The 115343-nt window shown below is 36.0% G+C and carries 93 protein-coding genes, 4 tRNA genes and 2 riboswitches (1 of these 99 running past the window's edge); of the genes, 50 read left to right on the top strand and 47 right to left on the bottom strand.

The genetic code is table 11. The annotated features are described in order from the left end of the window. The first annotated feature begins 139 nt into the window (after positions 1–139). Both SFA27_RS21515 and SFA27_RS21510 read left to right on the top strand, forming a co-directional pair. Positions 140–1267, top strand: coding sequence for a helix-turn-helix domain-containing protein (locus SFA27_RS21515; RefSeq protein WP_407294786.1), 1128 nt, complete (start codon positions 140–142; stop codon positions 1265–1267). Positions 1268–1403: 136 nt separating this feature from the next. Further along, positions 1404–2009: a DUF2306 domain-containing protein gene (locus SFA27_RS21510; protein WP_047376476.1), complete on the top strand. Its 606-nt coding sequence runs from the start codon at positions 1404–1406 to the stop codon at positions 2007–2009. Between the two features lie 24 nt (positions 2010–2033). Here the strand turns inward: SFA27_RS21510 and SFA27_RS21505 are convergent, their stop codons facing one another. From SFA27_RS21505 to SFA27_RS21490, 4 genes are all read right to left on the bottom strand, one after another. Continuing rightward, positions 2034–3425, bottom strand: a complete 1392-nt coding sequence (locus SFA27_RS21505; protein ID WP_407294782.1) for a phosphoethanolamine transferase — start codon at positions 3423–3425, stop codon at positions 2034–2036. Positions 3426–4051: 626 nt separating this feature from the next. Further along, complete coding sequence (locus SFA27_RS21500) at positions 4052–4609, bottom strand: serine O-acetyltransferase (protein WP_407294780.1); 558 nt, start codon at positions 4607–4609, stop codon at positions 4052–4054. An 11-nt stretch (positions 4610–4620) separates the two neighbouring features. Beyond that, positions 4621–5769 (bottom strand): glycosyltransferase, encoded by a 1149-nt coding sequence (locus SFA27_RS21495; RefSeq protein WP_407294778.1) that lies wholly within the window; start codon positions 5767–5769, stop codon positions 4621–4623. Positions 5770–5801: 32 nt separating this feature from the next. Then, entirely contained in the window at positions 5802–6278 is a 477-nt protein-coding gene (locus SFA27_RS21490; protein WP_227941083.1) for a DapH/DapD/GlmU-related protein, read from the bottom strand. 146 nt (positions 6279–6424) lie between these two features. On the opposite strand from SFA27_RS21490, the gene SFA27_RS21485 reads away from it, so the two are divergent. The 3 genes from SFA27_RS21485 to SFA27_RS21475 are packed head-to-tail and all read left to right on the top strand — an operon-like array spanning position 6425 to position 8415. After that, positions 6425–7396, top strand: coding sequence for a 3-oxoacyl-ACP synthase III family protein (locus tag SFA27_RS21485; protein ID WP_407294776.1), 972 nt, complete (start codon positions 6425–6427; stop codon positions 7394–7396). Positions 7397–7423: 27 nt separating this feature from the next. Beyond that, positions 7424–7657 (top strand): phosphopantetheine-binding protein, encoded by a 234-nt coding sequence (locus SFA27_RS21480; RefSeq protein WP_047380387.1) that lies wholly within the window; start codon positions 7424–7426, stop codon positions 7655–7657. After that, positions 7657–8415: an SDR family oxidoreductase gene (locus SFA27_RS21475; protein WP_047376491.1), complete on the top strand. Its 759-nt coding sequence runs from the start codon at positions 7657–7659 to the stop codon at positions 8413–8415. Before SFA27_RS21480 ends, SFA27_RS21475 begins: the two co-directional genes overlap by 1 nt. Before the next feature lies 1 nt (position 8416). Here SFA27_RS21475 and SFA27_RS21470 read toward each other — a convergent pair whose 3' ends face one another. Genes SFA27_RS21470 through SFA27_RS21460 form a run of 3 tightly spaced genes read right to left on the bottom strand, consistent with a single transcriptional unit; the run spans position 8417 to position 10952 of the window. Continuing rightward, the gene (locus tag SFA27_RS21470) at positions 8417–9571 is read right to left on the bottom strand and encodes a glycosyltransferase (protein WP_407294773.1); all 1155 of its coding nucleotides are present in this window, start codon (positions 9569–9571) and stop codon (positions 8417–8419) included. Further along, positions 9571–10410 carry a glycosyltransferase family 2 protein gene (locus SFA27_RS21465; RefSeq protein WP_407294771.1) on the bottom strand — a complete coding sequence of 280 codons (840 nt, stop codon included), beginning with the start codon at positions 10408–10410 and terminating at the stop codon, positions 9571–9573. The genes SFA27_RS21470 and SFA27_RS21465 overlap by 1 nt, the downstream gene beginning before the upstream one ends. Further along, on the bottom strand, positions 10410–10952 hold the full coding sequence (locus SFA27_RS21460) for an acyltransferase (protein ID WP_264518805.1): 543 nt from the start codon (positions 10950–10952) through the stop codon (positions 10410–10412). Before SFA27_RS21460 ends, SFA27_RS21465 begins: the two co-directional genes overlap by 1 nt. A 167-nt stretch (positions 10953–11119) precedes the next feature. Between SFA27_RS21460 and SFA27_RS21455 the strand changes: the two genes are divergently transcribed. Further along, complete coding sequence (locus SFA27_RS21455) at positions 11120–12154, top strand: acyltransferase family protein (protein ID WP_407294769.1); 1035 nt, start codon at positions 11120–11122, stop codon at positions 12152–12154. A gap of 46 nt (positions 12155–12200) precedes the next feature. Here the strand turns inward: SFA27_RS21455 and SFA27_RS21450 are convergent, their stop codons facing one another. The 17 genes from SFA27_RS21450 to SFA27_RS21370 form a co-directional block, all read right to left on the bottom strand. After that, on the bottom strand, positions 12201–13139 hold the full coding sequence (locus SFA27_RS21450; protein WP_407294767.1) for a glycosyltransferase family 2 protein: 939 nt from the start codon (positions 13137–13139) through the stop codon (positions 12201–12203). A gap of 10 nt (positions 13140–13149) precedes the next feature. Further along, positions 13150–14148 (bottom strand): acyltransferase family protein, encoded by a 999-nt coding sequence (locus SFA27_RS21445; protein WP_407294765.1) that lies wholly within the window; start codon positions 14146–14148, stop codon positions 13150–13152. A 13-nt stretch (positions 14149–14161) separates the two neighbouring features. Then, a complete protein-coding gene (locus tag SFA27_RS21440) occupies positions 14162–14989 on the bottom strand; it encodes a glycosyltransferase (RefSeq protein WP_081995458.1) in 828 nt (275 codons plus the stop codon). 127 nt (positions 14990–15116) lie between these two features. Then, the gene (locus SFA27_RS21435; protein ID WP_081995466.1) at positions 15117–15983 is read right to left on the bottom strand and encodes a glycosyltransferase family 2 protein; all 867 of its coding nucleotides are present in this window, start codon (positions 15981–15983) and stop codon (positions 15117–15119) included. A gap of 154 nt (positions 15984–16137) precedes the next feature. Beyond that, a complete protein-coding gene (locus SFA27_RS21430; RefSeq protein ID WP_407294762.1) occupies positions 16138–16806 on the bottom strand; it encodes an NAD-dependent epimerase/dehydratase family protein in 669 nt (222 codons plus the stop codon). Between the two features lie 57 nt (positions 16807–16863). Continuing rightward, the gene (locus tag SFA27_RS21425) at positions 16864–17709 is read right to left on the bottom strand and encodes a glycosyltransferase family 2 protein (protein WP_407294760.1); all 846 of its coding nucleotides are present in this window, start codon (positions 17707–17709) and stop codon (positions 16864–16866) included. Then, a complete protein-coding gene (locus tag SFA27_RS21420; protein WP_407294758.1) occupies positions 17702–18826 on the bottom strand; it encodes a glycoside hydrolase family 99-like domain-containing protein in 1125 nt (374 codons plus the stop codon). Before SFA27_RS21420 ends, SFA27_RS21425 begins: the two co-directional genes overlap by 8 nt. An 18-nt stretch (positions 18827–18844) precedes the next feature. Continuing rightward, complete coding sequence (locus SFA27_RS21415) at positions 18845–19765, bottom strand: glycosyltransferase (RefSeq protein ID WP_407294756.1); 921 nt, start codon at positions 19763–19765, stop codon at positions 18845–18847. A gap of 45 nt (positions 19766–19810) precedes the next feature. Further along, positions 19811–20911, bottom strand: a complete 1101-nt coding sequence (locus SFA27_RS21410) for a DegT/DnrJ/EryC1/StrS family aminotransferase (RefSeq protein WP_407294754.1) — start codon at positions 20909–20911, stop codon at positions 19811–19813. Positions 20912–20915: 4 nt separating this feature from the next. Continuing rightward, entirely contained in the window at positions 20916–22790 is a 1875-nt protein-coding gene (locus SFA27_RS21405) for an acyltransferase family protein (protein ID WP_407294752.1), read from the bottom strand. Positions 22791–22799: 9 nt separating this feature from the next. Next, positions 22800–23579, bottom strand: a complete 780-nt coding sequence (locus tag SFA27_RS21400; RefSeq protein WP_047376501.1) for an N-acetyltransferase — start codon at positions 23577–23579, stop codon at positions 22800–22802. Then, the gene (locus SFA27_RS21395) at positions 23569–23952 is read right to left on the bottom strand and encodes a sugar 3,4-ketoisomerase (RefSeq protein WP_407294750.1); all 384 of its coding nucleotides are present in this window, start codon (positions 23950–23952) and stop codon (positions 23569–23571) included. The genes SFA27_RS21400 and SFA27_RS21395 overlap by 11 nt, the downstream gene beginning before the upstream one ends. Positions 23953–24019: 67 nt before the next feature. Then, positions 24020–25279, bottom strand: coding sequence for an ABC transporter ATP-binding protein (locus SFA27_RS21390; protein WP_047376503.1), 1260 nt, complete (start codon positions 25277–25279; stop codon positions 24020–24022). Positions 25280–25312: 33 nt separating this feature from the next. After that, a complete protein-coding gene (locus tag SFA27_RS21385; RefSeq protein ID WP_264518795.1) occupies positions 25313–26161 on the bottom strand; it encodes an ABC transporter permease in 849 nt (282 codons plus the stop codon). Positions 26162–26335: 174 nt separating this feature from the next. Continuing rightward, positions 26336–27199 (bottom strand): glucose-1-phosphate thymidylyltransferase RfbA, encoded by an 864-nt coding sequence (gene rfbA / locus SFA27_RS21380; protein ID WP_047380416.1) that lies wholly within the window; start codon positions 27197–27199, stop codon positions 26336–26338. A 123-nt stretch (positions 27200–27322) separates the two neighbouring features. Beyond that, complete coding sequence (gene rfbB / locus SFA27_RS21375) at positions 27323–28402, bottom strand: dTDP-glucose 4,6-dehydratase (RefSeq protein WP_407294747.1); 1080 nt, start codon at positions 28400–28402, stop codon at positions 27323–27325. Positions 28403–28406: 4 nt separating this feature from the next. Continuing rightward, complete coding sequence (locus SFA27_RS21370) at positions 28407–29720, bottom strand: UDP-glucose dehydrogenase family protein (protein ID WP_407294745.1); 1314 nt, start codon at positions 29718–29720, stop codon at positions 28407–28409. 215 nt (positions 29721–29935) lie between these two features. Between SFA27_RS21370 and rimP the strand changes: the two genes are divergently transcribed. From rimP to infB, 3 genes are all read left to right on the top strand, one after another. Next, on the top strand, positions 29936–30403 hold the full coding sequence (rimP, locus tag SFA27_RS21365) for a ribosome assembly cofactor RimP (RefSeq protein WP_047376508.1): 468 nt from the start codon (positions 29936–29938) through the stop codon (positions 30401–30403). Between the two features lie 16 nt (positions 30404–30419). Further along, positions 30420–31655, top strand: coding sequence for a transcription termination factor NusA (gene nusA / locus SFA27_RS21360; RefSeq protein ID WP_047097519.1), 1236 nt, complete (start codon positions 30420–30422; stop codon positions 31653–31655). Between the two features lie 76 nt (positions 31656–31731). Beyond that, positions 31732–34716 (top strand): translation initiation factor IF-2, encoded by a 2985-nt coding sequence (gene infB, locus SFA27_RS21355; RefSeq protein WP_407294742.1) that lies wholly within the window; start codon positions 31732–31734, stop codon positions 34714–34716. A gap of 313 nt (positions 34717–35029) precedes the next feature. On the opposite strand, the gene SFA27_RS21350 is transcribed toward infB, so the two are convergent. After that, complete coding sequence (locus tag SFA27_RS21350) at positions 35030–35701, bottom strand: hypothetical protein (protein WP_264518791.1); 672 nt, start codon at positions 35699–35701, stop codon at positions 35030–35032. 851 nt (positions 35702–36552) lie between these two features. On the opposite strand from SFA27_RS21350, the gene SFA27_RS21345 reads away from it, so the two are divergent. From SFA27_RS21345 to pckA, 9 genes are all read left to right on the top strand, one after another. Then, a complete protein-coding gene (locus tag SFA27_RS21345) occupies positions 36553–39426 on the top strand; it encodes a SusC/RagA family TonB-linked outer membrane protein (RefSeq protein ID WP_264518790.1) in 2874 nt (957 codons plus the stop codon). 11 nt (positions 39427–39437) lie between these two features. Continuing rightward, positions 39438–40922 carry a RagB/SusD family nutrient uptake outer membrane protein gene (locus SFA27_RS21340; RefSeq protein ID WP_264518789.1) on the top strand — a complete coding sequence of 495 codons (1485 nt, stop codon included), beginning with the start codon at positions 39438–39440 and terminating at the stop codon, positions 40920–40922. A 22-nt stretch (positions 40923–40944) separates the two neighbouring features. Beyond that, a complete protein-coding gene (locus tag SFA27_RS21335) occupies positions 40945–41748 on the top strand; it encodes a hypothetical protein (RefSeq protein WP_407294739.1) in 804 nt (267 codons plus the stop codon). Between the two features lie 92 nt (positions 41749–41840). Continuing rightward, positions 41841–43778 (top strand): putative porin, encoded by a 1938-nt coding sequence (locus SFA27_RS21330; protein WP_407294737.1) that lies wholly within the window; start codon positions 41841–41843, stop codon positions 43776–43778. A 12-nt stretch (positions 43779–43790) separates the two neighbouring features. After that, positions 43791–45377 carry a bacillithiol biosynthesis cysteine-adding enzyme BshC gene (bshC, locus tag SFA27_RS21325; protein WP_407294735.1) on the top strand — a complete coding sequence of 529 codons (1587 nt, stop codon included), beginning with the start codon at positions 43791–43793 and terminating at the stop codon, positions 45375–45377. A gap of 38 nt (positions 45378–45415) precedes the next feature. After that, positions 45416–47383: a LysM peptidoglycan-binding domain-containing protein gene (locus SFA27_RS21320; protein WP_407294733.1), complete on the top strand. Its 1968-nt coding sequence runs from the start codon at positions 45416–45418 to the stop codon at positions 47381–47383. 72 nt (positions 47384–47455) lie between these two features. Beyond that, positions 47456–48331 carry an ACP S-malonyltransferase gene (fabD, locus tag SFA27_RS21315; protein ID WP_047376515.1) on the top strand — a complete coding sequence of 292 codons (876 nt, stop codon included), beginning with the start codon at positions 47456–47458 and terminating at the stop codon, positions 48329–48331. 10 nt (positions 48332–48341) lie between these two features. Next, positions 48342–49247 carry a GYDIA family GHMP kinase gene (locus SFA27_RS21310; protein WP_047376516.1) on the top strand — a complete coding sequence of 302 codons (906 nt, stop codon included), beginning with the start codon at positions 48342–48344 and terminating at the stop codon, positions 49245–49247. Positions 49248–49374: 127 nt separating this feature from the next. Beyond that, positions 49375–50991: a phosphoenolpyruvate carboxykinase (ATP) gene (pckA, locus tag SFA27_RS21305; RefSeq protein WP_047376517.1), complete on the top strand. Its 1617-nt coding sequence runs from the start codon at positions 49375–49377 to the stop codon at positions 50989–50991. Positions 50992–51165: 174 nt separating this feature from the next. Here the strand turns inward: pckA and SFA27_RS21300 are convergent, their stop codons facing one another. Then, positions 51166–51573 (bottom strand): type II 3-dehydroquinate dehydratase, encoded by a 408-nt coding sequence (locus SFA27_RS21300; protein ID WP_047376518.1) that lies wholly within the window; start codon positions 51571–51573, stop codon positions 51166–51168. Between the two features lie 245 nt (positions 51574–51818). After that, positions 51819–51917: riboswitch (SAM riboswitch) on the top strand. 83 nt (positions 51918–52000) lie between these two features. On the opposite strand from SFA27_RS21300, the gene SFA27_RS21295 reads away from it, so the two are divergent. Continuing rightward, positions 52001–54916 (top strand): SusC/RagA family TonB-linked outer membrane protein, encoded by a 2916-nt coding sequence (locus SFA27_RS21295; RefSeq protein WP_407294729.1) that lies wholly within the window; start codon positions 52001–52003, stop codon positions 54914–54916. Positions 54917–54933: 17 nt separating this feature from the next. Further along, complete coding sequence (locus SFA27_RS21290; RefSeq protein ID WP_407294727.1) at positions 54934–56427, top strand: RagB/SusD family nutrient uptake outer membrane protein; 1494 nt, start codon at positions 54934–54936, stop codon at positions 56425–56427. Between the two features lie 233 nt (positions 56428–56660). Here the strand turns inward: SFA27_RS21290 and SFA27_RS21285 are convergent, their stop codons facing one another. The 4 genes from SFA27_RS21285 to SFA27_RS21270 form a co-directional block, all read right to left on the bottom strand. Beyond that, positions 56661–57221 carry a hypothetical protein gene (locus SFA27_RS21285; protein WP_156118384.1) on the bottom strand — a complete coding sequence of 187 codons (561 nt, stop codon included), beginning with the start codon at positions 57219–57221 and terminating at the stop codon, positions 56661–56663. After that, a complete protein-coding gene (locus SFA27_RS21280) occupies positions 57211–63828 on the bottom strand; it encodes an RHS repeat-associated core domain-containing protein (RefSeq protein ID WP_407294725.1) in 6618 nt (2205 codons plus the stop codon). The genes SFA27_RS21285 and SFA27_RS21280 overlap by 11 nt, the downstream gene beginning before the upstream one ends. A 130-nt stretch (positions 63829–63958) precedes the next feature. Beyond that, entirely contained in the window at positions 63959–64441 is a 483-nt protein-coding gene (locus SFA27_RS21275) for a hypothetical protein (protein WP_407294723.1), read from the bottom strand. A 6-nt stretch (positions 64442–64447) separates the two neighbouring features. Beyond that, positions 64448–65296 carry a cell wall anchor protein gene (locus SFA27_RS21270; RefSeq protein ID WP_407294721.1) on the bottom strand — a complete coding sequence of 283 codons (849 nt, stop codon included), beginning with the start codon at positions 65294–65296 and terminating at the stop codon, positions 64448–64450. Positions 65297–65653: 357 nt separating this feature from the next. On the opposite strand from SFA27_RS21270, the gene SFA27_RS21265 reads away from it, so the two are divergent. From SFA27_RS21265 to SFA27_RS21175, 19 genes are all read left to right on the top strand, one after another. Next, a complete protein-coding gene (locus SFA27_RS21265; protein WP_407294719.1) occupies positions 65654–65977 on the top strand; it encodes a DUF6660 family protein in 324 nt (107 codons plus the stop codon). A 147-nt stretch (positions 65978–66124) separates the two neighbouring features. Further along, positions 66125–70486: a CusA/CzcA family heavy metal efflux RND transporter gene (locus SFA27_RS21260; protein ID WP_407294717.1), complete on the top strand. Its 4362-nt coding sequence runs from the start codon at positions 66125–66127 to the stop codon at positions 70484–70486. An 82-nt stretch (positions 70487–70568) separates the two neighbouring features. Continuing rightward, positions 70569–71798: an efflux RND transporter periplasmic adaptor subunit gene (locus SFA27_RS21255; RefSeq protein ID WP_407298186.1), complete on the top strand. Its 1230-nt coding sequence runs from the start codon at positions 70569–70571 to the stop codon at positions 71796–71798. Positions 71799–71931: 133 nt separating this feature from the next. After that, the gene (locus SFA27_RS21250) at positions 71932–72813 is read left to right on the top strand and encodes a bestrophin family protein (protein ID WP_407294715.1); all 882 of its coding nucleotides are present in this window, start codon (positions 71932–71934) and stop codon (positions 72811–72813) included. An 18-nt stretch (positions 72814–72831) separates the two neighbouring features. Next, on the top strand, positions 72832–73728 hold the full coding sequence (locus tag SFA27_RS21245) for a cation diffusion facilitator family transporter (RefSeq protein ID WP_407294713.1): 897 nt from the start codon (positions 72832–72834) through the stop codon (positions 73726–73728). 17 nt (positions 73729–73745) lie between these two features. Next, entirely contained in the window at positions 73746–74165 is a 420-nt protein-coding gene (locus SFA27_RS21240) for a Fur family transcriptional regulator (RefSeq protein ID WP_077413546.1), read from the top strand. Positions 74166–74210: 45 nt separating this feature from the next. After that, positions 74211–76193, top strand: coding sequence for a heavy metal translocating P-type ATPase (locus SFA27_RS21235; protein WP_407294710.1), 1983 nt, complete (start codon positions 74211–74213; stop codon positions 76191–76193). Between the two features lie 558 nt (positions 76194–76751). Next, a complete protein-coding gene (locus tag SFA27_RS21230) occupies positions 76752–77114 on the top strand; it encodes a hypothetical protein (RefSeq protein WP_047376526.1) in 363 nt (120 codons plus the stop codon). A 204-nt stretch (positions 77115–77318) separates the two neighbouring features. Then, the gene (locus SFA27_RS21225) at positions 77319–77594 is read left to right on the top strand and encodes a YHS domain-containing protein (protein ID WP_047376527.1); all 276 of its coding nucleotides are present in this window, start codon (positions 77319–77321) and stop codon (positions 77592–77594) included. Next, positions 77581–78258, top strand: a complete 678-nt coding sequence (locus SFA27_RS21220; RefSeq protein ID WP_047376689.1) for an SCO family protein — start codon at positions 77581–77583, stop codon at positions 78256–78258. Before SFA27_RS21225 ends, SFA27_RS21220 begins: the two co-directional genes overlap by 14 nt. 189 nt (positions 78259–78447) lie before the next feature. Continuing rightward, on the top strand, positions 78448–79122 hold the full coding sequence (locus SFA27_RS21215) for a superoxide dismutase (protein WP_047376528.1): 675 nt from the start codon (positions 78448–78450) through the stop codon (positions 79120–79122). 4 nt (positions 79123–79126) lie between these two features. Continuing rightward, complete coding sequence (locus tag SFA27_RS21210) at positions 79127–79501, top strand: hypothetical protein (protein ID WP_407294707.1); 375 nt, start codon at positions 79127–79129, stop codon at positions 79499–79501. Between the two features lie 200 nt (positions 79502–79701). Then, on the top strand, positions 79702–80529 hold the full coding sequence (locus SFA27_RS21205) for an MbnP family protein (RefSeq protein WP_407294705.1): 828 nt from the start codon (positions 79702–79704) through the stop codon (positions 80527–80529). Further along, positions 80522–81571, top strand: coding sequence for a cytochrome-c peroxidase (locus SFA27_RS21200; RefSeq protein WP_407294703.1), 1050 nt, complete (start codon positions 80522–80524; stop codon positions 81569–81571). Before SFA27_RS21205 ends, SFA27_RS21200 begins: the two co-directional genes overlap by 8 nt. 13 nt (positions 81572–81584) lie before the next feature. Then, a complete protein-coding gene (locus tag SFA27_RS21195) occupies positions 81585–82532 on the top strand; it encodes a transporter (RefSeq protein WP_407294701.1) in 948 nt (315 codons plus the stop codon). A gap of 92 nt (positions 82533–82624) precedes the next feature. Further along, positions 82625–82811, top strand: a riboswitch (cobalamin riboswitch). A gap of 108 nt (positions 82812–82919) precedes the next feature. Continuing rightward, positions 82920–84953 (top strand): TonB-dependent receptor plug domain-containing protein, encoded by a 2034-nt coding sequence (locus SFA27_RS21190; RefSeq protein WP_407294699.1) that lies wholly within the window; start codon positions 82920–82922, stop codon positions 84951–84953. Beyond that, a complete protein-coding gene (locus SFA27_RS21185) occupies positions 84950–86083 on the top strand; it encodes a YncE family protein (protein WP_407294697.1) in 1134 nt (377 codons plus the stop codon). The genes SFA27_RS21190 and SFA27_RS21185 overlap by 4 nt, the downstream gene beginning before the upstream one ends. A 14-nt stretch (positions 86084–86097) precedes the next feature. Beyond that, the gene (locus SFA27_RS21180; protein ID WP_047376534.1) at positions 86098–87291 is read left to right on the top strand and encodes a hypothetical protein; all 1194 of its coding nucleotides are present in this window, start codon (positions 86098–86100) and stop codon (positions 87289–87291) included. Between the two features lie 28 nt (positions 87292–87319). Then, positions 87320–89578, top strand: a complete 2259-nt coding sequence (locus tag SFA27_RS21175; protein WP_407294694.1) for a DUF5074 domain-containing protein — start codon at positions 87320–87322, stop codon at positions 89576–89578. Positions 89579–89748: 170 nt separating this feature from the next. Here the strand turns inward: SFA27_RS21175 and SFA27_RS21170 are convergent, their stop codons facing one another. The 9 genes from SFA27_RS21170 to SFA27_RS21130 form a co-directional block, all read right to left on the bottom strand. Then, a complete protein-coding gene (locus tag SFA27_RS21170) occupies positions 89749–90537 on the bottom strand; it encodes a T9SS type A sorting domain-containing protein (protein ID WP_081995464.1) in 789 nt (262 codons plus the stop codon). Between the two features lie 222 nt (positions 90538–90759). Beyond that, positions 90760–91533 (bottom strand): T9SS type A sorting domain-containing protein, encoded by a 774-nt coding sequence (locus tag SFA27_RS21165; protein ID WP_407294692.1) that lies wholly within the window; start codon positions 91531–91533, stop codon positions 90760–90762. Positions 91534–91879: 346 nt separating this feature from the next. After that, positions 91880–91951 (bottom strand) — tRNA-Glu (locus SFA27_RS21160). A gap of 66 nt (positions 91952–92017) precedes the next feature. Continuing rightward, positions 92018–92089: transfer RNA gene (locus SFA27_RS21155), tRNA-Glu, on the bottom strand. A gap of 82 nt (positions 92090–92171) precedes the next feature. Continuing rightward, positions 92172–92243 (bottom strand) — tRNA-Glu (locus SFA27_RS21150). A 10-nt stretch (positions 92244–92253) separates the two neighbouring features. Beyond that, positions 92254–92508, bottom strand: coding sequence for a 30S ribosomal protein S20 (gene rpsT, locus SFA27_RS21145; protein WP_002983073.1), 255 nt, complete (start codon positions 92506–92508; stop codon positions 92254–92256). A gap of 66 nt (positions 92509–92574) precedes the next feature. Continuing rightward, the gene (locus SFA27_RS21140; protein WP_047376538.1) at positions 92575–92895 is read right to left on the bottom strand and encodes a hypothetical protein; all 321 of its coding nucleotides are present in this window, start codon (positions 92893–92895) and stop codon (positions 92575–92577) included. A gap of 374 nt (positions 92896–93269) precedes the next feature. Further along, positions 93270–93341: transfer RNA gene (locus SFA27_RS21135), tRNA-Glu, on the bottom strand. Positions 93342–93399: 58 nt separating this feature from the next. Next, the gene (locus tag SFA27_RS21130) at positions 93400–94686 is read right to left on the bottom strand and encodes an N-acetylmuramoyl-L-alanine amidase (RefSeq protein WP_407294689.1); all 1287 of its coding nucleotides are present in this window, start codon (positions 94684–94686) and stop codon (positions 93400–93402) included. 53 nt (positions 94687–94739) lie between these two features. Between SFA27_RS21130 and SFA27_RS21125 the strand changes: the two genes are divergently transcribed. The 3 genes from SFA27_RS21125 (at position 94740) to SFA27_RS21115 (ending at position 98294) form a co-directional block, all read left to right on the top strand. Next, positions 94740–97325, top strand: a complete 2586-nt coding sequence (locus SFA27_RS21125; RefSeq protein WP_047376539.1) for a putative LPS assembly protein LptD — start codon at positions 94740–94742, stop codon at positions 97323–97325. Positions 97326–97458: 133 nt separating this feature from the next. Next, positions 97459–97839 (top strand): RidA family protein, encoded by a 381-nt coding sequence (locus SFA27_RS21120; RefSeq protein WP_034694591.1) that lies wholly within the window; start codon positions 97459–97461, stop codon positions 97837–97839. After that, positions 97839–98294 carry a hypothetical protein gene (locus tag SFA27_RS21115; protein ID WP_047376540.1) on the top strand — a complete coding sequence of 152 codons (456 nt, stop codon included), beginning with the start codon at positions 97839–97841 and terminating at the stop codon, positions 98292–98294. The genes SFA27_RS21120 and SFA27_RS21115 overlap by 1 nt, the downstream gene beginning before the upstream one ends. Before the next feature lie 106 nt (positions 98295–98400). Here SFA27_RS21115 and SFA27_RS21110 read toward each other — a convergent pair whose 3' ends face one another. Together SFA27_RS21110 and SFA27_RS21105 are read right to left on the bottom strand one after the other, a co-directional pair. Next, positions 98401–98970, bottom strand: coding sequence for a GNAT family N-acetyltransferase (locus SFA27_RS21110; protein WP_407294687.1), 570 nt, complete (start codon positions 98968–98970; stop codon positions 98401–98403). Positions 98971–99131: 161 nt separating this feature from the next. Further along, on the bottom strand, positions 99132–100667 hold the full coding sequence (locus SFA27_RS21105) for a trypsin-like peptidase domain-containing protein (RefSeq protein WP_047376692.1): 1536 nt from the start codon (positions 100665–100667) through the stop codon (positions 99132–99134). A gap of 363 nt (positions 100668–101030) precedes the next feature. Between SFA27_RS21105 and SFA27_RS21100 the strand changes: the two genes are divergently transcribed. After that, positions 101031–102392, top strand: a complete 1362-nt coding sequence (locus SFA27_RS21100; protein ID WP_407294684.1) for a rhodanese-related sulfurtransferase — start codon at positions 101031–101033, stop codon at positions 102390–102392. A gap of 71 nt (positions 102393–102463) precedes the next feature. Beyond that, a complete protein-coding gene (locus SFA27_RS21095; protein ID WP_407294682.1) occupies positions 102464–103039 on the top strand; it encodes a 5-formyltetrahydrofolate cyclo-ligase in 576 nt (191 codons plus the stop codon). Here the strand turns inward: SFA27_RS21095 and SFA27_RS21090 are convergent. Further along, positions 102988–103569, bottom strand: a complete 582-nt coding sequence (locus SFA27_RS21090) for a hypothetical protein (protein WP_047376544.1) — start codon at positions 103567–103569, stop codon at positions 102988–102990. The genes SFA27_RS21095 and SFA27_RS21090 overlap by 52 nt on opposite strands. Then, positions 103553–104734 carry a hypothetical protein gene (locus SFA27_RS21085; protein WP_047376545.1) on the bottom strand — a complete coding sequence of 394 codons (1182 nt, stop codon included), beginning with the start codon at positions 104732–104734 and terminating at the stop codon, positions 103553–103555. Before SFA27_RS21085 ends, SFA27_RS21090 begins: the two co-directional genes overlap by 17 nt. A gap of 183 nt (positions 104735–104917) precedes the next feature. Between SFA27_RS21085 and SFA27_RS21080 the strand changes: the two genes are divergently transcribed. Then, positions 104918–105259, top strand: coding sequence for a hypothetical protein (locus SFA27_RS21080; RefSeq protein ID WP_047376546.1), 342 nt, complete (start codon positions 104918–104920; stop codon positions 105257–105259). A gap of 131 nt (positions 105260–105390) precedes the next feature. Here SFA27_RS21080 and SFA27_RS21075 read toward each other — a convergent pair whose 3' ends face one another. From SFA27_RS21075 to rmuC, 4 genes are all read right to left on the bottom strand, one after another. Then, positions 105391–106158 carry a TrmH family RNA methyltransferase gene (locus SFA27_RS21075; RefSeq protein WP_407294679.1) on the bottom strand — a complete coding sequence of 256 codons (768 nt, stop codon included), beginning with the start codon at positions 106156–106158 and terminating at the stop codon, positions 105391–105393. Between the two features lie 20 nt (positions 106159–106178). Continuing rightward, positions 106179–106970, bottom strand: coding sequence for a CPBP family intramembrane glutamic endopeptidase (locus SFA27_RS21070; protein ID WP_047376548.1), 792 nt, complete (start codon positions 106968–106970; stop codon positions 106179–106181). A 90-nt stretch (positions 106971–107060) separates the two neighbouring features. Further along, positions 107061–107900: a LytTR family DNA-binding domain-containing protein gene (locus SFA27_RS21065; RefSeq protein WP_264518761.1), complete on the bottom strand. Its 840-nt coding sequence runs from the start codon at positions 107898–107900 to the stop codon at positions 107061–107063. A gap of 12 nt (positions 107901–107912) precedes the next feature. Then, positions 107913–109418, bottom strand: coding sequence for a DNA recombination protein RmuC (rmuC, locus tag SFA27_RS21060; protein ID WP_264518760.1), 1506 nt, complete (start codon positions 109416–109418; stop codon positions 107913–107915). Between the two features lie 124 nt (positions 109419–109542). On the opposite strand from rmuC, the gene SFA27_RS21055 reads away from it, so the two are divergent. From SFA27_RS21055 to SFA27_RS21035, 5 genes are all read left to right on the top strand, one after another. Further along, the gene (locus tag SFA27_RS21055; protein ID WP_047376694.1) at positions 109543–110217 is read left to right on the top strand and encodes a response regulator transcription factor; all 675 of its coding nucleotides are present in this window, start codon (positions 109543–109545) and stop codon (positions 110215–110217) included. Between the two features lie 2 nt (positions 110218–110219). Then, complete coding sequence (locus tag SFA27_RS21050; protein WP_407294676.1) at positions 110220–111584, top strand: ATP-binding protein; 1365 nt, start codon at positions 110220–110222, stop codon at positions 111582–111584. A 264-nt stretch (positions 111585–111848) separates the two neighbouring features. Next, a complete protein-coding gene (locus SFA27_RS21045) occupies positions 111849–113123 on the top strand; it encodes a TolC family protein (protein ID WP_407294674.1) in 1275 nt (424 codons plus the stop codon). Positions 113124–113126: 3 nt separating this feature from the next. Next, positions 113127–114242 (top strand): efflux RND transporter periplasmic adaptor subunit, encoded by a 1116-nt coding sequence (locus tag SFA27_RS21040; RefSeq protein ID WP_407294672.1) that lies wholly within the window; start codon positions 113127–113129, stop codon positions 114240–114242. Continuing rightward, positions 114242–115343, top strand: the start of a protein-coding gene (locus tag SFA27_RS21035; RefSeq protein WP_407294670.1) for an efflux RND transporter permease subunit. Its footprint extends 1997 nt past the window's final position; the window shows 1102 of its 3099 coding nt (coding positions 1–1102); the start codon lies at positions 114242–114244; its stop codon lies beyond the right edge, outside the window. Before SFA27_RS21040 ends, SFA27_RS21035 begins: the two co-directional genes overlap by 1 nt.

The following is a 115343-nucleotide window of genomic DNA, read 5'->3' as shown; positions in this document are numbered from 1 at the left end:
TTAAAATTTGAGATTTGTGAATTAAAATATTCTTAATTATTTATCCGTATTTTTTAATATGCTTGAGAAGAGTTGTTAAAAAACGATCACATTGTGTAAAAAATGAATAATTTAAAGGTTTGATAAATCTATTCACTGAATGTCTGATTCTGGATTACAATCTTTACCATCAATATTTTATCTGGCAGGAGTTTTTGCTGCTTGTTTCTCTTCTCTTCTGATTATAGGAAAGCGTAAAAAAATAATGGCAGATTATGTATTGGCTGCATGGTTTCTGATTATAGGGCTACATCTCATATTATTTATTCTGTTTTTTTCTGGTAACTATTTGAAATTTCCTTATTTCCTGGGATATGAAGTTATTTTTCCTTTTATTCACGGGCCAATGCTGTATTTGTATGTTCTGTGTGTTACAGGAAAAAATCCAGGTGTAAAGATATGGCTGCTGCATGGTATTCCTGTTCTGATGATCTGCCTGCTACTATCCCAGCTTTTGATGTTGTCTCCATGGGATAGACTTGCTGCTTATCAGAGCGGAAATAACAGGTATAAGTTATTGAGCAGGATCCTCAAATATCTTATGATCTTATCAGGAATAATATATGTTTCTTTAAGCCTTCTTGCTGTCAGAAGATATACAAAAGGTATATCCAACCAATATTCCAATACTGAGAAAATCAATCTGAACTGGCTGTATTATCTTATTGCAGGGATAGCTCTGATATGGATAGCCGTGATTATAAGAAATGATATTCTTATTTTTTCCTTAGTTGTTCTCTTTATTGTAGTGGCGGCTTACTTTGGAATCAGTCGTGTAGGGATTTTAGATATACCGGTTATTACTAATATACCGGATGAAAAAGAGACTGATAATGAAGTTGTTAAATATCAGAAAAATTCTCCTGGAGATGAGATTATACAATCTATTTATAAAAAACTTGTGTATAAAATGGTACAGGAAAAGCTATACAAAGACCCGGAACTTAATCTGAACGCTGTTGCCAGACTATTAGATGTTCATCCCAATCTTTTGTCTCAGGTTATTAATTCTATGGAGCATAAAAACTTTTATGATTATATCAACAGACAGCGTATTGAAGAATTTAAGCGTACTGTTGTGCTTCCGGAAAACCAAAAATACACGATTCTTTCATTAGCTTTTGATTGTGGGTTCAATTCCAAAACTTCTTTTAATAGAAATTTTAAAAATTATATGAATTGTTCACCAACGGAGTTTTTAAAAAGCCAAAGTATCCATATGGAATAACTTATTGCTGATATTTTGATGATTTCATGTCAAGCAGCTTATTATGAGTATTTTATAAATAGGTGCCGCCTTTCATTTTGGAACAGATGAAGCTTTTATAATCCTCATTTTTACAAAAAAATTTAATCAGATCTCTATGAAAAAATTACTGTTTGTAATCATGTGTGTGCTGGCATTACTAATTGGAGCTTATCCTCTTATTTATGCTTTTGTGGAACACAAACATACCTTTTTAGGTTCCAAATCTCCTGAAGTACTTTATAATATTATCTGGAAAACAGCTTTTTTTGCCCATATTATTTTCGGGGGGGTGGCTCTTTTTATAGGTTGGCGTCAGTTTGGTAGCTCATTCAGGAATAAATATATCAGGATTCATAGAAAAATCGGAAGTATCTACGTAATTTCAGTGGTTATAAGTTCTGTATCCGCTGTTTATATGGGTTTTTATGCTAATGGCGGACTGATTTCTGCAATGGGCTTTATTAGTTTGGGATGTATCTGGCTGATGACAACTCTTGCTGCGGTTGGGCAGATAAGAAAAGGGAATGTTGTAATGCATCAACAGTTCATGATTTACAGTTACGCCTGTACTTTTGCTGCGGTGACACTGAGATTGTGGTATCCTTTGCTGACAAATATAACCGGTGATCCTGACAATTCTTATATTGCCGTTGCATGGTTGTGCTGGGTCCCTAATCTATTGACTGCTTATTGTATCAATAAAAGAATAGCTGTAAGATAATTCTTCTTTCACAAGAGGGAATATTTACTCTGGCAGTTCTCCATATTCCATACTTTTCATCTCTAAATTTAAATATTTATTTCCTTCATTTTTATAATGCTGAGGTACCTCAAGGCCCATGTATTTCATAATCAGAGGATAGATGTAAGTCGTTTGGGTCTGCTTGGTTTCATGTCCTGTGATCCTATATGCTGCAGGAACCTGATCACCATACCATACAAAAAACGGAACCTGGGTAGATTCTTTAGAGTCTATATGCAGTAATTTGTCACCCTGTATTTTTAGTCCATGATCTGAAGCGTAGATGACTACAGAATTGGTGTTTTTCAAAGTGCGGAAAATATTATTAAAAACATAATCTGTATATTTTATGGAACTGTCATAGCAGTTTAGATTCTCAGAATTCCAGTTGGGAGGAAGTCTGTTGCATGGATTGGGGTGGCTTCCCATGATGTGGAGAACCACAAATTTATTTTCTTTTTTCTGAATGACCTTTTCCAGTTCAGGAACAATCACTTCATCATAGCCGTTTACCCATTTTTTATTTTTAGACATAGAAGCGATGGCTGTTATTCCTCTTGCGCTCGCCTGTGTGCTGAGCCAGAAAGAATTATATCCGGTTTGGTTGGCCAGATTGATGATGTTGTAGGATAGTTTGTCATAGCGGTATCTGAATTCATCCGGATGAATGCTGGACAGCATTAAAGGAACACTTAGGTTGGTAATTCCTGCAGGAGAAACAGCATTGTCGAAAATCATCATATTTTCGGCCTGCTCATCTGTAAAAGGAGTAGTTTTCTTGTTGTAGCCATATAATGACATATTTTGCTTTCTTTCAGACTCACCAATGATAAGAATTACGTTTTCTATTCCGGGCTGTATTTTTTTGATATTGAAAACCGGAACATTCTTTTTGATTGCGTTAATGTCTCTTTGTATATTCAAAGCGGTATTGAAATCGGATAAATGATAGTAAACATTCTTAATCATCTTACCACCTCCTTTATTGCTTACATAGGTATGTTTAAGGTGATACCCGAATGGTAAAATAAGCCACAGTAATGCAATGATGATAAATTTAGCATCAATCTTGACTATATTTTTCTTTAGGTAATTCACAGAGTACAGTACCATTCCCAGAAAAACGAAAAACAAAATACCAGGAAGAATAAACATATAAGACATACTCATTGCCTCATCAGGATTAGACTCAAGAATACTGATAGCCATTCCTACATTAAATCCGGAATGGTAGATAAGAAAACAGGATACTGATATCAGAAAGTTAATGCTTAATAGTAAACAGAGAATAACAGCAATTACAGACGTATACTTATTCTTAAAAAGAAGTGCATTGAATACAAGAAACGAACAAAACATAATTCCATACTCAAAAATATTTCGGATACTATCCAATTTTTCGGCCCCGAACAGATTATCAAAGATATAAGGGAATGAAACCAAAAAACCTGTTAGGTATATTATAATGAGAAGAATTGGAATTATTTTTTTGAGCATGGTTGTATATATGTTTTCAGGGCTGTTAAGATCATTTTTTAATAATCTTTCTTAAGGGTCTTCCGGATGAGAGTCTGCTGAATATCAGAGTCATGTGTTGCATGAGAAGAATTAATGTTAGATAATAATTCTTACGGTTTACAGATATTGTATCAACTCAAAAAAGAAACTTTTGAAAGATAAATTGCTACAGTTACATATGGAGAGTTATTTCTTTCCGTTTAAATTTTCAATGAGTGTAGAAAACGTAACTATAGAGCTGATATTGCAGATAAAGAATGGGAATAATGAGGGTGTGTTTCTTTCATCAAAAAAATATTTTTTTAAATTAGTAATAAGCCAGGGTTGTGTTTTTAATATTAAGCGATTTTTTTCAGAACAAGTAACATTGAAGAATTGATTCCATCCAGATTTTAAAGCCGGACAATCATATCGTTATTTCATAACTAAACAATGCCTTTTTTACAAATGTACACGAAATTACCGATAAATGCAAGTAGAATTTTTACTATAAGTGGCTGGAATTACTGCACTTTACGGTTGATATAATCCATTGTGGCATTAGGGGTAGGGATGATTTTTGCAGGGTTTCCTATAACAACAGAATTGGGAGGAACATCAAAGTTGACATAAGAATTAGGAACTATCAACACATTATTCCCAATAGTAATAGCCCCTACAATAACGGCATTGGTGCCTATCCATACTTCATCACCTATAATTGGGGAACCTTCATTTTTTCCACGGTTTTGCTGGCCGATGGTGACTCCCTGTGCGATATTACAGTTTTTTCCAATAACTGTTTTCGGGTTGATGACAAGACTTCCCCAGTGGCCCAGATAAAAACCTTCGCCGATCTGAGTTTCAGGATAAATCTGAAATCCGTATTTGATCTGATAATGTCTTAATACAATTCTCCAGAAAATATTCAAAAGAGGATTCTCCTGATATTTCTGAGCCTTTCTCAAAATGTACACAAAATGGAGATTGGGATTAATACATTTTTTCCAGATCTGAAATGTTGAAAGCCACTTTCCGCTTTCCCGGTAAAAGTCTTTTTGAATGATAGAATAATCAGCCATTGTCAATGTTTTTATACTTCATCAATTATTTTCTGAAGGTGTTCCACGGATTTTTCCAGCACAAACGGCAGTTCTGTTGCTGAGATCTGTTTTTTATATTCTTCAGTTATATTTTTATCGGTAAGAAACTTTTTCATTCCTTCATATATTCCCTCCTCGGAATTTGGGGTGATATTGCCCAGTTTTCCATCCTGCAGAAGATCTCTGATACCGGAAATATCCGTTGCAGAAATAGGTTTGTTGAGGATAAGCGCTTCGGCAATGATCGTAGGGAATCCCTCATGTCGGGAAGACATGATATAGAAATCCGCTTTTTTCATATACGGGTACGGATTACTGCTGAAACCGAGCATTTTTGCAGTATCCTGAAGCCCCAGTGTATTGAGCTGATCCTGAGTTTTGTCAAAATCATAGCCGTCACCAATGATCAGAAGCTGATGTTTCAATCCTTCATCGATCAGTTTTTTATGAACGTTCAGCAATCTGTCATACCCTTTCTGAGGATATACCGTTCCCACCGTTACAAAAGTAGGAAGGTCACTGTTGAAAGGATAATCATTGACTTCAATATCGGCCTTTCTTAATGTGTCATTCTTGTCTATTGGATTAAAAATCTTGATTACAGAAGCCTTTTCAGCCTCATTTTTAGCCAGATTGTGCATTCCCTCCTGAAGTTTGTTAGAGATCACAAGAATTCTGTCAAACTTAAAAAACTGTCTGATGACTTCCGGAGTGTATTCTTTTAAATTGAAAATATCATTCTGTACCCAGATAATCTTTTTGGAATCTTTTTGAGGGCTGGACAGTATTTCCTGATGCATTGCATGAATAGCTGCAATCTCTACATCATATTTTTTATTTTTTAAAACAAATTTATAAAGAAGAGAAGGGAACCAGAGAAACATTTTCTGATAAAGAACCCTGTAAGCTTTCACAGGAATATCCTGCGGCCTGTTGGTCGTTATCATTTCTCCTTTTGTCAGATAGTATAAAGTTACCCACGACGGAACTTCTTTAATGTATAATCCTGAATATAGGTTCACCAGAAGATCTACTTCATATTTATCAGAAGGAAGGTTTTTCAAAAAGTTGATTAATACTTTTTCTGCACCACCATGACGTAATGAACCTATACGAATGAGGAGTTTTTTCTTTTTCAATTTGTTTATTTTATGATTTTACAAGATTAAATTTATTTAATTTTTCTTGCTTTTTTATACTTGTGGGGAAGATTTTCTTTGATATAGGCATCCAGCTTTTTTCTGTCTTTCTCCAGTTCACGGGGATATTCCGGATTGTTTTTAAGGACAATATCACCATAATCTTCAATAGTGCACAAGAATTGAGCCGGGTTTCCAATAAAGACTGTATTGTCAGGCATAGATTGTGACAATACAGAGTTGGCTCCCAGAATACAGTTGTTTCCAATCTGTACATCCTGCATGATTACAGCATTGAGGCCAATTGTACAATTGTTTCCAATCTTTATTCTTCCAAGAATTCTGGCATCTTCATACCCGGGAAGTTTTCTCAGCAGGGTAGTGGTTCCGCCGTGATTTACAAACCTTACGTCTCCGGCAATATTCACATTGTCACCAATTTCGATAAGGTAAGGTTCTGTTCCAAAATACACTTTATCAGGCATATTGAAGTTTTTTCCTACCTTCATACCCCTATATTTAGCCACTTCAAGACTGCCTCTATTCAAAAAAGAATGATAGAGAGCATCTATTTTTAATAGGATTCTGAATATAAAAATCATCACAAGTGTAAATTTGTTTTCGTTACTTTTGCAAAGAAAGAGAATTTATTAATATGATAAAAATTTCAAAAATAGAATATTATCTGCCTCAGCAGGTGTTAACTAACGAAGATCTTGAAAAACTCTTCCCCGAATGGAGTTCCGAACGCATCAAAGAGAAAGTAGGTATTTCTCAACGTCATATTTCTTCAGACAACGAAACGGTGCTGGATATGGCTGTACAATCTTCAGAAAAAATTTTCAAAACCTATGACCGGGATAAAGTAGATTTTATTTTGTTCTGTACCCAAAGTCCGGAATATTTTTTGCCTACAACGGCCTGTATTTTGCAGGACAGACTTGGGCTTAGAAAAAATATCGGAGCTATAGATTTCAATCTTGGCTGTTCAGGATTTGTGTATGGACTGGCTTTTGCGAAAGGATTGATTGCTGCAGGAATTGCAAAGAGCATTCTTTTGGTTACTTCAGAAACGTACACCAAACATATTCATGCTGATGATAAAGGGAACCGAAGTATATTCGGAGATGCTTCAGCTTCAGCAATTGTTGAAAAAGCAGAAAACAATGATTACCAGTTCTGTCTGGGGACAGACGGAAGCGGTGCAGAAAACCTAATCGTGAAGAAAGGTGCTTTCAAAAAAGACTTTGAACTGAACCCCGAACATGAATTCAGCCCTGAAAATATTTATATGAATGGTCCTGAGATTTTTAATTTTACGATTGAAAATATCCCCGGATTGGTAAAAGAAACCCTTGAAGTAAACGGAATGACTATGGATGATATTGATCATTTTGTTTTTCACCAGGCCAATTCTTTTATGCTGAATTATTTAAGAAAGAAAACAAAAATACCGGCAGAAAAGTTCTATATTGATATGGAAAACACCGGAAACACTGTTTCTGCAACCATTCCTATTGCCCTTAAAAATATGATGGATAAAGGAATGCTGAAGGAAGGAGATAAAGTTTTAATGGCAGGCTTCGGAGTAGGATATTCATGGGGAGCTACCATTATGGAGATTTAAGATAATAAACATTTAAAATTATAGAATATGAAAACATCCGTTTTTTTAGAAAAATTACAGGAAGAATTAGAGGAAGATGAAACATTGACCACTGAAACGAATTTAAAATCTTTAGAAAGCTACGACTCTATCAGCTTGCTTTCTGTTATTGCGTTTGTAGATGAAAATTTCAGCAAGAAAATTGATACCAAACACTTTAAAGATATCGAAACCGTTTCAGATCTGATGAATGTTATAGGAAAAGAAAATTTTGAAGATTAATGGATGCTTTCTCATTAAAAAATAAAATTATTCTCATTACAGGCGCTTCTTCCGGGATCGGGAGAAGCTGCTCTGTAGAATGCAGCAAAAGCGGTGCGGATCTGATTCTTGTGGGAAGAAACCAGGAAGAACTGATGAAAACCGTTTCTCTGCTGAATCCTGAAACAAAAGTTGAGATTATTGCCGAAGATATTACCCAATCTGACAACCTTGAAGGAATTATTGCAGACAAAGTTTCAGTGTTAGGCAAGATTTCAGGATTTATACACTGTGCCGGTATCGAAAAAACATTACCGTTAAAAAAACATAATCCTCAGCTGTACCAGGATATATTTGCAGTGAATGTGATTGCCGGACTTGAAATTGCCAAAATCCTGTCTTTGAAAAAATATAAAGACGAGACATCCAGTTTTGTATTTATTTCTTCCGTTGCGGGAATGGTGGGAGAGGCTGGAAAAGCGGCTTATTCTGCCAGCAAAGGAGCAGTCATTTCAGGTGCCCGTTCATTGGCAATGGAACTTTCCAGAAGTAATATCCGTGTCAATAGCGTAAGCCCCGCGATGGTGAATACCCCGATTCTGGAAAAAATGTTTGAAGATATTGGTGAAGAAGCTTCCTCAGAAATCATAAAAAAGCATCCGCTGGGAATAGGTGATCCTAAAGATGTAGCGAATGCTTGTATTTTTCTATTGTCTGATGCTTCAAGATGGGTCACAGGAACCAATCTTGTCATTGACGGAGGATACTCCGCACAGTAACTTATTTTTTGTACAGCGTCTCTATAATATTTTCTACACTGTCAAATATTTCCTTATTGTCGAACTGACTTTCAATATTTTTAAGATTTTCTCTGATATGAAGAACAAGGCTGGGATCGGTAAAGAATGTCTTCATTGCTGAATACATTTCATCAATCTCATAACTGATGAGGTATCCCGTTTCCCGGTCTTTGATCATCAGACCTACGTCACCTACATTGGTGGCAATAATAGGTTTCTGAAGAATTAATGCTTCAGCAATCACCAATGGCCATGCTTCAGATTCTGAGGGAAGGATGAAATAATCGGCCTTTTTGATGTATGGATAAGGATTCATCTGATTTCCAGCTAAAATAAACGTATTTTCAACATTATTTTTTGCGACCTGAGCCTTAAGGTTCTTCATTTCGTCACCATCACCAATGACAATGATGCTGTGCTGAAATCCTTCGTTGATAAGCCTTGTATGTGCTTCAATAAGCTTATGGTATCCTTTTCTTGAATGAAGTCTTCCTATAGACGCAAAAACAGGTCCTTCAGGAAAATTGTCGAGCTTTTCTTCTGCCTTTCGCTTGATTTCTTCAATAGGAATAGGATTGATAATAACGCTCTCAGAGGGATAATTGAGATCCGGATAATACTGATGCATCATATCCTTTATTTTGTGAGAACAATACACCATATGATCAAACTGAGGAAAACTCTTTAAAATATCCGGAACCAAAGGCTGAAATTTAGGGACATTGATTTCAGAGTGAAACCATCCGATTTTTTTTGAATTTTTATGGGTAGAGCTAAGAATAGCATCATAATCCCTATAATCCATCCCGATTTCTATATCAAAAGTATCATTGATAAGCCGGTCTGCAATGGCTGGGTTGTTTTTCAGCTTACGAAGCTTTATCCTTCTCTTGACAAGCTGAAGTTTTTGAAGCAGAGCATTGTCAGAAAAGTCTTCTTTTCCATCGGTAAGATATATTTTTCTGATATGTTTCGGAAGTTCATCACGCAGCTTGCCCTGATTTAGGGTAAGACATACCGTCATTTCAAATTTGTCAGGATTCAGGTTGTTGAGAAGTCCCAACAATACTTTTTCTACGCCACCCATTTCCATGGAGCGGTGTCTGAACAAAATTTTTATTTTTTTTTCTAGCATTATCCGAAGATTGATTGTAAAGTAATTTTTATTTTTTTCTTGATACGGAAAGGAATCTTGTGCTGATATTGTAACAGACTGAATATTTCATCCGCACCCGTATAATGATCAGGAACTTTTTGGCCGTTGATGGTTGCAAGCCCTCTGCGTTTCATTGTATTGAAAATCACCTGTGCAAAATACTCGTGGGATTTCTTTTTATTGTCATTCTGGGAGATTCCACCTTGATGAGTTCTGTAAAGATAATTGGTATCATTAATGAACTGAACTTTTCCTTTTTCATACATTTTAAGGTAGAGATCCTGATCTTCCCCGATTTTCAAATCCGGATTCATTTTTTCTGTCTGCTCATAGACTGCCTTTCTGAAGGTTACAAAATGAGCAATCTGAATCGGGAAATTAAAAAAATAAGGATCACCATTCGGTACCTGCATGGCAGATCTGAACGGAGAAATAGGTTTCAGGTTCTGGTCACACGTCATAAACCTGGAATAGGTAAGGACCGTGTTTTTTTTAGTCTGAAAGATCTCCATACACTTTTGAATAGCTGTTGGGTTTATAGCATCATCAGGATCCAAAAATCCACAGATTTCCCCTTCTGCCAGTTCAATAAGTTTACTTTTCGTTACGCCTACACCGGAATTTTTTTCATTTTCAAAAAACCTGAACCTTTTATCATTTGAAATCATTTCCCGGATCATTGTCTTTTCGCTTTCAGCGGAGGCATCATCCAGAATAACCGCTTCCCAGTTTGTATACGTCTGCTGAAGGATACTTTCAAAACAGTCTTTGAAAAAATGCGCATTGTTATAATGGGCAATAAGGATAGAAAACTTCATTAATGGTCCTTAAATATTAATTCCTGATGATTGATGACGGTTGTATTGGAAGGAACATCTTTGTAAATGGTACATCCTGCTCCAATAATACAGTTATCTCCGATAGTAACTCCTTTTAAAACGGTAACATTACTTCCGAGCCAGCAATTGCTTCCGATTCTGATGGGAGCTGTGGTAAACTCGGCGTGAGACAGTTTAAAATCCGGATGAGTCTGATAGGCATGATTGTGGTCATACAGCTTTACATTTTCTCCGAATAATGTATTATCACCTATTGAAATACTGTCCAGACAGTTGATGGAACAGAAGTTATTCATGAAAAAGTTGTTTCCGATTTCTAAAGTGGCATTCTGCTGCACAAGAACGTGTACATAATTTCTGAAACTGACCGCGTGGCCAATCGTCACTTTCTTTACATTTTCATGCAGAATAAAATGATCACTGATCCCAAGTTTTATCCCCTTGAAAGAAACATGAGGGTGTTTTTTGAGAAGCGAAATCTGGCTTTTCCGTTGAAGTTTTGCTAAAATTTCATAAAGCATACCTGAATTTATTTTCACATTTGTAGCCTACAAATATAATTTGTTTTACATAATTATAATAATAAATCTTATTTTTGTGCCTTAAAATTAATACTTTATATTAAATAAATACAGCTCTCAGCGTAGAGTCTGCCGTGTTTTGATAAAGTAAAGCATTTTGCGATTCCGTGAAGATAAGTCAGATTACATTTACCAGGTTTGTTGCCGCTATGGCAATCGTGATTTCCCATTTCAATAAAGATCTGTTTTTATATAAGATAGATTATATTTCCAATCTTTTTCTGAGAGCGAATGTAGGGGTAAGCTATTTCTTTATTCTCTCAGGGTTTATCATGATCATTGCTTACCATAAGAAGGATAAGATTGATTATCTGGAGTTTTATAAAAACAGGTTTGCCAGAATTTATCCGCTTTATATGCTTGGGCTTCTGCTGTATTTCATGACGAGATACGAAATGTTTGACTGGTATAAGCTGGTTTTATACGGATTGGGCATTCAGAGCTGGATACCGGGAGAAGCCATGATTCTGAACTTTCCGGGATGGTCTATCTCTGTAGAGTTTTTCTTTTACCTGCTTTTTCCGTTTTTATATAATTATTTTTACGCAAAGAAAAATAAAATGATCTGGGTATTTGCCATTGGACTCTGGTTGATTACTCAGGTGTTTTCTAATCTGTATCCTGTATATGGAGCGTATGAAGGGCCACACACGAAAAGCCATGAGTTTCTTTATTATTTCCCTTTCTGGCATCTTAATGAATTTCTGATCGGAAATCTGGCAGGAATATTTTTTGTAAGAAATTACAAGCAAAAAAACTATGACCGTCAGGCGATCGCAGTCTTTTTACTGATCCTTGTATCTCTGATGTTTGTTCCGCTTTTTTACCACAACGGATTGATGGCTTTACTTTTTGTCCCTGCAATTCTTTTGATTTCGGCTAATAACGGAAAAGTAAGTAAGCTCTTTTCATTGAAACCTCTGGAATATCTTGGAGAAATAAGTTATGGGATATACATCACTCATATCCCTGTTCTTTACCTGGTACGAGAGTTTTTAAAATGGCAGGAATACACGTTCAGTATTGATATTGTATTTGTGATTTACATTATTGTTATGCTGCTCAGCTCAGCAGTTTTTTATCAATTTATTGAAAAGCCAATGCGTGATCTTTTAAGGAAGATACATTTTACCAAACAATAAAATTAAAGTATTACTTCAAAACTAAATATTTAGTTTAATTCTGCAATCAGAACAAATCGTTTCTGAAATTAATATTATACAGTCCCGAACGTATACTTTTATAGTCTGTAAACAAATACTTTGTAATCATTCCCCATTTTTTGAGCAGAGGAGCATTGGCGATCTGGAAACTTCTGTATACTCTTTTGATATGAAGCTTAACATCATCGGGGATGGTATTTTCAGTCTCTGCCCAATGATTGACTTCTTTCCACAAAACAACTCTTGTTGAAGCCGGCTTAACTTCTCTGGAATCTATTTTAGTAATTCTGTTATTCTCATGAACTCCTCTTACGGCTACTGCCTTATCAAGAATTCCCGGATATAAATTCAGATAGTAGGAGAGTCTGAATAAAAATTCAGTATCCTGATGAAGCTTTAAATGTGTTTTAAAGAAATATTCCATGTTTTTCAGAGAACTTTTTCGGATCGTCAATGCATCAATGCTGAAAAGTCCGAAAGTTCCTATCATGTTAAGCTGTCCCGGAAATACGTCTTTTGGAGGATGTTTCTTGTAAACCGTAGTCAGGCGGTCTCCGAAGACCTTATAATATTGTTCTTTTGCTTTCTCCGAATAATAATGAACCCCGATGGCACCATAAACTCCTTCTACATCTTTATTGACAAACAGTTCTTTTTCTGCATCAAAACGGTTGGGAAGGTAGTAATCATCTGCATCCAGGAAAGCAATAAAATCTCCTTCCGCTTTTTCCAGCCCTAAATTTCTGCTGGCACCTGCTCCATGATTGCCTTTATCAGGATGCTGAAAAAGCTTTACCCTATCATGTTTTTCAGCAAGTTCCTTACAGACCTGCAATGCATTATCCGGAGACTTGTCCTCTACCAATACTACTTCATACACTTCTTCAAACTGAAGAGCTGAATCTACGGCCTGCGAAACATATTTTTCGGCATTGTAAACGGGAATAATTACTGAAATTTTCATTTGTATCGGATTATGCTTTTAATTTAATTTTTAAATAATTGGTTACTCTTTTCTCAACAAAATAATACAGAAGTGATGCCACTATAATGACCATAGCAATCTTAAACAGGAAAAAGGGAAAGCTGAGATAGCCTTCAACTTTAAATCTTTTTAAAGCAATTTCTACAAAAGGATGTGACAGGTAAAGCGAATAGGAAATATCTCCCAGAAAAATTAAGGCCTTGTTTCCTTTAAACTGAAATACATAATCAAAGGTTAAGAAAGAAAACACAAACAGAGAGATGATAGCCAGCTTTATCAAATCATTATCTGTAGGGATAATGCTAAGCAGTACCAATATAAATAATATGATTCCTGCTACAGAAAGCAATCCCGCCCAGATCTTTGGAATTGTAAATCTGTTCAGTAAAAGTGAAAAAAGAATTCCCACAACAAAATAGAGGTTAAGAGAATGACTTACCATCCTTAAATACGGATTTTCAAAATGGATAAAATATCCCAGGATTGATGTTAGGATGAAAAAACCTGCAATGAAGTAATACCTTTTTTCTTTAAAAAATAATGAGAGACCGAATATGAGATAAAAGAACATCTCAAAATTTAAGGACCAGCCTAAGAAAAGGACCGGAAATTCTTTCTTGGTGGGAAGGAATAATAATGAATGGATAAGCTCATAAAGCCCTGCACCATGAAAATAGAGGAGAAAACTCCCTCCGGGTATCATCGCAGTGAAAGTCAGAAGATAATACAGCGGAACAATTCTGATTACTCTTCTTTTGTAAAATAAAGTAATCTGCTGAAAAGAATCTTTACTGAAATTTATTTTTTGAGTGGTGAAAGCCATGATAAACCCACTGATAATAAAAAATACGGGAACTCCGATACTCCCTTTTTTAAAGAGAATATCGCCAAGATTCAGCCCAGGCAGATTTATTGTTTCACGGAAATGAAAGCAGCATACCAATAAGGCTGAAATCCCTCTTAATATCTGGAGGTTGTTAAGCTTCATGACTGGAAGAATCTTATTTCTTAAATATCTTTTTCAAAATAAGACCCATTACAAACGGTACTCTGGCAATATTATGCTGAAGTGTCTTGAACCCGTCTATTGTAAATTTGGTGTCTTCTGTCATTCCGTATTCAGAAAAATCTACTTCAGGAACGGCTTTATGTTTAAAGGTAACGTTCATTAAGTTGTACTGATGGATCACCTGGATGTACATCTCCTTACTGTCTTCCACAGAAAAATTCGGGTAATGACGATAGCTGTTGTGCGCTCTTTCCTTCAGCATTGTTTTGAAGTTGTCTACACTTTCCGCTAAGCTTACAAACGGGTTTACTACAGCGTTATACACATTCACTACCGCTTTACGGTCCGGAAGCATGGTAAGCTGGTATCCTCTTCTTAAATCTATGACCAGGTCATGAACCGGTTTGAAATGCTCCTGAACGGTTTTTATATAGTCCTGATGAAGCATGTCATCATTATCCAGTTCGCTGGTGATCACAAATTTTGTGTCAGGGGTAAAATATTGAGGGATTATTTCCACAGCTTTCGTTTTCATAACATCAAAATCTTCCACAAATACCGCTTTGAAAGTTGGGTATTCTGTTTCAATTTCTTTGATGATTTTTCTAAACTTATCAGATGTATTGGTATCGAAAAAAGTAAGCCAGACGTAGTTTTGGTTGGTCTGATTTTTATAAGAAGGAAGCACGTAAGTTCTGAATAGCTTGAACCGGTCATCCAGCCATTCTTCAGTAAGCGGTTTATATCCTGAACGTGTTTCGTTCCAGCCTTTTGTAGGAACATTGAATCTTGTCATGATTACGTGTACAAATTGACTCATCTAAATAAATTTATTTTTAAGTTATATAATTTACAGGGTTTCTGCTGTATATCTGTCTGGCAGCACCCAACTCATTTGTGTAGTTTTTATGGAAATATAGTTGTCTGAAGTACATTGAACTTCAAGTTTAGCCATCTACTTTTTTTCTAAAAAGCTTGTAATAAAACCTTTTGAAAGAAAGATATTTTGCAACTACGGCCAGGGGAATCATTTTCTGAAATTCGCGTCTTTGCTGTATAAGTTGGGTAGTACGAACGTCTATGATATGGTAGGCCAGTTTGTCATGTACCTCTTCCCCGTATAGTTTTTTTAAGGTTGGTAAAATTTTAAGACGCTGCTTCATGATTTTGATCGGATCAGCAGACATATTATCGTTGACGTCTTTCCGGTAATGGGCAAGAGCTTCATTAATCAAAAGGGCATCAGGATGATCTTTGGTGATATAAATCCACATTACCCAGTCTTCACAGCTGGTAAGGGTAGTGTCAAAAAGAAAACCTTCCAGAAGTTTTTTATGGATTAAAGCGCAGTGTATCGGGATGGAAAATTTAAGATCCCAATCGTATACAATTCCTTCAAAGGTTACGAAATTTTGCTCAACATTTTTATAGCCCGGAAGATGGGTTTGATTTCTGTAGATGGTATACTGGCTTACAATCAACGGATATTCTTTGTCTCCGGAAAGGCTTTTTGAAAACTTTTCACGGTGTATCAGATCATCGGAATCCAAAAACTGTATATAATCTCCGGTAACGATTTCCAGTGCTGCATTTCTTGCAGAAGACAGACCACCATTTTCTTTATAAAGATATTTAAAACGGCTGTCTTTTTTTACCCATTTATCAGCTACTTCATCTGTATTATCGGGTGATCCGTCATTGACAATGATACATTCCCAGTTTTCATAGGTCTGATCCAGTATAGACTGCAGACATTCATCTAAAAACTGAGCCTGTTTGTAGCAGGGGACAATTACGGATATTTTGGGATTCATTTTCATTTTTTATTCAATAGGTTTTAATGTGTTTTTTATTCTTCAGTGGCTTATTTTCTCGACCTTAAATCTCTGAAGTTTCCTGGTCGAAGGTACAAAATTATTTTTTCCGGTACAGAATGGTATCTTTTGGGGAGTTGCCATGTTTTGTCCTTTATAGATATGATGAATAGAGCTTCTTCAGGTATTCATCAGGAGACAGACCCGCAAAAAAATCTTCTGTAAGACTGTTGAATTCTATATTATAAAAGGAACCTTCGTTCACTGTTTCATAATCTGCATTTTTGGCAAGATGATTCTCCAGCTGAGATAAGATTTCCGGTAATGAATACTGATAAGGATAAGCCAGATTTACAATCTCGTTGTTGAGGTTTTGCATATACTTTCCAACAAATGATGCAATATCATCTGTACCAATCAGGATTCTTCTTGCATTGCTGTGAATTGTGAGCTTATTTTCAGATAATATTGAGTTTTTAAGAAAGTTGATCAGTGTATTGGGGTTTCCTCCACGGCCTACAGCATTTCCTACTCTGAAAATAATAAAGCTTGAACAATGCTCAGCAATTATTTTTTCGATCGTCATTTTATGAAGGACATATGGGCTGTCGGTTTTGGTGGGATCATAAATACTGCATGTTGAAAAATAGATCAGCTTTTTATCGGGATGCTGGCTGATAACTGATTTCAGCAGGGATATTTCTCTTTCAAATTCCGCAGGATTCTTTTCCAGCGAATTGGAAACTCCTGATGCAAAAAAAATAACATCCTCCTTATCATAAAGTCTTACGGCGTTTGCCAGAATTCCACTACCAATTATCATATGCTTCTTTTCTCATTAAGATGTTAGTTTTTAAATCTTTTAAGGGCTTCAATAGATTTAAAGTTTTTTAAAGATTTTAAAAAGTCCAAGTGTATTTCCCAGTTTTGCCCATCTTGAATTTTTTACATGATTCAATTGGTTGAGTGCCTGCTCATATTTCTTTTTCGGGACATAACTCTGAAGAAAAAGGTCCTCCACACTGATGTTTCTCCTTTCTGCCATTTTGATCAGGGCAACCCAGTGCCAGAACAATGCTTTTTCTGCATTTTTCGTAGTAGAGATCCCACTGTCATGGATTCTGTATAAATATAAATCTTCATCAATATATTTTACAGGAGCAACCTCGCACATTTTCATGTACCAGTCTTTATCTTCAGCAATTTTTAAGAAAGGATCAATACCGGATGTTTTCTCGTAAATCTTTTTCTTAAAGGTGACAAAATGTGAAATCTCAGCATTGAAATTATAATAAGCCTGATCCAGCGCTGTGATTTGTTTTGCTTTGTGTACAGACAGAGGAGTAAGATTCTCATCACAACGTACAAAATTGGAGTAAACCAAACCTGCTTCCGGATATTCAGTATGTGTTTTTAAAACAATTTCCAAAGCATGAGGAGCCAAAGCATCATCAGGATCTAAAAAACCGCATATTTCTGACTGTGCAAGTTCTATTAATCTCCTTTTTGTATATCCGATTCCTCTGTTTTGGTCATTCTGATGTATTTTAAACCGGGAATCATCACCAATGATTTTTTTTATAACTTCAAGAGAGTCATCAGTAGAGCCGTCATCCAGAATTACTGCTTCCCAATCCGTTTCAGTCTGCGCAACTAAGCTTTGACAGCATTTTTCAAAAAAATGGCCATTGTTATAATTGGCAATAAGTATACTGAATTTACTCATTTCGACTGTGTTTATTCAAGATTTTCTTTAATGCATTCAGATACCCGAAACCATTTTTTCTATCCGGTTCCAGAATATTTCCTTCTGCCCATTCATTCCAGGATTTAACAATTAAAAACTGTTCCGGGTAGTCTTTTTTCTCTTCAAGATATTTAGCCGCTTTTTCAACCTGCTGTTCAAATATTTCCGGAGAATTGTTAGCCAATATGATGCCTCTGTAGCCGCTTCTTGGAGTATTGTCCCAATTAGGCAGGATACATGGATAGGTAGGAACGTTGCTTTCTTCAAACTTTAAGTCATTCACTACCGCCTGGGCATCCTGAATTCTGACTTTGGGCTGTTCTTTTTTCTTAATTCCGATTAATCCCTTGATTCTGTTTTTATAATATTGAGAATGGGAGATATATTCTTTTTTGTCAATATGAGGGAGCCATGCTTTCTGAAAAGCATTGGAAATCTTACTGTCGTACCCCATAGATTTAAAGTCAAAATCATCACGAAGCTTATTGGATGCCATGACGTATAAGCCATCAAATCCGTTTTCTTTTGCAAGCTCTCTGAATTTAGAAATATAGTGAGGATCTCCATCATTCAAATGGTTGGGATCATAGATAATGAGAAGAGGTTTGTTATCCACTTTTATATACCTGTCATCCTTGAAGAAAGGAAGAAGATATTCAAAATGAGCAATTAAATCCTGCTCATTAGGGTAAACCTGCTGCGCCAGAATTTTTTCTGATAATCCGTGCCATATGCCAGACCATGTTTCATTGGCCCAGCAGAAGCAAAATGGAAAATCCGGTTTCCCTGATTTCAGAACATCATTGGCAACACGTTCCAACAACTGTTTGCCATTACCAAACCAGTAATGATAATAGATAAATCCGTGTACTCCATAGTCTTTAGCCATCTGAGCCTGCTGTTCTCTTACTTCAGGAACACGCAGATCATAATATCCCAGTTCCCCGGGATGTATAGGTTGTTCGTGTCCTTCAAACAAAGGTTGGGCTTTTCCTACATTCGTCCATTCTGTAAATCCTTTTCCCCACCATTCGTCATTTTCGGGGACAGGGTGGTATTGAGGGAGGTAGAATGCAAGGGGTTTTATTTTTTTCATAATTGATTAAGAATAATGTTACCAACTTTTATAATAAACTTTTTGAAGATAATGTAGTGTGTTGAAAGTAAACTTTCCTACATTTCTTAAAATCAATTTCTCGGTTAGTGTTTTATTATCAAGTTCTCTAAGGTATTTTTTATGACCTTCAGTCAGTCTGTTTTCTTTATAGGCCTCATGAATAAGTTTTAGGATTCTCTTTTTCATTTCAGGCTGTTCTTTGTGTTTCAGGTAGATATCAAAAAATGAGACATCTAAAAAGTTTTTCTTTTTATGAGAATTTGTAGCATGCATTCTATAGCTGCATGATTTGGTATCATCATAGATGAAGTCATATTTCTGACTCAGTCTCAGCCACATATCCCAATCTTCAAAAGTTAAGGTTTCATCCCATCCTCCAATCTCCTTTATGATAGACGATTTTGTGACACATGACATTGCAGGAAGAAAATTGTCTTCAAGTAATCTTTTGTAAAAATTTCCTGATTCAATACTCAGATATCTGTGGAAATAAGGGATAAAAGTATTTTGGAAGCGTACTGAATTATCATCTATTATGTAAGCATTTGAAAATACCAATGCTTCATTAGGAGACGAATTTTCAAGAATAGCCACATGTCTTTCTATTTTATCTGGCTCCATAAGATCATCAAGAGCTATGGTAATAATATATTTCCCTTTTGATATATTCAATAGTTCATTTAATGATTTACAGATTCCTTTATTCTGAGAATGAGGAATAAACTGGATATCTAACTGGGGATTATTTTTAATCCAGTTATTGATGACTTCTACAGAATTGTCTTTAGAACAGTCGTCACAAATCAGAATCTCAATATTACTGTATTTCTGAGATCTGAAACTTTCTAAAGATTCTGTTACAAACCGTTCCTGGTTGTAGCTAAGGCATAAAATTGAAACCAGAGGCAATTCTGTCATGATATTTTACTTTATTGATTTCAAGCTTTTATAAGCGTTAAAAACTTAAAATCTATTTACAATTTCTATTACTTTTTTAATTTCTTCCTCTGTCATTACAGGAGAGATAGGTAAACTTAATACTTCTTCATGGATTTTTTCACTGATGGGGAAAGACTGATCATTCCATTCTTTATAAGCTTGCTGCTTATGGGGAGGGATAGGATAGTGGATCAGTGTTTGAATACCATTTTCAGTTAAATATTTTTGAAGTTCATCACGGTTTTCTGTTCTGATGACAAATAAATGCCAAACATGCTCATTTACATCTGCCGGGTTTTCCGGAAGAACTATTTTGGGGTTTGATATTTCTGCAATATACTTTTTTGCAATATTTTTTCTTACTGTATTTTCCTCATCAATATATTTTAACTTAACGTCCAGAACGGCAGCCTGAATTTCATCCAATCTTGAATTTAATCCCTGATAAATATTGACATACTTCTGATTAGATCCATAGTTGGCCAATGCTCTGATTACTTTAGCTAAATCCTCATCATTGGTTGTAATAGCTCCTGCATCCCCTATAGCTCCCAAATTTTTTCCAGGATAAAAACTAAAGCCTGCTGCATCTCCTAAGTTCCCTGTTTTTTGTCCATTCCATATTGCACCGATTGCCTGAGCATTATCTTCTATTAATTTTAACTGATGTTTTTCTGCTAAATCTTTAAGTTGATTTGAGAAAACAGTTCGCCCATAGAGATGAACAATCAGGATCCCTTTTGTTTTTGAAGTGATTTTTTCTTCAATTTTTGTGATGTCAATATTATAATTATTAATATCAGGCTCTACAAGAACAGGAATCAGACCATTGTCTGAAATAGCAAGAATGGAGGCAATATAAGTATTGGATGGTACAAGGATTTCATCTCCACGATTCATAATTCCCATTTCAATATATCCACGCAGAATAAGGCGTAAAGCATCTAACCCATTGGCTACACCAATAGCATGTTTGGCTCCAATATATTGAGAAAGATTACTTTCAAAAGATGAAAGTTCCTGTCCCATTAGAAACCATCCGGAACGGAATACCTGAGAAAGTTTTGCTTCTATTTCTTCCTGATGCTTTAAATTGATTTTTTGTAAGTCTAAAAATTTAATCATCTCTTTAATTATCTTTATTTGTGTTGATATTCAGTATTTTGTATATTCTTTGTGATAAAATATTTTTGTATTGTTCTGTACCAAACAATGTTAAATGATTGGTATCATATATATACGGATAGTTGTCCGGAGATACTTTGTTAATCTTTACATTGAGCAGATCAATATATTGATCACCCAGATAGTTTTTTAAAAAAGCATTGAATTTTTCAGTCTCTTTGATTTTCTTTTCCTCTGTGTACATATTTGCACTATACTTTTTCTTGATGTAATAGTATGTTGGAAAATCTATTACGTAGAAATCAGTCATGCCTATGTAAAGAGTAGGCACTTTGTATTTTGAAAAATACTGTTCGGTTATTTTGAGATTATTTTTTATCTCTTTTTCAGGATATCCCGAATAATTAGCATTAATAATGATAAGGTCTATATTTTTATAGTATTTTGGAAAATATTCCGTGAATATATAATTGAAATATTGTACAGGGTTAGGATAAATACCTTTGGAATTTTCCATAGGATAGGTAGCATCTGCAGTGATCTGGATAAGATTAATATCTTTTTTATCTGCAAAGATATTATTAACTGTTTTTGAAAACATTCCTGCATGGCTGTCTCCTAAAAGAACGACATTTTTTTTATCAGCAACAGGAACATCCAAATTCTGTATAATTGTTTTATAATCCTTTTTATGGGTGAGGTGCTTGGTGTCAATTTTATATTGATCTTCAGCTTTTTTACTATACTTATAGTTTGAAGTAGTATTGATCAGATTTTTATTTTCATCCGTATAATTCTCAGCATCTACTTTTGTAATTGAAAATGAAAAAATAAATATAATCAGACTCGCTGTCAGAACTGATTTAGCCTTATTAGAATAGTTTCTTTTTTCAATTCCCTCGTAGGAAAGTATGGCAAGAATAACTGAAACAAATATGGCTAGAACACGATATTTTAAACTGGTATCTACTTCAAAAAACAGGATCAATACATACAATGGCCAGTGATACAGATACAGGGAATAAGATATATTTCCAAGGTAGGTAACTATTTTATTTTTGTATGCTGTGAATTCATAATTCAGGCTGATAAGCAATGCTGTAAAGAATACCGGAATGATGGTGTACAACGATGGCCATGAAGATGCATGAAAGAGAAAAATAAAAGATATTATCGCTGAAAGAGAAGTTAAAGCCAGGACTAGCTTAACTTTTTTCGGAATATGCTGCATTTTATCTTCCAGCAAAAATGCAAGTCCACCCAACATCATCTCCCATGCTCTGGGATAAAAAATGTAAAAAGAGAAATCAGAGTCATAATTGCTATGAATGAGCATAGCACCAAATGAAATAAAGGCTAATGCTAAAAAGACTGCAGTAAAGCTGTTCTTTTTTGTGGTATATAATTTCTTTAAGAGAAGTAATATGAGCGGATAAATTAAATAAAACTGCCATTCTACGGAAAGCGACCATGAATGTAATAGAAAGTTGTATTGGGACGATGAGTCGAAGTATCCGTTGTTTAAGTAATAATAAATATTAGAAAAAAACAGGACGCTGGAAAAAGCACTTCTGAAAAAGTTGACAATCTGCGGCTGAAGAAAAAAGAATATGACCAATGAAAAAGTAACAACTAATCCTAAAAGTGCAGGAATAATCCTGATTATTCTTCTTCTGTAAAAATCCCAGAGATTAAAGCTTCCTTTATCAAAAGAAGACAAAATAATTTTGGTCATTAAAAAACCTGAAATAACAAAAAAGATGTCGACACCGATAAATCCGGACTTAAACCATTGAAATTTATAATGATAGAAAAGAACTGCGAGTACAGAAAATGCCCGCAGAAAAGAAATGTCGTATCTGAAACTATTGTTTTTCAATTGTTTTTCTTAATCGTTTTCGTAACCGTTTTCTTTTTTCCATTCATCAAAGCCTTCTTGTTCCCAAGGTAAACCTCTTGAAAAATTATATGGCCACGGATAATGGGATTTTCCTGTTTCTCTTGATTTCATTTCTCGGACATCCTTAATTTTTTTTCCGGGATTCCCAAGAACTAAAGAATAATCTTCATAATTACCCCCAACCAGAGATTGTGCACCCACCAGACAATGCTTTCCGATTACTGTTCCTGGAAGTAGAACAGTACCTACTGCTATCTGAGAAAAATCTCCGATGGTGGCACCTATACATACATCAGAAGGAGGAGTGGGATCATTGGTAAGGACTACATACGGATAGATGAAAACAAAATTTCCGATGGTAGATTTTTGACCAATATGTACATTGCTGTGAAGCCAGCAGTTATTACCAAAAGTAACGTACCCCTGTATATCTGTGACCGTTCCCAGTCTGCAGTTATTTCCGAAAACAGAGTTTTCTCTTATCGTAACCCTGTGCCCGGTAGAAAAATTATTTCCGAAACGGGAACCTGCATATAAGATCGTATGACTTCTTATTAATGCATTTTCGCCAATTATAGTTTCAGGATTTACATAATCATCTTTAAAGTAATAATCATTAAGCGGTTCTCCAATGACACAATCATTCGCAATAACGGAATTATCACCAATAATAACATTGTCGTAAATTACGGTGTTGTCACCAATTTTTACGTTTTTGCCTATTCTGGCTTTATCGCTTATAGATACATTCTTATTGTTAAATTTCATTTGGGTAATCTTTAAAGTCTTGATAATTTCTGAAATAGTCATCCTCGTCGTATAGTTCAGATGCCAGACATAATAATACGGCACTGTGGCTGAACTTTATATCTCTCCATACTAATTTAGGAATATATAAACCTGTATTGGGACTGTCTAATACGAAAACTTCTTTTTTCCCATCTTTATCTTCTGTATTGAACGTAATTGTTCCTGCTACGGCAACAATTAGCTGTTGAAGGTTTTTATGGGCATGTCCTCCACGGCTTACATCCTGTGGGGTGTAATAAGTCCAGTATACCCTTTTAATATCAAAAGGTACATCTTTCTGTGCTTCAGAAATAGTAATATATCCGAGTTCGGGAGAACCTATTTTGTTCAAATTTATTATATGAGGGCCTGTCATAAAGTTGTTTTTGATAAGACTATAAAACGAATGTTATAGGCAGTTATGGTGTTTGTACTTTATATTCAAATTGAGGTCTGGTCACTCCAGGGTAAACATACATGATGTCTCCTACTTTTACATTTTCTACTTCAAATCCAATAAAATTGTCAATTCCATACAGAAGTGTTTTCTGATCTTTTCCAAAGTAAAGTCTAAAATAATAATTTCCTGCATTCAGAAGCCCTGTCGGAATATCAAATTCTACAGTATATTCACCTACTTTTGCATCTCCTTTTGCCGAAACAAATTTCCCAACATGGAAAATCACCAACTCATCGTAGTTTTTCAATTCAAAGGTTGTATCAAGTGTAATATCAGGACAGTAATTATGAAAAACAAGTTTTACATGCACTCCGGAATCAATATCTAACAAGTCCCCGTTTATAGGAGATACTGAAAATTCTTTTACCCTAATATTTTCATTACCTATAGCTTCATCAAGATTTCCGTTATAAATATAAGAGCTTTCTCTTGCGCTGCTTTTTTGATATTCTATAATTGTGCTGAGGATATCACCTTGATAATCAATTTGTCCATGGTTTAAAAGAATTCCTTTTGTACATAATTCTTTAACGGCCGTCATATTATGACTTACAAAAAGAATGGTTCTGCCTTCTCCTCTTGTTACATCATTCATTTTTCCAAGGCATTTTTTCTGAAATTCAGCATCACCAACTGCCAATACTTCATCTACAATAAGAATTTCAGATTCTAAGTGAGCAGCTACGGCAAAAGCAAGGCGGACATACATTCCCGAAGAATATCTTTTAACAGGAGTATCTATATATCTTTCAACACCCGAGAAATCTACAATTTCATCAAATTTTCTCTTGATCTCCTTTCTTGTCATTCCCAGGATAGCTCCATTAAGAAAGACATTTTCCCTTCCCGTCATTTCAGGGTGGAATCCTGTTCCTACTTCCAATAGAGAGGCAATTCTTCCGTTGGTATAAATCTGCCCTGTTGTAGGTTTTGTAACTTTACTTAAAACTTTTAATAGTGTAGATTTTCCTGCACCGTTTCTTCCGATAATTCCTACAGCATCTCCTTTTTCGATTTCAAAATCAATATTGCGAAGGGACCATACATATTCAGAATCACCTTTTGTAGTTCTATCGTTTGTCTCTCCAATTTTAAGATAAGGATCTTCTTTTCCTCTTACTTTATGCCAGAATCTGTTAAGGTCATGAGAAAGAGTTCCTGTCCCGACTTGTCCCAGACGGTATTGTTTAGATATGTTTTCTGCTTTTAAAGCCAGCATGTTTTTTTAATTTAAATTTTAAAAAGAAAATAATTACACGGTATCCATAAAGGTTTTTTCAACCTTATTGAATATAACAATTCCAATCATTAAAAGGACAAGAATAATACCTGTACTGATCCCAAGCATAGTAGGGGAGAAATCTCCCACACCGATCCATGCATATTTAAAACATTCAAAAATACCTGTTAAAGGATTATAATATGCTAGTTTTTTAAAGAATCCCGGTAATGAAGAGACGGGATATATTACTGGAGTTGCATACATATATAAGCTTACCCCAAAACCGAGTAGCATTGCCAAATCTTTATATTTCGTAGTAAGGGCAGAAAATATCATTCCAACTCCTAATGCAAAAAGGGCCATCAGGAATATAAGAAACGGGGTTGCCAGAATCCAGATGTTAGGATGAGCCTCTCCTTTATTGTAATAATAAGCCCATGCAAGGATGAATAGAACAAACTGTACTCCAAATCGCATAAGGTTAGAAATGACAATAGAAAGTGGGGTAACCAGTCTTGGAAAATACACTTTTCCGAAAATGCCGGCATTCCCTGTAAAAGTAGAGGATGTAGCCAGTAAAGAGGAAGAAAAATAATTCCAAAGAGTAACGCCAGCCAGATAAAAAAGAAGAGGTGGTGCCCCATCTGTTGGTAGCTTGGCAATTCTTCCAAAAATAACCAGGTATACGATGGTTGTTAGAATGGGATTAATAAAAAACCATATAGGTCCTAAAATAGTCTGCTTAAAACTGGATATAAAATCTCTCTTTACAAACATATAAACAAGATCTTTGTATTTCCAGACTTCTTTCAGCTTCAAGTCAAACAACGAATGATCAGCATCAATCGTTTCAGTCCACTTCTGTTGTGGTTCATTCATCTGTGTAAGTTTTTGCAAATTTATAATAATTAATTCTTACCGTATCTCTTAGTTTGTAAATTTTCATGATAAATAAAACTAAAAATCAACAACTAATATATTGATAATTGGCGGTATGAACAAAAACTATTGGCCATAAAGCCAATAGTCTATGATTTTTATAAATTGTTTTTGTTATTTTCCGATAAGTTGTTTCAGGTATTCACCATAGCCGCTTTTGCCATATTTTGCCGCAGTTTCAAGCAGTTTTTCTTCATTGATGAATTTATTCCTGAACGCGATTTCTTCAATACAGCCGATTTTAAATCCCTGTCTTTTTTCTATCACGCTTACAAATTCTGAAGCATCATGAAGAGAATCAAAAGTTCCGGTGTCCAGCCATGCAGTACCTCTGTCAAGAACAGCAACTTCAAGCTTTTCGTTTTTTAAATAAACATTGTTGATATCTGTAATTTCCAGTTCACCTCTTGCAGAAGGCTGGATGTTTTTAGCAATTTCTACCACATCGTTATCATAAAAGTAAAGACCGGGTACCGCATAATTTGACTTAGGGTTGAGAGGTTTTTCTTCAATAGAAACTGCCTTTAAGTCTTTGTCAAATTCTACAACACCATATCTTTCAGGGTCTGCAACGTGATAGGCAAAAACAACACCTCCATTCGGATTGGTTTTGTTTTTCAGTAAAGTTCCCATTTCGGAACCGTAGAAAATATTATCACCTAATACCAGCGCAGCAGAATCATTGCCGATAAACTGGTCTCCCAAAATAAATGCCTGTGCTAAGCCATCGGGGCTTGGCTGTACAACGTATTCTATATTACAGCCAATTTGAGAACCATCACCCAAAAGCTTAATAAAACCTTCCTGGTCGTGTGGTGTGGTGATAATCAGAATATCCTTGATTCCTGCTAAAAGAAGTGTGGAAAGTGGATAATAGATCATGGGTTTGTCATAAACAGGCATCAACTGCTTGCTCACTGCAATCGTTAGAGGGTAAAGTCTTGTTCCGGATCCTCCGGCTAATATTATTCCTTTCATTTGGTGGTGCGTATTACGCTTATTTCTTTTGTGTTATAAGTTGAATTTCTTTTGCTATTCAGGGGTATGATAAAGAATGAGAATTATTTCAGTTCATTCTTTATTTTCTCAATAGCCGGATCTTTAGCTGTATTGCTTGTTATAGTAATCCTGATAATTTCCTGAAGTTACATTTTCAAGCCATTCTTTATTTTCAAGATACCAGTTGATGGTTTTTCCTAAACCTTCTTCAAAGGTTACTGAGGGTTTCCAGCCTAAATCCTTATTCAGTTTTGTGGCGTCAATAGCATAACGTTTATCATGACCTGGTCTGTCTTTGACAAAAGTGATCAGTTTTTCAGAATAGCCCTCCGGTCTTTCCAGTTTGGCATCCATTTGTTTGATCAGTTCTTTTACAAGATCAATATTTTGCCACTCATTGAATCCTCCGATGTTATAAGTCTCGCCGGTTTTTGCTTCCTTAAAGATTTGATGAATTGCTTTGGCATGATCAATTACAAATAACCAGTCTCTGGTGTATTTCCCGTCACCATAAATAGGAAGCGGTCTTTCGTTGATAATATTTGAAATGCAAAGAGGAATCAGTTTTTCCGGGAAATGATTCGGTCCGTAATTATTAGAACAGTTGGATACGATGAACGGCATTCCGTATGTATTTCCGTAAGCTCTTACCAAATGATCGGAAGCTGCTTTTGAAGCAGAATATGGAGATTGTGGGTCGTATGAAGTTGTTTCTAAAAAGAATCCTGTTTCACCCAAACTTCCATATACTTCGTCGGTAGAAATATGGTAGAAAAGATTGGTTCTTTTTTCATCCGGGAATCTACCATGAGTATGATCAGGGTTTAATGTCCAGAACTCTTTACAAAGATTCAGAAGATTAGCTGTTCCGTTTACATTGGTGTTAATAAATGCCATAGGATCAGTAATACTTCTGTCTACATGGCTTTCTGCTGCCAGATGTACTACAGCATCCGGGTTGTATTTTTCAAAAACCCTTCTAAGTTCTTCCGGGCTTGTGATATCTGCTTTTTCGAAAACGTAATTAGGTTCATTTTCAATGTCCTTTAAGTTTTCAAGATTTCCGGCGTAGGTGAGAGCATCAAGATTGATGATCGTAGTATCCGGATTGTTTTTTACAAATTCTCTTACAACATGGGAGCCAATGAAGCCGGCACCTCCTGTAATGATAATGTTTTTCATTGATTTATTTTGAGATGGTCTTTCTTCCTATACTTTTATAATGAAACCCGTTTTGTTCAGGGATTTCCAATGGGTACATATTTCTGCCGTCAAAAATGACTTTGTTTTTCATTTTTTTAGCCATAAGCTCAAAATTAGGATTTTTAAACTCCGGCCATTCTGTGGCAATAAATAATGCATCAACATCTTCTAGTGCATCATACATTCCTTTGGCATATTGTATTTTGCTGCCAAGGAGTTTCTGAACATTGCTTTCTGCAACTGCATCATATGCTACAATTTCTGCGCCTTTTTCCAGAAGAAGAGCAATATTGTCCAGAGATGAAGCTTCTCTGATGTCATCCGTATTTGCTTTGAACGCAAGTCCCCACATGGCAATTTTCTTTCCTTCTATATTGCCTCCGAAATATTTCTCAATTTCAGACACTAGAATTACTTTTTGGGTGGTGTTTACATTTTCAGTAGCTTCAAGAATCTGGAAATTAAAATCTTCCTGCTTTCCGGATTTTATAAGTGCTTTTACATCTTTAGGAAAACAGCTTCCTCCATATCCGATTCCAGGGAATAAGAATCTATGCCCGATTCTGTCATCGCTACCCATTCCCAGTCTTACCTTATCTACATCTGCGCCCACTTTTTCGCAGTAGTTTGCAATTTCGTTCATAAAGGTAATCTTTACTGCTAAAAATGAGTTCGCAGCATATTTTGTAAGCTCCGATGATTTCTCATCCATAAAGATAATTGGAATTCCCGTATTGGTAAAAGGCTGATAAATTTTAGACATGATGTCTTTTGCTCTTTCTGAGCTGGCACCTACCACTACTCTTGAGGGGTTCATGGAGTCTTCAACGGCGAAACCTTCTCTTAAAAATTCAGGATTTGAAACTACATCAAAAGGGAGGTTTGTTTTGGAAGAGATTGTTTCTCTTACTCTGTCTGCAGTTCCTACGGGAACCGTACTTTTGTTGACAACAACTTTGTATTCCCTCATCATCTCGCCAATGTTGTTGGCTACCTGAAGTACATAAGATAAATCTGCAGAGCCGTCTTCTCCCGGAGGAGTTGGCAATGCCAGGTATATTACTTCGCTTTTGTCTAAGGCTTCTTTAAGATCGGTAGTGAAAAATAATCTTTCAGACTGAATGTTTCTTAAAAACATCTCTTCAAGGTTCGGCTCATAGATGGGAACAATGCCGTTTTTCAAACCTTCTACTTTTTTTTCATCAATATCAACACAGTATACTGAATTGCCAAGTTCTGCCAGAGTAGTTCCTGTAACTAGTCCTACATAACCTGTTCCTACAATCGTTATATTCAAAATGTTTGTTTTAAAATTCTAAAGACAAAAGTAATAAAAATCCTGTGACATATTCCTTTAATTTATTGTAAATGAATCTGGCGCTATTTGCTTGATACTTAAGATAATTTTGTGTTTTTGGAAAAAATGCTTATATTTGCAATGGATTTACGGGAAAAAATGGGAAGGCTTCGGAAGAAAGCCTTTTTTCGTACTGTAAATCAAGATAAAATTATATGGAGTTTAGAAAAAGAATTGACGAATTGTTAAATGAATTCCTTGAGACCAGAAAAGATCTGTTTCTTATTGATCTTAAAATTTCTGCAGGGGATGATATTACAGTGATTTTAGATGGTGATAACGGAGTTTCACTGCAGGACTGCCTTGATGCAAGCCGTGCAATAGAATTCAATATGGATCGTGAAGAGCATGACTTCAGTCTTCAGGTGATGTCTGCCGGATTGAGCGAGCCATTATCCACACCAAGACAGTTCGGTAAAAACATTGGAAGAGAGATTGAGGTGATGCTGGAGGATTCTTCTAAAATAGAAGGAGAATTGTCAAAAGTAGATGATGAAAAGATCACACTTACTTTGCGTTACCGTAAGCCGAAAGATATCGGAAAAGGAAAAGTAGATGTAGAAGAGGAGAAAGAAATTGCTTACTCCGAAATCAAGAAAGCATTAGTAGTAATTAAATTTTAAAAAGAAAAAAGAATAGATGGATAATATAGCGTTGATTGAATCCTTTGGTGATTTTAAAGACGAAAAGGGGATCAGTAAAATTGATCTTATGGCAATTATTGAAGATTCACTGAAGACTCTTTTGAGAAAAAGATTTGACTCAGATGATCATTTTGATGTGATTGTAAACCCGGATAAAGGAGATTTTCAGATATTTTTAAATAAAACAATTGTAGAGGACGAAATGTCTGAAGATGATGATTTGGAAATTGAAATTTCTGAAGCAAAGAAGATTGATCCTACCTTTGAAGTGGGTGAGGACTTTACAATGGAAATTCCTGTTGCTCAATTGGGAAGAAGAAATATTCTTACCCTTAAGCAGATTCTGGCTACAAAACTTCAGGAGCACAATAATGCAATGCTGTACGAGCAGTTTAGAGATAAAATTGGGGAAATTGTTGTGGGAGAAATCCACCATATTCGTCACAAACACGTGATTTTGTTGGATGATGAAGGAAATGAATTTATTTTACCAAAAGAAAACCAGATCCCATCCGACTTCTTTAAAAAGGGTGAGAATATCAGAGCTATTGTTGAAACAGTAGACTTTAAAGGTTCTAAACCGCAGATTATTATTTCCAGAACTGCACCTAAATTCCTTGAGAAATTATTAGAGCTGGAAATTCCTGAGATCCAGGACGGAACAATTATGCTGAAAAAGGTAGTGAGAATTCCTGGTGAAAAGGCGAAAATTGCAGTAGATGCTTATGATGACAGAATTGATCCGGTAGGTGCCTGTGTGGGTGTTAAGGGATCCAGAATTCATGGGGTTGTAAGAGAGTTGAGAAATGAGAACATCGATGTTATTCAGTGGTCTAAAAACCCTGAGATTTTGGTGAAGAGAGCTTTAGGAAACGTTACTGTCAATAAAATTGACATCAATGAGGATCAAAACTATGCACTAGTATATACTCCTGTTGAAGAGATTTCTAAAGTGATTGGAAAACAAGGACAGAATATTAGACTGGCTTCTTGGTTGTCAGGATATGAAATTGATGTATACAGAGAGTCCAGCGAGGATGACGATGTTGAATTGAGAGAATTTAATGACGATATCGAGCAGTGGATTTTGGATGAGTTTAAGAAAGTAGGACTTACAACTGCAAAATCAGTATTGGATAAAGAAACTGAAAGTCTTTTAAATATGGTAGACCTTGAAGAAGAAACAATCGAAGAGGTAAAACGTATTTTGAGAGAAGAATTTGAAGATTAAGATTTAAATAAATTTTAATAAACAGTAAAAAGGAAATACTTTAATTTTAAAAATTAAAAAACAGTAAATAATATAGATGCCAAAAATTAGATTAAATAAAGCGGTTAAGGAATTCAACATTTCGATGTCCAGATTAGTAGAATTTTTACAGTCAAGGGGTTTCGAGGTTGAAGGCAATCCTAACGCTCAATTGGAAGAATCGGCATATTCTGCATTGGAGGCTGAGTTTGCTAAAGACGGCGAACAAAGAAAGGCTTCCCATGAGGTGGTGATCACTAAAGTTCCGGAAGAAAAACTGGAAATTGAAGAAAAGAAAACCCCTGAAGTGATAAGAGCTAAAGCAAATAAACCAGAAACTAGAATTTTAGGTAAAATTGATCTAGAACCTAAGAAGCCTGAAGTTGAGGAAGCTCCTGCAGTTCCTGTGGCTCCTGTTGCAACACCGGTTGAAGAAAAGAAAGAAGAAATTGTGAAAGAAGAACAGCCGGAAGTAAAAGCAGCTCCTGAAAAACAGGAATTCAAAGTTTTGGATAAAATTGATTTGTCTCAAATAGAATCTAGAAACAGACCTGTGAAAAAAGACAAGCCAAAAATGGAGGAGAAAAAAGAAGAAGTGAAACCTGTGGAACCCGTAAAAGAAACTCCAAAACCTGCTGTTGTAGAGGAGAAAAAAGTGGAAACTCCAAAAGCAGAGGCTGAGCCTGAATCTCAGGAGCCTCAGAAAATTGAGACAGTGTATCAGAAACTTGACGGTCCTAAGATTGTTGGAGAAAAGATTGACTTGACTCAATTTGCACCAAAACCAGGTTCTGGAGCAAAAAAGAAAAGAAAGAGAATTGAAAAACCTGGTGGCCAGAATAACCAACAAGGTCAGGGGAATAACCAAAACTCAGGAAATAATAATAACCAAGGCGGACAAGGCCAAGGTCAAGGAGGTAACCGTCCGCATAATAACAATGGTGGACAAGGTGGAAACCGCCAGGGTCAAGGTGGTCAAGGAAACCGTCCGCAAGGTCAGGGTGGCCAAGGAGGAAACCGTTTCGGAAATAATCAAGGTGGCGGAAATCGTCCACAAGGTCAAGGTGGCGGCTTCAAAAAAGGAGGCCAGAACAACAACAGACCTGGACAAAGAGTTATGCCGGTTGAGCTCACTGACGAGCAGGTTAAAAACCAGATCAAGGAAACATTAGAAAAACTTACTAATAAAGGAGGTAAATCTAAATCTGCAAAACACAGAAAAGATAAAAGAACTTTCCGTAGAGAGCAGGATGAGCGTCAGCAGGAGCTTGAAGCACAAGACAGAACTCTTAAAGTAACAGAATTCATCACTGTAGGTGAATTGGCAAGTTTAATGAATGTTTCTCCAACTGAAGTAATCTCTGCTTGTTTCTCATTAGGTGTAATGGTTACCATGAACCAAAGACTTGAAGCTGATACTTTATTATTGGTAGCAGATGAGTTTGGTTATAAAATTGAATTCTCGGATGCTGATCTTGAAGAAAGCGATAGCGAAGATGAAATCGACAGCGAAGAGAGTTTAGTATCAAGAGCACCGGTAGTTACCGTAATGGGACACGTTGACCATGGTAAAACTTCATTATTGGATTATGTTAGAAAAACTAATGTAATCGCAGGTGAATCTGGAGGTATTACTCAGCACATTGGTGCTTATAACGTGAAACTGGAAAATGGTCAGAGAATTACATTCTTGGATACTCCTGGTCACGAAGCTTTTACAGCAATGAGAGCGAGAGGTGCACAAATCACAGATATCGCTATTATTGTAATTGCTGCCGATGATGATGTAATGCCACAAACGAAAGAAGCAATTGCTCACGCCCAGGCTGCACAGGTACCAATGATTATTGCGATCAATAAAGTTGATAAACCAAATGCAAACCCTGATAACATTCGTCAACAACTTTCAGGATTAAATCCTCCGGTTTTAGTTGAAGAATGGGGAGGAAATGTTCAGGCGCAGGAGATATCAGCCAAATTTGGTAATAATGTAGATGTATTATTGGAGAAAGTTTTATTACAAGCTGAAATGCTTGAACTAAAAGCGAATCCTGATCGTTCTGCAAATGGTGTTGTTATTGAAGCATCTCTAGATAAAGGTAGAGGGTATGTTGCTACAATGTTGGTGCAGACCGGAACATTGAGAGTAGGAGACTATGTAGTAGCTGGTAAAAATCATGGTAAAGTAAAAGCTTTGCTTGATGAAAGAGGGAAAAACCTTGCAGAAGCAGGTCCTTCAATTCCTGCAACAATCTTAGGTTTAGACGGAGCACCTACTGCTGGTGATAAATTCCGTGTATATGCTGACGAAAGTGAAGGTAAGGCCATTGCTAACAAGAGAGAACAGCTTCAGAGAGAACTTTCTATCAGAACGAAAAAACATACAACACTTGAAGAATTAGGAAGACGTATTGCTTTAGGAGAATTCAAAGAATTGAACATTATTCTTAAAGGTGACGTGGATGGTTCTGTGGAAGCACTTTCTGATCAGTTGCAAAGATTGTCAACAGAGGAAATCAGCGTAAAAATTCTTCACTCAGGTGTAGGACAGATTACGGAATCTGATATCAACTTAGCAGCAGCATCAGATGCAATTATCATTGGATTCAATGTGAGAGCAGGTGCTAATGCAAAAGAACTTGCAGACCGTGAAGAAATTGAAATCAGAACATATTCTGTCATCTATAAAGCAATTGATGAGGTGAAAGAAGCAATGGAAGGAATGCTTTCTCCGGAAATTCAGGAGCAGGTAATTGGTAATGTTGAAATCCGTGAGGTATTCAAGATTTCTAAAGTTGGTTCAATTGCCGGATGTATGGTTCTTACCGGGAAAGTTACAAGACAATCGAAAGTACGTCTATTAAGAGATGGTATTGTTAAATTTGACGGTGAACTTGAAAGCTTGAAGCGTTTCAAAGACGATGTTAAAGAAGTCACAAAAGGCTACGAATGTGGTCTGAACCTGAAAGGGTATAATGACATCGAAATCGGAGATATTCTTGAGGTTTACGAAGAAGTAGCAGTTAAGAAAAAACTGAAATAATAGATGATATTAGTCTGAAACTAATAGTTACAATAAATAATAAAAAATCCACCTCACTTGTGAGGTGGATTTTTTATTATTATCCGTGTTCTTAAAGATTTGTGGTTGTGGGGATTAAAATATAGTTGGTAATGTCAAAATGCTTTTAAAAATTAAAATAAGGAAATGCTTTTGTAAGAAAAAATTACATACAAAACGCTGAAGAGATCCTATGATGTTTGTAGTAAACTAAATGTGATATATATAAAATCCGAGTATAAATAAGTTATACTCGGATTTTTATAAAGTTTCAGAATAATTAAATATCTATTAATTATTGATTGATAAAATCTACTAGTTTAGCTATATCAGAATCATTAAATTTTAAATTATTAGACTTAATATATGTGTTGTACTCTTTCTCTTTTTCTGGAAAAAGATCTGTTATTTTTTTTAATGATGATACCTTACTTGTGCTTCCTGAAGCTGTTTTTATATAGTAAACAGGATCTTGTTTTACAAACATAGCGGGTTTCCCTGTCTGATAGGTGTTAGCAGCTGCAGCTGCATCCTTAAAAATAGTTTTTTCCTTTTTATAAACGGAATTTTTTCCTTTTGCAATCTCGGTAAGGTAACCTTTCGGTTCTGTAGAGTTCTTAAAATAAACAAAAGCTTGTTTAGACGAAAGAACTTCAATTCTGGAGAAATCGTCCTGTTTAGGTAAAACTTCAATTTTTCCATTGTTTAAAAACTCTATATCATCAGTGTAAGCATTATACCTCACATCGATATTTCCATATTTTTCTCCCACAGAAGCTTTTTGAAAAAGTGGTGATTGATAAGGAGATCCTTGTATATCTTCATATTTTATTGGAGCTCCGGTTCCTGAAGCTACTACACTTTCAAAGACAGATTGGCTACCGGTTATGTTGTTTATATTTAAAGACTGTTGAGCATCTACAAATACAAACGGTAAAAATAAAGCGATGGATAAGATTTTTTTCATTTTTTAAGTTATTTCTAATTATTTATATAATTAGCTGGTTATTGTTTGGTAAAGTTAGTAAAAAATGATGAATGCTATAATGTACTTTTAGGATTTGTTAACTTATTTTGTGCAAATGACCTTTTGGATATCTGTCAGGAAAAAAATACATAATTTGAACCACTTGAAAATGTTCAAATTATAATGGTAAAATTTATACGCATTTTTAGCTAAGTTTAACTTTTTAGTACTTTAGACTTCTCTTTATAATTTGTCTTTGATTATTACATTCTTACTATTTTTATTATGGTATTAATAAAGAAAGTTAAATTTGCACAGATCTTAACAGGACTGAAATCTCTAAATTCATAAAACTCTAATAGATTATTCTTTTGAGGAATTGTATTTATTATTTCAAAAATAATAGTAAGGGAGCAATATCATTAAATTAGATGGAATGTGGAGTATGTGCTTCAAAGATGATGTTTTCTGAAATATTACTGTAACACCATAATTGGGACTATAGTTGTAGTCTACGAAAAAAGGGTCCAATATAAAATTTAAATAATTATATCCTAAATAGGTGAAAACCACTTTTTTATAAGGGGTATTTTTATTTTCTAGACTTGCTTAATTTATAATAATTCTAAATAATAATTTTTAAGTTATTAATAATTTGTTAAAACGAACTAAATGCGTAAAAAAAATAATTTTCACATAATAAAAACTATCTATTATTATGGAATCTTATTTGATTTATGTAGGATTTAAATGAAATATTTAAAAAAAGCGTAGTTTAAACGAGGGTTTAATTTGTAGATGTTAATATTTATTAACATATTTGCCCATTAAATATATTAAAATTTGTTAATATGAATGTTAAATTACGTGTACTGACAGCCGGTGTGTTATTTTTCACAGGGCAGGTAGTATTTGCTCAAAAAGACACAACAGGTTCTAAAAAGGACAAAGAACAGAAAATTGATGAAATTGTTGTGTTAGGTTATAGCAAGACATCTACTAAGGCTAAATCTAGTGCTTCTTCAGTAACCATTGGTTCTGAAACATTAGAGAACAGACCAAATATTTCTGTTCTTAACTCTATACAGGGTACAGCACCTGGTATAGTAGCGAACTCAGCATCTGGATCTCCGGGTTCTGGTAAGTTTAATATTATCATCAGAGGACTTAGTTCCCTAAATGGTTCTACGGATCCTTTATATGTTATAGACGGGATCATTACATCTGGATCACAGTTTAGAAACTTAAACCCTAATGATATTGATACGTTTAGTATTCTAAAAGATGCACAGGCTACTGCAATTTATGGAAACAGAGCTGCTAACGGGGTTGTTGTGATCACTACTAAAGGTGGTAAGTTTAACTCAAAGCTTAGAATTTCCTATGATGCATTAACTTCTTTTTCTGTTTTGCCAAAAACGGATTATAACATGTCTTCCGGAAGAGAATTATTACAGGTTCAGAAGAATGCGGGAGGTGGAAAAGGAGCTACAATGTCTCAAAATGATATAAATAATTTCACTACCAATACAGACTGGAGAGATCTGTTTTCCAGAGTTGGTATGAGCCAGCAACATACATTATCGGTAAGTGCAGGTGGAGAAAACATAAGTAACTTTGTTTCATTAGGTTATGTTGATAGCGAAGGTAACATTCGTGGGACAGATTTCAAAAGATTTACTCTGAGAAATAACCTTAATGGAAAAAGCAGCGATGGAAAATTAACCTTCGGTGCAATCATTGGTTTAGGATTTTCTAAAAGAAATCAGTTGGACGACGAAACCAATACTGCTATTAATGCAAACACTGTACAGAATCCATTATTTGGAACAGTGCTTTCTGCACCTTACTTAGCAGCGCCAACATTTAGCAATGGATTGGGATTATTCAATCAGATTGGACAGGCTAGTGGTAACGGAAACGGAGCATATATTCTTTATGATAATATCATGGGGGGTATTAGAAACCAGTTTACGGAAACCAGCTTAACAGCTAACGTAAGTGGTAATTACAAACTTACGTCAGATTTAAGTATTGGAAATAGAACAGGTGTTGACTATAAAAATTATCAAAGACAATTTGCAAGAGCAGCAAACGGTTACTTATCTTTAGTAGTAGCTGCAGGACAAGGGGCAAAATATGGTGGATTTGAGCAATTTAATACAGTAAACGATTTAACTTTCAATACCACTACAAATATTACGTATAACCATTCATTTGGTGATCATACTATTACTGCTGCTGCTTATCTAGATTATATTAAAGTAAACTGGCAAAGTTATACTCAACAGCAGAACGGTCTTGATCCTTTAGTTTGGGAATTCGGTGCAGGAACCGGATATGTTCCTTTTAACCCTGCTACACCAAATATCTACCGTCCTTCTGCAAGTGCATTGAAAGTTACTGCAGGAACGCTGGCTTATTTTGGAACTGTAGATTATGACTACCAAGGAAAATATGGTGTGTCTGGGGTGATAAGAAGAGATGGATCATATAGATTCCCTAAAGATAACAGATGGGAAACTTTCTGGTCAGTAGCAGGAAGATGGAATATTGATAAAGAAAGCTTTATGGAAGGATCTGGGTTCAATTTATTGAAACTAAGAGCTTCACTAGGAACAACAGGTAACCAAAACTTATTTACAGTTGCTAACAATACCAATGTATTAACAGTAGGTCCTTCTTCATATTTAGATTATAATGGACCGAACCCTACTACAGCTCCGGCTTACCAAAGCTTACCTGGATATTATTTGGCAAACCTTGGAAACCAGAATCTAAAATGGGAAGAGGTAAAACAACTCGATTTAGGAGTAGATTTCAACTATAAAGGGTTGGTAGAAGGTACTTTTGACTATTATCAAAAAAGAACATCAAGACTATTTAACTCTATTCCGGTAACTTATGTTACAGGTCAAGGTTCATTAAGAGGAAATAATGGTGTTATGGATAATAAAGGGGTTGAAGGATCACTAAGAATTCACCTACTAAGAAAAGCGAATACAAAACTATCTGTATTTGGAAATGTGGGGTATAACTCTAACAAGATTATCAGCATGGAAGCTCCTGATCTTACAGGTGATTTTGTTGATGGTGTTGGAGGACCAGCAGATCAATGGCAGCTTTATCCTTATTTAGGTGTTAACCCAGCTAACGGAGAACAGCTATTTTTAGATATCAACGGAAATGTAACTCAAACGCCAACTGCAGGTGATAGAAGACTTACAGGAAAAAGCCCTATGCCTAAGTATACAGGTGGATTTGGATTTAATTTCCAACATGATGGTTTCTTCGTAGACGCTTTATTTTCTTATCAGAAAGGAGGATATATCTATGATAACCTATATTCTTGGGTAATGAATCCTTCTTATGCTGCATCTGGACTTAACGTTTCAGCTGATCTATTGAATGCTTGGACTCCAAATAATACGAATGCTACAGTACCAAGTTTATCAGCTGTAAATTCAACATTAGAAGGTTCTTCTGACAGATTCCTTTTCAAGTCTGATTTTGTTAGATTGAAGAATGTAAGCGTTGGATATACTTTCGACAAAAAAGCATTAGGTAATTTACCAATTAATTCTATTAAGGTTTTTGCACAAGCTGAAAACATTTATACTTTCACAGGATGGAAAGGTTTTGATGTGGAGCCGATTACAACGTATTCACTTAACGTATATCCAAATCCCAAAACATATTCTGTAGGGGTTAATGTAGATTTTTAAAAAAAGAAACAATGAATAAAATATATAAAAAAGCATTAGTGATAGCAGTATGTCTATCGTCAGTTGGTTTTACTTTAAACAGTTGTAAGGATGCTATTGATATAGAGCAGCCGGGATTACTGGATGACGCCACTTTATTTACAAGTGTATCAAATCTGAATGATTATTTAGTTGGATCTGTGTATGCCAACATGGATACTAATAATGATATTTATTTCTCTGCAGTATTTACTGACGAGGTAAAGCCAGGAGCAGGTAGTGGTGGTCAGGAATATGAAATTCACCGTTATTTTATAGATCCTACTACGGGATTAACTACCGGAATCTGGGCTCAGCATTATTTGGTAATTAACCGTGTGAACAGATTGCTTGCTGGTGCAGCAAAAGTTACTCCAGCTCCTACTGAAGTAGCTCAATATAACTCAATAATTGCGCAAGCGAGAGCGATAAGAGCTTTCTGCTATCTTCAATTAGAGACTTTTTTCGCTCCGGATATGAAAGATGCAAACGGTTTAGGTGTTTTGCTTCTAAAAGATGTTCCAGTAATTGATGTAAAGCTTCCAAGAAGCAAAAATCAAGATGTTTATGATTTTATTAATGCAGATTTAGACTATGCAAGAGGTATATTAGCTTATAATGCTCCAGCAGGTAGATTTTATGTAGATAAGGGATTTGTAAATGCGGTCTCTGCAAGGTTTAACCTTTACAGAGGTAATACAACTCTAGCTAAGCAATATGCACAGGATGTAATATCTAATGCTGGATTGTCATTAACTGCTGCTTCAGCATATCCAACAATGTGGAATGACACAGCAAGAGGAGAAATTATTTTTGCATTAAACAGATTAGCTACAGGAAACGGAAGTTCAATTGGAACAAGATGGAATACCAACAGTTCTAGTATTACAGGAAATCCAATGTGGGCTTTAGGAAGAAATCTATATAATATCATTGATACAACTCCAGGTGATGTTAGAAGATCAGTATATGTTGATCCTTCATCTATAATTGATCCTAATTATTTAACAAGTACTTCTCCTAGAGATACTGATCAACTGGTAGTAGATAAATACCCAGGTAAAACAAGTGCTGCTACAAGAAATGATTTAAAGGTATTTAGATTATCAGAAATGTATTTCATCTTAGCGGAATGTGAAACAGCTGCTAATAATTTTACAGGTGCAGCAACATTAATTCAACAAGTAAGAGCGAAAAGATACAGCAGTGGAATAGCTCCTCTTCCTGTATATGCGTCATCTACAGCTGCATATGCTGATATTTTAAAGGAGAGAAGAGTAGATCTTGCGTTAGAAGGACACAGATATATAGATTTAAAAAGATTGGCTACTGCAGCAGGTGTTACTATGGATAGAAACCAAACAGATGATGTTGTTACGGTTACCAACCTTCCGAACAATAGCCATAAGTATACATTGCCTATCCCGGTTCAGGAGATTAATTTAAATCCTCAAGTGCAACAAAACCCTGGTTATTAATAATTAAAAGCGAATTTTAGCTATGAAAATTTTAAAATATTTAAGTATTCCCCTTTTTGCATTAATGATCTCTGCTTGTTCAGAGAGAGACGATGCAGTATATGACGGTGATAATTTTGTGAGTTTTGGTGCTGAAAGCTCTGAGGCAACAGTAGTAAAAGGAACAACATCTAGAGAGGTTGCAGTAGTATATACCACTTTAAGTGAAGCAAAGCAAAATACAGAAGTAAAAATTGCTGTTGATGCCGCTAATTCTACAGCAGTAGAAGGTGTTGATTTTAAGATTCTAAATAAAACGGATAATCTTCCTGCTGGACAAAAGGTTGGAAGCTTTAAAGTACAATTATTAGAAAGTGGTGCTTTGGAAACACAAAAAGTGATTACTTTTAAGATTTCTTCGTCAGTGCCTAATGCTACGTTCAATCAAACTCACACATTGAAATATTCATTAGAATGTCCATTTAATATGTCAGGTTTCACTGGAACGTATAAGGTTGTAACAGATACTTGGGAAGATTATTCACCAGGAGATCTAATTACTATACAGCCAGGTCCTGCCGCTAACCAATTTAAGATATTGTCAACCAACAATCCTTATATTAGCAACCCGACTACATCTTACATGCTTGTTACTGTTCAGAATAATGGTAGTATCACAGTAGCTTCCAATCAAGCTTTTAGTTATGGAGGATCTACGGGTAATATGAATATATCTGGTACAGGGACAGTTAACTTTTGTACTAGTGGTATAAATATTTCTGCTCTTACTTTCTCAGGTAATGCAGGTACTTCTAGTGGTAATAAATTTGTCTTAGTGAAAAACTAAAATTTTTCTAATAAAAATATCTCAAACCCCACATTTATTGTGGGGTTTTTTATGTCCTTTTATTTCTTATTTTTGCTGTACAATAATGAATAATGAAGTACATCCTTTTCATACTCTTCTCTTTAAGTTTTGTAGCCAAAGCGCAGGTCGTTAATAAAGCTGATACAAAGCCTCAACCTAAAAAAGAAGATACTCTTGTGATAGATTCCGGGAAAAAAGATTCCCTGAAGATTTTCAAGCCTACTATTAATGATTACCAATATCAAACTCAGTTTTCTGAAAAGAAAGTTTTTGATACCGTAATGACTTTTAATAAAACCTATATCTTTTCACAACAAAATAATAAGGATAACTTTGGAAGAGTACAGACTGCCAATATAGGATCGGGATTCAATCCGTTGGTATTTGAGGTAAATGACGAACAGAATCTTTCCTTACTGCCATCCAATAAATCTTATATGATCATTGGGGCAAATGATGTGAAATACTATGACGTAAAAACTCCTACCGCTTCATTTGTATATCATAATGCAATGCGAAACGGTGCGGCTTTAACCTCTACTTACACTCAAAATATTGGGAAAAGATTCAATTTTGCTCTTGAATATATGGGACTTCGTTCTCAGGGACTTTACAGAAATTCATTAGCTGCGAATAATAATACTCTATTTTCAGGGCACTATATTTCAAAAAGCGGAAACTATGAAATCTTCGCACATTATCTTCACCAGAATGTAAACAATCAGGAAAGTGGTGGTATTACCGAGGATAATCTGTTCATGAATGGTGACAGTAATTATAGTAACAGGCAAAATGCTCAGGTAAACCTGGCATCCAGCAGCTCACAGTTTTCTTACAGAAGATACTACCTGAGCCACCAGTTTACGCCATTCAATTCCGGGAAATTTCCATTTAGTATAAGACATATTATTTCTCATCAAGGGAATAAATATTACTATAATCAGACAGCGCTGGAATCTTATTGGTATGATGCTCCTACTGAACTGGTTGATGGTTTCCCATTGACCACAAAAAAATATTCTGAAAACTTCAGCAATACGGTAAGCTTGATTTTTAATAATGAAAAATTCAAATTGGATGCTGGTGTACGTTATCAGATGATCAAATTGGGAATAAGAGATGTTGTTGTCCTTAATGGCGTACCTTTTCCTGGTGAGCTTAAAGAAAACAGAATCGGAGCTGTAGGAAATCTGCAGGTAAAACTTTGGGACAAAATTCAATTGAACTCATTCCTGGAATTTTCAAACGGAAGCCAGTTTAAAAGCTATCTGAAAACAACCAACAATCTGAAGTTCGAGCCTATTAAAGATTATTTCGTTAATGCTAAAGTGAATTTCCAAAGTGCTTATCCTTCATTTAATTACTTATTGAACACTTCTGTTTACAACAATTTCAATTATTATCTTGAAAATGCAAAGAATCAGTCTGTAATGGAAGTGGGAGGAAGCATCAATCTGAAATGGTTTAAAACAGAGATTTTCGCCAACTATTTCAGAATAGATAACTATACTTATTTTGACAGTAACGGAAGCCCGAAGCAAAGTGATAATTCTGTGAATATCTCTCAAATAGGGGGCGATGCTACATTCAGCTTCAATAAATTCCATCTGAATACAAGGGTGCATTTCCAAAATACTCTAACGAATAAAGAATTGCTTCCTATGCCAGGCTTTATTGGGAGAGCCAATTTCTTCTATCAGACACAGGCATTCAAAAAAGCAGCAGAAATTCAGGCAGGTGTTAAAGTATATTACTTCTCTAAATTTGCGTCAAGGGATTATTTCCCTGTTCTTAATGAATATATCCTTCCAAGAGCAGATTCATTTTCAATTGGGGGGCAGCCTATCGCCGATATCTATATCAATATGAAGGTGAAAAAGATGTTCTTTTTCATAGAAGGTCAGCAGATAGGAACTGTTATTTCCAATAACAAAGCATATGCATTTCCACATTATCCGGTATATGATTTCAGACTGAACATCGGGATCGTGTGGTATTTGTTCAACTAAAAACTGTACAGGTTGAAAACAATAAATAAAATATCATTCAACGATATAGAAAGCATTCCTCAATTGGTAAAAGATTTTTTAAATCAGAAAATTGAGGGTTTTGAAAATAATACATTTTCTTTAGATCATTTTAAACAACAGATTCATTTGAAAAAAGACTCTTCCTCATCAGGGAAGAGAGAAATTTTATCTGAAGTATTAGAAGGCCAGCTTTCAAACCTCTCGCTTTCTTCAAAACAGAAAGAAAATCTTGAGAATCTTAAACAGCCAAATACATTTACCATTACAACAGGACATCAGCTGAACCTGTTTTCGGGACCTGTTTTCTTTGTCTATAAAATTCTTCAGACCATAAAGACATGTACCTATCTGAAAGAAAATTTTCCGGATTTTAATTTTGTTCCGGTATATTGGATGGCCTCAGAAGATCATGATTTTGCCGAGATCAATCATTTTAAAACCGAAAATAATTATTACGAGACTAATGAGAAGTCCGGCGGTCCGGTAGGGAGAATTGAGATCAGTGATACCTATTTTATTTCTGAATTTGAAAAAGAATTCAAAGATTCTATTTTTGGAACCGAGCTGATCTTAATGATGAAGGAAGCTTATAAAACAGGAAACACTTTAACGGAGGCTATTAAGATTCTTGTTAATCGTCTTTTTTCAGAATTCGGACTTTTGATTCTGGATGGAGATTCTAAAGAACTTAAAAATCAGATGAAGGAGGTATTTAAAGATGAACTTCTTCATTTCAGTTTACAGAAAACGTCTAAGAAGAAAGTAGATTTTCTGACGGAAAAATATGGAAAAGTGCAGGTAAATCCTCGTGAAATTAACCTTTTCTACCTTTCTGAAACCAGAGATAGAATAGAATTTAACGGACAGAAATATATCATCGTAGATAAACCCATTCAGTTTACAGAAGAAGAAATACTGGCTGAATTGGAAAATCATCCGGAAAAATTCAGTCCCAATGCTTTAATGCGTCCCGTGTATCAGGAAAATGTACTTCCGAATCTGGCTTATATCGGAGGAAATGCCGAAATTATGTACTGGCTGGAGCTGAAAGATTATTTCTCAAAAATTGCTACTCCTTTTCCTATTCTTATTCCAAGAAACTCAATGCTTTTCCTGAAAGAGAAAACATTAGGGAAAATTGAGAAACTGAATCTTAAAATAGAAGATTTTTTCCAGAACTTCACAGTACTTACCAATCAGAAGATTTTAAAAGATAATCCGATTTTACAATTGCTCGACGAGAAAGAAGAGTTGCTGATCAACAGTTTTTCAGCGTTGAGGACTTCAGCAGAAACCACTGAGAAATCTTTTGGAAATATGGTGAAGGCAGAAGAAGTAAGACAATTGAAGTCTTTCAAAAGAATGAAAAAACGTCTGCTCCATGCTGAAAAAATAAAACAAAATGAATTGCTGGAAAGACTTGAAAATCTGTTTTTAGATGTTCATCCCGCCAAAACATGGCAGGAGAGAGTTTATAATTTTAGTGTATTCTTTTCAGATTATGGCTATTCGTGGCTTGAAAATTGTTTGGAAGAAATGGTGGTTCAAGATTCCAAATTAATAATTGTTGCCATTTAATTTTAAAGAAGTATTTTTGTAAATTATAATTATCGAATATGATAAAGAGGTTTTTTATTCTATCCAGTTTATGTATGGTTTTGGGAGTTTCAGCCCAAAAATCACATACGGTTGTGCAAGGTGATAATCCTTACAACATTGCAAGAAAGTATGGAATGACTGTAGATGAATTGCTGAAGCTAAACCCAAAACATAAAGATGGCAAACTGGCTATCGGAGATGTTTTAACCATAAAATCTGATAAAACAGCCACTCCGGTTGTCACAAAAACAGCTCCGGTAGAAAAAGTAACTTCAAGTACAAGTACTTCTTCAACAGGTAAAATTGTTTTGCAGCCAAAGCAAACGATCTATGGCATCACAAAACAATACAGAATTTCTGAAACCGATTTGAGAAAACTGAATCCTGAACTGGATTCTCATATGAAAATCGGAGATGAAATTACTTTGCCTCTTGCCAGCATCAAAAAATATGGAGGCACTCAACAGACTGTAACAGCAGAAAAACATGCTGAACCCGCTGTAGAAAAAAATATAACGACAATTACACCTACAACGGTTACCACTGCTGTAGAAGGAGAATCTTATGTGATCCAGGCTAAAGATAATTATTACAGAATTACAAAACAGTTTGGAGTCAGCCAGCAGGACCTTTTTGCTTTAAATCCAGGACTGGAAGAAAAAGGACTTAAACCTGGTGAAACCATTAAAATAAAAACATCCAATATTAATACAAATACGGATAACGTTGCTGAGACCACAAATCCAAAAGCAAAAATGGATTCAGGGAACGAGAAATCGACGATCTCTTCCAATGTTGCTGCAGGAGACGATTATGTAACCTATACCGTTCAGCAGGGAGATACTGTATTTTCCATCGTTAATAAATTCGGTGTTTCGATAGATGAACTTATTGCTCTTAACCCGGACCTTTCTCATGGGTTGAAAACCGGAATGGTTTTAAAGATCAAAAAACAGGATGCAGCATACATTAAGAAAAACGGTGACGCCCTTAGTGTGATCCTAATGCTTCCATTTGGGTACAGTACAAACGAAACCCAGTACAGAGCAATGGCACTTGACTTTTTAACAGGGGCTAAACTTGCTATTGAAAGGAATGCCAGAGGTGGACAGAAACTGGATATCAAAATAGTAGATTCAGGAAATGAAGCATCATTCAAAAACTCTTTGACACAGATTAATCCTGATAATACAGATCTTATTATTGGTCCATTCTTTAAATCTAATGTAATTGATGTTCTTGATTTTACCAAAAATCAAAAAATTCCGATTGTAGCACCATTTGCCAACACTCCGGAATTATATAACTACAGTAATCTGATTATCGTTGAAACGAATAATCAGACATATGCGGATAAGATTGTAGAAGAAGTAAAAGGAATTTATTCTGACCAAAAAATATATGTAGTGGCAGATGCTAAGAAAGAAAATGCCAATTACATTAAAGCAGGGCTTGAAAAAGCTGTGAAAAACCCTAATATTATTATTGTCAACTCACCAGCAGATATTCAGCCAGATCAGAATATGATGACAGGTCAGTCTGCACCGGTTATTGCCATTTTGGCGAATGATGATAATGCAGCAGGAGATGCTTTTGCCAACAGAATCATAGCTATTTCTAAAGAAGTACAGGGAGTAAAAGCATTCAGTATGTTTTATTCTCCAACTTTTGAGAAAAAAGTTGACGAGCTGAGCCAGGCCAGCCTGGTATATCTGATGGATAGAAAGATCAATACAGACGGCAGCTTTGAAAAAGAAATTCTGGCTGCTTACAAAAGCAAATACTGTAAAACTCCTCCAAAATATGCTATCGTAGGTTTTGATGTAGTAAACGACATGTTAACCAGAGAAAATAAAAAAGGCGAGATCTTCAAGCAGATGAATAAAGTTCAGACTCAGCTTGCTACAAAATTTGAGTTTGTAAAATCTAAAGCTAACGGTGCTTATGTAAACACTGGTTACAGAGTAATCAGGCTGGTACCTTAACATGATTTATAGCTCTTTAAAAAGAATATTGTTAACATTATAGTTATATTTGCATAATATTTAATTCAATACATGAAAGCACTTGTATTTCCAGGGCAGGGTTCTCAGTTCGTAGGAATGGGAAAAGAATTGTATGATTCTAGAAAAGATATTAAAGATCTGATGGAATCTGCCAATGAAATTTTAGGTTTCGACATTCTTTCCATTATGTTTAACGGAACGGACGCGGATCTTAAAAAAACAGAGGTTACCCAGCCTTCAATATTTATACATTCAGTAGCAGCATTAAAAGCCGTAAACGGTCTTGGTGCTGAAATGGTTGCAGGACACTCTTTAGGAGAGTTTTCAGCTTTGGTTGCCAATGGAGTTCTGTCCTTTGATGACGGTTTGAAATTAGTTTCCGAAAGAGCAAAAGCTATGCAGGACGCTTGTGATGCCAATCCAAGCTCTATGGCAGCTATCTTAGGATTAGATGATGCTAAGGTTGAAGAAATCTGTGCACAGATCAGCGGAATTGTTGTTCCTGCAAATTATAACTGTCCAGGACAATTGGTGATCTCAGGAGAAACACCTGCAGTAGAAGAAGCTTGTGCAAAACTGAAAGAAGCGGGTGCTAAAAGAGCATTGTTATTACCGGTAAACGGAGCCTTCCATTCACCATTGATGCAGCCTGCACAAGAAAGACTGGCAGCAGCAATCGAAAAAACAAAATTCAGAAAAGCAACTATTCCAGTATACCAGAATATCACTACAACAGCAGTAACGAATCCTGACGAGATCAAACAAAACCTGATCGCTCAGCTTACCGGTCCTGTAAAATGGACACAGTCTGTTCAGAATATGATTAAAGATGGTGCATCCAACTTCGTAGAAGTAGGACCAGGAAAAACCCTTCAGGGATTGATCAAAAAAATCGACGGATCAGTAGATGCTGCTTCTGCAATCTAATTAAAAATATATGAACGCGATATTTTCACCGGGCAAGCTTATGCTTACTTCAGAATATTTCGCAATCGATGGAGCTCTTGTCTTAGCGGTACCTACCAAGCTGGGACAAGAGTTTTTCTTTGAAGAAAAAGAAGATGGAAAGTCACTTATTTATTGGGAAGCTTATCATCAAAACAAATTATGGTTGAAAGCTGTTATTGATTATAAAAATTGGCAGATCTTAGAAACCAACATTCCATCAAGCGCTGAGTTTATTGTCAAAACATTAAAGAATGTTCAGCAGCTTTCTATTACTAAATTCAAGACCAACCTTACCTATCAGTTAAAGACTAACCTTCAGTTTCCTGCAGACTATGGTCTTGGGAGCAGTTCTACTTTGATGAATAATCTTGCAGAATGGGCCGAGATTGATCCTTTTCATCTGAATACGATTAGTTTAGGAGGAAGTGGATATGATATAGCGGTAGCAAAAGAAAAATCCGCAGTTCTTTTCCAGAGTAAACCTGAGATTAAATATGAGAAGGTAGATTTCAATCCTTCGTTTAAAAATGAACTGGTTTTTATTCACTTAAATCAGAAGCAGGATAGCAGAGAAGGAATCAACTTTTATAAATCAAAAAAGAAGTCTCCGGAATTGGTTGATGAATTTTCAGATATCACAAAGAAAATAATGTTATGCAATGAATTGGAATGTTTTTCTGAATTAATGATGATTCATGAGCATAAAATTGCTGATTTCCTTGAAATTTCCACAGTTAAAGAAAAAATATTCTCAGATTGCCCTTCCTTTGTCAAAAGTTTAGGTGCATGGGGAGGAGATTTTGTAATGAGTGCCAAATTTGGGGACTATAAGAACTATTTTTGGGAGAAAGGTTTTCCTACTGTTTTTGAGTGGGAAAATATAATCAATTTATAATCAAAGTCTTACGATTCCGTTTTTTTATTTGTCATTCTGACTTATATCAGTATATTTAAACCACCTTTAACAAATAATTAATATTATTTTTGTTGAAGTCAATAAAGAAATAGAAAATATAAGTAAAATGAAAAACACTAAAATCATCCAGGATTTAGAGAAATTGGGGATTAAAGGAAACTATGAAGTAGTGTATAATCCTTCTTATGAAGAATTATACCAGGCTGAAGTTTCTTCTGAAAATCAGGGATTTGAGAAAGCTGAACTTACAGAATCTGGCGCGGTATCAGTAAAAACAGGAATTTTCACAGGTCGTTCACCTAAAGACAGATATATTGTTCAGGATGATGTTACAAGAGATACAATTTTCTGGGATGGTAAAGTAAACTTACCTACTACCGCAGAAATTTTCGGTTCTTGTAAAGAACTAGTGCTGAACCAGCTTGCTGAATCTAAAAAGATTTATGTAGTAGATACATTCTGCGGAACGAATGCAGATACGAGACTTAAAGTAAGATTTATTGTTGAAGTAGCATGGCAGGCGCATTTTGTTACTAATATGTTCATTCGTCCTTCTCACTATGAGCTTGAAAACTTTGGAGAGCCTGATTTCACAGTAATCAACGGTTCTAAAACAATAAACCCGAACTGGGAAGCTCAAGGACTGAATTCTGAAAACTTTATCATGTTCAACCTTACTGAAAAACTACAGATCATCGGAGGTACATGGTACGGAGGTGAAATGAAAAAAGGAATGTTTGCCATGATGAACTATTACCTTCCATTAAAAGGTATGGCTTCAATGCACTGTTCCGCTAACGTAGGAGAAAAAGGCGACGTTGCTTTATTCTTTGGTCTTTCAGGAACAGGAAAAACTACTTTGTCTGCAGATCCGAAAAGATACCTTATCGGTGATGACGAACATGGTTGGGATAACAACGGAGTATTCAACTATGAAGGTGGATGCTATGCTAAAGTTATCGACTTATCTGAAGAAAAAGAACCGGATATCTTCGCTGCAATCAAGAGAGATGCTCTTCTTGAAAACGTTGTTGTGAACAATGGAGTAGCAGATTATACAGACGGATCTATTACAGAAAATACAAGGGTTTCTTATCCAATCTATCATATCAACAAAATTGTTTTGCCTTCTAAAGCAGGTCATGCTAAGAAGATTGTTTATCTTTCAGCAGATGCGTTCGGGGTACTTCCTCCGGTTTCCATCTTGAATGAAGACCAGGCTCAGTATCACTTCCTTTGCGGTTATACATCTAAATTAGCCGGAACAGAAAGAGGAATTACAGAACCTCAGCCATCTTTCTCACCAGCATTTGGTGAAGCATTCCTTACATTACACCCAACAATGTATTCTAAAACATTGATCGGTAAAATGCAGGAGCACGGAGCTAAAGCTTATTTGGTGAATACAGGTTGGAATGGTACAGGAAAGAGAATTTCTCTGAAAGATACAAGAGCAATCATTGATGCCATCATTGATGGTTCTATCGATAATGCTCCTAAAACTCAGGTTCCAATTATGAACCTTGAGATTCCTACTGAATTACCAAACGTTTCTACAGGTATTTTAGATCCTAGAGAGACTTACGAAAGTGCTTCAGAATGGGAAGAAAAAGCAAAAGATCTTGCTGCAAGATATATCAAAAACTTTGAGCAGTACTGTGATACTGAAGAAGGTAAGAAGTTAGTGGCTTCAGGACCTCAGTTACAGGAACAAACTATCTAATAGTTTATCAATACCATACAGAAAAGCCTCATCATTGATGAGGCTTTTTTATTTTGGTTTTTTATTTCTCAAATATTAACGCGTTAAATGGATAAGAATTGAGTGAATTATTTTCTTGTATCTATAATTATCTATGAAAATCTGTGCGATCTGTGGGAAAAGGATAAACTATAATTACTTCAAACTCAGTATGGCCAGCCTATATCCATCCATTCCAAAGCCGGATAAAACTGCATCCGTATTAGCTGCCGTCACAGACTTCTGTCTGAATTCCTCTCTTTTATAAATATTGCTGATGTGAACTTCTACTTTTGGTTTTCTGATGTTTTTCAAACAGTCAGCAATGGCATAAGAATAATGGGTAAAAGCTCCCGGATTAATCACTACAGCATCAAAATCATCTTCCTGAAGTCTGTTGATAAGCTCTCCTTCAATATTCGACTGGTAATATTTTAATTCATGAGACTGAAACTCGGATTTTAAAATTTCCATATAGCTTTCCATAGAAACAGTTCCATAGATTTCAGGTTCTCTGGTGCCTAACAGGTTGAGGTTAGGTCCGTTTATAATTAAAATTTTCATACTATAAAATTAAAAACTTTTTTGAATTAAATGATCAAAAATTTCAGTATAGATTAACGTTCGTTTAATTATATTATTAATAATGATATTTGTCATGTTTGATAAAATGATAACGGCTGCAACTCCTTATAGTAATGGGTTTTATTATAATCTTATGTTAAATTTTGAAAATTTATCATGAAAAAAATATAAGTCTACTTGTTTTGTAGACTAAAAGTTTTTAGATTTGCAACCATATTTCGATCGGCTTATAAAGAAAGATGGAGGGAACTGACCCAATGATATCTTGACAACCTACCCAATGGGCAAGGTGTTACGTTCAGCCTTTTTAGGAAAAATAAGCATTTGGTTTATCGTATTTATCGATGCCCTTTGCTGACTTTTCTGCAAAGGGCAAAATTTTAATATATGATAAATAAAATTGATTATGATTAGTAATAATTTATTCACTTCTAAAGCCTGGATACCTCCGGTTGCTGCATTTTTTCTGGGAGTGACCAGTATAAGTGCACAAAATTCCAGACCGGAAAAAGATAGTCTTCATGAAAAAGAGATTGATGAAGTAGTAGTGGTAGCGTACGGAAAAGCTAAAAGAAATAGCTATACCGGTTCTGTAGCTACAATTTCAAGTGATAAGATTAATAACAGACCTGTTACAAATATAACAAAAGCACTGGAAGGACAGGTTCCCGGACTTCAGGCGGTAAGCTCTTCAGGACAGCCGGGGGATACAGCATCAATCAGAATTCGTGGAATTGGCTCTGTAAGTGCTTCGAGTAGTCCATTATTTGTAGTTGACGGAATGCCTTTTGATGGAAACATCAATTCTATAAGTCCAAACGATATTGAATCGATCAGTGTTCTGAAAGATGCTACGGCAAGTTCATTATACGGTTCCAGAGGAGCAAACGGTGTGATCATTGTTACCACAAAATCTGGTAAAAAAGGTGATGCAAGAGTAAACTTTAATATAAGCCAGGGTTTCTCAAGCAGAGCGGTAAAAGATTATGAACAGGTAAATACAGATCAATATTTTCAGTTATATTGGGAAGCATTGAGAAACGGATATAAATCCAGCCAGATTTCGTCTCAGCAGGCTGCACAAATGGCAACTGACAATTTGATAAATTCATTGGGAATTAATCCTTATGGATCAAATTATGCAAAACCAGTAGGAACAGATGGGAAGCTTTTGCCGGGGGCAACTGCTTTATGGAATGACAACTGGAAAGATATTCTGCAAAGAGTAGCTTCGAGAAATCAGATAGATCTGGATTTCAGCGGAGGAAGTGAAAAAAGCAATTACTTTTTCTCTTTGGGCTATCTGGATGATAAAGGAATTGCCATCGGATCTGGTTTTAAGAAGTACAGTACAAGATTAAAAATCAATTCTGAAGTTAAAAAATGGTTAAATGTAGGAGCAAACCTAGCGTATACAAACAGTCTTCAGGAAGCACCTCCTTCATCAGATTCCAGAACGGATAATATCATTAATGCAGCGAGAGTGATCCCGTCTTTTTATCCTTATTATGAAAGAAATGCGGACGGAAGTTACAAGCTGGATGCAATTGGAAATTACATCTATGATTTTGGAAAATACAGACCAACAAATGCTTTGCAAAATGAAAATGCCGCTGCAACCTTACCTTTAGATAAAAATGAAAACCGGGAAGATAACTTTTCGGGGAAAGGTTTTGCTGAATTTACATTTTTGCCTGAGCTGAAATTCAAAACAAGCTTCTCTGTTGATCTGGTGAATTATAACGGTCATTATTATACCAATCCTTTGTTAGGGCAAGGTACAGAAATTGGTGGTTCTGTGACGAAAACAAATTCCAGAACACTTTCCTATACGACGAGTAATATTTTAACCTACGATAAAAAATTTGGCCAGCACCATATCAATCTTTTGGGAGGGCAGGAATTTTATCATTATGAATATCAGACAATTTCAGGAAACAGAAGTCAGTTTTCATTGCCTTATTATTATGAACCGGATGCTGCAGCTTTGTTAGGCGGTTTTAGCGGAAACAGTGACAAATTAGGTTTGTTGAGCTTTTTAGGAAAAGCGGAATATGATTATCAGAATAAATATTTTGTTTCCGGATCGGTGAGAGCAGATGGTTCTTCCAGATTCTCTCCTGAAAACAGGTGGGGAACTTTCTGGTCAGTAGGTGGTTCATGGAAAGCATCCAATGAAGATTTTATTAAAGAGTTAAATTTCTTTAACCAGTTGACACTTCGTGCAAGTTATGGAGGTCAGGGAAATGACAAGCTAAGTAATTATTATGCTTACCAGAGTTTGTATGCTTTTTACAATAATTTAGGAGAAGGCGGAACGGTTGCCAGTAAATTACCAACCCCGGATTTGAAATGGGAAACGAATTTAAACTTAAATGTTGGATTAGAATTTGCGATTCTCAAAAACAGAATTAGAGGGAATGTAGAATATTTCCAGCGTCAGAGCAAAGATCTTTTATTTAATATGCCTTTGGCTCCTTCACTTGGTTTTACTGGATTTCAGGCCAATATTGGGGAATTGAAAAATACAGGTTTTGAGTTTTCATTATTCACTACGCCGGTTAAAACGAAAGATTTTGAATGGAATGTTGATCTTAATGTAAGCACGTTGAAAAATGAAATTACAAAGCTTCCGAAAGGTTCCATTGTAAGTGGAACAAAATTATTGCAGGTAGGTGGATCCATTTATGATTTCTTCATCCCGGAATGGGCCGGAGTAGATCCAACTAACGGAAAACCACTTTGGAAAACAATAACAACAGATGCAAACGGAAATACGCTAGAAGGAACAACTTCAGAATATGCAAAAGCAACAAAAACATTGCAGGGTTCATCGCTTCCGAAAGTAATGGGAGGATTAACGACAAGTTTGACGTATAAAAACTTTGATTTTTCAACATTGATAACATTCAGTATCGGAGGGAAAATTCTGGATAATGATTATACGATGATTATGCATAACGGAAGCTCTGCAGGCCGTTCCTGGAGCTCAGAAATGCTAAACCGATGGACTCCTGAAAACCCTTACACGGATGTTCCTGCATTGAGTACCACAACTAATAACTGGACTTCAACTTCATCAAGGTTTTTATACTCAGGGACGTATGCGAGAGTAAAAAATGTAAGCTTGGGATACACACTGCCGACGGATTACTTTGAAAAAATAGGATTAAAGAAGTTCAGAGTCTATGTTCAGGCAGAAAATCTTTTAACGTTCTACAAACATAAAGGAATGGATCCGGAACAGACATTAGACGGAACAACATATTACAGATATCCTGCGATGAGAACGATTACTTTCGGTTTACAGGCAACTCTTTAACATTTAAAATGAAAATAATGAAAAAATTAAAATATTTGTCTTTTGCCTTAATCACAGTGTTGTCTTTAATAAGCTGTGAAAGTGATTTGGAAACGGCTCCTACCAATCAGGCAAATGAGGAAGAAGTTTTTAAAACGGCAGAAAGCGCGGAAACAGTAATTAACGGAACCTGGGCTAACTTTAATGACGAGGGGACAAATTATGCCAACATCGGATATTCAACAGTATTGAGAACCAGTGATGCAATGGGAAGTGATGTTGCCGTATTGACTAATAAATATGGTTTCGGTCCCACCTATGCCTTCACAGAAATGGTAAACAGTACAGTGGGGCGACCGTCGTTTATATGGAATATGTTGTATTCCACTATTAATAATATGAATAATGTTATTGCAAGAATTGATGGAACAGGAGGAAGTCAGGAGAAAAAGAATCAGGTGAAAGGACAGGCAAAGGCTTTACGTGCTTTCTGTTATCTGAACCTGGCTAGCTTTTATCAGTTCAGTTATTTTAAAGATAAATCAGCTTTAACGGCTCCTGTTTATACTGAACCTACCACAACAAGTACGGTAGGGAAGAAAAGAGCAAGCCTTGAAGAAATTTATACTTTGATTAAAAGTGATCTTACCGATGCAGACAATCTGCTGAAAAGTTATACCAGAAATAATAAAGATAAAATCGACCGTTCTGTAGTGAACGGACTTTTAGCAAGAACCTATCTGAATATTGGTGATTGGAGCAAAGCAGCTGCCGCTGCGAAAATTGCAAGAGAAGGCTTCCCTTTGATGGCTCCGGAAAAATATAAAGAGGGCTTTAATGATATCAATAATGCAGAATGGATCTGGGGACATGGGCAGACACAGGAACAGTCGGGTGCGAGTTATGCATTCCATTTTTTGGATGTATCTTCATCAGGAAGCTATTATTACAACTTTATGGCAGATCCTTATTTTAAAGACCTTTTTGATGCCAATGATATCAGATCTCAGTTATTTTCATGGGATGGGCAGAAAGGAAGAGAAGGTTTGCTGAGGTATGCAAAGTTTAAGTTTAAGCCAGCCCTTATTGCAGATATTGTCTACATGAGAGCTGCAGAAATGTATCTGATTGAAGCTGAAGCTGAAGCCAAAAACGGAAATATTTCTAAGGCAGTTGCGGTTTTGAACCAATTAAAATCTGCCAGAAATGCTAATATTTATACTGGATCACTATCACAGAATGAAGTAGTAGCAGCAGTTCTGATTGAAAGAAGAAAAGAATTGTTCGGAGAAGGTTTCTCCCTTTCAGATATTATCAGGACGCAGGGGACTGTGGTAAGAAAACCTTTTGTAGATGCAGATGGTAAACCTATAAAAGTTCAGATCACTACACCGGAAGGTACCGTGAAAACAGTAGACGGTAAAGGGCACTCTGTTCTTGATTTCCCGGATAAAACAGCCTTCACACCCAACAGCAATTATTATTTATTCAGTATTCCACAAAGAGAATCTGAAAACAACCCGAACTTATAAGGGGACATACTTATAATTAGATTTGATTTTTAGCCACTGCTTTTGCGGTGGCTTTTTTGATTGGCTTCATTATTAGTTTTGAAACAATATAGTGTGTATACTATTTTCGTTGTACCGAAATTCAGATTTCTTGTCAGGAAAAGGGAAGGATAAATGTCCCGGGGTAATTTATAACATTGAAAAGCCGGCTCAAAACTAATGCTTGAGCCGGCTTTTCTAAATTAAGTTAACAATTATTTTAAAATTATTTTAAGGTAATTGGATTCAACCGAGATAGGATACAATGAAACATTATCTTTTAAATTTATAATACCTTCATTGATAAATTGAGCATTATACGTTAATTTAAACTGTACAGTTTTCCCTTTATGTTTGTTGTTAATCAAATAATAGTTTTGATATTTCTCATAAACAGATTTATTTTTTTCTAAAAATATGAGCAAAGGGAAAGCAAAGTCATAAGATTCATTCGGGTTGAGGATGAAAAAATTATTTTTTACTTTTTCATAATCTACCGGGTAATTATGATTTTGATCTGATTTAATATTTTCTATTTTATATCGATCCTGTTTTAATAGGGTGATATCTTCAAGATCATAACCGTTATTAAGCGTTGTATTCATCATTTTACTGTATTGGTACAATACAACTTTTTCTTTGCACTTACTTGTAAATCTTACGTTAAGACTATCATTTTTATCCTGATGAAGAGTCATCTGTATGCAGTTTTTCTGAGAAAAAATAACGATAAACTGAAAAATTAACAGTAGTAATAATATTCTTTTAGTATCCATTTCTTTTAAGCCAATCTTGATATTGTTGTTTTTGAATTAAATCTCCTGCTTTGGCACCACTTCCATAAGCTCTTTCTTCCATTAAGCGTTCCGTTTCACGCTTACCCAATTTACTAAGCTTTCCTTCAAAATAACCACTTATATAATCAATAGCATGAGTGTATTCGTGAACAAATGTTCCTGCCAGATTAAGATATGATGTAAAAGCTTCTTTAAATATAGTAATTTGGGTTACTGTTGTTTTAACTTCTGTTTTGATGACTTTTCCAAGCTGTATAGATTTAATTTTATCAGTTTTATATGAGGTGTTAGCCCTAGTTTCACTGCCAGAGCTGCCACCATCCTTAATAGGGATGTATCCTGTTTTTTTTGCTAATTTAGCAATTGTTTTTAACTTTCTCATTTTTGCTACTTCAGCATCAAACTTGGAATAATCCGGGACTCCTGCTGGATCTATCTTGCTTTTTTCCATGTCGTCTATTAAATTATCCGTCGTAGGTGGTTTATGTTTAAGATAGTTAAAGGCTGTAACCATAAGTCCTTGTCCAGCTCCTACCCAGAAGTTTCCACCTCCTAGTACTGAACCGACACCTCCGCTAACAGCTCCGTTAAGTAAAGCAAAACCATCACTTTTTAAAATGCTGTTATCACCTACATTATTTGAAGCAAAATTTAGTAAATCATTAGAAATACTTGCAAAAGCTCCACTTAATAATCCACTCCAGAAATTTCCTCCCTGTACAAAAGATAATGTCCCCTGTGCTAATGCATGCGCACCGGCTCTGGCGATAATGGTTCCTGTTTTTCCGAGAGCTTTTGCGACTTCACCTCCCGCTTTGAAAATATCTCCAATACCATTACTGATACCCATAGACATCATAGACATTGCGACAGACTGGAACATGCTGCCAATATTAATTGGTCTGTTTAAATAATAGTCTGTAGCAACAGAGGTAAATATAGCAATTCCTATAGCAATAAGGGCATCATCCCATCCCATGATCTCTCCGGTAAAGTCGTTAAACATCAATGGATTGTTCATTACATATCCATATTTGTTATAGTTTTGGGTATTATAAGGATCCTGAATAAATTCATCAGCATTTAAGAATCGTCTTAATAATGGGTCGTAAAGTCTTCCGTTCATGTGAATGATTCCTACTTCCATAAAATGCTCATGAGAAGTATACCCTCTTTCCAGCAGCAGACCTCCACTGTTTGCAATTTGCTTAATTTTGTTAATGTCGGTTTCTACGGCTCCGCTTCCTATTTGAAGATGGGTGAAATTCCCCCATGCATCAAAATGTCGTTGTTCCAGTTTATTTCCGGCTTCATCACTTATTGCTAAGATACTGCCTAAATAATCTTTGTGCAGGAATTTATAGGATCCGTTTTCCTCAGTGTAGTTCTTTACATATATAATATTGCTTTCATAAGGAGATCCATCAATGTAAAGGATGTGTTTTTCTTTACCTGTAGTATTGTCTCTTACAATCTCGTAGCTTCCGTCTTCATTGTAATATTTTGTGAATTTACCATCTTTATCCGTGTCAAAATTTCCACCATAAGTTACTCTTTGTCTCATCGAGGCCAAGCCATACTGGAAGGCTACATCTCCTTTCTCTCCATCAATAAAAACAGGATCGTTATTTTCATTATAAGAAATACTTTGGATGAGGTCATTTTGATAATTTTGTTCTCCGGCAGGATTAAGAGTCATTCCGGTTGCCTGATAAATTTTAGTAGAATTTTCAAATTTAATTTTTCCAATCTGATTATTTTCCAGGATTCTCCCTTTGTTGTCATAAACGTTAGAGTTTTCCTGTCCGTTTGCAGGATTTGTCCATGAGATTAATCTATTGTTGTCATCATATTTGAAAATCTCGTTGATATTGAAATCTCCTCCTGTAATTCTACTGTCAAGTTGATTTTTTAATGCATCAAACAGATATTTGATATGTAAAAGATTAGACTTAACAGGTGACCCATGTTTGGTTTCCTTTAGAACATTAGTGGTAAGATCATAATCATTAATAATTTCTGTTGTTCCCAGTTTGGATTTTAATACCTGGCCTTTTGCATTAATTTCGTTCAGTTGCCAAAGTATTTTACCGGAATTTTTATCCTTTATCTGATACAGTTCACCATTCCAGTCGCTGTAAACGTTTTCAATGTCTACTTTTGTCAGAATACCTGAAGAATATAGCTGTTTTTCATAAGAAACAACTCTTGCTTTGTCGTCATAAACAATTCCTTTCTGTATAAAATATTTGCCATTACTGCTTTCTGAGGATGAAAGTAGTCTTCCTTGCGGATCATATACAATGTTTGAACTGTAATTTCTCCCGTTTGATGTGCCGGACTTTGAAGTAAGCCTTCCTTTGTTGTCATAACTATAAGAAATAACTTTATTAGTGGCCTGACCGCTATCTGTAGTTGAAACTTCCTTTTGAGATGTTAGTTGCCTTTGATTGTTATAGGTATATTCTTTTGTTCCCTTTGGGCTTGTGACTTTTTTAAGCTGTCCCATCCCATGATACTCATATTTGTATAATCCGTTGGAAGGATCATTAAATTCTGATTTTCTACCCCATGTGTCATACTTAGTAGTAACAATATTCTCATTATATTTCGCTTGAATCTGTTCTCCTGCGGCATTGTATGAAAACTGGATTGTTCCTCCTTTATCGGTGGTGGAAATAACATTTCCTAAGGCATCGGTGGTTTTGGTAGTAATCCTTTTATTTCCGTTAATTTCTTCCTCTGTTGCTGTGTTGCCGGAAACTGAAAATTTCACCTGTTTTCCATTAAATGCTGTTGTTGTTATCCTGGCTGGGAATACTGAATCATCGAAAGAAATAGTGTTCCATTTGTTAGAGCTTTGTCCTTCAAAATAAGGCTCACTTTCAGCTGTTTTTCTTCCCAGTACATCATATACAATGTCATGAGAAATATATTGCCCCTGCTTAAACGCTTTGGAAGATTCTTTATAGTCCTGCCCCCATTTGTTGGTGTATTTTTTTGAAATATTTCCACTAGGGTCATATTCTATAACGGCCGAATTATATAAGTTATCTTTTACATATTCATAGGTGGTAACTCCGGAGATATTTGTTTTGGATTTCATTAATTTACCCCATGCGTCGTACTCATTTTCTAAAGTGTTCCCCAGAGCATCCGTCTTTTTAGTCACTAATCCCCAGTCATTGTAAAGAGTATTGGTCTCTAATCCCAGATCATCTGTAGATTTAATAACAAATCTGCCTTTATCATCATATTGATAATTGGTAATTTCCTTTTGGGAATCAACACTATTTAAATTAACCTTCTGAATAACATTTCCGAAATTATCATAATTGTATATTTCAGTAAGAGCTCCTGTATTATCTCTGTTACTTATCTTATAGATTTTAAGAAGATTATTGTTGTAAATGTATTCCTCTTTTGTTGACTTAGTGTCACCATAAGCTTTAACAGTTGTTGTTTTGGTCTTAGGTTTTCCTATACTATAATTGGTCCCTGTGGTTGTATCATGAGGGAAATATTCTAATTCAGATGTTGAAACAGAAAACCCATCATTAATATTTACGGTAGATTTTTTAGGAAGGTATAAATTATCATATTCTTCTACAGTATGTACCGTTTTGATGTTCTTTAAAAAGTCTTTTGATGTAGTGATGTATGGATTGATCGCAAGAACAGCCTTAGATTTTTCCGTATCGGGGATTACCGGAACTACTGCTCCGTTCAAAAGCTTATCTATTTTGTAGTCATACTGTTTAAATGATAATAATTGAGTATTGTTCAATGAAATATCTGCAGGGAATATTTTTGATTCATCCGCTGTACGTATACTCCAGTCTTTATAAGGTAATCCTTCGTTGGCAGGATTGATTTCAAAGCCGTTCCAAACTTTGGTATTCACTAATGCATCACTGAAAAACGTTGATCTGGCCATTTGCCTGAAACCTATCATTCCTTTTCCATGAAGGTTTCCAATTAAGTCCCTGTATCTGAATTCCTGTTTACGATCCCCTTGAATCAGTCTTGAAACAACAAAATAACTATAATTTTCGGTGATGTTGATGTAAGGATATGCAATTGGATTGGTAGTATAGAAAGACTGATAAATGTTTCCTGAACTGGTTAATGGTGAATACTCTACAGCGGTTTTGATTCCGGCCTGACGTATTGACTTAATTTTGGAAATTACATTAAGTTTACTTCCCAAGTCCCAGGTAATCATTTTTGTTTTATGAATAATGGCAAAGTCTGTATTGAGCTGGGCTATACGAAACGAACCGAATAGAGGTCTGAATTGCTCGCCATACATCGAATAATTGCCTATTTCTCCATCCCAGTTTAATTCTACTGGAGCAAGACTGTGAGCATTATTAAATATGGGTTTACCATTACTGTCAACACCATCATTTCTCAGAAAATTAAAGCCATAACCCGAATCAGGATTGTTCCAGTCAGTCCAGCCGTCTCGGTTCCACCTCTGAGATTCAAAAATTAACAGATCGCTTTTTCCATCTTTATTTAAGTCAGAGGTACTATATGTTCTTTGAATCTGTCTGTTCTTTCTTAAACTTCCTTCCCACCAGGGTTCATACAGGAAAAGATTAGAATAGTAGTGTTTTACAAACCCTGCGCCTGTAGACAGATACATTCTCCAGTCTGAAGAAGCATCTGCGATGGGAGCCATGATATCTGTTTTTCCGTCTCCGTTAAAATCACCCAGATAAATAACATCATTGTAGGATTCTTTTGTAGTGGAAAAGGCCAGTACAAATTTGTTCTGAGTGTTTAATTCATAGATGTAAATATTATTGTCCTGAATTTTAAGCAGATTCGATTTACCTTCGCCTTTAAAGTCGGCTATTTTAAATTTCTCAAACTCATCACTATCTTGTTTTTGCAGCACTCCGGTTCTTGTATTGTAATAGAACGTTTCTGAAAGATACTGTGAATCAAAATATTCAGACCATTCACCAGGACCATTGGGGTAACCATATGCTACATTTTCAATGCTCAACAGAAAATCTGAAACTCCATCCCCGTCAAAATCCGCTTCTTTGATTTTGCATTTAAGATCATTGTATTCGATGATGAGGTTGTTATACAGTGTTCCTCTGATTTCTGTGAATAGCTGCGGATAGCTGCTCAGATCAATTTTTTTTGAGGATACCAACTCAGCCTTGCCATCAATTACTTCATAGGTTCGAATTAAAACATTTTTTTCTTCAAATGAAGTCTGAGAAGTAAAAAATACACTTTTATTTAGCAGGATATTGTTTTTAATTCCAGTTCCAACACCTAAAAATTTACCTTGATAGGTCAAATTATAAAACTGTCCGGAATTCTCCAATCTGTTAATCATTAAGGTCTTGTCCTTGATGAAGTCCAGTTTTCCATCCCCGTTAAAATCCCCGGAAATGACCTCCTGATAACGGTCATAAAGATCATCATATCTGCTGTCTTGCCAAAGGGTATTGGTAGCAGACGGATCCTGCTGATACTGAATGTTTATTGGATTGGCATTTGCCCCGGCAGAATTAGATTCGGTAATCTTACTTAAAAACTGATAGTTTGTTTTATTTTGAACGTACTCAAGTGAATATTTCTTAAACAGATTTCCGTTTGAATTTACTTTGATCTCAGATAAGATCATACTTTGAGTATATGTTAGCCCTTTTGTGTAGGCTTGCTCTTTTAAAGTTCTGTCAGCATAGGTAAATTCAATAGAGTTAAAGTGGCTTTTATTCTGCTGTTCATTGCCGCCCCATGCTATATTATGTATGGTCGTAACTCCTTTTCCCTGCACATAGTTGTAAGAAATATAATTTCCCTGTACATCTTTCCATTTGCTGATATTATATTCCGCTGAAGTTCTTGAATCAGCATTAAGACCATACCATGCTTTTGAACCATCTTCAAATGTAATTTCAAAATACAATGGTCCGTTCTGTTCGGGATTTACTCCTACAGATTTTATTTTAATATTAGAATATTTTGCGGGAACATATTCTGCTCCATCTTTTCCATATTCGCCTGACTTTAAGACTAATCTCTCTCCGTTGAAAGAGTAGTAATCCGTATAATCCCACTGGATTCCCTGAGGTTTCCCATCTTTTTCAATGGTTTTCCCGACTCTGGAAATTGATGTTAATCCAGATAAATTCCAACCATATCCGGCAATTCCATTTCCTGAACTGCTGGTATACACCAGATTTGTTTGTGGTGCTACGGTTTTTATTCCGGGAGGCAGCGCAATAGGTAAGGTGAATTGTAGTTGTCCACCTCCATTTACCTCTATATTTCCTTTCGTATCATGGAATTTGATACTATCTATTTCTATGGTTCGGGAAGGATTATTAATACCTGCCTGCGAGTTTGTTGGTCCACCACCTGGATTATCTGTGGCAGGACCTATTTTAGCCAGAAACGGATTCGATACACCCGACTTGGCTTGAAATCCCTGTGTCATAATTACCGACTGCGGGTCCTGAACGGTCCGCGAGGTAGATTCTGCCCGGTAAAGTATGGTCTGTGAAAACCCCCATACTGAGCACAGGAATAACATCAATGATGAAAAGAATTTCATTGTTTTTATTAGTTGTTTTTAATGAATGATTGATGAATAATAATCAATAGGCTGGAATCAGAGGGAATAAAATGACAGAATGATTGTAAGTCTTTCAATGCTTTAATTTCTGAATTCCACTTCCTGTTTTTTATCTTTTGGTTACGTTTCTGCCAAAGACTCTTCCGTCTTTTAGAGTGAATCGAAGAATGTAGATACCCCAGTCATACCCGGTCATATTAATTTTCACCTGATTGTTTAGATCCGGCAGATTTTGCTGCTGGAATTTCCAGTGAACATTACTATGCTGATACAATGAAACGGATTCAATCAGCCCGTCTACTTCTTCTGTCCAGTCGATGGTTAAATAATCATTTACCGGCACAGGGTAGAGTCTGATTTGTTTCCAGAACGTTTTTTCATCAATGGAAATTGCTTGTTGGCTGGCCGCTGCTACCTTTGCTTCCTGTAATTGTATTTCTTTTGGAATAGACTGTTCAGCTTTTTTACCTGCTGCGTTAGTTCCTCTGTATCGCTGGTTTCCGGCTTCGTCATATTTGAAATAGACTTCCGTTTGTGAATAGCCTAGAAAACCGATCAATAAAGAAAATACGGAAAGTAGTTTTCTTTTCATTTGTATTTATTTTTGAGAGGATAAAAGTTTTTGAATTTGTTTTTCTAGTTGTTCAATTTTCTCCGATTGATATTTTAAAACTTTACTTTCTTCCTGAAGCTGTTTATTTTGTTGTATTGAATAAAGAGTCAGTTCTTCAATTTTTTCAAGAAGCTTTGCATCCATTTCCCCTAAATTAATTCCGTTTTGTTCTACTTCTTTTGCTGATGGAATGTTTGGTAAATGGCCTCTTTCTGAAATATGTTGTTCTACCTCTTCTAAAGAACGAAGCTTATACTCTTTTTTGAATACATAATCTGCCCAGCCATTAGCCGCAGGGCTTTCAACTTTTATCTGCTCTGCCTTGATTCCTTTGCTTACATAAAAAATAAAGTTAGCATCATTGTCATACTGGTCTGTTCCCACGGTTACTTTTCCTGTATTAAAAAGTACCATTAGGCTTTTATGTACAGCATCAGAAAAACGGACCCTTGAAATTCCTGATGAATTCGGAGTACTGGTGTCAGAATTGGGATCAATAGCATTATCATTGTCCATATGAATATTCAGGTTATGTCCACCTAATAATCTCATCACACCATCGTTAGGTTTAGCCCATCCTGAATAACAGCTGTTACAAGGTGATAATGCCAACTGAAGGTTTCCTGTTCCGGGAGCACCGCTTCCGATATTGATGCTTTGTCCTTCAATTTTGAAATTCTGCTGATTGTTCTGTTTGAAAATAAGCGGTTTGTCATCTGTTGTTCCAATGAAATGAGTTGGAGGATTGGTTCCTGAATTTCCGGTAATGTTCCAGCTTTGTGCAAAAATACTTGAGGTTGCCATCGCAAAAACAAATAGTAACGTACGTTTCATAATGTATAAATTAGTTTGTAAATATTTTGAAGTTGAATGAAATAAGAATATTTCTAAATAATTGTGAATGGTTTTATCACTTAAAATGGTAATCTAAGTTTTGCAAAGATAACGAATAGACACTATTAGGTGTCTTAAATACTTCGTTAATTGAGTTTTTGAATTGAGTTTTTGATTTGTGAATTATGATAGGGAATACATTAGAAATAATGGCCTTTATTTTGAATAATGCTTAATGATTTTTGCGAAAAAATGATTATTGGGAAATAGGTATTCCGATAGGATACCTTGATTTTTGTCATATATTTAAAATTTCAGAATCTACCCATTTTAGAAAAAATCTCTACCTTTGTAACAATGAACCTCTTAAGATGGATACTGGCAATTTATTTCATGGCGCTATCATTGATGCCATGTGAAGACACGTCCCATCCGTTGAATACAGGCGGGAATAAGATTTCATTAAGTATTAATAATACTCATTCTACAGAAAAAGGAGATATATGTTCTCCATTGTGTGCTTGCAGCTGTTGTCAGATGACCGTTTCAGCATTTAAAATGGATCCTTTATTGGAAATTCCGGAGCAGATTCCGGCTTATTTTTCAAAGAAGATCCTATTCCACAAAAACGACTTTGCTTACCAGATTTACGATCCTATCTGGCAGCCTCCTAAAATTTAATTTTTATTGATTTTTAGAAAGTTATGCTTTCTAATACTTAACTGTGCTTGAAACTTTGCAATACCATTGCAGAGGTTTTCAGGATATTTTTGCTGCAGTATTCTAATGCTGTATGCATTCATTTTCAATAAAAATTAAATATCAATCGTGTTAGATAAAATCATAAAATTCAGTATAAAAAATAAGGTTGTCATTGGCTTGATGACTCTGGTACTGATCATCTGGGGAACATGGAGTGCCACCAGATTGCCTATAGATGCTGTGCCGGACATCACCAACAATCAGGTGCAGATTATTACCGTATGCCCTACATTGGCAGGGCAGGAAGTGGAGCAGTTGGTTACCTTTCCTATTGAACAGAGCATTGCCAATGTTCCCGATATTCAGGAAACAAGAAGTATTTCAAGATTCGGGCTGTCGGTAATTACAGTAGTGTTCAAAGAAAATGTAGATGTTTACTTTGCAAGACAACTCATTAACGAGCAGCTGAAAAATGCCGTAGAAGAGATTCCAAAAGGAGTAGGAACTCCCGAGCTGGCTCCCGTAAGTACAGGTCTTGGTGAAGTGTATCAGTATATTCTCCATCCTAAAAAAGGAAGTGAGAAGAAATACAATGCCAAAGAACTTCGTACCATGCAGGACTGGATCGTCCGAAGACAGCTGAACGGAACACCGGGAGTTGCGGAGATTAACAGTTTTGGTGGCGAATTAAAACAATACGAAGTGGCTATTGACCCAAATCGCTTAAAGGCAATGGGAACAAGCATCACCGAAATATTTACAGCCCTTGAGAAAAACAATCAGAATACAGGAGGAGCTTATATTGATAAAAAACCCAACGCCTATTTTATCCGTGGAATTGGTCTGGTTACCTCTTTGGAGGATATCAGAAACATTGCTGTTAAAAACGAAACCGGAAGTGTTCCTATTTTTATAAAAGACGTTGCTGATGTCCGTTTAGGAAGTGCAGTTCGCTACGGAGCATTGACCTATGATGGAAAAGTAGATGCCGTGGGTGGAGTAGTGATGATGTTGAAAGGAGCAAACAGCAATGAAGTGGTGAGCAATATCAAAGCAAAAATTCCAACCATTCAGAAATCTCTTCCGGATGATGTTATCATTGAACCGTTTTTGGACAGAACAGATCTTGTAGACAGAGCCATCAATACCGTACAGAAAAACCTAATCGAAGGAGCATTGATCGTTATTTTCGTTCTTGTAATTTTCCTGGGAAACCTGAGAGCCGGACTTATTGTAGCTTCTGCCATCCCGCTTTCCTTATTATTTGCATTGGGAATGATGAATGTTTTCGGGGTAAGTGCCAATCTGATGAGCCTTGGAGCGATAGATTTCGGGTTGATTGTGGATGGTGCCGTGATTATTGTAGAAGCAACCCTGCATCATTTAGGCGTAAGAAAATCTACCCGTGCATTGACACAGTCTGAAATGGATGAAGAAGTTTTCCTTTCTGCCTCAAAGATCAGAAGCAGTGCGGCTTTCGGAGAAATCATCATCCTTATCGTATACATCCCGATTCTTACTCTGGCAGGCGTAGAAGGAAAAATGTTTACTCCAATGGCAAAAACAGTAGGATTTGCGATTCTGGGAGCATTGATTCTTTCCCTGACCTACATTCCGATGATGAGCGCGTTGTTTTTATCCAAGAAAATATCCCACAAAGAAACCTTTTCCGATAAAATGATGAATCGTTTGCAAAAGGTTTATCAGCCACTATTACAGAAAGCAATCAAAGTAAAATATATCGTCGTTTCAGCAACTGCTGTAGTGTTTCTTTTTTCTGCATTTATCTTTAAAAATATGGGTGGCGAATTTATTCCACAGCTGCAGGAAGGAGATTTTGCATTTCACTGTATTTTACCACAAGGAAGCTCATTAAGCCAAAGTATAGAAACCTCGATGCAGGCGTCAAGAATTATCAAACAGTTTGATGAGGTGAAAATGGTAGTCGGGAAAACAGGTTCTGCTGAGGTTCCTACTGATCCGATGCCACCTGAAGCAACCGATATGATTGTAGTATTGAAACCGCAAAGCGAATGGAAAACCAAGAAATCTTACAATGAACTGGCAGATGAGATCAGTGAAAAACTGGAAACAATTCCTGGCGTATTCTTTGAGAAAAATCAGCCTATTCAAATGCGTTTCAATGAACTGATGACCGGGATCAGACAGGATGTTGCCGTAAAAATTTTCGGAGAAAAGCTGGATTCTTTAGCAGTATATGCAGATAAGGTTGGGAAAATCATTCAGACCGTAGATGGAGCTACAGCACCACAGATTGAGAGAGTGAGCGGTCTTCCGCAGATTAATGTTCAGTATGACAGAACGAGAATTGCCAATTATGGATTAAATATCGAAGATGTCAACAATGCAGTAAGTACAGCCTTTGCAGGAAAAGCGGCCGGACAGGTGTTTGAAAATGAAAGACGTTTTGATCTGGTTGTACGCCTGGACAGTCTTCACAGAACGGATATTTCAGATGTGAATAATCTGATGATTACTTCTGCTACCGGAGCTCAGATTCCATTATCACAGGTGGCGAATATTAGCTACAAACTAGGACCTGCACAGATCAGCCGCGAGCAGGGAAAACGCAGAATTGTAATTGGGTTCAACGTAAAAGACCGTGATGTGGAAAGTGTGGTGAAAGATATTCAGGTAAAATTAAATAAAGTGAAACTTCCTTCCGGATACTACTTTACCTACGGAGGTCAGTTTGAAAATCTTCAGGAAGCCAGCAAGCGTCTGATGATCGCTGTTCCGGTATCATTGCTTCTTATTTTTATGCTGTTGTATTTTACCTTCCGCTCATTCAAACAGGCTGCATTGATTTTTACAGCCATTCCTATGAGTGCAATTGGGGGTGTATTTGCGCTTTTGGTAAGAGATATGCCGTTCAGTATCAGTGCCGGGATCGGATTTATTGCCCTGTTTGGAGTAGCAGTATTGAATGGAATTGTTTTGATAGGAACGTTCAACCAATTAGAAAAAGATGGTGAAACTGATATTCTGAAAAGAGTATTTGAAGGAACAAAAACCAGATTAAGACCCGTATTAATGACGGCTACAGTAGCTTCACTGGGATTTTTGCCAATGGCTATTTCCACCGGAGCCGGAGCAGAAGTACAGAAACCTTTGGCTACAGTAGTAATTGGAGGTCTGGTAACAGCAACATTCCTTACACTATTTGTTTTGCCAATGCTGTATATCATTTTTAACACGAAGATTTTGAAAAGAAAGAATAATAATATGGGAATGTTTACAGCGGTTCTTGTTGTAGGATTCATGATGTTGGGGCAGACTTTTAAAGCACAGTCCAGACCAATTTCTGTGGAGCAGGCGGTAGAACAGGCTATGAATAATAACTTAACCCTCCAGTCAAAAGATTTAAGCATTAAATCTGCTGAAGCATTAAGAGCAACCGCGAAAGAACTCCCGAAATTAAGCTTTGAAGCTCAGCTTGGACAATACAACAGTCCGAAGTTTGACCAGTCGTTTGCCATCTCACAAAGTATTCCTTTTCCAACATTGTTTAAAGCAAGAAAAGACCTAATCAATGAGAATATTAAAAGCAAGCAGATTGATAAAGAAATTACAGCCAATGAACTGATAAAACAGGTACGTACCTATTATTATCAGATTGAATATCTTCAGTATAATAAAGCCCAGCTTACGAGTCTGGCTCAATATTATGAGGAATTTATCAGAATTGCAACCGTAAGATTCAAAGCAGGTGATATCAAAAAGATAGAAATCAGTACTGCAGAAACCCAGAAAGGAGAAATTGATCTGCTGCTCAGACAGAATGAAGTCTTTCTGAATAACGCTTATAAGAATTTAAAGACCCTGATGAATACGTCAGAAGATCTTGAAGTTCCGTTTAATAAAGATTATGCTCCTTTAAAAGCTGAAAATGTACTTGACAGTGCAGTCGTTGCCAACAACCCTACAGTAAAAGCTTTTTATCAGGAAATGGAGATTGCTGAAAAAAACAAGAAAGTTGAAAAATCCCTCGGGCTGCCTGATTTTAGCTTAGGATATACCAACCAATCTTTGATAGGACTTCATACCATCAACGGACAGGAGAATTTTTATAATTCAGGGAAACGTTTTCAGTCCGCAACAGTAGGAGTGGCTATTCCATTGACATTTGGAGCTACAAAAGCAAGAATCCAGGCATTAGAATATGAAAAACAGGTTGCTGAAACCAATGCTAAAATGCAGCAGAAACAACTCTCTGTTCAGTTAGAAAATGCCTTCAGCCAGTATCAGCAAGACTTGCAGCAATACGATTACTATACAGGTCAGGCACTGCCTAATGCAGAGAAAATTGTAAAAGCAGCTCAGCTAGGATATAAAACAGGGGAAATTTCATATGTGGAATATCTTTTTGCTTTGCAGACTGCCACAAATATCCAGTTGAAATATCTGGAATCTATCCAGCAGGTGAATCAATCTGTAGTTACTATTAATTCCATTATAAACAAATAATATGAAAACGCTGTTAATAAAATTTTCTGCCGGACAAATGAAAGCAATGGCACACAGCATCGGACAAAATACATTTTTACTTATGAAACTCAAATATAATATCATCCCTCTTATCCTGATCTCAATTTTACTAACAAGCTGTGGGAAAAAAGAAGCTTCGGAAGAAAAAGCTCCTGAAAAAACAGAACAGAAAGAGCAGGCGCATGAAGAAGCTCCGCAAACTATAGCTTCACTCACAGAAGAGCAAATGAAGTCTGTAGGAGTTGCTTTGGGAACTGTAGAAATGAAAGAGCTGACATCCACGATAAAAGCCAATGGTTTGCTGAGCGTACCCAACAGCAATAAAGCAACCATCACTTCCCTATATGGAGGAATCATCAAAACCATCAATATTCAGGTAGGAAGTATCGTGAAAAAAGGACAGGTTATTGCCACCATTGCCAATCCGGAATATATCCAGCTTCAGGAAGATTATCTGACGACCAACAGCAGAATAACCTATGCAGAACAGGAATACAGAAGACAAAGAGAACTTTTTGATAATGATGCAGGTGCTAAGAAAAACCTTCAGAGCGCGGATGCTGAGCTGAAAACATTAAGAACAAAAAGAGCTTCCCTGTTGAAACAGCTTCAGATGATGGGAATAAGCCCGGGAAAGGTAAGCAACGGAAATATGAAATCCGGTTTGGTGATCACAGCACCTATCAGCGGAACAATCAGCAGTATCACTGCACAGATCGGAAGCTATGTGGATATTTCCTCTCCTGTTGCCACCGTAATTGATAACGGCTCCATTCATCTTGATCTTCAGGTATTTGAAAAAGATCTTCCTAAAATGAGAGTAGGGCAGATTGTTCATTTTAAACTGACCAATAATCCGGAAACCGAATATGATGCAAGAATTTACAGCATAGGATCTTCTTTTGAAAACGAAAGTAAAACCATTTCCATGCACTGCGAAGTGATCGGAAACAAATCCGGACTGATTGACGGAATGAATATCACCGGAATTGTAAGCCTTGATAAAAGTACAACCCCGGCAGTTCCTACAGAAGCTATTGTAGAAGCAGATGGAAAATACTATGTGTTTATTCAGACCGATAAAAAAGCGGAAGAAGAACATGAAGAAAAAGGAAAACCACATCCGAAAACTTTAAACTTCGAGAAAATAGAAGTGGTAAAAGGAACTTCCGATATGGGATATACTGCGATAACTCCGGTAGGAAATATTCCTGACAATGCAAAGATCGTAGTGAAAGGAGCATTTTTCGTGAATGCGAAACTGGTGAATTCAGGAGAACACGAACATTAATGAAAGCATCCGGAACCAGTAAAATGTCGATTTTTATCCTTAAATTAGAGCTGTTTACGGAGTTTTTATTGAATAAAAACGGCAGGAAAAAAGTAAAGATTATCTCACCGAATTTTTAATAAATGGCTTGATTATGTTACTAAACAAAAAAATATCAGTCTGGTATTTCATCCGTGAAATAAAAACCCAAATTCTGTTTATCGGAATATTTGCAGTAGCTATCGGCCTTTTGGACATGTTGCCATGGTTTCGTAAGATCTCATTACCATTGAATATTCCTGCATTGTTGGGTACGGCAGTATCATTGTTGCTGGCATTCCGTACTTCCCAGTCCTACGAAAGATGGTGGGAAGCCAGAACCGTTTGGGGCGCTATTGTAAATGATTCCAGAACTTTTGTGAGATTGATTATCCAGTTTATGCCGGCAGGAGAAGATAAAGCAATAAAAGAGTTTGCCGAAAGACAGAGTATCTGGACCTATGCACTTGGAGAATCTTTGAGAAAGCTGCCGTTTTCTGAAAAAGTTCAGCAGTATCTGGATAAACATAAGATTAAAGGAATGAATATTCCCAATGCTATTCTGGATGAACACTCCAGACAGCTGAAAGAAATTGCCGCTTCCAAAGAACTGACCGATTTTCAGCAGATGCAGCTGAATGATATCATCACAAGGCTTTGCGACAGCATGGGGAAATGTGAAAGACTGAAGAATACGGTTTTCCCACGTTCTTACAGTGTTTTAGTCCATATTCTGATCTATGTTTTTGCGGCTATTCTTCCGTTTGGGCTTGATGATTCACAGCTTGTAGTAGAAATTGCGATTACTTTCCTGGTTCCGGTTACATTCATTGCGATTGAAAAAACATCCATCATCATGCAGGATCCGTTTGAAAACGGTCCTGTAGATACTCCGATGACCTCTCTTGCACAGACCATAGAGATCAATATCAGACAGATGATCGGTGATCAGAATGTTCCCACTAAAAAAGAAAATACATCTTATTATGAAATGTAATTAAACCATACACACAATATGGAAAGCACACCAACCCAAACCGTTTCTGCAGGAAGCAGACACAAAAAAAGCCTCCTGATTGTCCTCTGCCTTAGCGGAACCTATCTCATTGCTGAGGTAATAGGAGGTATTGTTACCAACAGTCTTGCGCTATTGGCTGATGCAGCACATATGCTGACCGATGTGGTAGGATTATTGCTGGCATTTATCGCTATCAAAATAGGAGAAAGAAAGGCAGATCCTTCCAGAACATATGGTTATTACAGAACAGAAATACTGGCAGCTGTAATTAATGCAGTGGTTTTACTGGGAATTTCGATTTATGTATTGTTTGAAGCCTATCAGCGGTTTCAGAATCCGCCGGAAGTACAAAGTAAATCAATGCTGATTGTAGCCGGAATAGGATTGATTGTCAATATTATCGGAATGATGATTCTGAGAAAAGACTCAGAAGGCAGCCTGAATATGAAAGGTGCCTACTTTGAAGTCCTTTCGGATATGCTGACCTCTGTAGGAGTAATGATAGCAGGAGTGATTATGCTGACCACAGGCTGGTACTATGCCGACCCGTTGATTTCAGCTGCAATCGGACTGTTGATCTTCCCAAGAACTTGGAGACTTTTGAAAGAAGCCATTAATGTTTTACTCGAAGGAACACCTAAAGATGTGGATATACATGCACTTCGTCAATCATTGGAGAAAACTCCCGGAGTGAAAGATGTTCATGATCTGCACGTATGGTCACTGACTTCCAGTGTCAATGCGATGAGTGCTCATGTGGTAAAAGAGTCCGGATATTCTCAGAATCAATTATTAAAAACATTGACGGATTCTACTGTGAATAACTTTAAAATCAGTCATACAACTTTTCAGATAGAAGAAGAAGGTTATGAAGAAAATGAAGTCCATCTGTAACAATTTAAAAGCTTACAATGAAAAAAGATATAGAACACAAACTCATTGATAAAAATACCAAACCAACCAGTATGAGGATTTTGGTATATGATTTCTTAAGCTCTCAGGAAGCAGCTTTATCGCTTTCTGAAATAGAAAATTATTTCGACAATGCTGACAGAATCACCATCTACAGAACATTGAAAACTTTTGAAGAAAAAGGAATTGTTCACAGCATTCAGGAAAATACAACCACAAAATACAAACTGTGCGAAGATGATTGTGATGAGAAAACACACAAAGACTGGCATCTCCATTTCTACTGTAAAATATGCAAGCAAACCACCTGTAAAGAAGATATTTCCTTTCCTGAAAATATTCAGACCAATTTCAGGATTGATGAAATAAGATTATTTGCCAAAGGAATCTGCGAAAACTGTCTTGAAAGTTTGCAATAGCATTGCATCAGTCTCATCTTTACATTTGTATAAAAATATTCAGTTATGGAAAAATGCTGTAGTACAACCCCGGAAAAACCAGATACAAAAGGACACAAACATAATCATGCAGAAGGAGATGGCCACGACCATGACGGGCATGATCACTCTCATGACTCCGGAGATCAGACAATCTTTCAGATGTTTCTTCCGGCTATTATATCCTTTATCATTTTATTGTTAGGAATTGCCTTTGACAATTATATAAAACCCGCATGGTTTACAGGCTGGGCACGTTTAGTATGGTTTCTGGCAGCGTATATTCCTGTAGGATTCCCGGTATTGAAAGATGCCTATAAAAGTATCATCAAGGGAGATGTGTTCTCAGAATTCTTTTTGATGAGTATTGCAACCATTGGTGCTTTTGCTATCGGAGAATACCCTGAAGGAGTAGCAGTAATGCTGTTTTATGCTGTAGGAGAAGTATTCCAGTCTATGGCGGTTACCAGAGCCAAAGGAAACATAAAAGCATTATTGGATCAGCGCCCTGATGAGGTAACGGTTATGGAAAATAATCAGCCAAAGACAATGAAGGCTAAAGAAGCTAAAATTGGAGACATCATTCAGCTGAAACCCGGTGAAAAACTGGCGCTGGATGGAGAATTGCTTTCAGATTCAGCTTCATTCAACACCGCAGCTTTAACAGGAGAAAGTAAACCTGATACTAAAAATAAAGGTGAGGTTGTTCTTGCCGGGATGATCAATATGAACAGTATTGCTTTGGTAAAAGTAAATACGGCCTATGAAGACAGTAAACTGAGCAAAATTCTGGAACTGGTTCAGAATGCTACAGCCCAAAAAGCCCCCACAGAATTGTTCATCAGAAAATTTGCCAAAGTATATACTCCAATTGTTGTATTTCTTGCCATAGGAATCTGTTTGCTGCCATATTTCTTTGTGAACGACTATCAGTTCAGAGACTGGCTGTACAGAGCATTGATATTCCTTGTGATTTCTTGCCCTTGTGCCCTTGTGATCTCAATTCCGTTAGGATATTTCGGGGGAATTGGTGCAGCAAGCCGAAACGGGATTTTATTCAAAGGAAGTAATTTCCTGGACAGCATTGCAGAGATTCAGAATGTAGTAATGGACAAAACAGGAACTATGACAGAAGGTGTATTCAAAGTTCAGGAGGTAAGCATAAGCCCTGAATTTAGCAAAGAAGAAATCCTTCAGATGGTCAATGCTCTTGAAAGTAAAAGTACCCACCCGGTGGCAACAGCCATTCACAATTATGTAGGAGATATCAATCACGCCATTCCTTTAGAAAATGTAGAAGAAATTGCAGGCCACGGACTGAAAGCAACCATTAACGGAAAAGAGCTTCTGGTAGGGAACTTTAAGATGATGGATAAATTCAACATCACTTATGATCTTAACCATGCCAATATTGTATATACAGTGATTGCAGTAGCTTATGATAAAAAATTTGCAGGTTATATCACCATTGCAGACAGTATAAAAGCAGACGCCAAAGAAACAGTAGACAACCTGCATAAAATGAACGTAAAGGCTACGATGCTGAGCGGTGATAAAAGTACCGTTGTGAAATATGTTGCGGATCAGCTGGGAATTGATAATGCATTCGGAGATCTGTTGCCAGAGGATAAAGTAAATAAGGTTAAGGAAATCAAGGCTAAAAACCAGACCGTAGCTTTCGTAGGAGACGGAGTGAATGATGCTCCAGTAGTTGCTTTAAGTGATGTAGGAATTGCGATGGGAGGCCTGGGAAGTGATGCTACCATTGAAACAGCTGATGTTGTGATTCAGGATGATAAACCAAGCAAAATTCCAATGGCGATCAACATCGGAAAACAAACGAAAAAAATAGTTTGGCAGAATATTATTCTTGCTTTTGCTGTAAAAGCTGTTGTTCTTATCCTGGGAGCCGGCGGGCTGGCAACCATGTGGGAAGCGGTGTTTGCCGATGTAGGAGTAGCGTTGCTGGCTATTTTAAATGCTGTAAGAATTCAGAGAATGAAATTTTAAGAAGCAAATAATAAACACAACTCAATTATATTCAATAAAAGCTCTGCTGAATTTCAGCAGGGCTTTTGTTTTTAAAGAATACGTATCATGCCAGTCATTCCATATGCTATTGAGACGCCTACGGATTCATAAACAGACTGTCTTTACTTTCTGTCTAAACTATGACTGATAATTACAATTAGTATAAAAATGATACACTCAGTTTGTCATTCCGCAGGAATCTCTATAAAAACAAATCTCTTGAATTTAGAGAGATAAATCAACCAACAAAAAGAAATTTTCGTCTTTGCGATTTCCAACAAAACAAGACATTTAAAAAAAATAAAAAGCTCTGCCAAAAACATCAGCAAAGCTTTTATCAACAAGATTAAATTGTATATAAAGAACTAAATTTTATTTAGGTCTAAAGTTTACTCAAAGTTCGGGATAATATTATTCCGATGACAGGCACAGTTTTGTAATTTTTGTAGGTAACAGTATATAATCACAATGACATTCATCATAAATCATGCATAAAACAGTTTTGAAGTAGTATATTTGTAACAGAGAACAAAATCGTTGAGGTTATTTATTTCCATATTCATCATTTTTACCGTTGCAGTACGTCCCGTTTTGCCATTGGTAAATTATGCCGTGAATTATGATTATATTGTGAAAAACCTTTGTGAGAACAGAAATGTACCACAATCAACCTGTAAGGGAAAATGCTACGTGGAAAAAGAACTGGCAAAAACAGAAAAACAATCCAATAGCTCTCAAACAATAAAGATTGCAGGATTAGATGTTTTTATTTCTCATGATATACTTTCTTTCTCTTCTCATTTGAATTCGGAATCACTTTCTGAAATTCCTGATTCAAGTTATTTTAATTCGCATTCTTCAGAATACTTTTCCAGAATATTCCATCCTCCGTTGGCTTAATTTTTATTAAAAACTATGTTTTTAGTTGAATGAAGGTTTCTGAAACTTTCGTCAATAAGTCATTAAGGACATATTCTACAATTAAAATGAACAATTGTACGCAGTTAGAGATACACTGATTCTTTTGAGGAATTCTATGTTTTTCAGACTTATGTATTGTGTCATAATTATATTTAACATTATTAATTTCAATTTAATATTAAAATGAAATCTCCAATTATTTTGGCCGCTATGCTGTCAATATCATTACTGTCGTGTGCCAAGGAAACACCTAAGGTAAAGCATGCAAGCCACATGGATTCTTCCGGAAAGAAGATAGAAAATGTACAGGTAGTGAATGAAGAAGATCCGATTTGTCACATGAAAACTGCAGGATCGATTAAAGATACCGCTGTATATAAAAATAAAACGTATGGTTTTTGCAGTGTATCCTGCAAACATGAATTCAAAAAAAGTCCTGAGAAATATGCCCAAAAATAAAAAGCCCAATAATAAGAGTAAAGTGATCATACCCATTGCTTTATTTGCATTGCTTTTCTTGGGAATAGGGGTAGGAATGGGGTATTTTAAAAAGAACCTTTATACTGTGATGAAGGTTCCTGATTTTGAACTGACAGATCAGAACAGCAAAAAAATTACCAATAAAGATATGTTGGGAAAGGTATATCTCGTAGAATTTTTCTTCAGCAAATGCCCTACCATATGCCCAGTGATGAATACCAATATGAAGGCGATTCAGAATCAGATCAATGATCCGGACTTTGGTATTATCTCCATCAGTATTGATCCGGAAAATGATACCCCTACAGCATTGAAAGAACATGCTCAAAGGATAGGCGCAAAATCTCCGAACTGGCATTTCCTGACCGGAGACCGTACCTACATTGGTGATCTTGCTGATAAATTTAATATCTACGTTGGCGATAAAGAAGATGAAGGGGAAAGCCTGAACCACAGCGGAATGATTGCTCTGGTAGATCAGGACGGAAATATCCGGTGCAGATACAACAAAGAAAATATGCCAATCTTATATTATTCAGGATTGAATTACGAAGATCCGGAAGGCAAAACGCCAATGCTGACTGGTAAATATCACCCTGACAGAGAAATCCTGATTGAGGATATTAAGAAATTATTGAAATAAGGAAGCTGGGAGAGGGAAGCTAGAGGCTGGAAGTTATTCCGGATGATAAAGCTCTGGTGGTTTTTGAGATCGCTGTAAAAGCAGATAAATACTGAAGAATTTTATGTTATGACATTAATTACTTCCAGCTTCGATCTCCCATCTTCCTGCTTAACAAAAAAACATTGTTCAACCATAAACAAAAACATTATGAAGATTTTGAAAATAGCTGCTTTAAGTGCAGTTTTCGCGGCCCAGTTTACTATGGCTCAGTTTAAGCAGACGCCTTTGCCATATGCTTATAATGCTTTGGAAGGAAATATTGATGCCCAAACGATGGAAATTCATTATTCAAAACATGCTGCTGCGTATGTGGCCAACCTGAATAAGGCTATTACAGGAACTCCGCAGGAAAAAGAAACTTTGTTCCAGATTCTATCCAATGTTTCAAAGCTGCCAGCTGCAGTAAGAAATAACGCAGGAGGACATTACAACCATGAACTGTTCTGGACTGTTCTTACGCCTCAGAAAAACACGCAGCCTTCTGCAAAATTAGCAAAAGCGATTACTGAAACTTTCGGGAGCATGGATGCTTTTAAAGAGAAAATGAGCAAAGCCGGAGCAGACCGTTTCGGATCAGGATGGGCCTGGCTTTCTGTAGGAAAAGATGGAAAATTGTTTGTTTCCTCTACTCCTAACCAGGACAACCCATTGATGGATGTTGTAGAAGAGAAAGGAACTCCTATTTTCGGGATTGATGTCTGGGAGCATGCTTATTATTTAAAATATCAGAATAAAAGAGCAGATTATCTTACCGCGATCTGGAACGTTACCAACTGGAAAGAGATCAGCAGAAGATATGACGAAGCTTTAAGCAAGAAATAGTCTGATGAAATTATTTTACAGCATACTTTTTACTTTTTATATGGTGCTAAGACCTTTAGTACCTATGGTAGAGTATGCTGTAAATTATGATTATATCATTAAAGTCCTCTGTATTAATAAAAGCAGACCGGAGATTCACTGTAATGGAAAATGTTACCTGAGTAAAGAACTGGCCAAAACCAATGATTCACAATCTTCACCCTTTCAGAAAATAAAAAACTCAGGACAGAAAATCCTTGATATCTATATCCTGCCTGAAACAGCAGAGATCATAACTGCTGAAAAACGATCGTTTTTCAATTCCAATTTTACCTACAAAACAGATTATTCTTTTCTGTTTCTTACCCATATTTTCAAACCGCCGGTTTTTTTAAGTTAAATTATAGCTATCTAACCACAAAAGCTTATAGCAATTAAAAGTCAAAGATTTTTAAAAAGCTTAAGTGTTCTTATTGCGAATAAAACTTATCACTTAATATAACTTAAGTGTAAGAACTTTTATGCCTTTTGTGGTAAAAAAAGAATGTTTTCACATTCAAAATAACACATTCAAATTGCATTCAACTTAAAAAATCAACAATGAAAATTTATAAATTTTTATCACTATTCTTTATTGCCTTTACTTTATTCTCTTTTGTAGCCTGCGAAAGCAGCAGAGATGATGATCCACAGGATACAACACCTGGAAAACTTCAGATCAAATTTGAAAACGGATTTAATAATGTAGGAGATATTGTTTTGAACCAAACTGTCCAGACTTCTTCCAACGGACAGAAACATAATTTTTCCGCTTTGAAATATATAATCAGTAATGTCACACTGATAGACGAAAACGGAAACGAATTTAAATACAATGAAAACAATCCAGATAAAGGCGCTTTTATTGTAGATCAGGCAGATGCTGTAGCCGGAATTATATACCTTAATCTGGATGGCATCCCGAAAAATAATTATAAAAAAATAAAATTCGGATTGGGAGTGAGCCAGAAAGCGTATTTACTTGGGCAGGACGGACAAGCTGAATTCTGGACAAAAGCCAAGCAGAAAGGAATGACATGGTCATGGGCTGCCGGTTATGTTTTTGTAAAACTTGAAGGTAAATATGGTAATGATGCTCCTTCAAAAGAATTTATGAACCATACCGGAAATATGGGAAATGTTACAGCTAATGAGCAGGCTGATCTATACCGTGAAATCACATTGAATCTTCCTACTACAGCAAGAGTGACAGGGCAAATTCGTCCTTCTGTTCATATTCTGGCAGATCTGAACCAGTTTCTGAGCGGAGATAAAGCACTTACGCTTGCCACAGGCAATGATATGCTGATGGGTTCCAATCAGCACCTGGTAGATGTTACCAATAACCTTACAAAAATGTTTAAAGTAGATCACGTTCACAATGATTAATTTTTTTATTAAGACATTATTGGTGCTGCTTGTATTCATGTTAAGCTGTGTTTCCTGTTCTGATGAGGTGATGCAGCCACTGGAAAAAGATGAAGCATACAATCTGCAGTTTCCTTCTTATTTTCCGGAAATGACTTTTGATAAAACGATGAATCCGGTAACCAAAAATGGAGTAGAACTGGGACGAAAATTATTCTATGAAGGAAGGCTTTCCCGGAACAATACCATTTCATGCGGCTTCTGTCATATCCAGGAAAATGCCTTTACCCATCACGGTCATACTGTAAGTCATGGTGTGGATGACAGAATAGGAATCAGGAATGCTCCACCCATTCAGAACATGGCTTTTTTGAAAAGGTATATGTGGGATGGGGTGATTCATAATTTGAATGAACAACCGATCAGCCCAATTACAGATGTGAATGAAATGGACAGCTCCATACCGGAAGCTATTTCAAAGATAAAAGATGACCAGAAGTATAAAAAACTGTTCAGAGAAGCTTATGGAGATGAAACCATTACAGGAGAAAGAATTCTGAAAGCATTGTCGCAGTTTATGGCTTCACTGATCTCTGCGGATTCAAAATACGACAGATTCAAACAGGGAAAGGAACAGCTGACTTCAGCAGAATCTCAGGGAATAGCTTTGTTTGGACAGAAATGTGCTTCCTGCCATAGCGGAGAACTGTTTACTGATGAAAGCTTCAGAAATACGGGAATGTATTACAATACAGAATTTAAGGATGCGGGACGTTACAGAGTTAGCCTTAATCAGGTAGATTGGATGAAATTCCGTGTTCCGAGTTTAAGAAATGTAGAATATACTGCACCTTATATGCATGATGGAAGATTTTACACCTTAGAGGCGGTACTCAATTTCTACTCGGATCAGGTGGAAGATAATCCCAACCTTGATCCACAATTAAAACAGAATGGTCATGTGGGAATTGCTATGAATAGTCAGGAAAAACAATCAATCATTGCGTTCCTGAAAACATTATCGGATAAAAGTTTTATATCCAATCCAAAATTTGCAGAATAATTTTATAGAAAACATGAAGAAGATTATAGTGATAGTAAGTTTGATCCTGTTTAGTCAGTATCAGGCAAAGATTATTAGAGACAGTGCTTATATTGATCCGAATACCTTTAGCAGATTCGATTTTGATGATGATTGTGATGCGTGCGGCTGTGCAGCAGGAAACGGATCTTCCGGCTTTGAGTCTTTATTGAATCCACAGTTTATCGGAATCAAATACTTTGCTCAGCATTATAAAGCCAAAGAAAATTTATTTGTAAAAGACCTTACCCAGGATCAGTATTTCAATACGCTGCAGCTTTGGGAGAAAATTCCACTGACTAAAAAACTGAGCGTATATGCAAGCCTGCCCTTTCATTTCCATGAAAAGAAAACAATGCAGGGAGATATCAAAATCAATGGAATCGGAGATCTGAACCTAATGGGGATTTACCAGCTGATGAGCTCTAAAGATAATTTCCACCATCTGAGCGGAGGTTTAGGAGTAAAAATACCTTTGGGGAAATTTGATGAAAAAGGAGCGTCCGGTGTTAATCCAAGTTTTCAGTTGGGAACCGGAAGCTGGGATTATCAGGCGGCTTTGAATTATAAATTTCAGAAAAATAAAGTAGCTGTATTGGTTAATACAGATTACACGATCAAAACTGAGAATAAGAAAAATTACCGTTTTGGGAACCAATGGAACTATGCAGCGACGGGATTTTATCAGGTTGCAGGAAATAAAAAATCTATTTTTTCTATAAAAACGGGAGTTCAGGGAGAGGTCTATGCCCAGAATAAACAATTCGATGAAGCCTTGCCCAATACTGCAGGAAGTGCTTTGTACGGAAAACTGGGATTTGAGGCCTCTTATAAAAAGTTGAGTCTGGGAAGTGAACTTATGCTTCCCATGTATACTCATCTGGCAGGAGGAGATATTGAAGCAAAATCAAGATTCAGTGTTTTCCTGAATATTGGAATTTAAGATGGTGCCCTCTATGAAATGATGTTAAAGCTCCTTCGGGAGCTTTAATTGTTTATGAATCATGATTTTAATTGGGGGTTAGGAATAATTCTTTATCTTTGCCGAAATTTGGTGAGCCATAAAAAGCTCTTAAAAGGGAATCCGGTGAAAATCCGGAACAGACCCGCTGCTGTAAGCTCCGCACCAAAGTTTTTGAAGAATATATCCACTGTTTTTTTAATGGGAAGGATTTCAAAAATGGAGTAAGTCAGAAGACCTGCCAGAAAATAATCGTTTGACGCTTTCGTGGAATAAAGCTTAGGACATCAATGATTCTGTGCAGTGACAGCTGTGCTTTGTCGTTGTATTCTTACATCCATTAGCGTCATCATTATCCTAAATGAGCTAATGGCAGCAAAACTAACTACTTCTGCAATTCATAAAGCTGTTTTCACAATACTGGTGATAACATCTCAACTTTTGTCCTCTCAAATCAAGAAAAAAGACAGTGTTCGGGAAGAATCCATCAAGGTGATCAGCCTTTACAAGAAAAATTTCAAAGAAATTCTTCCGGCGCAAACCCTGCAGGGCGAGCAGCTGGAAAGGCTGAACAGTCATTCCGTAGCAGATGCCCTGCGGTATTTTTCCGGAGTGCAGATCAAAGACTATGGAGGATTGGGTGGTTTGAAAACCATTAATATCCGTAGCATGGGAAGCCAGCATGTAGGGGTTTTCTATGATGGAATTCAACTGGGAAATGCCCAAAACGGACTTGTTGACCTGGGAAGATATTCTTTGGACGATCTGGAAGAAATATCATTATACAACGGACAGAAAAGTGAGATTTTTCAACCGGCAAAAGACTTCGGGTCTTCGGGATCTATCTATTTACAGCCAAAAACACCTGTATTTAAAGGAACAAGAAAAACCAATCTCGTTATAAGAGCAAAAAGTGCCTCCATTGATCTTTTTAATCCGTCATTCCGATTGGAACAGAAAATTTCAGACAGAATTTCCGCCAGCTTCAGTGGAGAATTTATGCAGAGTGACGGAATTTACAGATTTCGATATGCCAAGAAATATCCTGACGGCCAGCAGGCTTATGATACCATTGCTAAGAGACAGGATTCAGATATCAAAGCAAAGCGTTTTGAAACGTCTTTCAACGGAATTTTAAATAACGGAAGCTGGAATATCCGTGGTTATGGTTATATTTCAGACCGTGGAATGCCGGCACCTATTGTGAATGGACGTTTCGGAGGAAGAGGAGCGAGACTTTCTGATGAAAATTATTTTGTACAGGCCAATCTGAGAAAAAAACTGTTTCCCAAGTTTGAAACCCAATTGAAAGCAAAATTCGCTTACGATTATACCCATTTTATGGACACAGTTCGTTCGCAATCCATTATTCATACCGATAATACTTATATCCAACGAGAGCTTTATCTTTCCTCATCCAATATCTATTCTATTACTCCCAATTGGGATGTCAGCCTGAGTGGAGATTTTCAGTATAATAATCTGGATGCCAATCTGGATAACTTTTCTTATCCTACACGTTACACCACATTGGTAGCATTGGCAACAACATATCAATGGAACAGGTTCAAAATCCTGGGAAGCCTTTTAGGAACTTTTACTTTTGAAGAAGTAAGAAAAAACAAAAGACCCGGAGACAGCAGAGAGTGGACGCCTGCCGTATTTATGAGCTATCAGCCTGAAAAAATTCCTGAGCTTACCCTCAGAGCTTTCTATAAAAGGATTTTCCGACTTCCAACCTTCAATGATTTATATTATACCAATATCGGCAATACTTACCTGAAACCGGAGTTTACTAATCAGTATGATGTAGGATTTACCTATCAGAAGAATTATAACAACCGTCTCTTTAAGACCTTTTATGCTAAAGTAGACGGTTACTACAACAAAGTACAGGATAAAATTGTAGCAGCTCCAAACGGAAGCATGTTCCGCTGGCTGATGATGAACCTTGGAATGGTTGAAATCATAGGTGCTGACGTGAATGTACAGACAGAATTTCAGCTGGGAAAAGTAATCCTCAGACCGCTGCTTTCTTATACCTATCAAAGTGCAAGAGATATGACTGACCCGGAGGATACTTTTTATCGTAATCAGATTCCCTATACGCCCTGGCATAGCGGGTCTTTCAGTCTGATGGCAGATTATAAAGACTGGAGCTTCAATTACAGCGCGATGTACGTTGGAGAAAGGTATGATGTGAATCAGGACAACATTCAATACAATTATGTACAGCCCTGGTATACTCATGATCTGTCTGTTCAGAAAAAATTCAACTGGGCCAATCATCAATTTAAAGTAAGCCTGGAGATGAATAATATCTTCAATCAATACTATGACGTAGTAATCAATTATCCGATGCCCGGAAGAAACTTTAAACTTATTCTAAACTTCACCCTATGAGAAAACTAAACTTTTATTTTTTATTTCTTGTATTAGCTTTTCTTACTTCATGCCGTACAGATGATATCATTGTCCGCCAGGAAGTGGTAGAAGGACTTCCATCAGAAAATACGGCAATAAAAGGTTTCTATATGCTGAATGAAGGAAATATGGGAAGCAACAAATGTACGCTGGACTTTTTTGATTATACCAAAGGAACCTACTACCGGAATATCTATGCTGAGATTAACCCGAATGTGGTGAAAGAGCTGGGAGATGTAGGAAATGATATTAAAGTCTACGGCAGCAAGCTGTACATCGTTGTCAATGTTTCCAATAAAATTGAAGTATTGGACGCAAAAACAGCAAAGCGTATTACTTCTATTCCTTTGCAAAACTGCAGATATTTGGCCTTCAAAGACGGGAAAGCTTATGCCAGCAGTTATGCCGGTCCTGTAGCAATAAACCCAAAAGCACCAAAAGGAAAAGTAGTGGAAATTGACACAGCTTCTCTTTCCATTCAGCGTGAAGTGGTAGTGGGATATCAGCCTGAAGAAATGGAAATTGTAGGGAATACATTATTTGTGGCCAATTCCGGAGGATATAAAGCTCCCGATTACGATAATACTGTTTCCGTAATTGATCTGAACACTTTCACAGAACTTAAAAAATTAAATGTTGCGATCAATCTTCACCACATTAAAAAAGACAATTATGGTGATCTGTATGTGAGTTCAAGAGGAGATTACTATAATGTTCCTTCCAGTTTATATCTTATAGATGCAGCAACGGGAATGGTTAAAAAAGATTTCCACCTTGCTGTAAGTGAAATGACAATCGTTAATGATAAACTTTATTTCTACGGCAATGAATTCAATTACAATACCCACAGCTATAAAAAGAGTTTTGGAATTATTGATGTGAAAACAGAACAAATCATTGCGAACAGGATTTTCGACAAAGAATACGAAACAGCCATTAAAACACCTTACGGAATTGCTGTAAACCCAATTACAGAAGATATCTACATGACAGATGCCAGAAATTACGTATCCATGGGATTTGTGTACTGCTTTGATAAAAACGGACACTTTAAATGGAAAACAGAGGGCGGAAATATCCCGGCTCACTTCACCTTTTTATACAAATAACCAAACTTTAAGAAATGAACAAAAATACCTTTACTTATTTAAAAACCGGGTTTTTATCATGTCTCCTGATAGGAGTGATAGCCTGTAAACATGATGATGAAGATGAATTTACATTCAACGGTCTTGACGATTCCTATACCATTGAACGGTTAAAGGTTTTGAGTATTCCTACCAATGCTTCAGGTTCAGTTACGTGGAGTATCAATGACTCTATTATCTCTCAAAACTCAGAGCTTGAATTTATCAGTCCCGATGCAGATGCTTATCCTTTAACTCTGAAGATTAACCATAAAGGAAACGAACAGGTTTATCATTCTAAAATAATCGTTACCAAAGAAAAAACACCTTATAGTAAATATATTGCGAAAGTATTAGAATTCCGCCCCGCTGTAGGACAGTTCATGAATGAAATTCCGGAATATTTACCTGGAAATACAGCTGCAAATATGCTTCAGAAAGCAAACGAATCTTTGGTGGGAGGTAATTCTACCATGATCAGCCTGGGAGGATATGGAGGATATGTTGTTTTCGGTTTTGACCATACTATTCCGAACCTGAATGGACGTGATTTTAAAGTACTGGGAAATGCTTTCTTTGGAAATGATGCCGCGGATCAACGTTCAGGATCCTGTGAACCGGGAATTATTATGGTAGCCTATGACAGAAACAAAAACGGAAAACCTGATAATGATGAATGGTATGAAATTGCAGGCAGCGAATATTTCAAAAATACAACCGTAAAAGATTACAGCATCACTTATCATAAGCCTGATGAAAATAAAACACCTGTGGCAGGAACTGAATTCTGGCAAACCGATGTAGAATATATCAAGTGGAATGACAACCTTGGAAACCAGGGCTTTAAAACAAAAAATACTTTTCATGCACAGAGCTACTATCCTTTGTGGTTTACAGATAGTTCTTACGGTTTTTCTGGAACACGCCTGGCGAACAATTTCCATGATCAGAACGGTGACGGATCTTATTGGGTAGGAAAATCATATGATTTCGGATATGCTGATAATGCCCCGAATAATGATGATGCCTCAAATATTGATATTTCCTGGGCGGTAGACAGAAGTGGGAAATACGTAAAACTTCCCGGTGTTGATTTTATGAAAATATATACAGGAGTCAATCAGGAAGCTGGCTGGCTAGGAGAGGTTTCTACAGAAGTTGCAGGAGCCTACGATTTACATTTCAAATAACAATTCAATCTATTTAAATTAATAAAAAATGAAAAAGTTTTATCTTTTTATGATGCTTTTTCTGTTTGCATGCTTATCAAATGCACAGATAAAAGTTCAGGGTGTACCCAGAAATGATATTTCAGGGATCAGCAATCTTAATACGACAACGATCAGTTTTTCTGATATTCAGTATTGGGTGGGATCGGGAGCCAATCAGGCTGCTTTTGTAGTACAATGGAATGACAGTAAAAACCCTGATGCTATGGTTTGGGGATTCAAGTGGGATGGGAATGCTACAGGAGAAGATATGCTTAAAGCTATTGCTAAAGCAGACCACAGATTATACACATTGCTGTATCAAGGAACACAATTTGGATCAGCGGTTGGTGGAATAGGTTTTGATATCAATGGTCAGGGTACCAATGCATTGATCAAAAGTGGAAATACCACTTATCCTTTATATCCGGTAAATGGTTTTGTGAATACTACAGCTTATGATTTTGACAGCTATACCATCGTAGATGCTGCTAATGATCACTGGCAGTCTGGCTGGACGGTTAACGGATATTGGGCTTATTGGGTAAAGAACCCTGCAGATGCAGATTTTGGATATTCCAGTGTTGGAGCTTCTTCACGTGCATTGGAAAACGGTTCATGGGATGTCTGGAACTTTAATCCAGGCTTTAATACTACTCCAATTTCATCTACGCTTACCCCTGTTTCCCCATATGTTGCTTCCAATAATTTTACCAATGGATATTTCATGGTGAACGAAGAATGGTTTGGGCATACCAATGGCTCTGTAAACTTTATTGACAACAATGGACAGATCAATTACCGTGTATACAGTAACGCAAATAATAACCAGGCTTTTGGTGCGACGACCCAATACGGAACAATCTATGGAGATAAATTCTATTTTGTATCCAAGCAGGCTGCCGACGGAGGAGATACTCAGTATACTCCCGGAGGTAGACTGGTTGTAGCCAATGCGCAGACCATGCAGAAAATTGCAGGATTTAATAATATCGGAGGTGGTGATGGAAGATCATTCGTAGGAGTCAATGAACATAAAGGATATATTGGTACTTCTACAGGAATTGTTACTTTCAATATTGATAATTTACAGGTAGGTTCTTTAATTACCGGAACTGGGGGTAGCGGTCAGATTGGAAACATGATCCGTACATCACAATATGTATTTGCCGTGAAGCAAGGGGTAGGAATTTTAGTAATTAATCCTAATACAGATACGGTAGTGAGTACTATTGCCGGTGGTTTCTATTCTGTTGCTCAGGCTAAAGACGGAAGTGTATGGGGAATTCAGGATCAGAAGCTGATCAGCATCAATCCTACTACTTTTGCCACACAGGTTTACAACATTCCAACAACGAAGTACATTGGAGACTGGGGAGCATGGAATGCCGGTAAATTTTCAGCAAGTAATAAAGAGAATGCTTTATACTGGATCAATTCAATCAGCAGCTGGAGCTCAGGAACACAGATTGTAAGATTTGATGTTACAACGAAAACATTTAACGAAAACTTTGCAGCAATTCCGGGGCAGACAGGACAATTTAAGCAAATTCCTTATGGTGCGGCACTTCGTGTAAATCCTGTTACCGGTGAACTTGTTCTGAACACTACAGAAAGCGGATACGGTGCACACTACCAGAAGAACTGGATCCATACTTATAATATGAGCGGAACTCTTACCAGTACAAAAACTTTGAATGATTACTATTGGTTCCCTGCATTGACTGTATTTACCAATAATTCGGCTCCGGTTGTGAGCAGCGTTTTACCTTCACAGGTTACAGCAGGAAATATCACTACGATTGATTTGAAAACAATAGTTTCCGATGCTGATAATATGGCAGTATCTGTGGTGAAATCTATAAAGTCAAACAGTAACCCTACAGTAGTTTCAGCAGTGATTAATGATAGTGATGAGCTGGTGTTGACACCGCTTGTTTCAGGAACTTCTGATATCATGATCAGCTTTAATTCAAATGGTAAATTGGTAGAAAAAACACTTACTGTAAACAGTACTGCTTCAACTTTAGCAACTGCTGAAGTTAAGAAACTTGAATTCAGCATTTATCCGAATCCGGTAACTGATATTCTTACCATTAAAACTCAGGAGAAAATCCAGAGTGTTACTGTTTATGATGCTTCAGGGAGAGTTGTCAATGCACAATTGAACAACGGCCAGATGAATGTAAGTGTGCTTCCAAAAGGGATTTATATTTTAAAAGCTGTAACAGATAAAGCAGTATATCAGCAAAAACTGATCAAAAACTAATACTATTCCAGATAGTAAATCTTGTTAATATAACCCTGACCGAAACTGGTCAGGGTTTTTTTAATGAGATGATGAAACCCTATTGATCATGAAGAATAGTATAAATTATTCGTATAAAAAACCCGGCAAGCTTGAAAAGCTTGCCGGGTTTGATCTGTTACGGATCTTTGTTATTTGATAATTACCTTTTTAGAGTATGTTTTTCCTTCTTTCGTTTGAAGGGTCATAATATATACTCCTTGTGGCTGTTTTGTTTCAAATGTATTCGATGTCAGTTTAGAACGGAATACCTCTTTTCCTGAAGTATTGGTTAGACTAACCTCCGAACCTTGTGCAGAAATATTTTTGTCAAGGGTAAACTGTCCATTCTCACTGTGAGCCATGAAATTGATGTGCGGATCTTTGTACTGATAAGCATAATATACTCTAAGTTCTCCACCAATATTCAATAATCCTGAATTCACATTGATTTTGACACGGTCAAAAGGAATATTCATGGTAAGCTCAATCTCACCTAAGCTTGGATCTCCAGCTCCAATGTTGAGCAGCTTATTGGTAAGATTTTGGTAATCGTTGTTGGAAACATTTCCGTTAAATGTTTCAATCGTTACACCTCCCAATACCTGAGCAGATAGTGGAGTACCATTTGAACCAATTCCAATTACCAGTTTATTGGTGTTGTTTGCGATATTGGTCGTTGGGAAGATCAATGTCTGTTCTGTTCTTGCCAAAAGGCCTACTGAAACCTGGATTGTAGAGTAGTCGGTTTCGTTACTTCCTACCGCATTTTGAGGGTTCAATACTCCGCAGCCTAAACATACTCCCAATACCTGATTGGTTTGGCTGCTTGCATAGGTTTTCACAATCTGTGCAAAAGATATTGTGCTTGTTAAAAATAGGAACGATGCCAAAACTGCAGCTTTCATTGTGCGTTGGCCAAGTAATAAATAAGTTTTCATATGTAGAAAAATTTTGGGTTTTAGCTTTTTTGTAAATTTATAAATAAAATGATTATGTTGATTATTTTATTTCATATTTATGTGATTTGTTAATGATTTATTGATATTTGCAATTATGAATTTATTTTTACTTAATGAATTGGTTTTTATATTTCATTGAAAATGAATACAAAAAATACGACAGCTTAAAAGTCTGCCGCACTTATTGTATTGTTTATTGAATTATTTAATTAAAATTTTTCTGGAATATATTTTTCCTTCTTTAGTTTGTACATTCATAATATAAACACCTTCAGACTGTCTTGGCTCAAAAGTGTTTGATTTTAGTGTAGAGCGATATACTTCTTTTCCGGAAGTATTGAACAGCGTGACTTCTGAGCCTTCTACCGGAATATTTCCTCCAAGAGTAACCTGCCCGTTTTGGCTGTGAGCCATAATGCTGATCAATGGATCCTGATAAGCATAATAAATTCTGAATCCGCCGCCAAGACTTAATACACCTCCCGTTAAGCCTATTCTTATTCCGTCATAAGGTTTTGTCGGCTTGAATTCTACTGTTCCTCTGTTGGGTGTTGCCCCCAGCTTAAGAAGACTTACATCTATTGTTCTGCGGTCTTCATTAGAAGTACCTCCATTCATAGTTTCAAGAGTTACCCCGCTTAATAGCTGTACAGATAATGGAATGTTGTCTGTCCCGATTCCTACAACCAGCCTTGTGTCTGATCTTAGGTCAGGAAAAATCAGAGTTTGTTGAATTCCTCCTAATAAGACTGTTCCCAATACCATTGTTGAATAGTCATCCTCGTTATACCCAACTGCATTCAAAGGATTATCTATACGGCATCCCAGGCATGCGACTCCAAATACACCTGAGCTTTGGGCGTGTGCATAAATTCTGTTTTGTGCAAAAGATAATGTGGTGGCTGAAAATAGAAATAAAGCCATTAATCCGGCTTTAAAAGAGAATTGTTTTCCCAAAAGTAAATTAATTTTCATGTTATTTATTTTATTGTGAATAGTTTTAGCCAAATTTAAGGATTAATAGATCAAGTAAAAAATAATATTTCCATTATTGGTGATATTTTTAATGAAATTTAATATAACTCTGTTGTCGGATGATAAAGACTATTGATTGTTTGGATTGTATAAGAGGCAGATGCAGAAATTGAAGAGTATCTTTTGTTGATATTGTTGGGTATAATTCAATAAAGAATTCCCAAAATAATAGGGTAGCGTGGTAATTCATGAGATCTGGTGATCAAATAAATAAAATACTGCAAGGTAAAGATTGTCTGAATGTAGGTATAAAAACGAAAAAAGGACTTCCGAAAAAGTCCTTTTGTAGCCCGTAGGGGAATCGAACCCCTCTTACCAGAATGAAAATCTGAGGTCCTAACCGATAGACGAACGGGCCCTCTATCTTCCAGTACCGAAGTAATGTGTTAGTTTTTGTTTTTATAAGTATCAACTCTTAATCTTGTAGCCCGTAGGGGAATCGAACCCCTCTTACCAGAATGAAAATCTGAGGTCCTAACCGATAGACGAACGGGCCGGTTAGATTTATTTTAATATAGCTTTTTCTACTGTGATCTTTATAAAACCACCGTGGTTACAGTGGTCTTATAAGATGTAAGTAGCCCGTAGGGGAATCGAACCCCTCTTACCAGAATGAAAATCTGAGGTCCTAACCGATAGACGAACGGGCCAGCTATATTTTTACGCTAATTTATTAACGTGCTTTGTCAATTTGCTTTTCAAGTTAGCCGCTTTGTTCTTGTGGATAATATTTTTCTTAGCTAATTTATCCAATAAAGCGATAACTTTTGGCAGTTGTTCTGTAGCAGCAGCTTTGTTCTCTTCATTTCTTAAAGCTTTTAAAGCTGTTCTAGCAGTCTTGTGGTAATATCTGTTACGAAGTCTTCTAGTTTCGTTTTGTCTGATTCTCTTTAGTGCTGATTTATGATTTGCCATATCGTTTAAATGTGAGTGCAAAACTATAAACTTTTTTTAAAACTACCAAATTTATTTTCAAAAATTTTAATTTTCTTCTGAAAGGTACTTTCTTAGTTTATTTATTGCTTGTTCTATTTTTAAATTTTCTTGTTCTTTTTCTAATTTTTTGATCGTATTTCCCAGCATGATCAATGCATTGTTCCATTCTCCAGTGGTGTTGGTGAAAGTGAGACCGTCAATTGTTACCTCAAAAGCAACCCTTTCTCCAGCCCTGTAAAGTCTGAAACTGATTTTATCATCTCTGCCTGTAATCCCGTCTTCATTGATTTGTAAATCATAACTTTTTGGGTTAGAGTGGATTTTCTTAAAAAGCAATTTCGCTTCTTGTATTTTTAAATCCGGCATGATATAAAATTTGGTAGCCTGTAGAAAACTACAAACAATGATTTATCAATATTATTTTTCATCAGTGCTGCCATATTTGAGTGACCAACCATGGCTAAATTTTTTGCAAATATAATGCTTTTGTGACATATAACATAAATGGAATGAATTTTTACAATAAAAGTAAACGTTCTATATTATAATGATAGTAATTTTCAAGTTGTTAGAATGTTGCAATTCCTAACAATTTTTTCAGGATACTATAAAAATCCGAAGAAAATTAACTTTAACAGAGTTTTCAGAAAATATCCAAGCTGGCTTTAAAAGTACAATAAGGTGAAAAAATAACCCGTAAAAAAAACCTTTAACGGAGCCGTTAAAGGTTTGTAAGTTTGTAGCCTATAGGGGAATCGAACCCCTGTTGCAAGAATGAAAATCTTGAGTCCTGACCACTAGACGAATAGGCCAAATTTTGAGGTTGCAAAAGTAATCATTAACTTTTTAACTTCAAAATTATTTTTTTAATTATTTATACACTTTTTGTATCACTGTGTTTTTGACACCTTTAGCTTCAAGTTCCTTTTGAAGTTTTGCTGCATCTTCCAGCGTGTATACTTTTCCATAGGTATAATAAAAAACGCCATTGTCTTTCTCTCTTTCTACATCTTTCAGATTCTGAAGGATGTAAGAATTGCCATTCAGTTTATCTCCGGTATATACTTCTATCGTATAATAACCCATGTTAATCCTTTGATTTGGCATAAATCCTACGGCAAAAGCATTTCTAAATCCTGCATCCTTCGCTGTTTTAAGATTAATATCTTTTATGGAGGACATATTTGTTACAGCATAGTAATATTTGTATTGTCCGTTCTCTTTAAGAGTAAGAATGTAATTCAATCCTTTCAGAGCAGGATCATTTTCATTGTATTTCGTAGGCGAACTCATCAATAGAATCCTGAAATCATTTTTCAAAGGAACTTCTGCAGGTTTTTCCGGTTCCGGCTTTCTGACTGAGATAGAACCTCCTGATTTTCTGTCAACTGCTTTTTTATAATCAATAATAGCGTTGTAAATACTTTCTGCAATTTCAGTCTGCCCCTTGTCCGAAGCGATGTAGTGACTTTCTTCAGGATGATTGATGAAACCAGTTTCTATTAGTACAGATGGCATGGCATTCATACGGAGAACGTGAAGGTTCTTTTGGAAAACACCTCTTGAGGAACGTTTATCTTTATTCACAAAGTTATCTTCTACCAATCCGCCCAAAAGAAGACTGGACTCCAGATATTTGCTCTGCTGAAGTTTTAATGCAATCAATGATTCAGGAGAATCGGGATTATAAGAACCGAAGGTCTGTTTATCTTTTTCATCCAGGAAGATTACGTCATTTTCCCTTTTGGCTACCTCAAGATTTTCGTTATTCTGGTTAGGTCCCTGTACGTAAGTTTCTGTACCGTAAGCTGTAGGTCTTTGGGAAGAATTACAGTGAATTGATACGAAAAGATCTGCTTTACTCCTGTTCGCCAGATTGGTTCTGTCAGATAGAGAAGGATACTCGTCAATTTTACGGGTATATATAACTTTGAAATCTCTGTTTTTCTCTAACATTGCGCCTACTTTTAACGTAATAGCAAGTGTAATGTCTTTTTCTGCCACTCTTCCAATGTCGGAATAAGTCCTGTTGGCTCCATGATCACTTCCTCCGTGTCCCGCATCCAGAACGATAGTAAACTTCTTCTGAGAGAAAATAAAGTTGCTGGTAAGGATAAGGAGAAATGATAAAATTATTTTAAAATTTTGTTTGTGCATCTTACAGTTATAAAAATTATATTAATTTTGGGCCTTAATTATATATAATAAAATTGGCCAAAACCGTCCTCAAAAATATATTACAAATTTTAATTATCCTAATTTTTAACAATTTTTTAGCACAGAAAACTCCTGAAAAATTGCCTAAAAATGCGGTTAATGATACTATTTCCAAAAAGGATACCATAGTTGTAAAAAAAGAAACTTTGGATGATATTCTTCGCACAAAAGCTGATGATCAGAGAAGAGACATTCCCAAAAAGATGACTTTTCTGAACAAAAATGCACAGGTGAAGTATCAGGATATGCAGATTGATGCAGACTATATTTCAATAGATGATAATAAAAATCTGATTTATGCCAGAGGAAAACAAGATTCCTTAGGAAAAATCATTGAACCTGTAATTACCACCCAGGCTGGAAAAAAATACGAAACCAACGAATTCAGCTATAACACAAAAACCAAACAGGCGATTGCTTTCAATGCAAGAACAGAAGAAAGTGAAGGGGTAATTATAGCTCAGAAGACCAAAAAATATAACGACTCCGTATTCGCGATGAGAAAAGCGGATTATACAACGGATGATTATTTCATTAAGAAAAAAGATACAGCTGCGGATTATTTTATGAGAGCTTATAATATTAAGCTGATTAAAACCAAAACAAAATCCCAAATCGTTACAGGACCTATCCAGATGTTTATTGAGCAGGTTCCTACGCCTCTTTATCTTCCGTTTGCCATTTTACCGTTTTCAGATAAAAGAGCAGCCGGTATCCTGATTCCTAGTTTCGGAGAAAGGGAAGATGTAGGTTTTTTCCTTAATGGAATAGGATATTACCAGCCAATTGGAGAACACTTTGACGTTAAGGTTTTAGCAGATATTTATACAAAAGGAAGCTGGAATTTGCGTCCTCAGGTGAATTATCAGAAGAAGTACCGTTACTCTGGAAACTTTACAGCAGATGTAGGAACCATGGTAAGAGGTATTAAAGGTTTGGATGACTATACCAAGAACAGTACTTATAGAATTAACTGGACCCACTCTCAGGATTCTAAAGCCAATCCTTTCCTTACATTCAGTGCTTCTGTGGACATCGTAAGTACAAAGTTTTATAACAACCCGCTTAACAATAACTATATTTTCAACCAGAATGTATTGAATACCCAGCAGAATTCTACGGTAACCCTTACCAAAAGATTTCTGAAACTTCCGGCAACCATTACAGGAACGGCTTCTTATTCACAAAACTTTGCAACAGGATTGGCAGACCTTCGTCTTCCACAAATGAACGTAGCGATTAACCAGTTTTACCTGTTTAAATCAAGAACAGGAATAAGACAGGGGCTTCTTGAAAATATTACAGTGAATACAGGTTTCAACCTTACCAATTTTGTGAATACTCAGGAGAACGAGCTGTTTAAAAAAGAAATGTGGGACAAAATGCAGACGGGTCTTAAAAATAATATCGCATTGGCTACCAATACCACAGTGGCAAAATATTTCACGTTCAGTTTAAGCGCCAATATCGATAATGCTTTGACTACGAAAACGCTTAATAGATATTATGATCCGGTAAAGAATGTAACAGTGGATGAGATCAATAAAAACTTCTCAGGATATTCTACATTCTCTACTTCTGCCAGTCTTCAGACCACACTTTTCGGGATGATGAAATTCAAAAAAGGATCTGCCGTAGAAGCGGTAAGACATATGATGACCCCAAGTGTAAGCTTCACATATTCTCCTGATTTCTCAAGTCCTAATTTCGGATATTACAGAAATTATTACAATGCAACCGGAGCGTTGACTCCTTATTCTATTTTCGAAAAAGGAATCATAGGAAGCCCGTCAAGCGGAATGCAGGGTGCTTTAGGTTTCAATATCGGTAACAATATCGAGATGAAAGTAAAGTCTAAGAGTGATTCTACAGGGGTGAAAAAAATCAAGATATTTGAATCTTTAAACCTTTCAGGAAGCTACAACTTTGCAGCTAATGATCACCCTTGGTCTGTATTTTCAATCAACGGACAGTCTTCATTCTTCAATAATAAACTTACGGTGAATACCAGTCTTGCACTGGAACCTTATAAAATAGATTTCTCTTCAGGTCAGGATTCAGGAGTAAGAACAGAGCAGTTCGGGCACTTCAGTGTACAGGGATTCAATGTTCAGTTATCTTATCCTTTAAGCAGCGAAATTTTTGGAGAGAAGACCGATTATGCTAAAAAATATTCCTCAAAAGGAGAAGTCCGAAACGAAAATTATTATTTTGATGATGATCATTATGCTCATTTTGATCAGGCATGGACTTTAAACATCAGTGCGAACTATGCTTACTCAAAAGGCCTGAGCAGATTTGCCAATAAAATTGCATCTATAGGATTAGATGGGAGCATCAAGCTGACTCCTTTCTGGAATATCAACGGAAGTACGCATTATGATATGGTGACTAAGGAATTGGCATATACAAGAATTGGTTTCTCAAGAGATCAGCGAAGTTTTACAATCAATTTCAACTGGGTTCCTTTCGGACAGTATAAAGTGTATGACTTCTTTATTGGTATAAAAGCCAATATCTTAAGTGACGCACTGAAGTACAAAGACAGAAGCTTTACCCAGCCTAATGCACCTTTCTAATATCAGATTGGCATTTGTGAATATAAATTTTATATTTGCAATCAAAATAAATTCTAATGAAATCACTGCTGGCAGAATTTTCTTACCGGCAAAAGTGATGACATATGACCATAGAAAAAAATAAATATCCGCTATGAAACAAATCATCAACACAGTTAATGCACCTGCAGCTATCGGCCCTTATTCACAAGCTAATATGGCAAACGGAGTTTTGTATATCTCCGGACAGATTCCTGTAGATCCTGCAACTGGTAAATTGGTAGAAGGAATTGAAAAAGAAACACACCAGGTAATGAAAAACCTTGAAGCCATTCTTACTGAAGCCGGAATGACTTTCAAAAACGTTGTAAAAGCTACCATCTTCCTTAAGAGTATGGATGATTTTGCTGTAATGAATGATATCTATGCTTCTTACTTAGATTCAGAAAGCTATCCTGCCCGTGAAACAGTACAGGTTTCTTGCCTGCCTAAAAATGTGGATATCGAAATTTCTATGATCGCACATCAGGATTAATGAATTTTATAAGAAATACAATTGCGGTTCTGGTAGGTCTTGGTATTGCAGGGCTTATTATTACTCTTGGTATAAGGGTTTTTCCGCAATGGGTTACTTTTGAGGCTTTTGCTCCGTTTGAGCACTGGCAGAGGTTTCTTTTCAGTATGAAAGATGATCAGGCATTTTTTGGCTTCCTGTTGTTTATTTCCGGATTGGGAACTACTATTGGAGGTGTTGCAACGGCTATCATTGTTAAATACGCTAAAGTAGCTTATGCTATTCTGATCGGTTTTATTATGCTCTTTATCGCTATGCTGGATGTAATTATATTTCCTTACCATCCTACATTTTATAAGATCTCTATTTTTCTTACATTCTTTCCGTTTTCCTGGATTGGGGGTAAGATTGTAGAAGTTATTTATGAGCGGAACAAGCAGAAAAGAATTGCTGAAAAAATGAATAAGCCTAAATAAATAATAAAAAAACGCTGCAGATCTCTGCAGCGTTTTTATTTAGGATATAAGGTTGAGTATTTAAGGAGAATATTATAAAATAAATGTTGCGGAACAGATTTCTGTATTAAACATATTTCAAAAAGTAAAGAGGGTAAGACAACTCAAAAGTTTCATGGAAAATGGTAAATCCATTTTGTTGATAAAAGGTTCTGTTTTCTAATGTTGTTGTTTCAACATATATGAGTTCATTCTCATATTTACTCATAGATTCCTTTAAAAGTTTTGTTCCAATTCCTTTTCCTTGTTCACCAGGAACTACAGCCATTAACCATAAATGAACAAATTCTTCTTCTGGATGAAACGTTGCTAAGAGTCTTTCTCGTTTTAAAATTTTAAACGTATTTTCAAATCCAATACATTTGAACAACAATTTTATTTCAAGCCATATTTTTTTAAAACTGATTTGGAATTTGTCTAAGTATAAAATGCACGCTTTATGATCGTCGCTAAGAAATATGCTTCCATTTAGCATTGATAAATCAAATTGAAATTCCATTAATGCTCTCAATCTCTTATATCTGTTGCCTGAATTCTTTATGACAAAATTGATAGAATTAGGGATAAGAACATTTATGAAAGCCTGGCATAAAATATTGACGACCTTTTCTCTATCCTTATAGGTAGCTTTTTTCATACATTTTGGTTTTTCCAAATTTATAAAAAAATAAATCATCAGGCCTTTATGTGTTTTTTATATAGGTTTCTATTTTGGATTAAAACTCTTTGTTTTTTCCATAAAAAAACCATTCTTAAGTAAGAATGGTTAATTTTTTAATGGTAAATCAAAAAAGTTAATTAAGGCATTTTGAATCCTCTCTGGTAATTTCTTCCGTAATCGTCCATGTATTTTATTTGTGCGGTTCCTGAGAATTTATTCAGTAAACTTTCCACATCTTTCTGTGAATTTACAGGCTTACCATTGATTTCAGTGATGATATAACCGTCTACAATTCCTGCTTTAGCCATTTCGCTTCCTTCAATAACATTTTTAGCAACCACACCGCTATTTAAGCCGTAATATGCCTTCGTTCTGTCATCAATGCTTTGGAATTCTGATCCAATCTTTTCAGTTACGCTCAGGTCAGCTTTAGTTCTCGTAGAAGTACCTCCTTTCTGGTCTCTAAGCGTTACTGTAGTAGTACCTTCTTTACCGTTTCTTAAATATGTTACCTGTACTTTATCACCCGGACGTTTGCTTCCAATTGACATAGAGAGATCTGCAAAGTCAGTGATATCGTAGCTGTCTACTTTTGTGATAACATCTCCTTTTTTCAGACCTGCATCTTCTGCACCACTGTTCTCACCAAACCCTGTAATATAGATTCCAGACCCTATTTTTAAGTTGGTTTTATATTGCTGATTGTAGGAAGTTACCAATTGATCATTTGAAAGATCTAAAGACTGAACTCCTAAGAATCCTCTCTGTACAATTCCGAATTTCTTGATATCCTCAACAATTTTTCTGGCTAAGTTAGAAGGAACAGCAAAACCATATCCCTGATAATATCCTGTAGTAGACTGGATTGCAGAGTTGATCCCGATAAGCTCGCCATTAGTATTCACCAAAGCTCCTCCTGAGTTACCCGGGTTGATCGCAGCATCCGTCTGGATAAAGCTTTCAATAGGATTAGCTGCTTTTCCCTGGCTGCTTAGAATTCCGATACCTCTTCCTTTAGCAGAAACAATACCTGCTGTTACCGTAGAGTTTAATCCAAGTGGATTTCCTACTGCAAGTACCCATTGTCCCACATCAATATTATCAGAATTCGCAAAATTTAAATAAGGAAGACCTTTTTCTTCAATTTTTAAGAGAGAGATATCTGTATTGGGATCCGTTCCTACAAGAGTAGCGATATATGATTTTTTGTTGCTTAATACCACTTCCAGCTTATTGGCACCTGCTACCACGTGGTTGTTGGAAATAATGTAACCGTCCGGAGAGATGATTACCCCTGAACCCATTCCCGATGGCATATTGTCAGGAGCCTGTTGCTGCTTCTGTCTCTGCTGGCCCTGGCCTCTTCCCCCGAAAGGATCTCCGAAGAAAAAGTCGAACAGATCCTGTTCTGAAGCTCTGCTTGCTGTTCTGCTTTGGTAATTTTTAATAGTAACTACAGCCGGAACAGTTGTTTTGGCTGCTTTCACAAAATCGTCACCTACTGCTCCCGTATTCATTCCTGCAAATGAAGTATTAGGTGCTGAAGTTGTGAAATAAGATTGATCTCCATTGTTGGAGTTGTGTCCTAAATATTGTATGGCTCCAACGGTAGTAGCTCCGGAAATTACTCCTACTACTGCAAATGGTAATAGTTTTTTTAAAGTACTCTTCATTGTATATCTTTCTTGTTTATTAATTAATTTCTTTTTTATGTTTTTGAGTAAACAAATTTAATGTTAAATAAGTAAGCAATTAGTATGCTATGTTTCAATTTTAACTAAAATTTAACGGCTATTATGTCATTTTATATCTTATGTCATAATTGTTAATGTCAGAGTTAACAAAGCTTAAAATAAAATTAAAGAAAATATGTCAGGTTACAGAGTGTAAAGTACACTCCGTTTCCCATTATTTATTACCAATTATTCAATGTTTGTGCCTCCTTATTCATTACCTGTGATTTGTGTCATAAAGATACTTAATTCAAAAATTCTTATCTTTGCAAAAATTTTATTCTCACTTAAAACGTTTATAGCATGCAACTGTATAACACCTTAAGCGCAGAAGAAAGAGCTCAACTTATTGATGAAGCCGGTAAAGACCGTCTTACTTTGTCTTTCTATGCGTATGCCAAAATTGAAGATCCCAAAAAATTTCGCGACGAATTATTTATTGCCTGGAATGCACTGGATGCACTTGGCCGTATTTATGTAGCAAAAGAAGGAATCAATGCTCAGATGAGTGTTCCTGCGGATCAGTTTGAGGCCTTTCGAAATACGCTGGAAGTTTATGATTTTATGAAAGGAATCCGTTTGAATGTCGCTGTTGACCAGGATAACTATTCTTTTTTAAAACTAACAATCAAGGTTAGAAATAAAATTGTTGCTGACGGTTTGAATGACGAAACTTTTGATGTAACCAATAAAGGAATTCACTTAAAAGCTCAGGAGTTCAATAATTTACTTGAAGATCCGAATACCATCGTTGTAGATTTCAGAAATCACTATGAGAGTGAAGTAGGCCACTTTGAAGGCGCTATTACTCCGGATGTGGAAAACTTCAGAGAAAGTTTACCGATTATCAATGAACAGTTACAAGACTTTAAAGAAGATAAAAACCTTTTGATGTACTGTACCGGAGGTATCCGTTGCGAAAAAGCCAGTGCTTACTTTAAACATCAGGGTTTTAAAAATGTTTACCAATTGGAAGGAGGGATCATTGAATATACCCGCCAGATTAAAGAAGAAGGAATAGAAAGTAAATTTATTGGTAAAAACTTTGTATTTGACCACCGTTTAGGGGAAAGAATTACAGACGATATTATTGCACAATGCCACCAGTGTGGAAAACCTTGTGATAACCATACCAACTGTGCCAATGATGCATGCCACCTTTTATTTATCCAATGTGATGAATGTAAAGCAGCAATGGAAAACTGCTGTTCTACAGAATGTCTGGATATTGTACATCTGCCTTGGGATGAACAGGTGAAGCTAAGAAAAGGGTTACAAGTTGGAAATAAAGTATTCAGAAAAGGAAAATCTGATGCCCTGAAATTTAAAAATTCAGGTGATTTGTCAGATAAGCCTTTAGCAAAAGCAGAAACAAAGAATATCCGTCAAAAGATTGCTGTTAAAAAAGAGCTGATCGGAAAGGCTGAGCATTATTTTTCAAAATCAAAAATTGCACAGTTCTTAATTGAAAATAAAGATTTGTCAGTAGGAGATAAAGTATTAATTTCTGGTCCTACAACCGGAGAACAGGAAATTACCATTACTGAAATCTATGCAAATGGAGGGCCTTGTGAAACAGCAAAAATTGGAGATCAGATCACTTTCGAACTTCCATTCAGAGTTCGTTTATCTGATAAGCTGTACAGAATTGTGCAAAACGCATAATCAGGAATAAACGATAAAGCTGAAAAAGCTTGTCCGGTAAAAATTATTTCAGTTAAAATAACTTAATAATTATGCTAAAAGCTGAGCTTAGAAAAAAATATACCCAAAAAAGAAAAGCCTTGTCTACTGATGAGGCTTTCTTGTTATCTGAAAAGATTTTTGAAAATTTCATTCATTACTTCAACCCGCAGGAAGGAGAGAAAGTACATGTTTTTATCCCGATCCTGGCAAGAAATGAAATTGATACCCAAATCTTCATTCACTATTTTTTAGCGAAGAATATCCGTGTTTATGTCCCTAAAATTGTAGATGATAAGCTTATTAATATTGAAATTTTTGAAGATACTGTTTTTGAAACCAGCCGCTGGGGGATTTCTGAGCCTGTTTCTAATGAAGATTCGGATGAAAATAACTTTCAATATGTGATTACGCCATTGCTGTACTGTGACAGAAAAGGAAATAGGGTAGGATATGGGAAAGGTTTTTATGATTGGTTATTCCGGAACGTTTCAACAGATACCAAAAAAATCGGAGTCAATTATTTTGACCCCGATGAATATGTGGATGATGTCTGGGAAAATGATATTCCCGTTGACTATTTGGTTACTCCTACGGAAGTGCTGTCTTTCTTAAGCGGTTTGGAATAAAAATCCAAAAAGTAGAATTTAAATTCCTTTTTGAGCTTGGAAGTAGACAGCAGGATATACTGTGCATTCTTCTCAAAGCTTCCCAGGGACTTATTCTTATTGTCAAAGTACTCTACATTAAACTTAGCATAGTCCAATGTGTCTTTTTTATAGAACTCTTTATAAACATTCAGATTGCTCACCTTTGCTGTTTTTACTTTCATGCTATCCAGTTCCTTTAGTAATCTTTTAAATGTCAAAGAATCCGGTTTATGGAAATAGCTTTCCATTTGTGAATAAATAACGGTATCTATTTCTGTATTTCTGTTTCCGGACAGGTAAAGAGTAGAAAGGTCAAAAAGTTCCTGAACCTTCTGTTTGGTAATTGAGTTGATCGCTTGCATGCTGTCCATCTGCACTGCAGGATAACTCTTTTCATTGTTGCTGTTTCGTAGCTTATCGAGGTCACTTACCTCTGAGGTTTTATTATTACAGGCAATAAATAATGTCAGAAGCACAGTGAAAATTAAAAAATTACTTATTCTTTTCATTTGTGGTAGCAATTTTAAATTTAATGGATACAATCTTTCCTTTGTTATCCTTTTTCATTTCTATTACATTCAGGTTTTTCAGTGAAGTTGTAGGAGTGGTTACCAGAGTGATGTATTTCTGTTTATCCAGTCTTTCTATTCCGTAGGTATCATTGTCATATACCTGATAGATCACAGCATTACTGCTGATCAGATTTTCCAGCTGATTTCTTTTCTGCTTAATAAGAGCAACCTGTTCGTCTGGATTTCCTCCTTTGATGTCTTTTATTGAGAAATAGTACACTGCCATCTTGTAATCGTCCGGCTTTAGTTCTATTTTTTCCTCTTCAGGTGCATTCTCAAGGTTTCTATTGACTTCCAGAGGTTCGTAGAAAGGAGCACTTATGCGCATTTTTAAATTTTTATCCTTAGTAGAATAATAAAAACACTCACCAGGTTTTATTTTGTACATCAATGGGGATTCATTTTCCTTCACCACCATTATTTCTAAAGTGTTGATCACGGAAACTCCTCTGTCTTTATCGATGAAACAATATTTATAAGTTTTTGAAAAAAGGACATCTTTAAATCCTAAAAGACCAGTGATGGTAATCAAAACGGAAGTAACCAATGCCCAGGCGTTCTTTTTGAAGAAATTTTTCTTAGGCGGAACAGATGAAATTTCAATTTCCTGAGTAGTGCTTTTGTTTTGTGTAATATGTTGATTGTCAGTATTTGATTTTTGTAAATCATTGTTTTCCGGGGTGCGGATTTCAACTTTTTTAGGCTGATTTTCAGTTTTTGGAAGTTCAGGAGCTTCAGAAACTGTTTTTTCTAATTCACTGATTTCTTCCTCCTCCAAATTCTCATTTTCCTGAAGCAGTTCACCTGCAAAAAGATGCAGTTTCTTAAACTCATACCAAGAGTCGTAACCCGCATAAATACTCAGTAAATTGAGCATATCTATCCTTGGTAATTTGGTAACCGGCGAACTTTTGAAATACGTATAAAATGACTTTTCACTGATGTTACCTTTTGCTTTTTTGCGCAGGTCTTCCTGAAAATATATTATATCAATACCCTTCCACTTGGATATATCATCCTGCGAAGGGGTATGTTCTTTTAAGTATTGACCCTGAACATCCTTTTTTAGCTGCTCAAAGTGTAATAGATCTAAATCTGTCAATTTTTCAAAAAATAATTAAATTGTTGATTATCAGTTATGTTTTTTTGTAAAACTATTTTACAAAGGTATTACAATTATTTTTCATAAACAAATTTTCTATCTGCTATACCTTTGTCTTGTTCAAATAACAGAACAGAAGAAAATTTTATAAAACAATATTAACAAAATTAAATTTAATTTATTATGAAAAAGTCATTATTCGTAGCTGCTATCGCTGCAATCTCTCTAGTTGCTTGTAAAAAAACTGAAGCTACTTCTACTGAAGGAGCAACTGATTCTGCTGCTGCTACTGTAGCTGATTCTGCTGCTGTAGTTTCTGATTCAGCTGCTAAAGTTGTTGATTCTGCTGCAACTACTGCTGTAGAAGCTACTAAAGATGCTGCTGCTGCTACAACTGCTGCTGGTGCTGAAGTTGCTAAAGATGCTGCTAAAGGAGCTGGAGAAGCTGCTAAAGGAGCTGCTGATGCTGCTAAAGGAGCTGCTGATGCTGCTAAAGATGCTGCAAAAGACGCTGCTAAGAAATAATTCTAGCATACGCTTAACAATAAAAGAACCGTTTCACTCAGTGAGACGGTTTTTTTATGCTTAGCCATTGCGGGCCGAAGGCGAAGCAATCTTATTTTATAAAAAGCTACATAGGATAAAGTCCAAAATTATTATCCTTTCTTTTGTTTTAAAGATTCATAGCAAGTAATCGCCACTGCATTGCTTAGATTTAAAGAATCAATACTTCCGGCCATAGGAATCAAAGTGTTTTTTCCTTTTCCTATCCAGAAATCACTCAATCCTGAATGTTCAGTACCGAATAATACTGCTGAACGCTGTCTGAAATCTCTCTTATAAAGATCTTCAGCACTTTCATCCATAAGTGTAGTGTAAATATTGAAACTGTTTTTTTGAAGAAATTCCAATGTTTCTTCATTTTCAGCCTGATATACTTCCATTCCAAAAAGGCAGCCCACACTGGATCTGATCACATTAGGATTATAAAAATCTGTTTTTCCGTCAGCAACAATCAGTGCATCTACTCCAAACGCTTCACAACTTCTTAAAATAGCTCCAAGATTTCCCGGTTTTTCTATGCCTTCAACAATAATTACCGTAGAATCTTCTTTAGGAACAAATGATGAAAGCGGAGTTTCTTTTGCCTGGTAGATCCCGATAATTCCTTCAGAACTTCCTCGGTAAGCTATTTTTTCATATACTTTTTCACTTACATGATGGATTTTTCCCTCGGGTAGGGTTCCCTTAAAGATATTTTCACAGATAAAGAACTCCAGCGGTTCAAAATCATACTGCATAGCTCTTTCATTTTCCTGCTGGCCTTCTACTACAAAAACTTTTGATTTTTTACGGAATCTGTTGTCAGTAAGGAGCTTAGTGACGTTTTTTATTTTATCGTTTTGAAAACTTTCTATCAACATGCTGCAAAATTATGCAAAATTTATGATTGAACTTCTCTGGTTTTGATAAAAAGGCTTTTCCATGTTACTTCAAACGGGATTTTATTTTTTCTTTTAAAATAGATGATAACTACTATCAAGACTGCAATTGAGATCAGTTTATACAGATTTCCATAGAGGTTTCCGGAAACATTTTCTGATACATTAAAGATTTCCCAGTACAAATTCATAAAGAAATGAAGGAAGATGGCAGTCCATAAGTTATATTCAGATTCAAAATATACCCAGGAAAAGAATATTGAACCTAGAAATGTAATGGCAAATATCTCAGTAAGTTCTGTTATGTTCTGACTTTGATATAAATGAACCTGTGCAAAGAGTAAAGAGCCTAATAAGGCCGAGGATAAAAAACCAAGCCTGGTAAACCTGTATAGTATTCCGATAAGAAAAGCTCTGAAAATGATCTCTTCAAAAAATGCTGACGAAAGGGTGTTAATAAATAGTGTTTCAAGATTTATTTTACTGATTGCTTTAAAATGGATCATGTATCCGATAAGCATAGGCAGAGTTCCAATAAGTGCCAAAGTAAATCCTTTGAAAATGGACTTATTTAATGAAAGTAGCTCTGAAATGCTTCTTTTGGGTAACAGAATTTTTAATGTAGCCATCAATGGAATTAAAGTTACTGAATAAGCAATTACATGGGCTATTGCTTTGTTGTGAAACAGATTTTTTGAGAACGTCTGAATGTTTCTAAAAAAGAAAAAATCGGAGAAATAATAGATTGTAAAACCTAAAATAAAGATGAAGAAGAAACGGATGTTTTTACTCATGTTGGTTAATTTTTGAGCAAAAATGTGGTTTAAAATCTATGCTTTCAAGTTAATGTGATGAGTAGCAAGTAATAGTGACGAATGACAACTTTACAGATTTAGTTGTTGTAATTGAGGAATAATTGAATGAATAAAACTTCTTGAAACGGGAATTTCAAAATCAATTTCAGGGAGAATTAATTTATAGCCCTGAGCATTTCCTTTGAGATTTTTTACCCTTCTAAGATTAACAATATAAGAACGGTGGCATTTTTTGACAGAAGTTGTTTCGATTTGTTGTAAAGCATTGGAAAAGCTTATTCTGATTACTGTTTTTTTTAAGCTGTTATTCTCTAAAAAGTAAAATGTACAGTAGTTTTCCATGGACTGAACGCAAAGAAAATCTTTTTCATTGATGCTAAGTTCTGTATTCTGAGCTGATATTTTTAACAAATTTTGTTGTTGTTCAGGATCCGAAACGGGAAGATGTTGAGAAATACTCTGCGCTGTATTTTCATGGATATTCTTTAAATAGATATACCGCGATAAAATATATATGATAGAAACTGGAATACCAACAGCCAGAGAATAAAGGAACATATACAAATAATTAGCAAGGTCAAGTTGTACATGACTCAGAAATAATGAATTGTAAAAGTAGGATAGAATTGATCCAACAAACAGAATGAATATTATTTTCAGAAGCTCAGTACCAATATTCCAGCTGCTAAAACGAGAAGTTAAAAGATTGGTAATGAAAAACGCTGTTCCAAAAATAATGCAATAAGGGAAAAGTAATAAAAATTTATACGGGTGATGAAAGCTTTCTGTACCAAAGGGCTGAAAAATAATCAGAAACAGATATACAGATACTCCGGCTCCCAAAGAAGAAACAAAGATTTCTTTGAAAGATTCGGATTTTGGATATGGATATGCTGCAAATGAAAACATAAAAGCAAGGTTTTAGCTTTCTGATGGCTCAATAAAATTACTGTTGTCAATAAGACTTTGAGGCAGGTCTTTTTTGTTTTTAATCCCTAATGACTTCAGTTTCTGAGTCTGTATTACAAGATTGTCATTTCCTGTATGAAGCTGTTTGTAGGCATCATTATATACATTCTTTGCCTGATCAAGATTTCTTCCAACTTTCTCTAAGTTATCCACAAAACCTACAAATTTGTCATAAAGTCTTGCCCCGCGTTCAGCAATTTCTATGGAATTTCGGTTTTGGTATTCACGTTTCCAAAGATCAGCAATCAGTTTAAGAGAAGTAATCAGATTGCTTGGATTAAGCAGTAGGATTCTTCTTTCGTAGGCATAGTTCCAAAGATTCTGGTCTGCCTGCATCGCAGCAATATAAGCTGGTTCACTAGGAATAAACATCATTACGAAATCCAGTGATTTCCCATAGTCATCGTATGCTTTTTGACTTAATTGATTAATATGATTTTTGATAGATCCCAGGTGCTGGCTCAATTTTATAGCATAAATATCGGCGTCAGTTTCGTCTACCAATTCTGTGAAAGCAGTCAGTGATACTTTAGAATCAATAATGACATTTCTTTCATCCGGATATTTTACAACAGCATCAGGTCGCATTTTCTTTCCGGAAAATTCAGAGAATAAAGCTTTGTTATCTTCATCACGTAATTCATGTTCCAGGAAATATTCTCTTCCTTTTACCAATCCTGATTTTTCAAGAATACTTTCCAGAATCATCTCGCCCCAGTTTCCTTGGGTTTTGCTTTCTCCTTTCAGAGCGCGGGTCAGTTTTTTGGCATCTTCAGAGATCTGTTGGTTTAATTCTGCAAGTTCTTTTACTTTTTCGGCAAGGGAGAAACGTTCTTTATTTTCCTTTTCGTAGGCTTCGTTGACCTTGTTTTTTAAGTCGGCAATTTTCTCCTGAAAAGGCTCAAGGATATTTTTTAAATTATTTTGATTTAAAGTAGTAAACTTTTCTGTTTTTTCTTCTAAAATTTTATTGGCGAGGTTTTCAAACTGAAGTTTAGAATCTTCCTGAATCTTGATAATTTCTTCTTTCTGGGTATCAAGAGATTGTTGAAGACCTTCATTTTTTGCAGAAAGCTCAGAGTTTTTAGCAAAAAGAGTTTGCTTTTCAAGAATATGAGTTTCTATCTGAGAAGTATGTTTCAGATTGATTTGTTTTAATTCCTGAAACTGAATATTTAAAGACGAATATTCGGCGGAGATTTTAGAAAATTCATTTTTCAGATCGTCCAAAAGATCCTGCTGCAGTATATTAGCTTCTCTTTCTTTGCTGATATTCTGATGAAGTTCCTGAATCTTCAGATTTGAATTTTCGAGATCAGACTGGGTTTTAATAGATAAGGTGTTCAGCGCATCATAAACACTTCTTGAAACCATTGATGATTTCAGCGCAAAATATAATATAACGGCGCCAAGTATACCACCGGCAATCAACCCAATAATTAAATATAGCATCTCCATCTTCCAAAATTATGAAAAAAGGCTGGAAGAAGGAAGAAGGATGTTGGAAGTTAGTTCCCTCTTCCTTCTTCTGGCTTCCTTTCTGAACAAGAATACTTATATTTATGGGAAATTTCAGAAAATGATGAATATTTTGTTGGTAGAAGATGATCAAAGAATCAGCAATTTCCTGATAAAAGGCCTTTCAGAGGCTGGATACAATCTTACCCTTGCAGATTCCGGGGAAAAAGCGCGTGAACTTCTTCATACCTATGATTTTGATCTCATTTTAATGGATATTATGCTTCCCGGATTGGATGGAATGCAGCTTACTCAGATTATCAGATTTAAAGGAAATTATACCCCGATTTTGGTTTTAAGCGCCCTGAACAGTCCTGATGATAAAATCAAAATGCTGGATATGGGTGCTGATGATTATTTATCAAAACCTTTCCATTTTGAAGAACTGATTTCAAGGATTAAAGCGCTAACGAGAAGAAATAAATTAAGCTATCAGAAGGAAGATCAATATTTATCATGTGCAAATATCGTGATTGATACTGATCTTCACAAAGTAACGCAGAACGATAAGGAAATAGAATTTTCCCCTACAGAATACAAACTTTTTACTTTCCTGATGGAGAATAAAAATAAAGTACTGAGCAGAACTCAGATTTTACATAAGGTATGGGGGATTGATTTTGATAATACAACGAATGTAGTGGATGTTTATATTTCCTATGTCCGTAACAAGATTGATGAAACAGAACAGAAAATTATTCATACGGTGAAAGGAACCGGATATTTGATCAAAGACTGAAAATGACGCTCAGAAACAGATTTACCCTTATTTCAAGCCTTTCTTTCGGCATTGTTTCTATCATCACATCTGCGGTGATATTCTTTGCCTATTATGACAGTACCAAGATTTTTTATTTTGAAAAGCTGAGAAATACAGCTCTTATTTCTGCTATTTACTATCTCGAAAAAGATGAACTTCCGAAAGACCGCCATGCTCAGATCAAAAAAGAATACAATCACTTGATTCAGAATAACAGGGTTGCAGTCTATAACCAGAATAATGAAGTGACTTTTGGGCATAATCTGAACGATAAGAATATACAGCTTTCCCATTTACAGGCTGTACGCAATAATAAAGGAATACAGTTTATGTCTGATAATCAATTCTACTATGGAATTTTTTATCCGGATAATCAGGGTGATTTTGTGGTTTTTGTAAAATCTTCAAATGATTCTTTTCAATCACAGATCCTTAGGCTGGCGATTATCATGCTTTCCGTACTGTTAATTGGATTGCTTGCAATTTATTTTCTGAGCAGATATCTTTCAAAGGTGGTTTATAAACCCATTTCCAACGTTGTTGAACGCATCAATAAAGTGGAATATAATAACATCTCTACAGCAATCATTACTTCCACAAATACCAATGATGAAATTGAAGATCTTATAAAGTCGTATAATAAACTGTTGGGCAGAATTTCTGAAAACGTACTCTTACAGCAGAATTTTATCAATTATGTTTCTCATGAATTTAAAACTCCCTTAGCCGCTATCTCTGGAAATCTGGAAGTTTTTGCTCAAAAAGACCGTACTCCGGAAGAATATAAGGAAGTGGCCAAAGAGTCATTGGAAAACGTATACGAGATTGAAAATATTCTCAACAATCTTTTGCTGATGTCCGGAATGACAAAACTTGAATCTTCCCATAAGCAAATGAGAGTGGATGAGCTGATCTGGAAAATCTACGAAAAATTAGAACCCAAAGCAAAAGAAAACAATTCATCCATTAAAATACAACTTCAGGTAACAAAACCTGCTTTGCTGGAATTTCCCGGAAATGAAACGTTGTTATATCTCGCATTGTACAATATTGTAGAAAATGCGATCAAATATTCCTTTGATAAACCTGTGGTGATTATACTGTCAGAGAAAGACAACCATTTGTATATTGAGGTCAGAGATGAAGGAAGAGGAATTCCTACTGATGATCTTGTGAAAATATCTGAAACCTTCTTCAGAGGAAAAAATGTAGATACTGTGAAGGGCAGTGGAATTGGCTTATCACTTTCAAAAAGTATCTTTGATCATCATCATATTGTGATGAAAATAGATTCTACTGTGAATGTAGGTACAAGCGTTCTCCTAGAATTTCCTGTTAATTCTTGATTTTTTCTCCCACAGATTTCCCAGATCCCGCAGATTGATGATTTTAGATTCATTTTAAATATTAAAAAATCTGTGTCATCCGTGAAATCTGTGAGAGATTAAAATATTCAATAGGAGCAGGCAAGACATCTTAATTCAAAAACAATTCTCAGGAATAAAAAAAGTTCTAATCAAACTCTAATGTTGAACTAACCGAATTTTAATTTTGTTTAAAATTCCCTCTAATATTAGACAAATAGCTTTGTAGTCTTAAAATAAGAGACCTTGAAGAAGCTATTTTTTACACTATTTTATATTCATTGTTTCAGTTTCTTTTCAGCACAGATTTCAGATACCCTGAAAATTGGCAGAAAGGAAGCTGAGACTATTTTTCTGGCTAAAAACCTCGACCTTATTGCGCAGAAGCTTGAAATTTCACAAGCTGAAGCAAGAGCTGTTCAGGCAAAATATTGGCCTAATCCCAAATTAAGCATCAGTGAAGTGAATTTATGGAGAACCTACGACATCGAAGAACAGCCTGCACTTATTGGAAACTGGGGAAAGAATACCCAGATTTCTGCTGAAATAGAACAGGTGATTCAGACTGCGGGTAAAAGAAGAAAAAACATTGAACTGCAGAAAATAGAAGTGGAAGGAGAAAAGTATGAATTGCAGGAAGTTTTGCGTGAACTTAAGAAGACACTCAGAAACACCATTACTGATATTCTTTACAATCAGGAACAGCAGAAAGTCTATCAGGGGCAGATTGCTTCCATTGAGAAGTTAACAAAATCATACAATAATCAATTAAATCTCGGCAATATCAGTAAAGCTGAATACGTCCGCTTAAAGGCGCAGGAAATTGAATTCAAAAAGAAACTGATTTCATTGAAACAGGAAATTGAAGACCAGCAGGTAGAGCTTAAAGTCCTATTGATGCTGCCGTCCCCATCTTATCTGGTGATGTCAGATTCATTTGTGATGCCTGAAAAACAACTTTCAGAACTGGAAGTGACGCAATGGATAGAAAAGGCAAAAGAAAACCGCCCGGATATCATGATCTCAAAAAATAAAGAGAAACATGCTACGAAAAACCTTGAAATTCAAAATGCTATGAAAACACCCGATGTTGCAGTTTCTATAGGTTACGACCGTGGCGGAAATATCATGAAAGACTTTATAGGGCTGGGTGTTTCTATGGACCTTCCCATTTTCGACCGTAACAAAGGTAATATTCAGGAAGCCAGGCTTGAGATTGAGAAAAGCAAATTGGAGACTCGTAAGAATATGCTGAAATCTGAGAACGAAATTGTATCGGTTTTCAGAAACTATATCAGAACACAGCAGGTTTCAGAAGAGATTGATGACAATTACGAATCTACGCTGGATGGTTTGCTGGTAAGCCACGAGAAAAACTTCAGACTAAGAAATATCAGCATGCTGGAATACATGGATTTTCTGGATACCTATATCGGAAATAAAATGATCATTCTGGATACTAAAAAAGAACTTAATCAATACTACGAAAACCTGCAGTATGTTGTAGGACAAGATTTATAAGATATGAACAAAAATATTACTAAATACATTGCCGCAGCTTACCTGTCTGCCCTCATTATTTTTACAGGCTGTGCCGGAAAACAGGAAAATAAGGAAGCTGAAAAAGGCTATTGCATCAGCAAAGAACTTAAAAAAGATATTAAACTGGCCAAAGCAGAAATGCTTCCCATAGAAGAGAGCATTACCCTTACCGGAGAAGTGGAAAGCAATTCTGATAAAACGGTTCCTTTTGTAAGCCTTGTGGATGGAGTGGTGATGGATACTTATTTTTCCCTTGGTGATTATGTGAAAAAAGGACAAACGCTGGCAAGTGTAAAAAGTACAGCTGTTAATGAAATGCAGGATGATACTCAAACCTTGCAGGCTCAGCTGGCGGTGGCGAAAAGAAAACTGTCTTCTGTAGAAGCTATGTATAAAGATGATATTGCCTCTCAGAAAGACTTGCAGGAAGCACGTTCCGAAGTAGCCATACTGCAATCCAATATTTCCAAAACGCAGAAAAATATGCAGCTGTATTCAGCGGGTGGAAATACCATTCAGATAAAAGCTCCGGCAGACGGATATGTTATTTCAAAAAATATTTCCAAAGGAATGCCTGTTACTGCCGGCGGAGATCAGCTGTTTACCATTTCCAATCTGGATAAAGTATGGGTAATGGCTAATGTATATGCTACCAACATGAGACATGTTTATATAGATCAGCCTGTAGTAGTAAAAACGCTTGCTTATCCGGATGACAGCTTTTCAGGGAAAATCAATAATATCTCTCAGGTTTTTAATGAAAATGAAAGAGTACTGAAGGCTAAAATCATTATGGATAATAACGGAATGAAGCTGAGACCGGGAATGTCTGCAGATGTTGTATTACCAGTGAATTCACAAAATAAAAGTGCATTAGCTATTCCTGCGAAAGCCTTAATCTTTGATAACAACCAAAGCTATGTAGTGGTGTACAAAAAAGACTGTGAACTTGAGATCAGACCGGTAACAGAGATCGCTTCCAATAGTCAGTATATTTATGTAGAAGGCAATTTAAAACCAGGTGAAGACATCATTGCTTCCAACGGACTGCTGATCTATGAAAACCTGAAAAACCAATTAAATAACTCCACGAAGTAATGCGAAAGTTTGTACAGAATATAGTTTCCTTCTCGTTAAAAAACTCATTGATTGTTCTTTTGGGAACTTTTCTTTTGCTGGCCGGAGGAATCTATTCCTATATGCATACTCCTATTGAAGCATTTCCGGATGTTACCAATACGAGAGTGAGGGTGATTACCCAGTGGCCGGGAAGAAGTGCTGAAGAAATAGAAAAATTTGTCACATTACCCATTTCCAAAGAAATGAATGCCATCCCGAATAAAACATCGGTGCGCTCTATTTCTCTGTTTGGATTGTCTGTGGTGACAGTTATTTTTGATGATCATGTCAATGATTTTTATGCACAGCAGTATGCTTCCAATAAACTCGGGAATGTAAATCTCCCCTCCGGAGCAGAATACAGTATTGAGCCTCCTTCCGGTGCTACAGGTGAAATCTACAGATATATTATCAAAAGTAAACTTCCTATTAAAGAAGTAACAGCCATTCAGGATTGGGTAGTAGAAAGAGAATTGCTTGCCGTTCCCGGTGTGGCTGATGTGGTAAGCTTTGGTGGAGAAGAAAAAACATATGAAATAAAAATTAATCCTACGGAACTACACAATTACGACCTTTCCCCCCTGGATGTGTATGAAGCAGTTTCGAAGAGTAATATCAATGTAGGAGGAGATGTAGTAGCAAAAGGTGATCAGGCTTATGTAGTGCGGGGGATTGGTCTTTTAGAGAAAAAAGAAGATATTGAGAATATTCAGATCGAGGTAAAAGGTTCTACGCCTATTCTGGTGAAACATGTTGCAGAAGTAAAAGTTTCTGCGAAACCAAGACTAGGACAGGTAGGATATAACAAAGAAAATGATGTTGTAGAAGGAATTGTGATCATGCTTCGTGGTGAAAACCCAAGTGAAGTGATTGCAAGGCTGAAAGACAGAATAGAAGAGCTGAACGGAGGAGAACTTCCAGGTGATGTACAGATTGTTCCGATCATCGACCGTACAGAGCTTGTGAACACTACCGTTCATACCGTTTCCAAAAACCTTATTGAAGGAGTTATTCTTGTTTCCATCATTGTATTTATATTTCTTTACAACTGGAGAACAACTTTCATTGTAGCGTCAGTAA

The sequence above is a fragment of the Chryseobacterium sp. HR92 genome (assembly GCF_045689405.1).
In the GTDB taxonomy this organism is placed as follows: domain Bacteria; phylum Bacteroidota; class Bacteroidia; order Flavobacteriales; family Weeksellaceae; genus Chryseobacterium; species Chryseobacterium viscerum_A.
Note: the sequence above shows the minus strand (reverse complement) of the source record. Positions and strands in the feature narration are given on the sequence as shown.

What these genes read in the sequence shown, in the direction of transcription:
- SFA27_RS21515 (WP_407294786.1), top strand. Translation starts at nt 140, where the DNA reads ATGTCTGATTCTGGATTACAATCTTTACCATCAATATTTTATCTGGCA.
- SFA27_RS21510 (WP_047376476.1), top strand. Translation starts at nt 1,404, where the DNA reads ATGAAAAAATTACTGTTTGTAATCATGTGTGTGCTGGCATTACTAATT.
- SFA27_RS21500 (WP_407294780.1), bottom strand. Translation starts at nt 4,609, where the DNA reads ATGGCTGATTATTCTATCATTCAAAAAGACTTTTACCGGGAAAGCGGA.
- SFA27_RS21490 (WP_227941083.1), bottom strand. Translation starts at nt 6,278, where the DNA reads ATGAAGGTAGGAAAAAACTTCAATATGCCTGATAAAGTGTATTTTGGA.
- SFA27_RS21485 (WP_407294776.1), top strand. Translation starts at nt 6,425, where the DNA reads ATGATAAAAATTTCAAAAATAGAATATTATCTGCCTCAGCAGGTGTTA.
- SFA27_RS21480 (WP_047380387.1), top strand. Translation starts at nt 7,424, where the DNA reads ATGAAAACATCCGTTTTTTTAGAAAAATTACAGGAAGAATTAGAGGAA.
- SFA27_RS21475 (WP_047376491.1), top strand. Translation starts at nt 7,657, where the DNA reads ATGGATGCTTTCTCATTAAAAAATAAAATTATTCTCATTACAGGCGCT.
- SFA27_RS21470 (WP_407294773.1), bottom strand. Translation starts at nt 9,571, where the DNA reads ATGCTAGAAAAAAAAATAAAAATTTTGTTCAGACACCGCTCCATGGAA.
- SFA27_RS21465 (WP_407294771.1), bottom strand. Translation starts at nt 10,410, where the DNA reads ATGAAGTTTTCTATCCTTATTGCCCATTATAACAATGCGCATTTTTTC.
- SFA27_RS21460 (WP_264518805.1), bottom strand. Translation starts at nt 10,952, where the DNA reads ATGCTTTATGAAATTTTAGCAAAACTTCAACGGAAAAGCCAGATTTCG.
- SFA27_RS21450 (WP_407294767.1), bottom strand. Translation starts at nt 13,139, where the DNA reads ATGAAAATTTCAGTAATTATTCCCGTTTACAATGCCGAAAAATATGTT.
- SFA27_RS21445 (WP_407294765.1), bottom strand. Translation starts at nt 14,148, where the DNA reads ATGAAGCTTAACAACCTCCAGATATTAAGAGGGATTTCAGCCTTATTG.
- SFA27_RS21440 (WP_081995458.1), bottom strand. Translation starts at nt 14,989, where the DNA reads ATGAGTCAATTTGTACACGTAATCATGACAAGATTCAATGTTCCTACA.
- SFA27_RS21435 (WP_081995466.1), bottom strand. Translation starts at nt 15,983, where the DNA reads ATGAATCCCAAAATATCCGTAATTGTCCCCTGCTACAAACAGGCTCAG.
- SFA27_RS21430 (WP_407294762.1), bottom strand. Translation starts at nt 16,806, where the DNA reads ATGATAATTGGTAGTGGAATTCTGGCAAACGCCGTAAGACTTTATGAT.
- SFA27_RS21425 (WP_407294760.1), bottom strand. Translation starts at nt 17,709, where the DNA reads ATGAGTAAATTCAGTATACTTATTGCCAATTATAACAATGGCCATTTT.
- SFA27_RS21420 (WP_407294758.1), bottom strand. Translation starts at nt 18,826, where the DNA reads ATGAAAAAAATAAAACCCCTTGCATTCTACCTCCCTCAATACCACCCT.
- SFA27_RS21415 (WP_407294756.1), bottom strand. Translation starts at nt 19,765, where the DNA reads ATGACAGAATTGCCTCTGGTTTCAATTTTATGCCTTAGCTACAACCAG.
- SFA27_RS21410 (WP_407294754.1), bottom strand. Translation starts at nt 20,911, where the DNA reads ATGATTAAATTTTTAGACTTACAAAAAATCAATTTAAAGCATCAGGAA.
- SFA27_RS21400 (WP_047376501.1), bottom strand. Translation starts at nt 23,579, where the DNA reads ATGAAATTTAACAATAAGAATGTATCTATAAGCGATAAAGCCAGAATA.
- SFA27_RS21390 (WP_047376503.1), bottom strand. Translation starts at nt 25,279, where the DNA reads ATGCTGGCTTTAAAAGCAGAAAACATATCTAAACAATACCGTCTGGGA.
- SFA27_RS21385 (WP_264518795.1), bottom strand. Translation starts at nt 26,161, where the DNA reads ATGAATGAACCACAACAGAAGTGGACTGAAACGATTGATGCTGATCAT.
- rfbA (WP_047380416.1), bottom strand. Translation starts at nt 27,199, where the DNA reads ATGAAAGGAATAATATTAGCCGGAGGATCCGGAACAAGACTTTACCCT.
- rfbB (WP_407294747.1), bottom strand. Translation starts at nt 28,402, where the DNA reads ATGAAAAACATTATCATTACAGGAGGTGCCGGCTTCATTGGCTCCCAT.
- rimP (WP_047376508.1), top strand. Translation starts at nt 29,936, where the DNA reads ATGGAGTTTAGAAAAAGAATTGACGAATTGTTAAATGAATTCCTTGAG.
- nusA (WP_047097519.1), top strand. Translation starts at nt 30,420, where the DNA reads ATGGATAATATAGCGTTGATTGAATCCTTTGGTGATTTTAAAGACGAA.
- infB (WP_407294742.1), top strand. Translation starts at nt 31,732, where the DNA reads ATGCCAAAAATTAGATTAAATAAAGCGGTTAAGGAATTCAACATTTCG.
- SFA27_RS21350 (WP_264518791.1), bottom strand. Translation starts at nt 35,701, where the DNA reads ATGAAAAAAATCTTATCCATCGCTTTATTTTTACCGTTTGTATTTGTA.
- SFA27_RS21345 (WP_264518790.1), top strand. Translation starts at nt 36,553, where the DNA reads ATGAATGTTAAATTACGTGTACTGACAGCCGGTGTGTTATTTTTCACA.
- SFA27_RS21340 (WP_264518789.1), top strand. Translation starts at nt 39,438, where the DNA reads ATGAATAAAATATATAAAAAAGCATTAGTGATAGCAGTATGTCTATCG.
- SFA27_RS21335 (WP_407294739.1), top strand. Translation starts at nt 40,945, where the DNA reads ATGAAAATTTTAAAATATTTAAGTATTCCCCTTTTTGCATTAATGATC.
- SFA27_RS21330 (WP_407294737.1), top strand. Translation starts at nt 41,841, where the DNA reads ATGAAGTACATCCTTTTCATACTCTTCTCTTTAAGTTTTGTAGCCAAA.
- SFA27_RS21320 (WP_407294733.1), top strand. Translation starts at nt 45,416, where the DNA reads ATGATAAAGAGGTTTTTTATTCTATCCAGTTTATGTATGGTTTTGGGA.
- fabD (WP_047376515.1), top strand. Translation starts at nt 47,456, where the DNA reads ATGAAAGCACTTGTATTTCCAGGGCAGGGTTCTCAGTTCGTAGGAATG.
- SFA27_RS21310 (WP_047376516.1), top strand. Translation starts at nt 48,342, where the DNA reads ATGAACGCGATATTTTCACCGGGCAAGCTTATGCTTACTTCAGAATAT.
- pckA (WP_047376517.1), top strand. Translation starts at nt 49,375, where the DNA reads ATGAAAAACACTAAAATCATCCAGGATTTAGAGAAATTGGGGATTAAA.
- SFA27_RS21300 (WP_047376518.1), bottom strand. Translation starts at nt 51,573, where the DNA reads ATGAAAATTTTAATTATAAACGGACCTAACCTCAACCTGTTAGGCACC.
- SFA27_RS21295 (WP_407294729.1), top strand. Translation starts at nt 52,001, where the DNA reads ATGATTAGTAATAATTTATTCACTTCTAAAGCCTGGATACCTCCGGTT.
- SFA27_RS21290 (WP_407294727.1), top strand. Translation starts at nt 54,934, where the DNA reads ATGAAAAAATTAAAATATTTGTCTTTTGCCTTAATCACAGTGTTGTCT.
- SFA27_RS21285 (WP_156118384.1), bottom strand. Translation starts at nt 57,221, where the DNA reads ATGGATACTAAAAGAATATTATTACTACTGTTAATTTTTCAGTTTATC.
- SFA27_RS21280 (WP_407294725.1), bottom strand. Translation starts at nt 63,828, where the DNA reads ATGAAATTCTTTTCATCATTGATGTTATTCCTGTGCTCAGTATGGGGG.
- SFA27_RS21275 (WP_407294723.1), bottom strand. Translation starts at nt 64,441, where the DNA reads ATGAAAAGAAAACTACTTTCCGTATTTTCTTTATTGATCGGTTTTCTA.
- SFA27_RS21270 (WP_407294721.1), bottom strand. Translation starts at nt 65,296, where the DNA reads ATGAAACGTACGTTACTATTTGTTTTTGCGATGGCAACCTCAAGTATT.
- SFA27_RS21265 (WP_407294719.1), top strand. Translation starts at nt 65,654, where the DNA reads ATGAACCTCTTAAGATGGATACTGGCAATTTATTTCATGGCGCTATCA.
- SFA27_RS21255 (WP_407298186.1), top strand. Translation starts at nt 70,569, where the DNA reads ATGAAACTCAAATATAATATCATCCCTCTTATCCTGATCTCAATTTTA.
- SFA27_RS21250 (WP_407294715.1), top strand. Translation starts at nt 71,932, where the DNA reads ATGTTACTAAACAAAAAAATATCAGTCTGGTATTTCATCCGTGAAATA.
- SFA27_RS21245 (WP_407294713.1), top strand. Translation starts at nt 72,832, where the DNA reads ATGGAAAGCACACCAACCCAAACCGTTTCTGCAGGAAGCAGACACAAA.
- SFA27_RS21240 (WP_077413546.1), top strand. Translation starts at nt 73,746, where the DNA reads ATGAAAAAAGATATAGAACACAAACTCATTGATAAAAATACCAAACCA.
- SFA27_RS21235 (WP_407294710.1), top strand. Translation starts at nt 74,211, where the DNA reads ATGGAAAAATGCTGTAGTACAACCCCGGAAAAACCAGATACAAAAGGA.
- SFA27_RS21225 (WP_047376527.1), top strand. Translation starts at nt 77,319, where the DNA reads ATGAAATCTCCAATTATTTTGGCCGCTATGCTGTCAATATCATTACTG.
- SFA27_RS21220 (WP_047376689.1), top strand. Translation starts at nt 77,581, where the DNA reads ATGCCCAAAAATAAAAAGCCCAATAATAAGAGTAAAGTGATCATACCC.
- SFA27_RS21215 (WP_047376528.1), top strand. Translation starts at nt 78,448, where the DNA reads ATGAAGATTTTGAAAATAGCTGCTTTAAGTGCAGTTTTCGCGGCCCAG.
- SFA27_RS21210 (WP_407294707.1), top strand. Translation starts at nt 79,127, where the DNA reads ATGAAATTATTTTACAGCATACTTTTTACTTTTTATATGGTGCTAAGA.
- SFA27_RS21205 (WP_407294705.1), top strand. Translation starts at nt 79,702, where the DNA reads ATGAAAATTTATAAATTTTTATCACTATTCTTTATTGCCTTTACTTTA.
- SFA27_RS21200 (WP_407294703.1), top strand. Translation starts at nt 80,522, where the DNA reads ATGATTAATTTTTTTATTAAGACATTATTGGTGCTGCTTGTATTCATG.
- SFA27_RS21195 (WP_407294701.1), top strand. Translation starts at nt 81,585, where the DNA reads ATGAAGAAGATTATAGTGATAGTAAGTTTGATCCTGTTTAGTCAGTAT.
- SFA27_RS21190 (WP_407294699.1), top strand. Translation starts at nt 82,920, where the DNA reads ATGGCAGCAAAACTAACTACTTCTGCAATTCATAAAGCTGTTTTCACA.
- SFA27_RS21185 (WP_407294697.1), top strand. Translation starts at nt 84,950, where the DNA reads ATGAGAAAACTAAACTTTTATTTTTTATTTCTTGTATTAGCTTTTCTT.
- SFA27_RS21180 (WP_047376534.1), top strand. Translation starts at nt 86,098, where the DNA reads ATGAACAAAAATACCTTTACTTATTTAAAAACCGGGTTTTTATCATGT.
- SFA27_RS21175 (WP_407294694.1), top strand. Translation starts at nt 87,320, where the DNA reads ATGAAAAAGTTTTATCTTTTTATGATGCTTTTTCTGTTTGCATGCTTA.
- SFA27_RS21170 (WP_081995464.1), bottom strand. Translation starts at nt 90,537, where the DNA reads ATGAAAACTTATTTATTACTTGGCCAACGCACAATGAAAGCTGCAGTT.
- SFA27_RS21165 (WP_407294692.1), bottom strand. Translation starts at nt 91,533, where the DNA reads ATGAAAATTAATTTACTTTTGGGAAAACAATTCTCTTTTAAAGCCGGA.
- rpsT (WP_002983073.1), bottom strand. Translation starts at nt 92,508, where the DNA reads ATGGCAAATCATAAATCAGCACTAAAGAGAATCAGACAAAACGAAACT.
- SFA27_RS21140 (WP_047376538.1), bottom strand. Translation starts at nt 92,895, where the DNA reads ATGCCGGATTTAAAAATACAAGAAGCGAAATTGCTTTTTAAGAAAATC.
- SFA27_RS21130 (WP_407294689.1), bottom strand. Translation starts at nt 94,686, where the DNA reads ATGCACAAACAAAATTTTAAAATAATTTTATCATTTCTCCTTATCCTT.
- SFA27_RS21120 (WP_034694591.1), top strand. Translation starts at nt 97,459, where the DNA reads ATGAAACAAATCATCAACACAGTTAATGCACCTGCAGCTATCGGCCCT.
- SFA27_RS21115 (WP_047376540.1), top strand. Translation starts at nt 97,839, where the DNA reads ATGAATTTTATAAGAAATACAATTGCGGTTCTGGTAGGTCTTGGTATT.
- SFA27_RS21110 (WP_407294687.1), bottom strand. Translation starts at nt 98,970, where the DNA reads ATGAAAAAAGCTACCTATAAGGATAGAGAAAAGGTCGTCAATATTTTA.
- SFA27_RS21105 (WP_047376692.1), bottom strand. Translation starts at nt 100,667, where the DNA reads ATGAAGAGTACTTTAAAAAAACTATTACCATTTGCAGTAGTAGGAGTA.
- SFA27_RS21100 (WP_407294684.1), top strand. Translation starts at nt 101,031, where the DNA reads ATGCAACTGTATAACACCTTAAGCGCAGAAGAAAGAGCTCAACTTATT.
- SFA27_RS21095 (WP_407294682.1), top strand. Translation starts at nt 102,464, where the DNA reads ATGCTAAAAGCTGAGCTTAGAAAAAAATATACCCAAAAAAGAAAAGCC.
- SFA27_RS21090 (WP_047376544.1), bottom strand. Translation starts at nt 103,569, where the DNA reads ATGAAAAGAATAAGTAATTTTTTAATTTTCACTGTGCTTCTGACATTA.
- SFA27_RS21080 (WP_047376546.1), top strand. Translation starts at nt 104,918, where the DNA reads ATGAAAAAGTCATTATTCGTAGCTGCTATCGCTGCAATCTCTCTAGTT.
- SFA27_RS21075 (WP_407294679.1), bottom strand. Translation starts at nt 106,158, where the DNA reads ATGTTGATAGAAAGTTTTCAAAACGATAAAATAAAAAACGTCACTAAG.
- SFA27_RS21070 (WP_047376548.1), bottom strand. Translation starts at nt 106,970, where the DNA reads ATGAGTAAAAACATCCGTTTCTTCTTCATCTTTATTTTAGGTTTTACA.
- SFA27_RS21065 (WP_264518761.1), bottom strand. Translation starts at nt 107,900, where the DNA reads ATGTTTTCATTTGCAGCATATCCATATCCAAAATCCGAATCTTTCAAA.
- rmuC (WP_264518760.1), bottom strand. Translation starts at nt 109,418, where the DNA reads ATGGAGATGCTATATTTAATTATTGGGTTGATTGCCGGTGGTATACTT.
- SFA27_RS21055 (WP_047376694.1), top strand. Translation starts at nt 109,543, where the DNA reads ATGAATATTTTGTTGGTAGAAGATGATCAAAGAATCAGCAATTTCCTG.
- SFA27_RS21050 (WP_407294676.1), top strand. Translation starts at nt 110,220, where the DNA reads ATGACGCTCAGAAACAGATTTACCCTTATTTCAAGCCTTTCTTTCGGC.
- SFA27_RS21040 (WP_407294672.1), top strand. Translation starts at nt 113,127, where the DNA reads ATGAACAAAAATATTACTAAATACATTGCCGCAGCTTACCTGTCTGCC.